Source organism: Cedecea davisae DSM 4568, from assembly GCF_000412335.2.
Lineage (GTDB): Bacteria > Pseudomonadota > Gammaproteobacteria > Enterobacterales > Enterobacteriaceae > Cedecea > Cedecea davisae.
Genome location: NZ_KE161030.1, coordinates 3,827,969 through 3,940,143 on the forward strand (window position 1 = coordinate 3,827,969; position 112,175 = coordinate 3,940,143).

The following is a 112,175-nucleotide window of genomic DNA, read 5'->3' on the forward strand; positions in this document are numbered from 1 at the left end:
TGGCTGCTGATGGCCGGGCTGGTCGGCTTTGCTTTCTCAATGTACAGCTTCGTGCCGATCACCCATGACTGGGGGGCCGATCAGTTGCTGCTGCCGCAGGCTTTTCGCGGCCTGGCCCAGCAGTTTGCCGTCGCGCCAACCGTAACCTTAACGCTCGGTAGTCTGCCTCCGGCCCGCCTGAAGCTGGCATCCGGCCTGTTTAATTTAATGCGTAACCTGGGCGGCGCTATCGGCATCGCCCTGTGCGGAACGGTACTTAACGACAGAACAAACCTGCATTACAGCCGCCTGGCGGATCATTTAAATAACGCCAACCTGGCGATGAGTGATTTTGTTCAGCGTGGTACGGCAAACCTGGTCACCCAGGGGATATCGCCGGATGCCGCCGCCACGGGGGCGCTGAAGAATCTCTCATCGCTGGCGCTACGCGAGGCACGAACCCAGGCATTCTCGGATGCTTTTTATCTGATAATGATAGGTTTTTTAATTGCCGCGCTGCTGGTTCCGTTGATGAAAAAACCGCAGGCACAGTGATATCCCGGAGAGGCGTTATACGTCGGGTGGAGTATCTTTAACTGGCGGTTTCAAACGCCTGCTGTAGCCATGCTTTGAACTCCTGCACATCCCGCCTGCCCGCTTTTTCAGGGCTGGTCACAAAGTAATAATTCGCACCGGGCAGCGCGCCCGGCAGGGCGATATGCAGCAACCCCTGCTCCAGCGCCCGGCGAATCAACAACTCGCTGGCAAGCAATACGCCCTGCCCGGCAATGGCGGCCTGGATGGCGTGCGTTTCATCATCAAAACGGATCCCCGACTGCACGGCTAAATCCGCCGGGCCGAAGACCTCCTTCCAGTGCTGCCAGCTTGGTTCGGGGCTGGGTACATGGCGATTCTCAATATGAAACAGCGTTAGCCCGGCCAAATCCTTCGGGCTGTGGAGCTTAAGCTGAGGGCTGGCTACCAGCACAAATTTATCCTGATGCAACAGCGTACTTTCAAGCACGCTGTCCGCCTGCATGCTGTAGCGGATCGCGCAGTCTGCCATCGTCCCGCGCAGGTCGGCCAGCTCAACACTGCTGTGGAAACGCAGCTCCAGCTCAGGGTGCTCGCGATGCAGAGAAGGCAGGCGCGGCACCAGCCAGTTGGTGAGAAAATTAGAGGTGGTGCTGAGCGTCAGCGCCCCCGGCAGAGCCGTGTGATCGATAGCCTCCACCGCCTCGCGCAGCGTAGTGAATATATGCCCGGAAGCGCGAAACAAGATCTCCCCGGCACCGGTTAAAGCCACGCCGCGCGCGGAACGGACAAACAACCGCTGATTAAGCGATTCTTCCAGCGCGCGAATTTGGTGGCTGATGGCGGTTGGCGTTACGCCAATTTCCCCGGCCGCGGCTTTAAAGCTGGCGTGGCGGGCAACGGCGTCAAAAGCCCGAATAGAGGAGAGCGGCGGCAATCGGCGTAATTTCATGAATGAATTTAACTCATCTTTTGCTGAAAAATATGATTTTGATTGCCCTACCAAACCGGGCGTAGCCTGTTGCTGACGGCAATAATCCAATGAGGATTATTCATCCTATACAGATTAACAGGAACCTCCGATGACTCAAATCAATGCGATGACAGCGCCCGCCTCCACGCGCTATATCGCTTTGCTGGCTCCCGGCATTGCTCAGGCGCTGATCGCGCTGGACTACGCGATTGTGTACGTGGCGCTGCCTACTCTCGCCCACGAATTGAATCTTTCGCTCAGCGAGATGCAGTGGGTCGTCTCCCTCTATGGTTTGACGTTTGCTGCACTGCTGTTATTGGGCGGAAGCCTGTGCGACAGGCTCGGGGCGCGCCGTATTTTCAGCATTGGCATGGCGCTTTTTTTGCTTTCATCCGTCCTGGGTGGCCTGGCACAAAGCGGCGGGATGCTGCTGATTGCCCGCTGCGGACAAGGGATCGCCGCCGCAATATTGCAACCGGCGGTCCTGGCGCTGATGGCGCAGCGTTTCCACGGCGAGGCTCATCGCCGCGCGCTGGCTATCTGGAGTTCGGTTGGCGCGCTGGGCCTGGTGGCAGGCGTGATGCTGGGCGGCATACTGGCCGCGCTGGACTGGAGAACTATCTTCTTTATTAACGTTCCGCCGGGCTTAATTGCGCTGTGGCTGGTGCGCCGGGACTATTTGCCGCAGAGCCAGAACGGAGAAACGCACCGCACCGGGATCGGCGCTCTGGTGGGCTGCGCGGCTGCGGGGGCGCTGGTTTGGGCGATGACGCGTTATGCCGAAACCGGCGCAGTTGACTACTCAGCCAATCGCCTTGCCGTTGCCATGCTGCTGCTTTTTGTTCTGCATGAGCGTTATGCTCCCCGGCCGCTGCTTGCCCGCTCGCTAAGGGCATTACCGGGCCTGCAAAGCGGCTGGCTCAGCAGCGCCTGTTATATGGCAAGCGTCGGCAGCCAGTTTTACGCCATGACGCTACTTTGGCAGCAAACGCTTCACCTGGATCCCGTCACCACCGGGTTGATGTTCACACCTCTGGCGCTGCTGATTGTCGCGGGCAACGCGCTGTATACCCGCCTTAGTGCCAGTTATTCCAACGCGCTTGTGCTGGGTATTGGCTTTGCCTGCTCTGCTCTGGGATTGTGGTTGCTGTCTATCTCGCTGGACGATCTGCTTTCCGTAATCTTTATTGTGGGGATTGCCCTGAGCGGCCTGGGCCACGGTTTAATTTTCCCGGCGATGTTTGCCGTAGGGCTGACGGCGGTTCCGCTCCAGCAGCAGGGACGCGCCAGCGCGCTGATGGCAACCAGCCAGTATATGGCGGGCGCGATGATGCTGGCCGCTATCTCCGTTATTCTTGGCACCGGCCCGACGATGACCGACTGGGCGGCGGTGTTCCGCGTTTTGTGCGGCGCTGCGCTGGTCGGCATGTTGATTGCCTTGTGCACAGGCGAGCGGCAGGCAGCGAAATAAGCTCTGAATGACGCCGGCTGGATGAATGCTACATTTATACTAAATGTTTAATTCTTATCCCTTATCATCCAGCTTTCCCCGCGTTAAGGAATCCGATAATGACTCAGCAAACTGAACAGGCTGGCGGCAAAAACTATCTGGCTCGCCTGGCTGCCGTGCTGCTGACGGGCGTGCTGGCCGGTATCGCGGGGATGTTACTGGCGCTGATCCTGCATGCTATTCAGCATCTGGCCTTCGGCTACAGCCTGGATCGGCTCATCAGCAACGAAACCTTCCTTGAGGGCGTCACAGGCTCGCAGCATCTGCGGCGGCTGGCGGCCGTTATTGGCGGCGGGATGGTTGCCGGTTTTGGCTGGTGGCTGCTGGCGCGTTACGGTAAAAAACGCGTTTCGATTACCGCCGCGGTCGCCTCCCCCTCCACGCCCATGCCCACAGGCACAACGACCCTTCACGCCTTGCTGCAAATTATTACCGTAGCGCTCGGATCCCCACTCGGCCGCGAGGTCGCTCCGCGAGAAATGGGTGCTCTGGCGGCAGGAATTGTGGTACGCAAATTTGGCCTCTATGAAAACGAAACCAGGACACTCATTGCCTGCGGAGCCGGGGCCGGGCTGGCGGCGGTTTATAACGTTCCGCTGGCAGGCGCGCTGTTTACGCTGGAAGTTTTGCTGCTCTCATTTAGCTGGGAGAAAGCGCTGGCGGCGGTTATTACCTCCGCGGTGGCGGCCTGGGTTGCCACACTCGGTTTAGGCGACGAATCTCAATATCATTTCACTTCGTTTGTGCTCCCCCACTCCTTTATGGGCTGGGCAATTGTCGCAGGTCCGCTGCTTGGTGCGGCGGCATGGCTGTTCCGCAAGGCGACCACTGGCGTGCGAACCCGGGTCAAAACCAACTGGCAGATGCCGGCGTTTTGCCTGCTGGCATTTTCCCTGCTGGCGGCGTTAAGCCTCTGGTTCCCTCAGCTACCGGGTAATGGCAAGGGGCCGATGCAGCTGGCTATCAGTAACGGCCTTGGCTTTTACGCCGCGGCAATTCTGCTGGCCCTGAAACTGGTGGTCATTCTTGCCGTACTCCGCGCGGGTGCAGAAGGCGGGCTGCTGACGCCAGGATTAACGGTTGGCGCCCTGCTGAGTTTGCTGCTGGCTATTTTCTGGCAGATGCTGTTCCCCGGCGGGGACATCGGCAGCTTTGCGCTGGTTGGCGGCGCGGCGTTCCTCGCGGCATCAATGCAGATGCCGATAACCGCCGTAGCGCTGGTCATGGAGTTCACCCATATGGACCACAGTTATTTTGCGCCAGCGCTGCTGTGCGCCGCCGGGGCATTTATTACCTGCCGAATTCTGGACAAGAAGTATCTGTACTGAGAGCACGCGAGCGCTGCTGCTTGTAAGCGATGCGGTTGTCTTCGTCAAAAAGAAGCGTGAACAGATAGAGGCGGATCTTGCTGCGTGGAAAAAGCCCGATACCCCACAAAGGCTACCGGGCGAGATGCTTAACAGCCGTTATTTCACTTCGTTCGCATCAGCATTTCTTAGCATATTTCTCACCGGGATAATCAACGCGGCCAGCACAACGGCGCAGATAACCAGGGCCATAGAAACATGGGAGAACAGATCCGGCATCGAGCTTAGCTGCTCTTTATTAATGTGCCCACCCATGATACCCGCAGCAAGGTTGCCCAACGCGCTGGCGCAGAACCACAAGCCCATCACCTGACCACGCATTTTCTGCGGTGCCAGCAGGGTCATGGTTGCCAGACCAATTGGGCTGAGGCAAAGCTCACCAAGCGTTAGCAGCAGGATGCTCCCCACCAGCCAGAACGGCGAAACGCCGCTTTGCGTAGCCAGCACCTGGTTTGCAGCCGCCATCATCACGGCAAATCCCGCAGCGGCAAACAAAATGCCGATGACAAACTTCGTCATGCTACTCGGGTTCATATTGCGCTTAGCCAGAGAAGGCCAGAACCAGCTGAACACAGGCGCTAACAGGATGATAAACAGGGCGTTGATAGACTGGAACCAGATAGTAGGGATTTCAAACGCCCCCATCTGGCGGTCGGTATAGTCGCGCGCAAAGATGTTAAAAGAGGTTGGCTTCTGCTCAAACGCCGACCAGAAGAATGCCGCCGCTATCAGCAGAATAAAGCAGGCCAGCAGGCGGGAACGCTCGCTGCTGGTCAAGCCCGCAAAGAAGAACATAAACAGGAAATAGATGCCCACGCAGGTTGAGATGATATAAGCGGAGCTTTTGGCGATAACCGTCGGGTTAAACGGAATAGTACCGTTAGAAATCAATACCACCAGCCCGGCAAGCAGCACCATCGCCAGCGTGACCCATTTACCCACGTTTTTGCGCTGAACGGTCGGGTGATTCCAGGTCGAATCCAGGCCAACTTCTTTGTCATAGCGGCGCATCTGTGGAATAGCGTAGAAACGGAAAATGAACAGAGCGACCAGCATGCCCAGGCCACCAAGGCCGAAGCCCATATGCCAGCCATATTTTTCGTGCAGCGGGCCGATAATTAACGGGGCGATAAACGACCCCATATTAATGCCCATATAAAACAGCGAGAAGCCACCGTCGCGGCGGGTATCTTCTTTTTTGTACAGCGTGCCGACCATCACCGTGATACAGGTTTTGAATAACCCGGTTCCCAGCACTATCAGCAGCAGGCCAATAAAGAAGAAGGTGTTGGTCAGGAATGCCGACATGGCGATAGACAAATGACCAAGAGCAATGATCAAAGAGCCATACCAGACCGCACGACGCTGACCCAGCCAGTTATCGGCTAACCATCCACCCGGCAAAGAAGTTATGTACACGCCCCCGGCGAAAATCCCGACAATGGCGGATGCCTGGTCGATTGGCAGCCCCATCCCCCCCTGTAAAAGTGCGGCGCTCATAAACAGGATCAGCAGCGGGCGAACGCCGTAGAAGGAGAATCGCTCCCACATTTCTGTGAGGAATAGCGAACTTAGCGGGTACGGATGCCCGAAAAAGGTTTTTGTTTTAGTCGCAGAATGGTTCATCTGTGAACTCCCATTGGTTATCTTTTGTGAGGCGGTGTTGATAAAAGCGCCGACATCAGCACTCAGGTATCGTTTTTATCAAAATGCTAACAATTAGCGGCGAGCGACACTTTAGCGTAGTTCATTAGGAAATCACTCAGTAACGAAGCGGATTCATTGCCAATTACCCACTTTTTAGATGAAAAGTCGATTTAAATCGCATTTTTCACGATAAATGATGACAAAAGAAGGGTTGTATATTGACAATCAAGTAGTTCATTATTTTTAAAAATAATCATTAAAAACAATGCATTAATAACAATTATCTTTACTTTACCCTCTGCCACAATAAAACCTATAAATAGTCCGCCTTTAACCTAATGGGCAGCAACAATGCAGCGTCTTCTCCTCGCACGCTTTTTCTCCCTGGCAACTATTGAAATACCCGTCTGGATTGTTCCGCTGACACCACCTGTCAAACCTCTGAAGTAGCATTAACCCTATGCGGCCTATCAAAATTGATAGTGTTTTAGATTTTAGTTTTCACCGTTTATGCCGTTAATGACTACTCAAAGAGTCACTTAAGACAAATCAGGCAGCAGGAATTTTCTCCCGCTGCGGTGGTTAGCTTTTCAATACCGCGTGCTCCTGGACAAAAATGAAAAACGACACCAGCAAGAAACACGACCTGCTTATTAACCGGTTATGCGAAACCTTCGGCGCGCTTTATCAAGGTAATGCCATCGACAAAAACTGGCTGTGTGCCCAATTTGGCGTAACGGAACGAACGGCCTACCGCGATCTGGCGCGGCTTGCACCCGTTTTGGATGAAATATCAAACGGGCGTTACAAACTGAGCGAACATCTGCTGCCCTCGCTGCACGCCGGGCATCTCGCCGAGTTCGCTAATTTTGCCGGGGTAGCGCACCTGTTCCCGCATAACGACGGGCAGTCTCTGCGTAAGCGTATGAAGAAGGTAGAGAACATAACAATTCAGGGAGCGAGCAGCAGGGAGAATCGCCCATTCAGCGACCTGATAGACAAGCTGGATAAAGCAATTTCTGGCCGCCTGGAGACGCATTATGCCTACCGCGGTAAAAATAGAGCCGTACAGCCCTACCGCCTGATTAATCAATATGGCTTGTGGTATTTAGCCGCCGTAGAAGATGGCCATCTCAAGGCCTTTGAACTCGCACGAATTGAAGGCTTTAGCCTGTCTGATAAGCAATTCGCGTTAGATGAGGAAGTGATTGAGGAGCTAAACGCCACCACCGGTATTCGTTTTGGGAAACGTATTGAGGCCACGCTTTGGGTTTCGGCTCATGCCGCCGCCTATGTCACACGACGGGCGCTTTTCCCCGCACAGCGCATCTTACAAACCCACGAAGACGGCAGCCTGACGCTAACAACCGCCATCAGCGACAAACACACGCTGTTCCGCTGGTTGCGCTACTGGCTGCCGGATATTCACATTCTGGCACCCGCGCCGCTGAAAGAAGATTTTAATAAGGACTTCAATACGCGAGTAGAAACCAGCGGTGCAATGAAATCTGGGGAACTGCCTGATTTGCTGAGAGTTTTGGAGGAGTGAAGAAAGAAGCTGGAGCGGGCGAAGGGGTTAGAACAACCCCGCCAATAACTTGAAAAATATAGAATTTTCAAGTTATATCTTAACTTATACCCCCAAAGATACCCCCAAAGCACAGAGGCTTTGAATTCAAGTAATTACCTTTGTCGATAAATCAGCAGGAAGCGAGATGATAGCAAATGGCAGGCATACTCGAAAGCAGCGACACCAGTAGCATCAGACTAATTACGATTTAATAAACCCAGATCGCGGCGGGCCCTCATGATATCAATATTCGTGAGATATGGCGTTTGTTCTTGCCAGCTAAACCCTCTGCGATCGATACGAACCAGTTCGTACTTTTCCACTAGAAAGTTAATGGCATTAGCGAGAGTGATACCGGCATCGAAATGTTCCTTTATAACGGTTTCATCACTGAACGGCGTATCGTTCAGGGTCAGACCATAGTGTTTTTCCAGTAGCCGTGTAAGAAGCAATTGCCAGACTGCAACGGGTGGCAGGCAGGGCTTCGCCGCCCGCGAAATTGTAGCCGGTAGAATTTTCATATTTGTTCTCGTGAAATTTGTTAGCGCTGAGTGGAATAAACAGCGACGTATACATAGCCACAACTGCCAAGGGTATCGGCTTCGCAGGTAAAACCGTTGTGGTACAGGGTGACGCAGTGGGCGTGGCGAGGATTCATTTCACCCGTGCTCAGCATGGATTCCATCCGGCTGATAAAATGCGGAAATGCCACATCCAGCTTAAGACATTCGGCATCACTGAACTTACCTGTGATACAGGCCCGGTCAGCCAGGTAGTGCAGCTGGTTGCCCTCCTGCACCAGACGTGTTCCCAGGCGCGGCGTGATATCGCGCTGCAGGCCCCAAATGATGTTGCTCATTACAGTTCTCCACAATTGTCAGTTCAGGGTGATGCTCATCAGGCAGGCATAAGGCCCGTTGCGGTCCTGGCGGCGTTCGGCGTACACAGCCAGGACTCCTGTGATATCCGGAACATCCCTGCCGGTGTAATGACAGACGCTACCGTGCCACTGATATTTTCCGGTGCAGTAGCGAAAGATTCGGGACTCAGGATGCTGGCGGTATATCGTCATTGCCCGGCGTTTACTGATAATTTTCATGTAATACCTCACAACAGACCGTGTTCTGCGAACGAATAGATTTGCCTGCCACCAACAATCAGATGGTCAGGAATACGGATATCCACCAGTTGAAGTACCTGAGTCAGTCGCTGCGTGAGGGCTTTGTCAGCCTGGCTGGGTGTCGTCTCGCCGGAAGGATGGTTATGCACCAGTATCACCGCCGCCGCATTGAAGTGCAGTGCACGTTTGACCACTTCCCGGGGATGGACCTCGGTGCGGTTAATCGTGCCACTAAAGAGCGTCTCATGGGCGATAAGCTGGTTCTGATTATCCAGATACAGCACCCGGAACTCTTCCCGCTCAAGTGCGGCCATATGCAGTCGCAACCACTCCCGAACGGCGTGAGTAGAGGTGAAGGCTACCCCTGGCTCATGCAGGTGCCGCTCCAGAGCCCTGAGCGCCCGCTGAATGAGACGCCGGTCCTGTGGCGTCATCTCGCCGGGTAAAAAGGAGAGCTGTTTCATCCTTTGTTCCTCCGTTCAGTCGATGATACGCAGAATGGCGTGAGCTTCAGGATGCTGCAGGGCATAGTCCCGCAAGCGATAATAGTGTGCGGTCATTGCGTCACACTCTGTGCGACAGGCGTGATGGCTGTATTCAATCATGCAGACCGCGATACCTGCGGCTTCCACGCTCATTTCCGCGCCATTGCCGTTCATGCTATTAAACAGATGCCATTTATCGCCACCGTCAGCATCAGGGGCCATAAACGCGCCGCCATTACTGAGCGTGTAAAAGGACCAGATACCACCGCTGTACTCATCACAAAAGCGCTCCATCCAGGCGAAAATACGCGGTTCCAGCGTTATCCACTGCGGGATAGTGCCAAAGTACAGCGGCCAGAAATCGAGACGCTGTTCGTCAGGTACTGGTGTTGCTGTAAGGGCAAATTGAGGTTCATTAGCGGGTACCAATTCGCATTGAGTTTGTGTCGTCATGGATTTTCTCCGTCAATAAAAACGCCAGCGACGATGGCTGGCGTATGGGAAATAAAGGACAGACAGGGATGATGAATGGGTGTGGTCAGGAGGAGGATGCTCTGAGCATGCCTGAGTTGCGGATATAACGGTTAAGCCCTTCACCGGCATCCGGTTCAAAGCACCACGCCCGCCAGATCATTCGACCTTCAGAGTCACGAACCACCAGGCGGAAGTGTGTGCCCTGGTCGTCTTCAATGCTGATGTTGCGATACCTGCGGGTAACCGCTTCGGCCTGCTGTCGGGTAAAAGGTCCCGGTGGCAGCATGTGAGATTCAGACATTCGATGTACCTTAAAAGCAAAAGCCCCTGACGCAGACGCGTCAGGGGCTTTGGGAATATGCGGGTGTGGGGAGATTGTCAGTAACCGGTTTGTACCTTATACAGCCGCAGGGTTTTGCTGCCCCGAACAATCTTCACATACAGGGCATTATCTTCCGCGCTGCGTACAAAACCGGCCTTCACATCGCCCTTACAGTCACCACCATCGTAAGGAACATTGATGCCGGTCTGGCGCACCAGGTCGATAATCCCGAAGCTTAAATCTTCACAGGCTGGGCCCGGCAGGTCCTGAATCAGGGCAAATTTATGGTCGTCGCTGACACCGGTCAGTGAGCACATGGACGTATTGATGTCGTTTCCCTGGCACCAGTACTCCTGGCCGGGATTGTCTTTATCCATCAGACTTGCCGGAAGCTGAGCGGCACCGGCACTGAAGGCGGCAAGTGACAGAATGAGGGCAGGTACAGCAGAGGTCATTATTTTCAGCATGGTCTTCTTCCTGAATTAATCCAGCCCGCTGTCGGGCAAAATGAGAGAGGTTGATATCGGGTGTTATCAGAAGCGCCGGTAGCGAAACAGCTCTTTGCCCTGGTAAAGTGCCACCAGGTCGTCATATTCCGGCTTCTTCTGGTTGGGTTTAAAGGTCACTACCGTGCCCGGACGGCACAGGTCTTTTACGGTGAGTCCGTATTTCTTGTCCGGAGTAATGGTGAATCCTTTCGACACATCGTTGCGCATGATAGTTATCCAGCCCCACAGGCCGCCTTCGCAGTCTTTAAAGGGTGCGGAACGCACCGTGACCATCCCGCCCAGGCGGTCAACAGACATGGCTTCGCATTTTCCGGTAACCTGACGATGCGCATCGCACCAGAAAATGTTCCCGTTGTTGTCATTAACTACAGCAGGGAGGGTCCGGTTATAAGGCTGAGCCTGAGCGCCCACACAGAGCAGAAGGCTGCCGGTAATACCCAGTACTTTAATCAGTGTTTTCATTACGTTGGTCCTAAACAGAGAAAGAATCAGGTAGCGGTCATTCAGGCCCAGACAGTCAGGGCCAGCATCAAAAGCCATACCCAGAAGTAAGCCGGTTTCTGACCGAGAGTTTTCGCCCGCCGCCACAGATAGAACGGCACCAGCCAGGCCAGTTTGCCGAACGTGGTGGTGTCCACTCCGGCCTTACGCAGGCGTCGTTCATCGAGATACCCCAGAGCAATATTGAGCAGCAGCGTGATAAACCAGTACTGCCCACCCGAGACGGCATCATATGCCTCGTCAAATGACATCCCGCTCAATCCTGCAGTCCACAACTCCAGCGCGTAGCCAATGAAGGGAGCAAATGCCAGCGTCCACACAACGCCACCCGGAATGCGGTTCCCCGGCAGCGCTGGTGGTGTGGTGCTCCGGAGCAGCGTCGAAGCCAGCGGAGTAGCGGAGACCGGCTGCCACTCTGCCATTCCCTGTCGCCACACCAGAGTGGATGCAGTCAGTTCACCGCGCATAATCAGGCTGGTGATGTCGTCTTCGGTCACATTGTCGTGGCGTATGCCATTTTTCTCGTAATGCCAGGTCATTGTTTTTCCTTCTTAACAGAGGTAATTAAATCAGTGTGTTGCCCGGCTCCTCCTCTGAGGGCCCAGGAGACAGGACTTCACGGATACAGCTGAAGTGCGGAAGGGCCCGGATAAAGCCCGCCTGTGTGGTTAACTGGCTGAGACGTTTTAGCGGGGTGAAAGTTGTATTGAGGACTGTCACCGCATGGATGGTCGCCAGTGGATGCACGGTGATATGCCCGTTAAGTTCACCGGTGAGGTACCAGCAGCCGTCGAGTGATATCAGGCGGTACGGGGCCAGTCCGTCACAGCGCTCTCCCTCAGCCAGCAGCAGTACCCGTTGGCAGGCGGTAATAGCACTGACGAGACGGTAGAACACCAGTGAGGTGGCCGGTGATATAGTCTGTGGCGGTTGCCACACCAGACAGGGCATCCCTCCTGCTGTGAGCAGCATGCCCGCCAGACGCCGGTCCAGCCCCGGAAAGATATCGGCCAGTCCGGACCGGTGAGCAAAGGTCAGCGCATCCAGCTCACCCTGTACGCCCCCACTGGTGCTGCGCAGGCGGCATTGCCCTCGTCGATACTCCAGGTCCAGATACATCAGCCGTTCGCGAAAATCCCGTCGCAGGGTACGGACTGACACACTAAACTCTGCAGCCAGCCGGGCCATGTTCAGCGTCTCACCGGCAACCAGGCGGCTGATTATCAGTGACAGCCTGACAGCCAGTCGGTCGTGACGGCGCTCTGCCTGTGTTATCTCAAATCTCCGTAATAATTAACTGACTGAATATGAAATGATTCTAAAGAGGGGGGCGGACAGGGTATGGACATGGAATGAACTATTTTTTATCTGCCACCGGAGGCAAGCCCAACGCGGCGCACCGTGAAATACGGTGATAAAACACTCAATCCAATGGAGGTAAAACGGACAGGGAGTGTCCTTTCCCAACATGCTGATAACAAGCTCAGGACTGAAACCCACTCAGCATCGCTTCCGCCATCACCCAGAGAGCCCGGTTGAGCTTCACATCGCCGTCGATACCACGCACGGCGCGGGTATGTGTTCGCCCACCTTTTGCACTCCGGCCACTGAGCCCGCCCTTAATCAGGTTCTCCTGAATACGCTGGTATGTGGTCCACAGGTCATTGCTCTCATCCTGCCAGCGGCGTGGGGAGAGTATCTGAGGTGCTGTCACCGGCTGGTGGTCCTCACCAAAACGGTACGTCAGTGCAGCCTGTGCCAGAGCCTGTTGTGCAGGTGGCGGCAGCATCAGCGACTGCATGGCATCCCGCTTCTCTTCCACACGGTCAAAAATACCCAGCACTTCATACGCCCCCTCAATCACCTGACTCACGACATCTCCTTTGTGCGGTACCCGCACCTCGCCGAACGATTCACCGCAGACAAGCCCGTTCTGGCATACCGCACGGAATAATCCCGGTAACATCTGATACGAGCTGGTGCCGTCATGAGAATTGAGCAGAATGATTTCTGGGACTTGCTTGCCAGTAATTTGTCCCTCCCGGCGCAGACGTAACATATGCTTTGTATGCTCGCGACGCCCTGGGTCACGCACCCGGGTCTGGCAGGCAAAGAAAGGCTGAAAGCCTTCACACTGCAGATTTTCAAGAACGGTAATGGTTGGTATCCAGGTATACCGTGCGCTACGAGACGCATGCTTCTCCTCGCTGAAGACACTGGGCACTACACGAAACAGCTCTTCCTGGGTTAACGGACGGTCACGACGAATAAGGTTTGCTGCGCCAAAGCGCGAAGCCAGACGGGTCATAAGCAGACTCCTCATGATGGAAAATTAAATACAAAAAGCCCCGCCGCAAAATCGCGGCAGGGCTCAGGAAACTACGGGTTAGAAGGGTTAATGTTCAGAAGAAGAAATTCCAGACTGCACGGGCGACTGATACCACGATGTCGCGCACAGACTGGATGACTGACCGAACCTGGGCCGGTATCAGGGGCATGGAACTTACTGTATCCAGTACCGAGCCGACCGTTTCACCAAAATCGTCACGGGCTTTTTTATTAACGGCATCGGTACGAAGTGGCGCACTGAGTTGTACTGCCACCTGACTACTGGCCTCCCGTGGCAAGCAACGAATCATCCGCTCAGCCATCATCCGCAGCCCCCACTGCAAACGTATCGACACCGCACAGACAGGGTTTACAGGTTGGAACAACTCATGCAGCAGACAGATTTTGAGGCTGATATTTCGTTTCTGCTCTGTAGACAGCTTTTCACCACCGCAGGTGGGTTCAACCTTGTCAGACTGGCTGATAACAAACAACACCTTATGCCGGTATGCTTCACCAATCACCTGCCGGTAAAAATGTTCATCTACGGCCAGCGCCCGATCATCACCCTTAATCAACCACAGAACCAGATCCAGCTGGGGGAGCTGTTTACGGTACAGCGTGGCATACTCTGTATCCCGGCGTTCAGACTCCCCGACGCCGGGTAAATCCACCAGCGTCATAAAGCGCTTCCCCACTTGCAGGCGAAAGCGTAAGGGTTCGCGTGTGCAGGCGGTCACATCGCTGACCGGTGAAATCTCACCGGTAAACAGGGCATTACATAAGCTGCTCTTGCCCGAGCCAGTTTTACCCATGATGCCAATCACCGGCTCATAGTCAGTAAGCTGATTTATCTGCTGCAGAATACGCTCTGATGCCCAGTGCGGCAGGTTAGAAAGCGAATGCTGCAGTGACTGTAAACCTTCAAATTGATTCATTACTGCTCCTCTGAAATGAAAACAAAAAAGGCAAGACCGTGAGGTTCTGCCTTTAATGAGGTATGTTCAGGGGAATGATATATATCTGAATATTTTTAGAATGCTGATAGGCCGTTCTGTGCCAGAAGCGGATGTTACTTCTTGCATATTTCAATTTTCTTCTCCCCACAGCGGTGTATCTCCTAACGCTTTAGCAATAAAATCAACAAAGCTGCGAACCTTGAAAGGAATACGGATCGCGCTGGGATAAACAGCCTGAATAGTAAGTTCAGTCGTCCGGTATGCTGGCAGCAGCTTTATCAGCTTGCCCTGCTTAATATGCTCGCCAAAAACAAAGTTGGGCCCGTAAGCAATGCCTGTTCCGGCCAGTACGGATTCAAGAAGCAACTGAATGTTATTGGCAGTCATACGGCATGGGCCTTCAATACTGTGCGGCCTGCCTTGTGCATCATAAATCGTCCAGTCTCCCGCTGAAACCGCCTGGCTGAACGCCAGTCGAGGCGCACGGGAAAGATCATCCGGCGTCTCTGGTGTGCCATGTTTTTTCAAATACTCCGGTGAAGCGCACAAAACCATCCTGCAAGGTGCCAGCCGCCGCGTAACCAGTGTCGGATCCTCAAAACGCCCAACTCGGATGGCAACATCGATTCGATTTTCGAGCAGATCGGCGTATTTATCCTCCAGTACAACGTCCAGACTGACCTCCGGAAATTGCTCCAGGTAGCGTGATACGATCCTACCAAGATGCATTGCACCGAAGGCGACCGGTGCTGCAACGCGAAGCAACCCCTTCGGTGTTTTCTGAACATCACTGGCTTCCCGGTTCGCATCCTCAAGAACCTCAAGAATAACTTTGCAACGTTCATAATACCGCTCACCGGCATCCGTCAGGCTAAGACGGCGTGTTGAACGCTGAAGAAGTCGTACATTTAGATCAGATTCTATAGCGCTGACATGCTTTCCTGCCATTGCAGCCGAAAGCTTAAAACGTCTCGCGGCGGCGGCGAAACTGCCTTCATCCACTGCCGCGATAAAAATCTGCATGCTGGTGAACCTGTCCATAACTTACCACCATTCGATAATCAGAGTATCGGCTGTCGACACAATTACGCTGATTATCATCACTCATGACAGCAATTACCATTACCTTAATGACATGAAGAGGCATGAGACGATGAAAATTAAGGTGAATGGAACGGGTATCCACATTGAGCAACAGGGCAGCGGTGAAATTGCACTGGTATTTTTGCATTATTATGGCGGTTCATCCCGTACATGGGAGAGCGTGATAAGTCAGTTACCTGACCACTACCGCACAGTTGCAATCGACCACCGGGGCTGGGGGGGCTCAGACGCACCTAAATCAGGATACCGAATTGGTGACCTTGCTCGGGATGCCGAAGGGGTTATTTCAGCGCTTGAGCTTAAACGCTACATTCTTATTGGCCATTCGATGGGGGGAAAAGTTGCCCAACTGATGGCGTCGCGTCGGCCTGCAGGTCTTGAAGGCCTGATGCTTATCGCTCCCTCTCCACCTTCACCTATGCGTCTCACGCCTGAGCAGCGCGATACGTTATCCAGCGCATATAACAGCCGCGAATCTGTCGGCTTTGTGATTGATAATGTCCTGACAGCGGGGGCACTAAGTTCTGCTCTGCGTGAACAGGTAATCGAGGACAGTTTGAGGGCCTCATCCGAGGCCAAAGAAGGCTGGCCTAATACGGCTATCGGCGAAGACATTACCCAGGAAGTGGCCTCAATTAATGTCCCTGTGACGGTCATTTCAGGGGAGTTGGATCGTGTAGACCTTCCGGCTACTCTGCAAAGAGAATTGCTGCCCCTTATTTCACATGCATCAATGTATATTATTCCAGACGTCGGACATCTCTTGCCTCTGGAGGCCCCTACAGAGGTCGCCAGCCACCTGTTAAAATTTACAGCCGCCATTGAAGGGGGGACAGCAGTCTACCATTCGCCTGTCGAAACGATAGCCGCGTTTGATGATGCTTTCAATGCAGGCAGGGTTGATGACCTGCTGGCTCTGTTCAGTAACCGTGCCACTATGAAAATGACTGATGGTGTGGTCATCGAAAGCGATCCTGAAAAGCTTCGGGACACTTTTTTGTCACTGACATCATCCCAGCCAGTTATCAGAAACCATATCCGCTCGATCCTCTCCGCCGGTGAAATTGCTCTGCTTATTATTGACTGGACTTTGACCATAACCACCAAGGATAGAACACTGCACGAAGAGTCCGGTACAGCAACGCAGGTGTTGTTGCGAAGCGTTGACGGAGGTTGGCGGCTGCTGATTTCAAATCCATCAGGAACGTAGTGAGTTCAGTAAGAATAGCTTGCGCTAGCAATATCGCGTGGCTGCAGAGAGGTAAGTGACATCCGCCACCACCCGCATGCCGTTTTAAGGCATGCGGTAATAACGATGAGCGCAAGATTGCTGTTATGTCTTGCTGCTTTCGGAGCGCCTGCTTTTCGCTCACAGCGGACCTTCAAACCAGCCATCTCGTCCTCTCTGTGCCGAAAGCTGAAGTAGCTAATAGCACTTATTGTTGATCAATGAAGAGCTGGTCAATTGAATAGGCTAATTTAATTGATAGCTAGCGTAACTATGAGGAGACACACTCATAGTGATGAGCGTGTTCCCATATAAATGATCAGATTATGATAACGCAGCTCGTTCATAAAGAGGCATAATCTCTTGATAAACCTGATTGTAAAGCTCTGATTTTAGCAGACTGTATTTTTCAGTCATAATAAGTGTTTTAAACTGATTCGTTTCTCTTTCAAATGAAACTGAGCCGATAATTAGCTGGCTATTAGTTGATAAACCATTAATACATAAATCGAATAACTTTTTTGTTGTGCGCGGATCTGGATCTTGTTGTTTAGGCGAGTCAATTACTACTGGAAGCATAGGACTTGTCGATTTATCTTCTATTGTTTTTAGAAGAGCATAGTGATAAGCCAATATTGACCTTGGAGCACGGCTGCCTGTTTCGCTCTTAGAAATCGGACCATATTGAAGAATAGTTCCAACTTTAGGATCTTTGATACCTAACTCAGTTTGCGCAAACTTCAGTGACTCTTTAAACTTATCATTGATTTCTTTTGCTCGCTTTTTATCTTCGAACTTTGCTATTTCTTTTGAAAGCTGAGTTCTAGCAACATCCAATTCGCCTATTTTTAGCAGTAATTCGTTAATTTGCTCATCGAAAGTTACCTCAACCTGCTTACTTGCTTGAGACTTAATAACGTCTTGAAGAGTCAGTTGCTCTTTGACTTCCAGAAGCATGTTTTTGAGTTCTGAGCTTAAGCTTATAGCCTGTTTCAAATCTTCTTTAATTTTAGAGAGTTGATCATCATATACAGATTTTTCCTCATACAACTTTGGTATGATTTGCAATAGCTTTTCTTTATTCTCAAGTACTACATATCTCGCTTCTAAGCCTGCCGATGGTAGCAAAGAATCTATATCATTTTCATCGAGCTGTCTTTTTGATTCCTCTATTTCTGTTACTAATTCATCTCGTAGAGATAATATTTTTATGAGCTTAATTCTGTATTCTGTTTCTTCTTGATGTAAGTCTTGGCACTTACGAAGGAAACGTTCCAGCAGCTCTTCATAATATTTTACATCCACATCGAAAAGTACTCTTCCAAATGACTCTTCGAATCGCTTTTTAGCTCTCTTTAGAGCTTTTAACGTCGTTCGGATTTCAACAAGATCGATATCAATTAAATTAATCTTTCCTTGTAAAGTATAGTACTCCTTTGGTTTTACACCAGTATGAAAATTCAAGATATTTTTTTGCCAGTCCTCATACATAGCCAAACTGCTAAATGAATCTAAAACCTTCCCCCAACCGTTATCTTGATCAATATAGTAAGGGAGATAAAGACTTGCTGGTTGTGCTTGTCCCTGAACCAAATTAGTTTTAGTCACAAGCTCCAAATTGAAATCAAAGACATCACGCACAGCTAATGCAATCTCTGCACGAGAGCTAGAGGTCACTAAGTGATGCTCTTGTCCTGCTGTTATATCGAAAATGGAAATACGTTTTTCGTGGCGAAGAAACGCATAGTCACGATTATTAACACAAATAACAACTTTTGAAACAAAGTTATCTTCTTTCCACTTTTTATCCAGTCGAACATCAGCACCTAATGTATGATATAAGCTCTTAATAAAGCTAGACTTACCTGTGTCGTTCTCACCTGTAATGATATTAATATCAGGTGAGAACTTGAAGGAGAATCCTTTCTTATCGCGAAGGGATAATATATGAGCACTTTTAAAGTATATGCTTTTCATTATTCACCTCCCTCTAAGAGCTTCTGGATTATTGAGTAAATAACTATGCATTCTTTCTTCCCTGACTTTAAAGTCAATGCATAATCTGGACAAAGTGCATCAATTTTGTACATGGTTTCAGTTAGATATAATTTCAAATCCGAGTGAGCACTCGCCTCATCGTAAAGGCTAATTGCATATTCTAGATATACAGTCGAAGGATTTTTTTTGTTTTGGTTAAGGTCGATGCAAACTTGTGAGAACATGGCTTGCAGGATAATGAGCTGAAGCGATGTTTTGCCAAGATCATTGAATAGGGGACTAGCTTTGTCCCAATCAGGCTTTAAACTATTACTTGCATTCAAGGAATCAAGCACACCATTCAATGCTTCTGATGAGAAACCCTTTCGTGAGATAAGTTCAGGAAAATTAATAATATCTGCGGATTTTACCTTGGATTTTTCTCGACACGCCTGTTCAAGCAAAGAAGCTAATGCATTAACACTCAGGCTAATGCTATCGCCAAACTTCTTGCTAAGGAAATCGCATAGTTTACCTTTTAGATGTGTAATGTGGTCATCTAGGCTTAATGAGGATTGAACGAAACGCATAACAGAAAGATCGATACTGGAGTCATCAAGCTTTACTTGATCTTTGATTGCTTTCTTAAAGCTCGTCTGATACTCCACTTTGACTTCATTTGCACCAAAACAAGACTTACCACCGTTTTCCTCACATAGATTGAAAGAAGCATTAGTAACAAAAAGGAGCTTGGGTGAATATTCGGCGAAATTCTTTTGATGAATAAATAACTTACCGATGATAGATATGGGGTTCTTCTTGGTGCTATTACTAAGAGTGGATGCAGTCCAGTGTTTCTCTCTTGTTTTTACTTGAGCAAATGTGAGTTGTGTTGGAGAAACTTCGTCATCAAGAATAAGAACATCATCATGATATTCGAAGATAAACACATAGTTCTTTTCATCTAGTTCATATTCCAGCATTTGAGATAAAGCCCAGCAAGTTTGATAGTCAAACCCACGTTGAGCAATCTCACCGCCTCTTTCAGACTGCGGAATACTAACTAATGTTTCAGCTAACCCCATATACTCCCTTATGTTTAGTTCAATGGACTCGCGTAACAACATCATTAATCCGATTGAATACAAATAGTAGCATTAGCACGAACTATTGGGTAACACATTCTGAAAGTTAAAAATATGTGAGTTGCAACATCGAAACAGGGAAGCTAAGTAAGCGACTTTGTCTCTAGCGAAGTCATAGCTCTATTCGTTCAGAGGAGGACCAAGAGTCTTTGAAGTACGTGCTGGCGGCGCTCGCCAAGCGTTTTGGAGGCGATGAACATGGTGAAGACTATGAGAAGGTGCGATCGGTTGCCTTCACACGTTTCTACGGCGAGGACGACGAAGATGGTCTTGTTAGTCTGCAGCGTTTCGCAGTTGGGTTAGTCCAGAGCTTGATGGCTGAGATTGTGACCTGCTCCTAGATGATTAATACGCCACTATGCTGGTAATGTCAGCAGATCGCTCATAAGGGACAACCATACTCAAATCTCCCACATTGCAGGAGATTTGAGTATGAACACGTCACCGTGGAACAAAGACCGTATCATAGGCCAAAAAAGGCCACTTCAGATATCTCATATCTGGGGTATCCGAATCCGACTTGAACTGGAAGGTAAAACGCGCGATTTAGCTCTGTTCAATATGGCACTGGACAGTAAGCTTCGAGGCTGTGATCTGGTCAAACTCAAAGTATCTGATGTTGCATATGGTAGCTCTGTTTCGAGCAGAGCAACGGTATTGCAACAGAAAACCGGTAGCCCTGTGCAATTTGAGATAACCAAAGGGACAAGAGAAGCTGTTGCTGCATTGATAAAGCTTGGCAATTTGCACAGTAAAGACTTCTTGTTTCGGTCTCGGATCGGAACTAACCAGCATATTTCAACCCGGCAATACAACCGAATCTTTCATGGGTGGGTAGCAAAGCTTGGTCTCGAAGAGACGCTTTACAGCACACATTCCATGAGAAGAACAAAACCTTACCTGATCTACAAGAAAACCAAGAATCTCCGGGTGATCCAACTTCTGTTGGGTCATAAGAAACTGGAAAGCACAGTCCGTTATCTGGGCATTGAAGTCGATGATGCGTTAGAGATTTCTGAATCGATTGAAGTCTAAGGTTATCAGGGCTGCAACAGCAGCCCTGTGCCAGAAGCGGACTTTTTAAAAATATTGCGTGCCCAACAATTGGGCGCAGGTCACATCAAGTACCCTCAGAATTATAGAGAATACCTGAAATTTTTGTAGAGCGAGGTTTGTTACCCTGCCCGACCAGCGACATGTGGTTAGTTTAGTGATCAGAAATGTCGAGCGTTTGGTCGTTCATTGACGCGGGATCTTCCAACGGTTCCACATGAGTGGTGATATGGATAAAAGGCAGTGCGGTGCGGATATCATTCTCTATACGCTCGGCCCAGTCGTGCCCATATTGAACAGTCCATCGCCCAGGAACTAGGATGTGCATTGTCATAAACGCCCGCCCGCCAGCCTGGCGTGTACGTAGTGCATGGAAATCAAGCCCCTGTTCACGATATCCTGCCAGCAGTGACTCGATTTTTTTGAGTTCTTCCGTGGGTAGCGATACGTCCATCAGACCTGCAGCTGAACGACTCATAAGCTGATAACCAGTCCAAACGATGTTGGCTGCGACCAGCAATGCAACGATCGGATCGACCCAAAACCAGCCGGTCAGATAAACCAGTCCGACACCAAAAATGACACCGACCGACGTCCAGACATCGGTCAGCAGGTGATGAGCATCTGCCTCAAGAGTGATAGAGTTGTGCTGCCTGCCAGCCCTTAACAAAATGCGAGCCGTCACAAAATTAAGGATTGATGCGACTGTTGAAACCAGTAATCCGAGACCAATCTCCTCAAGCGGCTGTGGAGTTAACATCCGCTCAACTGCGGTATAGGCGATACTGGCTGCCGCCAATAGGATCAGAAATCCTTCGAAAGCACTCGAGAAATATTCGGCTTTGCCGTGCCCATATGCATGGTTCTCATCGGCCGGAAGCGCAGCCAAGGTCAGCATCCAGAGCGCCATTAGGGCTCCTGCGAGGTTAACTACGGATTCGATGGCATCAGATAGCAGACCGACCGAACCGGTCATTTTCCACGCCACACCTTTGAGTCCGATAGTGGCAATAGCCGTGGCAATGGAAAGCCAAGCGTAGTGCGTCAGCGGACGAGGTAACCCTTTTGTTTTAGTCATTATTAACTTCCTAAAATAGGACGACTAACTCACATTTCTATCCATGATAGATAATTAAACAATCATTTCGCCATGAATATTTTTTCGTTTTTATTAAATTTAATTAAAAAGTCTCTGCAAGTGCTGTTTCATCTTCTAGTAAACTAAATTTTATTTTTAGGGTTTTCTTCAACTTGAAGTAATATTATCTCACAACAGATTAGTCACTTAGGTTAACTGAGCGGCTTTTATATTTTTCAATTAAAATATGCAAAACTCCCATTGCACCATGTGCATAAAAATAGACCTCAATGAAAGTAGTAAAGAACTTATGCCAGTGGATTACTGTTTCAGCCAGATTTGACTGCATGGTATTCAACAAGAACCATAGGCCACCTGAAAGTGCTACAATTAGCAATGCTAGAACTCCAAATCCTTGGATTGTACTGGCAATACCTCCCGAATGTGCATCGGGCAGTCGGAAACTAGTCAACGTTTTTATATCTTGCTTAATACCACTAAAGTCAAGCCCTACCCATGAAAAATAATAAGTAAAACCTCTTTGAGTAAGCATCCAACTTAACATAATAAAACCACAAATAATCAGTCCTAACCCTGAAATAATGTGCATCCAGGTTATAACTCCTTCAAGACTATGTTCACCAATTGCTTCGGTCTCTGTCAGATTAGAGTTAATAATTTGTGATAATATTAGAAATGCCACAATGATGTGAAGAATACGAAAAAAAGGAGCGTAATCATGGGGTAATAGATTCCAGAGTCGCAATTTCATTAATGAGTCCTTAGTAAATTTATCGATGATCTTAATCATACAAAAGAATTATTAGGATAACCTTAATTCTTAAAATTGCAGCAGGCATTAGTTCACCTCTGATATGGCCACTTGCGAAATGGGAATGGTAACTGTTATTACTATGTGTTTACTTGCTGTTCTTGTTACGCAGCCCCTTAAACACATTACTTTCAAATATGATTTCCTGCTGGGTTTAAATATGTGTCTTTCTATAGTGCGGCAACCTATTTTTACACCAACTCATGAATTAAATAAGAATCATAAATTAAATGAGAGGTTTAATTCTCTTGCTTAACGCGATGATATTAAATGGAAATTTTAATTTTTGTAATTTATTAAACAGTTAGAATGAGACATGGTAAATACGATCTTCCTTTAGATAATTCTGATAGCACTTTTTCTACTGGGCAGTCTGCAATGTCCGCTTCTCGCTCACAACGGACCTTCAGCTCAGTTAGTTCTAACCGCTTCGTGCTGTGAGTTCAACGGGTCTATGCAACCTGAATACGGGGCACTTGATGGTTATATCGCCCGGCAGGATGACGATATCGACTGGCCGCTGAAGCGCGATAATCCGACAGAAGATCATGGCTATGCAGCATTCATTTCGGAGAAAATTACTGGAGGTCGCTCTGATGGCTATTAACGGTAAGAGCTGGATTTTTCTGGGGCTCACTATTTCTCCTTTTGCTACGCCCGACCCTTTGGTGAAGTCAGTACTGAAAAATATTCACGAAACACTGGGTAATGCCGGATATTTCTTCATTGCTTTCCATGCGGCAGCGGCGTTGCTTCATCACTATGTCCAGAAGGACAACACACTATGTAGAATGCTTCCTGATCACAACAAGCCGATTTAATTTGTGTTTCTGCCGGGGGAGCGTCTTCCCGGCAGCAATATTGCTGCCCTCAACGCTTCGTTATATCCCCTGTAGCCCTGGTTCATGTCAGACAGAATGCCTGCAGCTCAGTACTGTATATTCTTTATCACATTGCTGACTTTCACCTGCACAAGGTAATTCAACCTAGATGAGTCTGAGGTTGCCACGGGATAGATGAAAACGCATGGCATGGCAGGAACAAGAATCAACGTTACTTTTTGTCCTGGTAAACCACTGTGATGTTGTCTGGTTTTCTTAACGTCGGGGCCGTAGCAGGGTCAATCAGGTACACAGGTACTATCACGGCATTTTTCCCACTAAACAGAATTGGCACCCAGCAATGAACACGTGGGTCTCCTGTCGTCTCCGGGATACCACTTGTACCGTATGACATAAGATCAACCACATTAATAAAAAGCGCCTTACCTATATCAAAGAAAAACTCGTTAAAAACCACATCTTTTGCCAGCAAAATTACAGCATCACCTGCTGCCAGTTTTATTGGGGATGAAGAGTGTCCAGAGGTTTCAACATCAGCAAAAATAATCCTTTCGGTATAGATAAAACAGGCATAGCGGGCATCCTGTTCTGATCTTTCCAGGAGCGACTGACAGAACTCTTTGATATGTCGATTTTCGACCCTGCCAACTGCATTATCCCGACGGAGGTGTCGCTTATGTTCGCGAACATGCACCTTGCCATTGACGCTGTCAAAGTCGTACCCTTTTCCAACCTGAAGCTTACTCTCCCAGATCTCCATACAATACTTTTCAGCAGCTACAACATTTCTTCGGCGAGGCAAATCCTGCTGGTAGACACCAGACAGTAGCCGGGCCTTAAGTTCGTCCGCAAGCTGATAATAGCGATTAATATCTTTCAGTACCGGAACGGTGGCATCCAGCAATGTGGAAATAACCTGCGATCGTGAGATCTTCTGTTTTTTGCTGTATTCATCCACAACACGCAGAGTCTCAGAATTGGTTACATTGAAAGTGATTCGTTCTGACATGCCAATCACCTATTAAGCATTTTAGAAAAAGTGCATAACAATTAACCTTAAACACCTTTATTATCAACAAGTTTATTCTATTGCTCTTTCTCTTTAGTTATCAATTCATAGTAACATGCTCTCACGTAAAAATACTGAATATGATGCTGTCAGGACAGCCTGGATACCAGGAGCGAACATTTGGGTTTTTAGTATAATTAAGGTCTTCATGTTTTAAGAACTTCCTCTTCATATCCCCTTCCCCAGTGATCCGCTTACCCCGTCTGTATATCTTCTGTCCCCACAGTACTGCTCAGTAAACAGAAATACTGTGACTTTCCTGCATAAAAATTACATATCACCACCTTCCTTTGTACACACACTACAGAGGATTAAATCATGGACTTTCCCTGGCCCTGGAATCGCAAATACACAATGAACTGGTTCCTGTTGTCGTTACTGAACCACCATCTTGATCAGCTACTGGAACGTTACTCCCGCCTTCAGCCCCTCAGACTCGATGTGTTCTATCAGAATGACACATGGCGTTATAACCATCACGGATGGTACGAGACAGAAAGGGAGGTACGCCAGTTAACAGAACATCTGATGTTAGAGAGCAACATCGTGGGCCACTTCTGGGTACTGGAGTGTACTTCCCGACACAAATGCCATGCCCATATCGTGATGTATCTTGATGGTCACCATAACCAGGCCACCTTTCCGGTGGCTGAACAGGCGGGGGCTGCCTGGCAGAAGATTACACAGGGTGAGGGGTACCACAATCGCTGTGATCCCAAGAAGTGCTACGAAGCCGATATCACCCGCCCCGTCAATTACGATGATGCTGCAGCCATCGACAACCTGCGCTACATCATCAGCTATCTCGCCAAGGAGAAATCAAAATACGGGCAGACTTACTACGGGGCCAACGAGGTACCACCCGCGAGTGGACTGGGCAGACCGCGAGGGCTTCGATAAAACGACGCACTTTTTTACGTCAGTTCCGGTTGTTATGCCGGAGAAGGGTACAGTGATTCATCACACGACTCCGGTACTTACTTAGCTACCGGAGAATCTCACCATGGCAATTAAACCTTCCCTGCTTGAAGATCAGTTCGTTGATATGACTTTCATCACCCGCCTGCTGGGGGTCAGTGATAAGTGGATTTACCGACTCATCAAAGATGGCATATTTCCAAAACCCATCAAACTGGGGCGAAGTTCACGATGGCTACAGAGTGAAGTGGAAGCCTGGCTACAGGCGAGAATCCACGAATCACGCAGCTAAATACCTCTCCTTACATATCACTTTCCTGACAGGCAAACTCTTTATCCTCTCATAGCGGAGGTTTGCGGCTGCCTGTCATTCAGTATCCAGGGATAATCCACCATGAAAGAGACAAAGACGCGATATAACAGTTTGCTGGTCAGCTATCAACGTTGGCTAAACGGGTTCACAAAACTGGCCATCATAAATGGCATGTGTCATCCCAATATTCAGGCCAGCCACCATCTGATGGTGGGCAGTCTGTACTTTCCCGGCGCAGGGCAGATGACTGCAGTGGTACCACAGTGCCTTTACCGACTGATTTACGGAAGTCAGCATCCAGAGCCAGTGTCGGTATTGACTGATATGCAAATCAGCCTTGAGACAAGGCAAAAAACTTTACTGCACCACCCAATGTTGGAAGGGATATTACTGAGTGAATGTATCCGCCTCAAACAACGCCCACTGGCAAATAGGCTGATTAGCCTGTTACACCAATTCAGTTCACCGGAGCATCGCCACAAACTGGTCTGGCTATGTTGGTACGATTTGATGATGGGTGCGACGCTGGAAGACTGGTTGGATAACCTGAAACGTAAGGCACCTGAAGATCTAGGCTTGTGGCTGGTTGGACGGCAGGAGGAAAACATATCCCTCACGCAAATGATGGATGAATATCTGCTATTTACCGGCCACTAATATCAGTTCCGATCTGTGCCTAACCGTTTTACTCCTGGGAAAAAGAGCAGAGCTACTCCCCACTTTTTCTCAATGATGCTCCCCCTTTATCCAAAATGTTCAGGGGCAAGGCCCATTCACTATTGGTATTTATTGGAAGATACGATATTATTCTATAATTCCGGAAATATAGAAATGAGATATAAATGGAGCTTTCGAAAGCAGCAGAAACCCTGAAAGAGCTGGGTCATCCTACGCGCCTAAGCGTATACAGAGAGCTGGTTAAAGCCGGGCATGAAGGGCTACCGGTTGGCGAACTGCAGAAGCGGCTCGAAATCCCAGCGTCTACGTTGAGCCATCATCTTTCCTCGTTGATATCAGTTTCTTTGGTACGCCAGGAACGTCAGGGCAGAACGCTTTTTTGCCACGCTCGATATGAAAACCTTGAGGCTCTGATTGCCTTCCTGACAGAAGAATGCTGCTCAGGGACTAACGACTGCCTCCCCCTGCCCCAGAAGACGGAGAAGTAAAATGACAGGTGATCTTAAGAATGTTGATTCGGGTTTGTTCGACACCTCAATCACAGAGGCAAGATTCGGTGTTCCTGCCGTTCCCCATCCTCCACGTATCCTCATGTTGTACGGCTCTGTGCGCGAACGTTCCTACAGCCGACTGGCAACGGAAGAAGCGGCAAGGTTACTGACCGCCATGGGCGCAGAAGTGCGGATCTTCAATCCTTCTGGCTTGCCTCTTCCTGATGATGCGCCTGACTCGCATCCTAAAGTCATGGAACTGCGCGAGCTGGTTCGTTGGTCCGAAGGGATGGTGTGGTGTTCCCCTGAACGCCATGGTGCGATGACCGGCATCATGAAAGCCCAGATTGATTGGATACCGTTATCAGAAGGCGCTGTTCGCCCTTCGCAGGGTAAGACTCTGGCCGTTATGCAGGTCTGCGGTGGCTCTCAGTCTTTCAATGCCGTAAACCAGATGCGCATTCTTGGCCGCTGGATGCGGATGATCACCATCCCGAATCAGTCCTCTGTGGCAAAAGCCTGGCAGGAATTTGATGAAGATGGACGAATGAAACCGTCGTCTTATTACGACCGGATCGTGGATGTGATGGAAGAACTGGTGAAATTTACTCTGCTGACCCGAGGTAACTCAGCCTATCTCGTTGATCGCTACAGCGAACGAAAAGAGTCTGCAGAAGAACTTTCACGGCGGGTTAATCAGAGCAAAATTTGAGGGCTGGTATGAGTGATGTAACGGCATTCAACAACTGCATGAGCGTGTTCTGGCGGCAACATGAAGCCGAACTCTCTCGCTTTCTGACATCTAAGACAGGTGATAGCGAAAAAGCAGCAGACCTTCTGCAAGAGCTATTCCTGCGTGCCCGCGCTCATTCAGACAGTTTCTGCGAAATGGAGAATCCGCGAGCCTGGCTGTATCGGGCGGCGAGGAATCTGCTGATTGATGAGTACCGCACCACCAGGGAATTCGTTGAGCTGGAAGATGATGCCCCATTCACTGATGCATCCCCTGATGCAATCTCAACGCTGGATATTTGCCTGCCTGAAACATTGCAGGCATTACCTGAAGATGAGCGGTGGTTGATTGAAGAATCCGACCTTAACCGGCGTCCCCAGCAGTCCCTGGCCGATGAACTGGGAATCACGCTTACGGCGTTTAAATCCCGACTACTTCGGGCCAGAAAACACCTGAAAGAGACGATGACAGAACTTTGTCAGATTGAGGCGGATGACACGTCTTCCGTCTGCTGCCACAAAAAAATGAATTAATCGCGCATCTTTTCCCCACCACCTTCGTTTACCTCAGTGTAAAGCCAAATGACTAAACACTGAGGTAAACAGTCCATGTCAAAAATTGAGATCTTTGAAGCAGCAGGCTGCTGTGCAACCAGCAGCGTTGTAGTCAGTGACGAAGCCGTCAAATGGAACGCCAGCGCCGAATGGGCGAAAAAGAATGACGTTGATATACAGCGCTACAGCCTTGCGAAGAACCCGCAGCAGTTCCTGAATTCGCCGGTCATTAAAGAGTTTCTGAACACATCAGGGATGGAGTCTCTCCCTGTCACCTTGCTCGACGGCAAACTCGTGATGGCAGGCAAACTCCCGACTCGTGAAGATATCGCCCGTTGGGCAGGTATTCCGCTTAGTCAGGACTGGAGTGAAGACAGCACGCAACCACGCTGCTGCAGCATTCCACGTATGCCTTAATTCCAGAGGAGCAATCACTGATGAATATGCCATTTTTAAAAGACATTCCCCCGTTCATCTTCTTCACTGGCAAAGGTGGCGTGGGTAAAACATCCCTGGCCTGTGCTACTGCGGTATGGCTGGCCGATCAGGGTAAGAGAACGCTTCTGGTGAGTACCGATCCGGCTTCCAATGTCGGCCAAGTCTTTAGCCAGACTATCGGCCACCGAATCACAGATATCAGTACCGTAGAAAATCTTGCCGCGATGGAAGTTGATCCGATGGCTGCAGCACAGGCATATCGTGACCGAGTACTCGACCCGGTTCGCGGGCTGATGCCAGCCGATGTGGTCAGCAGCATTGAAGAACAGCTCTCCGGTTCATGCACTACGGAAATCGCGGCATTTGATGAGTTTACTGGTCTTCTTACCAACCATGAGTTGCGGGAAAAGTATGACCATATCGTATTTGATACTGCGCCAACCGGTCATACCATCCGTATGCTTGAGTTGCCGGGGGCCTGGAGCGGTTATCTCGAAGCGAACCCTGATGCCGCCGCTAACCTCGGGCCGCTGGTGGGGCTGGAGAAACAACAGCACCAGTACTCAGACGCGGTTAAGGCGCTGTCTGATGCAGCTCTCACGCGCTTGGTTCTGGTTGCCCGAGCCCAAGCTTCAACACTGAAAGAAGTCTCTCATACGCACGATGAGCTTTCTGCTATCGGTTTGCAGCATCAACACCTTGCCATTAATGGCGTGCTGCCGCCGTTTGCGGGTGAAAATGATCCACTGGCGCAAAGTATTCTGGCTCGAGAAGAAAAAGCATTACAGGCAATGCCAGAGAACCTGGCGAACCTTCCCCGCTCGCAGCTGTATCTGAAGCCATTTAATCTGGTCGGTCTGGAAGCGCTGCGTCAGTTATTTACGGAGAACAAAGCCTCGCTGCCGCTCCCTGCTACCACGCTGAATACTTTGGATTTACCGAAACTTGCCTCACTGGTAGATGAACTCAGCCTGACAGGTAAAGGTCTGGTAATGGCAATGGGTAAAGGTGGCGTGGGCAAAACGACTGTTGCAGCTTCGATCGCGGTATCGCTGGCAAAACGCGGTCATAAAGTCCATCTGACGACGTCCGATCCGGCAGCACATCTGTCTTATACGCTGGATGGCTCGCTGCCAAACCTTCAGGTCAGCCGTATCGATCCGAAGGTGGAGACAGAGCGCTATCGCCGCTTTGTGCTGGAAAATCAGGGCAAAGGATTAGACGCTGAGGGACTAGCAGTGCTGGAGGAAGATCTCCGCTCGCCATGTACTGAAGAGATCGCCGTGTTTCAGGCATTCTCGCGGATCATCAAAGAGGCAGACGATCATTTTGTTATTATGGACACCGCGCCAACAGGTCACACACTTCTGCTACTGGATGCAACAGGAGCCTATCACCGGGAAATGGTGCGTCAGATGGGGCAAACACATGACCATGTGATGACGCCAATGATGCAATTGCAGGACCCGGAGAAGACAAAGGTTATTATCGTGACGCTTGCCGAAACGACACCGGTACTTGAAGCGGCGAACCTACAGCAGGATTTACGTCGCGCTGGCATCGAGCCATGGGCATGGGTTGTGAATAACAGCCTGGCGGCAGCTGAACCGTCTTCACCTTTCCTGAAGACCAGGGCGAACCGCGAGTTGCCTCTCATCTCTGATGTGGAAGAGCAGTATGCAAAGCGTATTGCATTAACTGCGTTACAGAGCGAAGAGCCGGTAGGTATTGACCTACTGAAAGAAATGGCTAAGTAACCATGAAGGGGGCAAATGCCCCCTTCATTTTTATTTCAGTCTTTTACCTGCATCATTAACGACTTTTTCACCATCTTCTTTGGTGAAAGCCCCTTTCTGAGATTCTGGCAGGATATCCAGAACGACTTCAGAAGGACGGCAAAGTTTAGTTCCCAGTGGCGTCACTACAATCGGACGGTTAATCAGGATCGGATGTTGCAACATAAAATCGATTAGCTGGTCGTCAGTAAATTTATCATCTGCAAGACCCAGTTCCTCATACGGTTCGACGTTCTTACGCAGCAAAGCCCGGACGGAAATGCCCATATCTGCAATGAGTTTGACCAGCTCATCGCGTGAAGGTGGGGTCTCAAGGTAAAGAATAACAGTCGGCTCATTACCGCTGTTGCGGATCATCTCCAGCGTGTTACGCGACGTGCCGCAGGCCGGGTTGTGATAAATAGTGATGTTGCTCATATCAGTATCTCATTACAAAGTGAAAGAGAGACGTAGCGCCAGCGCTGCCAGCGTTACAAACAGCACAGGCAGAGTCATGACGATCCCGGTGCGGAAATAGTATCCCCAGGTGATGGTCATATTCTTCTGTGAAAGGACATGCAGCCAGAGCAGCGTTGCCAGGCTACCAATAGGTGTAATTTTCGGGCCCAGATCGCAGCCAATCACGTTGGCGTAGATCATCGCTTCTTTGATAACGCCTGTTGCAGTGCTGCCATCAATAGAGAGAGCGCCAACCAGCACGGTAGGCATGTTGTTCATGATGGAAGACAGGAAAGCCGTCAGGAAGCCAGTACCAAGCGTCGCAACCCAGAGTCCTTTATCCGCCAGTACGTTCAGCACACCTGAAAGGTATTCGGTTAGCCCAGCGTTGCGCAGACCGTAGACCACCAGGTACATCCCCAATGAGAAGATGACAATCTGCCATGGCGCACCGCGAAGCACTTTGCCAGTGTTAATGGCATGGCCTCGTTTCGCCACCGCAAACAGAATGACAGCTCCTACAGCAGCAATCGCGCTGACCGGGATACCCACCGGCTCAAGGACAAAAAAGCCAACCAGAAGAAGGATCAACACTATCCATCCGGTTCTGAAGGTTGCCAGATCTTTAATAGCTTTTGCAGGTGCTTTCAGGAGAGCCAGGTCGTAAGTCGGCGGAATATCTTTGCGGAAGAACAGATGCAGCATCACCAGCGTGGCGATAATAGCGGCAATATCCACCGGCACCATTACCGACGCATACTCAGTGAAGCCCAGCCCAAAGAAGTCTGCAGAAACGATGTTAACCAGGTTGGACACGATAAGCGGCAGACTGGCCGTATCGGCAATAAACCCGGCGGCCATGACAAATGCCAGCGTAGTACCTTTACTGAAACCTAATGCAAGCAGCATGGCGATGACAATTGGAGTAAGAATCAATGCCGCACCATCGTTGGCAAACAATGCCGCCACCGCTGCACCTAGCAGGACGATATACGTAAAGAGCAAACGGCCACGACCGTTACCCCAGCGTGAAACATGCAATGCCGCCCATTCGAAAAAGCCGGATTCATCGAGCAGCAGGCTGATGATAATCACCGCAATAAAGGTCGCTGTCGCGTTCCAGACGATATTCCACACCACCGGAATATCGCTTACATGCACAACGCCAGATATCAAAGCCAGTCCTGCGCCTAGCATTGCACTCCAGCCGATCCCTAATCCCTTCGGTTGCCAGATAACCAAAACAATGGTCAGGACAAAAATAGCGCCTGCCAGTAACATACATCCTCCTGACAGGGCGGTTCTACCGCCCTGTAAAAACAAAAAATTAACTCGCCAACTCTCTGAGTTTTTCAATACCGGCTGGCTCAGAAGCCAGTACCGGAACGAGCGCTATACGGTTAGCGTGCTGATTCTTAACAGCCTCAATCTGAGGCTGTTCCTGCTGGGCGCGCTGGCAAAGCAACGGAGAACTCGTATCCGCAATGGAAAGGCTGTTATTGATAATCCAGCCCCACGGATGAATCCCCGCACGCTCAAGATCGGACTGCAGGTTTGCCGCTTCCAGTACCGGTGTGGTTTCAGGCAGAGTGACCAGCAGGACTTTGGTGCGTTCCGGGTCCTGAAGCTGCATCATTGGGGTAGTAAAATGACCTTTACTCCCCATTTTTTTGGCAATCTCTCGGTGGTAAGCCCCGGTCGCATCAAGCAGTAATAGCGTATGCCCGGTAGGTGCCGTATCCATGACCACAAACCGTTTGCCTGCTTCACGGATTACGCGTGAGAACGCCTGGAACACCGCAATCTCTTCCGTGCAAGGAGAACGTAAATCCTCTTCGAGCAGCCGTTTCCCTGCCTCATCCAGATCCCTGCCTTTCGTCTCAAGAACATGCTGACGATAGCGTTCAGTTTCATCGTGAGGGTTGATTCGGCTGACCTGCAGATTTTTGTGGCTGCCATTCAACGTTGTACTCAGGTGTGCAGCAGGATCTGAGGTAGTGAGATGCACATCAAAACCCTTATCTGCCAAACTGACGGCGATAGCCGCAGCCATTGTGGTTTTACCCACACCGCCTTTACCCATCAGCATAATCAGACCGTGTTCACTGCGAGCGATATCATCAACCAGGCCAGAGAGCGATAAGTTTTCAGGCGTGTACTGGATGTTCGTTACCGGGAGCGGTAATGCCTCAGAACCGGTATCCAGAAGTCCCTTCAATGCTGAAACACCAACCATATTGACTGGCTGTAGTAATAGGGTATCTGTCGGTAGCCCAGATAAACCGGCAGGAAGATTTGCCAGTGCCTCCTGCTCACGTTGCCATATCGCAGCGGCCAGGGCGTCATGTTCAGCTTCGGCTTTAGGCAGCACACCATTAATCACCAGGTATTGGTTTTTCAGGCCAATTGCGGCGAGTTCTTCATGGGTGCGGGCGACTTCCTGCAGCGTAGATTTTTGCAGTCGCGCAACCAGAACCAGGCGGGTACGTTCAGGATCGGATAACGCCTCTACCGCATGAGCATACTGCTCACGCTGCTTTTCCAGCCCGGCCATTGGGCCAAGACAGGAAGCACCATCCGGGTTACTTTCAATGAAGCTACTCCAGGCACCGGGAAGCTGGAGAAGGCGAATCGTGTGGCCCGTCGGCGCTGTATCAAAAATGATGTGATCGAAGCGGGTCAGCAGGGAAGCGTCTGTCAATAAGCCGGTGAACTCATCAAACGCCGCAATCTCAGTGGTACAGGCTCCTGAAAGCTGCTCGCTGATACTGTTAACAACGTCATCAGGCAAAAGACCTTTGATAGGATCAACGATTCTGGAGCGGTATTGTTTGGCGGCTTCCTGCGGGTCGATTTCCAGAGCGGAAAGTCCAGGAACTGCTGCCACAGGGCGAATGGTATTACCGATAGCCTGATCGAACACCTGACCGACATTGGAGGCTGGGTCAGTACTGACCAGCAAAACCCGCTTACCCTGTTCAGCAAGGCGGATAGCCGTCGCGCAGGAAATAGAAGTTTTTCCTACACCACCCTTGCCGGTAAAAAACAGGTAAGGCGGGATATTCTGTAAGAATTTCATATGTCCTCCTGACATATTCAGCAACAGGAAGTATTACCACCACAGCAGCTGGTGGGAGCTAACCCTACCTTCTCCAGCGGAATACCGAACCAGCGAGCCAGCTCAGCGCGTTTTGGGTATCGCCCTGCCATCACCGTTTCACCGTCCAATAGCAGTAACGGAAGACCTTCTGCTCCAGATGCTTCGAGGAATGCTTTCGCTTTCTCATTCTGAACAAAGCTCATGGGCTGCTGCGCCAGGTTGTAACGTTCAACCTGTACACCACGTCCTTTCAGCCACTGCACATCAGCAGAAAAATCAACCAGAACCTGATCGACATCTGAGCCACATACGCCGGTACTGCAGCACATTGCCGGGTCAAACACCGTTAACGTCTTCATTCTGAATACCTCACATTTGGAAAAACATATATGTTCAGGCAAATTTTTTAGATGCAAACAGCCTTACCGCTACCAGAGCAGTTTGCCGATGCCAGCTTACGGGCGATGGCCTGTACATCGTCCTGTTGGCTTAACCAGGCCTGCTCAATCACCTGAGCAGCCCAGAATGGAATATGCGGGGATAAGCGATAATGAACCCATTTCCCCTGCTTGCGATCCAGCAATAGACCGCTTTCCCGGAGCATTGCCAGATGGCGGGAGATCTTGGGCTGCGACTGATCCAGCGCTGTACAGAGATCGCACACGCACAGCTCTCCCATCTCTCTGAGCAGCAACACGATGCCCAAACGGGTTTCATCGGAGAGGTTTTTGAAGAGTTGTAATGCTGATAATTGTGGCATAAGCCCTCCTGCTATTATCTCGCAGTTTCTCTCTATAACAGTGCAATGTCAAAAAATATATTTGAATTTCCATATATGAAAGAAGCAAAGCTTCTCTCTACGTCTAGTATGGACAGCGAGATAATCTAGAGTAACCTCTTATACTAGGAAGCCCTGAAGACATCCACAGGGCACATTCTGTTAGAGTTAATATTAAGCTGGAGGTAGCGCCCAAAGTTCTTCAAGGTTCACATCGTCGCTGCTGGGTCGATGCTGTTTCAGCAGCGGGTCAATTTTCAATATCATTGGAAGATCAAAAGCGGTTCCAGTGACTACGCAGCAGCCCTTGGCTAGAGTCGGTATGAGAGCCTTAGAACTGGAATCTAACGTGCTAATTGTATTGTCTAATAGCATAAGGTCGCGATCGTTAACCAATCGGTGTATGAAGAAATTGTGAATCTGGGAAACAATAGTAGGTGAAATATCTGCAGGCCGCTGACTAGATAGTGTGAGGTATACGCCATACTTGCGTCCCTCCTTAATTATTTCTTCAAAGAGTTCAAGCCGGTAGTCTTTCCAGATTTCATGCTCACGGGTGGACTGCTCTGACAAAATATTGTGTGCCTCATCAATGATAAGGTGCAGAGTCCGGCTTGGAGGGCTTTTAAGATTCTCTGCATCTTTATGATTTGTGTAGAAATTTTTGGCTACAAGCAGTGGCAAGATCTTTTTTATCTCATTCTTGCATTTCTTTAAAGAGATGACATGTAAGAGATGCGGAGGTTGTGGCACATCAACGATTTCAAGAACATTACGCAGAGCCGATATAGATGATTTGGCCCTAGCTAGCACCGGTTGAATGTGTTCGTATTGGGCATAGCCAAATACAACATCTGAACAGAGTTGGAGGTAGCACCGCAATATTAGTTCGTCGAATTGATCAATTCCATCTAAATTAACACTCTCATCAATAATGGGTTTGATATTCGCGTCAAATCCATTGCCATTTGAATTATAGTACGTGCCGCTGGCATGCTTAAAATACTTATCTTTATTGTAATAAATAATTCCTTTTAAATGTTCTTGAAGCAATTCGCAGTCAATCATGCGTGCAATTTCACGGCTCAAATCCAAAGCATCTGATTTCGCTTCACCTGTACTAAAAACTTTTTCAAAAACCTTTTCTACATACCTTTTGAGTGGCGTAGTTTTAAATTTTTCCTTACCAGATAGAACGCGACGCAGAAATGGCTGTTGTGTGTTCGTAGTTGCCTGAAACAAGAGGCTTAGGGTTTCGACATCCCAAAAATGAGCGCCTTCAATCTTGAATTTGTGCTTTGCTTTTTTAGAGTCCAGCACTGTGATTTGCTTATTCTTAGCTGGTAGTAGCTGATCTTCCGTGTATTCACCATTAAAATCTATGATAACGAACTGGCTCTTGTGCTGTAATGCTTGGAGCCGCTCATTAAAAAGTGTAGTATAAAGTTTAGCTAGCGTATTAGATTTACCACTCCCGGTGTTACCAAATATGCCCAAATGGCTGTTGAATAATCGCATCCATGGGAGGTTGATGGGTACATTCTCCTTGAGCATAGAGCCAATAGAAAAACCTGTTTTACCGTCCGCCCCATAAATTTTCCCTACCATAAGTTCGCTGAGTAGAGATGCCTTGTCTCGGATCATCGGCATGTACTTCACACCTTCAAAAAACTTATCATCTACTATATAACCAATGGGGCGAACATCCACTTTTCGTACATATTGGACCTTCTCGGCATCAGTCTCTAGCCTTTTCTCATCCAAAAATTCACCTTCAACAAGACAGACAATATCTATAAAGCCTCGCTGAATAGATACGTGCTCCCGAAGTGAAATACCTCTGTACTTAACTCCTCCGTAGAAAATAGTCTCATGATTGGAGTCTTCAAAAATTCGAAGGGAGATACGCACTCCACTCACTGCAATAACCTCACCTACGATGATACTCATATCAGATCCTCCTCTTCAGCTTTTAATGGAGGTTCATAAGTGTCTGGCGTGAGTGAGAAAACATATTTATTGAAATTGGTGAAGTCCATATTCATATCTTCAGCGGGCCCAATTACTTGGACGTTTTTCCAAGATTTGAATTCTTCCCGCATGCTATTTGCACTATTGTTGCTATAACAACAAATAAAAGTATGAAGTTGTGGGTTGGAGAGGGAGCGTTGGATAAGTCTGAGAATGTGTTCATCAGCAAACGAAAAGCCAAATGTTATGAGTATAGAATTTGGTTTTTCAAGCTCATAGCTTAATAGCCTGAGCATCTGGTAGTAGTGTTCTTCGAAGACAGTTTCGTAAAACTTCCACTTAGTGGGGTTGACAATAGGTAGCTTATTGTACTCCCCCCAGAAAATATCTATCTGGTCTTGACTGAATGCCAAGGATGGAATGCCTTCAGTTCTGTTGCCATCGACACCAAGAAATTCGGAATATCCATTTAAATTTCCGAGTGTCTCTTCTGTCAAAAGGTTACTAAAATCATTGCGGTAATTGACTTCAATCTTATCACCGCTTTTTGACCAGTAAACCGAACCGTGAAGATGGATAATGTTTAGCTGCGGGATGCCATAGTTGCTTCGTTCAAATACTCCAGTTTGACATTGAAACGTACTGAAGTTTTTGGAATGAAGATGCTTTGTGTGAAATCCGGAGGTACCATCATTCACCACAAAATCATGTGATCCCTTCATGAGAAGGCTGTCAGCTGTATGGGACAGGCATCCATCATAGTTTGTGGTAAAAATATTGATTTTGCGGTTGAGGTCTTTCCTTCTATCCAACAACCCCAAAAGGGTTGTTAAAAAAATCTCATAATTCTTGAGATTTTCTTTTCCTTTATTCGTTGTAACGAAACTTGGATTGAATGTCTGCACTGGAAAAATACATGTGTTGTAGTAGTGCATGAATAACGCGGTTCGCTTCTCTGGCGAGTTTTCAAACTGTGTGGCGAGCGTTTCGATCGTTTCTCGCCGTCCCTCTGCATTCTTGATGGCTAGGGACAGCGTCGGGAACAAGTCTGCTGAAGCGCCTGAGCCAATCAGTATGTTGATGTTCTTATTGTATATATCCAATGGCTGGATCGCCTCAAACATACTTACCTCCCTTATTTAGTTTTGTCTAAAATAGCATCAGTGTATAGGCAGACCAAGTTTTGACTTAGGCAAAAAATTTGTAGCAATAGCCACTATTTCTCTGGTTTTCAACTATTGCAGTTAGCAGCATATATTGAATTACATCCATCCAGACGTCTAGGTACCCAGACGAATGCAATTGCTTTTCGAGACTGCCTTTCAACATTTCAGCTTGTAATAATCCCTTCCTTGCCTAAATTACTAGTAAAATCACCATACCACTGCATCATCGCCCTCCTCCCCTCCAGATATTGAGCATGGTTATACGTTCCACGAATTGAGTTCTTATCGACGTGAGCCAGCTGTAGCTCGATCCAGGCCGAGTTAAATCCCTGCTCATGCAAAATGGTACTCATCGTGTGGCGGAATCCATGCCCTGTAACGCGTCCTGCATAGCCGATGCGCCTTACCAACACAGTCAATGCCATATCACTCATCGGTTTCTTAGGATTATTACGTCCTGGGAACAGCAACTCTCCTGCTCCCGTCATGGGTTTAAGCTGATTAAGCAGGTCAATTGCCTGGCTTGATAACGGAACCAGATGAGGTCGGCGCATTTTCATTCGCTCTGCTGGTACGTTCCAAACCTTCCGCTCAAAATCAAACTCCTGCCACTCCGCTTGCCTCAATTCCCCAGGCCTTACTCCAGTCAAAATAAGTAATTGCATCGCAATCTTAACAATCACACTACCGGCATAGGTGTTCAGAGTCCGAAGAAACTCAGGCAGTTCATCCTGGGTCAAAAAAGCATAGTGCTCTTTCTCATGGGGAGCTACGGCGCTGGCTAGATCGGGAGCTGGATTGTACTCAGCCCTGCCAGTCACAACCGCATACTTCCAGACCTCTCCACAACGCTGGCGAACCTTACGGACCTTCTCAGTTGCTCCTCGAGTTTCTATCTTTGAAAGAACAGCAAGCAACTCCATCGGTTTGATATCTTTGATTGGTCGGTGGCCGATATAAGGAAATACATCCTTCTCAAAGGTTCTCATCATCTCTTCACGATAGGAGACAGACCAGCGATCATAGCGACGCTGATACCACTCCCGAGTGATAGCCTCAAACGAGTTTTCAGCGTCCTGCTTGCGACTGAGCTTCTCCATTTTTCTTTCGAGAGAAGGATCGTTACCAGCTGCTAATGTTCTTTTAGCATCCTCACGCTTGCTTCGTGCTTCAGCTAAAGAAACAGCAGGATAAACACCAAGCGCAAGTACATTTTCCCCTCCAGGCGTACGATACTTCAGACGCCAGTATTTCTTACCGTTGGGGTTAACCAATAAGTAAAGACTCCCACCATCAGCCAATTTGTAGGGCTTCTCTTTCGGCTTTGCAGTTTCAACCTGACGAGCAGTTAACTTCATTGGGGGTACCTCTCAGCATGGGGTACAATTATACCCCCATCCATACCCCCACATTGAGCTTGACCCTGGGGGAGTATTATTGAGTTCAATAGACTAATAGAATGCTATAACTGCTGATTTATCAAGGAAAAATTGAGTTGGGTAGACTTCAGAAGACTTGAGTTTGGAGCGGGCGAAGGGAATCGAACCCTCGTATAGAGCTTGGGAAGCTCTCGTTCTACCATTGAACTACGCCCGCTTTAAGGTGCGTTAGGCATTATAGACTTTCAGTCCGCGCTGGCAAGAGCCTTTGCATCCAGGTGATGGTTTTTCAAGCACTTTTTCATTAACAAGAAGGTCTGAGGTAGCGCTGAGGGTCGATTGCGGTAGCGCGATAGCGAATCTGGAAATGCAGGCGAACCGAGTCTGCGCCGCTATTTCCCATAGTGGCAATCTTCTGCCCGGCCTTAACTTTCTCTCCGGTATTTACCAGCATCGTGTCGTTATGGGCGTAGGCGGTAATGTACTCTTCGCTGTGCTTAATCATCACCAGGTTACCGTAACCGCGCAGCTGGTTGCCCACGTAGACCACCGTCCCGGCCGCTGAAGCGTAAATTGGCTGCCCGCGTGAACCCGAGATATCGATGCCTTTATTGCCGCCGTCGCTGTTTGAGAAAGGCTCAACAATGTTGCCTTTTGTCGGCCATAACCAGCAGCGGGAACCCCCCGGAGGCGGAGCAACTTTCGCTATAGTGCCGCTGCCCGAGCTACGAGACGTAGAGGTATTTTTTGCGGTAGCGGTATTTTTAGGCCGCGCAGCCGATGCAGAACCTTTGACTCGCACCCGCTGCCCCACCTGTAAAGTGTAAGGCGCAGAAATATTATTAAGCCGTGCCAGTTCACCCACGCTGCTGCCGGTCATCCGCGAGATTCTGGATAACGTGTCGCCGCGTTTTACGGTGTAGACGGAACCGCTGAAGGTGCCTTCGTTGCGGGAGGTTTTGGCTGATTTCTGCGAGGAGCACGCCGTCAGCAGGAAGCTCATCAGTAAAATGAGGGCCGTAGCCTGCCAGCGTTTGAAGAAGCTTTCCTTGCTCAAATCAATCCTCGGGAACGTCGGGTTAATCAAAGAAGAGATCCCTCCCCGATGGGGAGGGACAGAGGCGTTACTTAACCGGGCGCAGAGCCGGGAACAGGATAACGTCGCGGATGGTGTGGCTGTTGGTGAACAGCATAACCATACGGTCGATACCAATGCCCAGGCCCGCAGTCGGCGGCAGGCCGTGCTCCAGAGCGGTAACGTAGTCTTCGTCGAAGAACATCGCTTCGTCATCGCCCGCGTCTTTCGCCGCAACCTGGTCAGCAAAGCGCTGAGCCTGGTCTTCCGCATCATTCAGCTCGGAGAAGCCGTTGCCGATTTCACGGCCGCCGATGAAGAATTCAAAGCGGTCGGTGATTTCAGGATTCTGGTCGTTACGACGTGCCAGCGGAGAGACTTCTGCCGGGTATTCGGTAATGAAGGTCGGCTGAATCAGATGGCTTTCAGCCACTTCTTCGAAGATCTCGGTCACTACGCGGCCCAGGCCCCAGCTCTTCTCGATTTTAATACCGATAGACTGGGCAATGGCCACCGCTTTATCCATATCGTCGAGGTCGGCGATGTTGGTTTCAGGACGGTGTTTTTTGATAGCTTCGCGCATGGTGAGTTTTTCGAACGGCTTGCCGAAGTCGAAGATCTCTTCACCGTATTTCACTTCGGTGGTGCCCAGAACGTCCTGCGCCAGGGTGCGGAACAGGGACTCGGTCAGCTCAATCAGATCTTTATAATCCGCATACGCCATGTAGAGTTCCATCATGGTGAACTCTGGGTTATGGCGCGGAGAGATCCCTTCGTTACGGAAGTTACGGTTGATCTCGAATACGCGATCGAAACCGCCAACCACCAGACGCTTCAGATACAGTTCCGGCGCAATACGCAGGTACATATCGATATCCAGCGCATTGTGGTGGGTGATGAACGGGCGAGCGGACGCGCCGCCAGGGATCACCTGCATCATCGGGGTTTCAACTTCCATAAAGTCACGGCCAACCATGAACTTACGGATACCGGCCATGATCTGAGAACGGATTTTAAAGGTGTTACGGGATTCATCGTTAGAGATGAGATCCAGATAACGCTGACGGTAGCGGGTTTCCTGATCCGCCAGACCGTGGAATTTATCCGGCAGCGGGCGCAGAGCTTTAGTCAGCAGGCGCAGTTCGGTACAGTGGATGGACAGCTCGCCGGTTTTGGTTTTGAACAGCTTACCGCGCGCGCCCAGGATATCCCCGAGATCCCACTTCTTAAACTGCTCGTTATAGATACCTTCCGGCAGGTCATCGCGGGAGACGTACAGCTGAATGCGGCCGCCAACGTCCTGCAGGGTCACGAAGGAAGCTTTCCCCATGATACGGCGGGTCATCATACGGCCAGCAACGGTGACCTCAATGCCCAACGCTTCCAGCTCTTCGTTCTCTTTCGCGTCGAAGTCTGCGTGCAGTTGGTCTGAGGTGCTGTCACGACGGAAATCGTTCGGGAAGGCAATGCCCTGCTCGCGCAGAGCAGCCAGCTTCTCGCGGCGCGCTTTCAGTTCATTATTAAGATCGGCTGCCGCGTCTACGCCCTGTGCTTGTTGTTCAGACATGTTGGTTCCTCATAACCCTGCTTTCAAACTTGCTTCGATAAATTTGTCCAGATCGCCGTCCAGTACCGCCTGCGTGTTGCGGGTTTCAACCCCGGTACGCAAATCTTTGATACGAGAGTCGTCGAGGACGTAAGAACGAATCTGGCTGCCCCAGCCGATATCCGATTTGTTGTCTTCCAGCGCCTGCTTCTCAGCATTCTTTTTCTGCATTTCCAGCTCGTACAGCTTCGCCTTCATCTGCTTCATGGCCTGATCTTTGTTCTTATGCTGCGAACGGTCGTTCTGGCACTGGGTCACGGTTCCGGTTGGAATGTGGGTAATACGCACCGCAGATTCCGTACGGTTAACGTGCTGACCACCCGCGCCGGACGCGCGATATACGTCGATGCGTAAGTCCGCCGGGTTGATTTCGATATCAATATCATCGTCCACTTCCGGGTAAACAAACGCGGAGCTGAACGAGGTATGGCGGCGGCCACCGGAGTCAAACGGACTCTTACGCACCAGGCGGTGAACGCCAGTTTCGGTACGCAGCCAGCCAAAGGCATAATCGCCCTGAATACGGATAGTTACGGATTTAATCCCCGCAACGTCGCCTTCGGACTCTTCGATAATTTCGGTTTTAAAACCACGAGCTTCTGCCCAGCGCAGGTACATACGCTCCAGCATGCTAGCCCAGTCTTGCGCTTCCGTACCGCCGGAACCCGCCTGAATGTCGATGTAGCAGTCGGCGCTGTCGTACTGGCCAGAGAACATGCGGCGGAACTCAAGCTGAGCCAATTTGGCGTCCAGCTGATCCAGCTCGGCAACGGCCTCGTTAAAGGTCTCTTCGTCGTCGGCTTCTATAGCCAGTTCCAGCAAACCGGAAACATCTTCCAGTCCCTGAGCCATCTGGTCCAGCGTGTCGACAATCGCTTCCAGCGCGGAACGTTCTTTACCCAGCGCCTGTGCGCGTTCAGGTTCGTTCCAGACATCGGGCTGTTCCAGCTCGGCGTTTACTTCTTCGAGGCGCTCTTTCTTGGCATCATAGTCAAAGATACCCCCTAAGAACGTCGCTGCGCTCTGTGAGGTCCTGGATGCGGCTTTTTACCGGGTTAATTTCAAACATGCTTAATTTCTTATGTTGATTTCAGAAGATGAAATGCGGTCGTAAACCGGAAAGTTTACCGGATTTACGCCACATTTTGTAGCCTTGTCCCGGGCATATAGCCAAGTAATTAAAGTTGCATCGGCGTTCACAACGCAGGCTATATCGGCCAGAGATTTTCGATAAGCAGCTGCACGCTTCGGTTACCGCGAAACTCATTAACATCCAGCTTGTAAGCCAGCTCAACTTCGCGCACGCCGGGGTCCGGCCAGCGGCTGGTATCAATGTTAAAAGCAATGCCGTCCAGCAATGGACCGCCGCCAAGCGGCTCAACCATGACCTTCAGGTGGCGCTCGCCCACCAGCCGCTGCTGGAGGATGCGGAATTTGCCGTCAAACAGCGGCTCCGGGAACATTTGCCCCCACGGACCGGCATCTCTCAGCATCTCGGCAACCTCCAGCGTCATCTCCTGAGCGGAAAGCGGGCCATCAGACCAGATTTCGCCTTGTAACAGCGCCGGGTCCAGCCATTCACCGACCAGAGCGCCAAAGCGCTGGCGGAACTCGTCAAAACGCGCCTCTTCCAGCGACAACCCTGCCGCCATTGCGTGACCGCCGAACTTCAGCATCATGCCCGGGTAGAGCGTGTCCAGGCGTTCCAGAGCGTCTCGCATATGCAGGCCCTGCACCGAACGCCCCGAACCTTTCAGGGTGCCATCTCCGGCGGGAGCAAACGCAATTACCGGGCGATGAAAACGCTCTTTGATGCGGGAGGCCAGAATGCCGACCACGCCCTGATGCCACTCGGGATGGTACATCGCCAGACCGTAAGGCAGCTCTTCGCTGCTGCGCTCCAGCTGTTCGCACAGGGTCAGGGCTTCGACCTGCATACCCTGCTCAATCTCTTTACGGGTCTGGTTCAGAGCATCGAGTTCGTTAGCCAGCATGCGCGCTTCACCGAGATTATCGCTCAGCAGCAGCGCCACGCCGACGGACATATCGTCCAGCCGCCCGGCGGCATTAAGACGCGGGCCAAGCGCAAATCCGAGGTCGCTGGCAGCGATTTTATGCGGTTCACGGTTAGCCACTTCAAGCAGCGCCCGAATACCGGGACGGCATTTACCGGCGCGAATGCGGCTCAGCCCCTGCCAGGTAAGAATACGGTTATTGGCATCCAACGGGACGACGTCCGCTACGGTGCCGAGCGCAACCAAATCCAGCAGTTCCGCCAGGTTTGGAATGGCAAGCCCACGCTGTTCAAACCAGCCGTTGTCCCGCAGGTGGGTGCGCAGCGCAAGCATCAGATAAAACGCTACGCCAACGCCAGCCAGAGACTTAGACGGGAACTCACAGTCGTCCAGGTTCGGGTTGATAATGGCTTCAGCCGCAGGCAGGGTTTCTCCCGGCAGGTGGTGATCGGTCACCAGCACGGGAATACCCAACTGGTGCGCCCGCTCTACGCCAGAGTGGGAAGAGATGCCGTTATCTACGGTCAGAATCATCTGCGCGCCGCGAGCGTGGGCCTGATCGACAACCTCCGGGCTAAGCCCGTAGCCGTCTTCAAAACGGTTCGGCACAAGGTAGGCAATGTTCTCGCCCCCCATGCTGCGCAGCGCCAGCACGCTAAGCGCTGTGCTGGTCGCCCCATCGGCATCGAAATCACCAACAACCATGATACGCAGGCCTTCACGCAGTGCGCCGTAGAGTAAGGCAACCGCCTGCTCCATCCCGCTAAGCTGCTGCCACGGCAGCATGCCTTTTACGCCGCGCTCCAGATCCTGTTCAGCGCGGATGCCGCGGCTGGCATACAGCCGCTGTAACAAAGGCGGCAGAGAAGCCGGAAGCGCCACCGAGCTATCCACGGCCCGGCGGCGAAGTTGCGTTTGCTGTTTCACCCGCGATTAACCACCCGTCTTCATCAGCTGTTTGTGGGCATCCAGCATCTGCTTCATCTCTTTCGGTCCCTGGTAACCAGGGATCATGGTGCCGTTGCTCAGCACAATGGCTGGCGTACCCTGAACGCCGAACTGCACGCCGAGGTTGTAGTGGTTAGCAAGGTTGATGTCGCAGCTTGCCGGAGCGACGTTGCCGCCTTTCATGGCCGCATCAAATGCTTTATTACGGTCTTTAGCGCACCAGATAGACTTCATATCGCTTTCAGCCTGGCTTTGCAGCCCTTGGCGCGGGAAGGCCAGATAGCGCACGGTTATCCCCAGCGCGTTGTAGTCGCTAATCTCTTCATGCAGCTTGTGGCAATAGCCGCAGGTGATGTCGGTAAACACCGTAATGACGTGCTGCTCCTTCGGCGCCTTATAGATAATCATCTCTTTTTCCAGCGCGTTCAGTTTGCCCGTTAGCAGCTGGTTAGTAACGTTGATCGGCTGTGCGCCGCTGACATCATAAAGCGGCCCCTGGATGACATGTTTGCCGTCTTCGGTGACGTAAAGCACGCCGCTGTCAGTCAGTACGGTCTTCATTCCTGCAACCGGAGCAGACTGAATGTCAGCCCCCTGAACGCCCAGCTTCGCCAGCGATTGTTTAATTGCGGCGTCATCCGCGTGGGCAAAACCGGAAATGGAAGCGGCCAGCAGCGGAAGCAGCCAAAAACCTTTTTTCATGATGATTCCTTTATCTATCTTGTGGCACTCACGCCCGAGGGTGGTGCTGTTGATGCAGCTGGCGTAAACGCGCCGTCGCTACATGAGTATAAATCTGTGTGGTGGACAAATCGCTATGGCCCAACAGCATCTGTACGACACGGAGATCCGCGCCATGGTTCAGCAGATGCGTGGCAAAAGCATGACGCAACACGTGCGGCGAAAGCTTTTCGCTGTCGATACCGGCCAGTACCGCATAGTGTTTGATGCGGTGCCAGAAAGTCTGGCGCGTCATCTGCTGTGCCCGATTACTGGGAAATAGCACGTCCAGCGACTGCCCGTTTAGCAACTCCGGGCGGCCATACTTCAGATATTGCTCAATCCAGTAAACCGCCTCTTCGCCCAGAGGAACCAGCCGCTCTTTATTGCCTTTGCCGATAACCCGCACCACGCCCTGACGCAGGCTGATATCGCTCATCGTCAGCCCAACAAGTTCAGACACGCGCAACCCGGTTGCGTACAGCACTTCAAGCATCGCTTTATCGCGCATTTCAATCGGCTGGTCGGTACAAGGGGCCTGTAAGAGGCGTTCGACCTGCGCTTCGCTTAAATCCTTTGGCAAACGCTGCGGCAACTTGGGCGATGAGAGCAACGCGCTGGGGTCATCGTCACGCATCTTTTCGCGGTACAGATATTGGAACATCCGCCGCATCGCGCTCAGCAGCCGCGCGGAGCTGGTGGCTTTATAACCGCCCTCGAGGCGCTCGGCAAGCAGCGCCTGCAGGTCCGCAGCCTGAGCGGTTAAAAAACTCAGTTGCTGATGTTGAAGCCATTCGGCCACCATGGTGAGGTCGCGGCGATAAGAACTGAGCGTATTTTCAGCCAGATTTCTCTCCAGCCATAACGCGTCCAGAAATTGTTCAATACGGGCCAGGTCCTGCTCCACTCTCGGCTCCCACTTTGGCGAATTGTGTCCATTATGCATGATGGCGAACGGGATCTGGTACACTTGGCCATCTGCACGTTATTAAAATGAGTTGTTATTGCTATGAACATTGGTCTTTTTTACGGCTCCAGCACCTGCTACACCGAGATGGCTGCCGAAAAAATTCGCGACATCATTGGCCCGGAGCTGGTCACGCTGCATAACCTGAAAGACGATGCCCCCGCAAAAATGGAACAGTACGACGTGCTGATCCTTGGCATCCCGACCTGGGATTTCGGCGAACTGCAGGAAGACTGGGAAGCCGTTTGGCCGCAGCTGGATGACCTGAATCTAGAAGGCAAACTCGTCGCGCTGTACGGTATGGGCGACCAGCTTGGCTACGGTGAATGGTTCCTGGATGCGCTCGGCATGCTGCACGATAAGCTAGCTCCGCGCGGCGCTCAGTTTATTGGCTACTGGCCGACCGAAGGCTACGAGTTCACCAGCCCTAAGCCGGTCATCGCCGACGGCCAGCTGTTTGTAGGCCTGGCGCTGGATGAAACCAATCAGTACGACTTGAGCGACGAACGCATTCAAAACTGGTGCGAGCAGATCCTCGGTGAAATGGCGGAACGCTTTGCCTGAATCGGCCAGGCCTCAGGCCTGACCGTTCCCGCTCGCCTGTTGTTGCAACAGCAGGCGGCGTAAATCGCGCCATTCCCCAACATCCATACTGTCTGACGCCAGCCACAAGTGCTGGCAGCGATGCTTCGCCGGGCGACGCAGCCTCAGCATAATACCGCTCGCGGTAACCCACGGGTTGCCGACAATTTCCCAATCATGCCCCTGCCAGCGTAGACGGAAATCCGTCAGCAGTTTGACCTCTCCCTGCCGGGCGTGAATGCGGCGCTGGCTGCGTACGCTGTCAAAAACCACCAGCGACAGCAGCAGCATCCAGACAAGCGTGTAGCTCATCGGCCACGGCATCAGCAGCACAAACAGCGCCACCAGGCCGTGAGCCAGTAATGAGAGCCACTGCGCTCGCCAGGAGACACGGAGATCAGATTGCCACAGGACCACGTTCTTTATTCCGAGTCTGGATCAGGGCTACCATACGCTGAAGTTCCGCATCATCCGGCTTACCATGGTTCATCAACCAGTTAAACAAGTCCGGATCGTCACTTTCCAGCAGACGCACAAACAGCTGCTTGTCGCTGTCGCTCAACGTTTCATATTCGTGTTCAAAGAACGGCATAATCGAAATATCCAGCTCGCGCATTCCGCGGCGGCATGCCCAGTGAATTCGGGCTTTATTATTGATATCCATGTGCACTTTCCTGCTTAGCCATCAAGTTGGGTACCGGATTAGTGTAACGTGTTTTCGTCAGCGGGATTACCGGAATGTTTTGTTGTGCGCACTTTCCCGGCACAAATTGATGCAATAAGCCGGTTTGCACGGCAGCCTTCGGGGAAGCTCGCAAACGCACAAATGGCGTCATTAAACTGCTTGCATTGCCCTGTGTCTCTTTTACCATTGAGAGATTAAACCGTTGGATAACCCGGGATCTCTGTTATGGCTTTTAATCCGTTTCCTCCGCGCCAGCCCAGCGCCGCAGCTCGCCTTCCGCTGACGCTGATGACGCTTGATGACTGGGCTGTCGCCACCGCCGTTGGCGCAGACGCTGAAAAATACCTTCAGGGCCAGGTCACCGCCGATGTCGCAAAACTGGACGCCAGCCAGCATGTGCTGTGCGCCCATTGTGATGCAAAAGGGAAAATGTGGAGCAACCTGCGCCTGTTCCATCGCGGCGAGGGCTTTGCTTTTATTGAACGCCGCAGCCTGCGTGATGCCCAACTGGCCGAGCTAAAAAAATATGCCGTGTTTTCAAAGGTCACCATCAGCGCTGACGATGCCAGCGTGCTGCTTGGCCTGGCCGGTTTCCAGGCGCGCGCGGCGCTGGCAACCGTGTTCGACACGCTGCCTGATGAAGAAACCCCGGTTGTGCAACAGGGAGCAAGCACTTTGCTGTGGCTAAACCTGCCAGCGGAGCGCTTCCTGATTGTGACTGATGAAGAAGGTGCCGCGAACCTGACCGGGAAACTACGCGGCCAGGCGGAGCTAAACGACAGCCAGCAGTGGCTGGCGCTGGATATTGAAGGCGGCCTGCCGGTTATTGATAGCGCCAACAGCGCTCAGTTCATTCCCCAGGCCACCAATATCCAGGCGCTGGGCGGCATCAGCTTTAAAAAAGGCTGTTACACCGGGCAGGAAATGGTCGCCCGTGCAAAATTCCGCGGGGCAAACAAACGTGCGCTCTGGTATCTGGCTGGTCACGCAGGCCGCGTGCCGGAAGCCGGAGAAGACCTTGAACTGCAAATGGGCGAAAACTGGCGTCGCACCGGCAGCGTGCTGGCAGCCAGCCCGCTGGACGACGGCCGTATTCTGGTGCAGGCGGTGATGAATAACGATCTGGAACCGGATAGCGTGCTGCGCGTGCGCGACGATGCAAGCGGCAAGCTCGCACTCGAGCCGCTGCCCTATTCTCTGGAAGAGAGTTAATTCAAAACGAAGCGCCCCCTTTAGCGGGGCGCCGTTATTTAGCGAATGTAGAGATAGATTGCGAGGAAGTGGCAGACGCTGCCGCCGAGCACAAAGCCGTGCCAGATAGCATGGTTGTACGGAATACGTTTGCAGACGTAGAAAATCACCCCGAGAGAATAGACTATCCCGCCAATTGCCAGCAGGGTCACGCTACCCGGTGCCAGCTTGATAACCATCTGGTAGATAACTACCAGCGACAGCCAGCCCATCAATAAATAGGTCACCAGCGACAGCACTTTAAAACGATGCGCTATGGTGAGCTTAAACAGAATACCGGCCAGCGCCAGGCTCCAGATAACAATCATCAGCCCTTTTGATAGCGGCGAATTCAGCCCTACCAGCAAAAATGGCGTATAGGTTCCTGCTATCAACAGATAGATAGCGCAGTGGTCGAATTTTTTAAGCCAGCGCTTGGCCCGCTCGTGCGGGATGGCGTGGTACAGCGTGGAGGCCAGAAACAGCAGGATCATGCTGCCGCCGTAGAGGCTGTAGCTGGTGATTGCCGTTGCGCTGGCGTTGGCGTCCACCGCCTGAACCAGCAGCAGTACCAGACCAACAATGCCGAACACCAGCCCGATACCGTGACTGATGCTGTTGGCTACTTCCTCAGCCAGAGAATATCCATGTGCGATAAGTGGTTTGTGAGCCATCTGGCTCCTCCCGGATATTAAGAATAATAACGCAGCATCACTAGCCTAACTGAGAATGATTCCAGTGAACACCTGTAAGCTAAAATAAATATGTGAGCACCGGCTACCGCCGTGATTCGTCAGCCGGAATGATTTCTTTTACACTTCAGCGACGGTTAAAAACACAGGGAAAAAACATGATGCAGCAGGCATTTGGCGAAATGAGCGCGGTTATCCACTTCCTGATGGAGATAGACAAACTCAAGCTGGTCCAGCGCCGTACGCGGATTATTGGTCATGAACGGCACGAAAACTCCGCCGAGCACAGCTGGCACTTTGCGGTTGCCGCCATGAGCCTGGCACCTTACGCAGCGGCAGAAGTTAATATCCAGCGCGTGATTCAGATGGCGCTGCTGCACGACATCGTCGAGATAGACGTGGGCGACGTGCTGGTCTATGACCTGGCCGCCCGCGAAGCCATAGCGGAGAAAGAAGCCGCAGCCGCACGCCGCCTGTTTGGTTTATTGCCCGCCCCTCAGGGGCCACAATTTCTTGCGCTTTGGGAAGAGTACGAAGCGGGCACAAGCCCGGATGCACGCTTTGCCAGCGCGCTGGATCGTATTTTGCCTATCCTGCTGAATCTGCATAACGAAGGCCAAAGCTGGCGCGAGAACAATATTTCGCTGCAACAGGTATTAACCCGAAACGCACAGGTGGGAGAAAGCTGGCAGGAATTATGGCAACATATCGAGCGCCATTTATATCAGGCGCAGGAAAAAGGCTGGCTGCTTTAGCCCGGGCCGTTGGCAAGAAACACATTTGCAGGAAGAGAGAGTATGTTTACCCACGCGGCAATTGCCAGGCTGAACGGCCTGGAAATGTTAGTGTATAACTTTGTCATTAAAAACAAAGACAAAGTGATGTACATGACTATCCGTGAGCTGGCGGACGCCGCGGGCGTTTCCACCACCACCGTGCTGCGTTTTTGCCGCAAGCTTAATTGTGAAGGATATTCTGAATTCCGCGTCCGTTTTAAATTATTCCTGGAGCAAAGCGAATCGCAACCTGCTAATTTCGGCAGCAGCGAAATTATTAGCTTTTTCAAAAGCACCAACAATGAAGAATTTGATAATCTTATCGACCATGCGGTAGATATAATTTGTGCTTCAGAGCGTATTATATTTGTCGGCGCCGGTACTTCTGGCGCATTAGCTAAATATGGCGCACGCTTTTTCTCTAACGTCGGTAAATTCAGTAACCACATCGACGATCCTTATTTCCCGGTAACCAATGATATGGCACGCAACGCGCTGGCGATTGTACTCTCGGTTTCCGGCGAAACCGAAGAGATCCTCCGCTTCGCCAGCCAGTTCAGCCTGCATCACTGCAAAGTGATGTCGATAACCAGCCACGAAAACTCCTCGCTGGCGAAACTTGCCGACTTTAATATCTCCTGGCATATTCCGCCGGTGCGCATCGCAGGCGTGTACGATATCACCACACAAATCCCCGTGATTTATATTCTCGAAACAATTGGCCGCCGACTGGCGAAAAGAATGTTGTAAAAAACATCCTGTTTTTTATTTGTGACAAATCACATTTGCTGTTATTTGTTATATCGTGACAATCATTTTTCATTTGTTAGACTCGACGTCAGAGATTATTAACTCGGCGTCGAAATGTGCGCTGTCGCACATTATTTTCAGCGCTAACGGTGAGATGAAATATTATGAAACAACTGAAGTTACCGAAGGACTTTTTATGGGGTGGCGCTGTTGCCGCGCACCAGGTTGAAGGCGGCTGGAACCAGGGCGGTAAAGGCCCGAGCATCTGTGATGTACTGACCGGCGGCGCGCACGGCGTGGCCCGAGAAATTACCCAGCAGGTTGAGCCGGGTAAATATTACCCTAACCATGAAGCCATTGATTTCTATGGTCGCTACAAAGAAGACATCAAGCTGTTCGCCGAGATGGGCTTCAAGTGTTTCCGTACCTCCATCGCCTGGACACGCATTTTCCCAAACGGTGACGAGCAGCAGCCTAATGAAGAAGGCCTGAAGTTCTACGACGAGATGTTTGATGAACTGCTGAAGTACAACATCGAGCCGGTTATTACCCTTTCCCATTTTGAAATGCCGCACCATCTGGTTACCGAATACGGCGGCTGGACAAACCGTAAAGTCGTTGATTTCTTTGTTCGCTTCGCCGAAATCGTGTTCGAGCGCTATAAGAGCAAAGTGAAATACTGGATGACCTTCAACGAGATCAACAACCAGCGCAACTGGCGCGCACCGCTGTTTGGTTACTGCTGCTCCGGCGTGGTTTATACCGAACACGACAACCCGGAAGAAGTCATGTACCAGGTGTTGCATCACCAGTTTGTGGCCAGCGCCATGGCGGTAAAAATTGGCCACCGCATTAACCCGGAGATGCAAATCGGCTGCATGCTGGCAATGGTTCCGCTTTACGCATTCTCCTGCAAGCCGGAAGACCAGATGTACGCTCAGGAATCTATGCGCGAGCGCTACGTGTTTACCGACGTTCAGCTGCGCGGCTACTACCCGTCCTATGTGTTGAACGAATGGGAACGCCGCGAGTTCAATATCAAAATGGAAGCCGGTGATGAAGAAATCCTGCGCGAAGGCGTCTGCGATTATCTGGGCTTCAGCTACTACATGACTAACGCCGTACAGGCCGAAGGCGGCAGCGGCGATGCGCTTTCAGGCTTCCAGGGCAGCGTGCCGAACCCGCATGTTAAAGCCTCCGACTGGGGCTGGCAGATTGATCCGGTTGGCCTGCGTTACGCGCTGTGCGAGCTTTATGAGCGCTACCAGAAACCGCTGTTTATCGTGGAAAACGGCTTTGGTGCCTACGATAAAGTGGAAACCGACGGCTCAATCAATGATGACTACCGCATCGACTACCTGCGCGCTCACGTTGAAGAACTGAAAAAAGCGGTCACCTACGACGGCGTGGATCTGATGGGCTACACCCCGTGGGGCTGCATAGACTGCGTGTCCTTCACCACCGGCCAGTACAGCAAGCGCTACGGCTTTATCTACGTGAATAAACACGACGACGGCACCGGCGATATGTCCCGCTCCCGTAAGAAGAGCTTTAACTGGTACAAAGAAGTGATTGCCAGCAACGGCGAGAATTTGTAACTCACAAAGCCCGCCCAACTCTCTGATAAAAAAGCACCGACTCAGCAGTTCGGTGCTTTTAAGAAATTTCCCTTACCATCCAAAATATGGAGGAAAAATCCCAATAGCATGGGGTCTATGATCGAAATCAAATGCAATAATATTAATTTTAATAATCACTCAAAGCCTGCATGTATGCTTCGCATATATTTATGTTGCGATTGGCGAGAGTAGTGAAAGAAAGTAACAATTTTGATTTAATAAGAATAATTTTAGCCGTTGGTATATTACTTGTCCACTCTGCAGGGATAACCGACACGGATGAGTTAAGATATATACTCAATTACTTAAATGGGGATGTAATCGTTAAATGTTTCTTTGTCATTAGCGGCTATCTGGTGATGCACAGCTATAACAAAAAACCGGGCAAACCATTTTTCATAAAAAGAATACTGAGAGTTTTCCCGGCATACTATGCAGCAATTTTTTTCACGTTGCTGCTGGGCACTTTTTTAACAAGGCTATCCTTTTTAGATTTTATTACAAGCCAGGAAACGCTGCGTTATGTTGTGTATAACATGTGCTTCCTCAACTTTATGCAATCATCCCTTCCTGCTGTTTTTGATTCAAACCCACTGAATGCAATGGACGGCTCTCTCTGGACAATAAAATCAGAGTTAATTCTTTACGTTGGCATTCCTTTATTTATTTTTATTTCAAGGAAAAGCAAGTCACTTGCATATGGGTTAACATTTATTATATCTGTTGCATGGGTTTATTATTTTATGTATGTACACGTTACCCCAGCATCAAGAACCATGTCCCTTCAGTTTGTTGGCATGGCATCCTATTTCTTCGGAGGTGCCTATTTTTCTGCCTGTACTGCAAGGAACAAATCGATAATCATCACGTTAATTTCCTCTGCGATATTATACCTCATCACAAAAAACACAAAGACAGGATTCATTTTAGAGATACCACTTATTATATCAGCGACACTATGCATTGCCCTCCTGGCTCCACGTATAGTAGACATGAGAAAATGTGGTGATTATTCATATGGATTATATCTTTATCATTTCCCAGTGATGCAAACCGTTATTAGTTATGGTCTGTATAAAAGCAACCCATATTTGAGTATTGCAATAACCTTTACTGTCAGCCTGATTTTTTCCGTATTGTCATGGCACTGTCTTGAAAGAAAATGTTTAAACCACAAGGAAAATAAAAACTCTTTACATGAAACTGGGCATTGATCTTGCCTAAGAAATAAGGCTCAGGGCACTCCGTAGCAAGGGCACGCTACGGAGTATTTAATGTCAAACAGGTAAACCAAACCGGAAGCAAGCGCCGCGCTGCGGCGTATCTACCAGCGCAATATCGCTGCCGTGCAGCTGTAGCATCTGGCGCACTATCATCAGCCCCAGTCCGCCAACCCTGAGGCGGGATTGATTCACAATCGACGGCCGGACAAACAGCCCTTCTTTTAGCTCCTGCGGAATACCCGGTCCGCTGTCGCTGACCTGGACCATCACTTTATCCAGCTCCTTCCATAACCGCACGGCAATCACGCCTTTATCCGGCGTGTGGCGAATGGCGTTATCCAGCAGATTAGTCAGAACACGTTCAATCATGCTGACATCCGCCTCAATTAGCGGCAATCCTGGCTGGATATCGGCCAATAGTTCCAGCCGACGAGTCTGGGCCGTAAGTTCAAACTTCTGGAAAACATCCTGTAGCAGCTCGCTAAGGGAGAAGCTCTCTTTATGTGGCTTCACCACGCCATATTCCAGCCGCGCCAGCTCAAACAGCGACTGCGCCAGCGCACCGACCTTCTGGCTCTGGGCAAGGGCGATATCCAGATAGCGTTTTTTATCCGCTTCGCTCAGGGTAGCCGACATCACGGACAGGCTTTCGAGATAGCCGTGCAGGGAAGTAAGCGGGGTACGCAGGTCGTGAGAGATATTGGCGATAAACTCGCGCCGCAGCTGATCCTGCTGGGTCAGGCTATGCCACTGCTCCGATATACGCCCCGCCATGGCAATAACCCCGTGGCGCAGCTGAGCCAGTTCGTCAGCATCTCCGGCGGTACTTTGCGGCAGCGCGGCCATAGCCTGCATCTCTGCCATGCCGCCCGCCTCCAGCGCTTTAACGTGCCGAGAAAGCTCACGCAAAGGGCGGGTTATCCAGCGGAAGGCCAGCCCGCCGACCACCAGCCCCAGCACGCAGACCAGACCAATCAACAGCAGGCTCAGCTTCAGGACGGCATCAAACTGGGCGCTGTTTGCCAGTTGGTTATAGGTTTCCCCGAGCAGGACCACATACAGGTAGCCCTCAAGCTTGCCGTCGCGCAGCATCGGCGCAACGCTGAAGACCTTTTGCCCTTCAAGGCTACGAGGATCGTCGCCGTAAAGCGGGAACTTGCCTCCGTTCAGCGCGGCCTGGAGCGGGGCAAGGTCAACCTGATGCCGCTTAATATGCCCGTCGGGCGCGGCATCACCGATGATATTGCCCTGCTTATCCAGCAGGTAAACTTCCACGCTGGGGTTCACGGCCATCAGGTGGTCGAACAGCGTGCGCACCGAGTCTTTATTCAGCCCGTCCTGCCCGAGCAGCGGGTAGCTCTGGTTAATGTGCTGAGCAAGGTCGCCGGAAAGTTGCTGGATAACCGCCTGGCTGTACTGCGTGCTGGTTCGCACCTGCAGCCAGCCGAGGAAGGTGCAAGCGGTTAATAACAGCACGGCAAAAACCAGCGTCAGGCGCCGGGAGAGCGTAAGAATTCGCATAGGTTACTCACGTAGCTGGGCGGTAAATTTGTAGCCTTTTCCCCATACGGTGCGAATAAAATTCGGCTCCGCTGGGTTATCTTCAATCTTAATGCGCAGGCGGTTTATATGGGTGTTGACGGTATGTTCATAGCCTTCGTGCTGGTAGCCCCAGACCTGGTTTAACAGGTTCAGGCGCGAGAAGACTTTGTCCGGGTTGCGGGCAAAGAAATAGAGCAGGTCGAACTCGCGCGGCGTCAGCTCCACGGGCTGCTGGTTGAGGCGGACATCCCTCGCCAGCGGGTCAATAGAAAGCGGGCCAAAAGTCAGCGTACCCGCATCAAGCCGCAGGTTCTGGCTCATCGCTTCCTGGCGGCGAAACAGCGCTTTCACGCGAGCAACCAGCTCCAGCATGGAAAACGGTTTGGCGAGGTAATCGTCGGCTCCCAGCTCAAGGCCCAGCACGCGGTGCGTTTCGCTGGAACGAGCGCTTATCATGATAATCGGCGTGTAGCGCGTCATGCTGCGGGCAAAACGGCAAATCTCTAGCCCGTCCACGCCGGGCAACATTAAATCCAGGATCAGCGCATCCCAGCCGCCCTGCCGGAGCTTTTCCAGCCCGAGGTTTCCGTCTGCGGCGTGCACAATTTCAAAACCTTCTTCCCGCAGGTGAAGCTGTAAAAGCTCGGCGATATTCTCGTCGTCTTCCACGATTAGTATTTTTTTTGCCTGATTCACATCTTCTACTCCTGCACGCCTGGCTTAGCCAAAGTTTACACAACTCGCGGCGGTTAAGTTGTCACATTTAATTTAACTTTGCGTGAGGCAACCGGGAACAAATTCGGCCAATACTCGCTTCATCGAATCATGAGGAAGCCGGACGATGGAAAGCTCAACGCTGCAAACCGCCCCAACGGTCGTTCACCCTTTATGGCTAAGGCTCTGCCACTGGCTGAATGCGCTGGCGATGCTGATTATGGTGACCAGCGGCTGGCGAATTTATAACGCTTCCCCGCTGTTTGATTTTCAGTTTGCCAACGCGCTAACGCTTGGCGGCTGGCTGGGCGGCGCGTTGCAGTGGCATTTTGCCGGGATGTGGTTATTTGCCGTCAACGGTCTGGTTTATTTGCTGTGCAATATCGCTACCGGGCGCTTCAGGCAAAAATACTGGCCCTTATCGCCCGGTGAATTATTGCGGGATATCCTGGCGGCGCTGCGCGGGAAATTAGCCCACGCCGACCTCAGCCATTACAACATGGTGCAAAAGGCCGCCTATTTATTTGTTATCGCAGATAGCCTGCTGCTGGTTATTTCCGGTCTGGTTATCTGGAAGTCGGTGCAATTTTCACTGCTGCGGGAGTTGCTCGGGGGTTACGACAATGCGCGTTTCATCCATTTTTACGCCATGTCGGCAATGGTTGGCTTTGTGGTTATTCATCTGGTGATGGTGGCGCTGGTGCCGCGCACGTTATTAGCCATGCTTCGTGGCCGCTGAGGAAAAAAAAATGAGCGATAAAAATGAATTTCTGAAAGAAGCGACGCAGCTCATTAATAAAAAACTGACTCAGGAAGGCCGCCGCCGTTTTTTAAAGCAGGGGCTGACCCTCGGCGGTATCGCCATGCTCACCGGCTGCGATATTAGCGACAACGCAGAAGTAGAAAGCTCTCTGAACAAAATTTCACGTTTTAACGACCGTATTCAGGCCTGGTTATTTAACGGCAGCCAGCTGGCTCCGGTTTATCCGGAAAGCATGATTGACCCACATTTTCCATTCAATGCCTTCTACGGCGAGGATGAAGCCCCCGATATCAACGGCGATGATTACCGTCTTGAGCTGGCCGGGCTAATCAGCGATAAGCGCCCCTGGACGCTGGCGCAGCTTCACCAGATGGCACAGGTCAGCCAGGTTACCCGCCATATTTGCGTCGAGGGCTGGAGCGCCATCGGCAAATGGGGCGGCGTTCCCTTCGCTCTCTTTCTGAAAGGCATTGGCGCGGACCTTAGGGCCAAATATGTCAGCTTCAAATGCGCGGATGACTATTACACCAGCATTGATATGGCGACCGCCCTGCACCCGCAAACGCTTATTGCCCTGACGTGGGACGGCAAGATATTGCCGCGCAAATACGGCTACCCGATGAAGCTGCGTATTCCAACCAAACTCGGCTACAAGAACCCGAAACATATTCAGGTTATTGAAGTCACTAATCGCTACCCCGGCGGCTACTGGGAAGACCAGGGCTATAACTGGTTCGGCGGTAGCTAATAAGCAATGACCCCATCATCATTACAAGGAAATACATCATGAAAAAGATCTACGCTGCACTGCTGTGCTCATCCATGCTGTTTGGTATTGCCGGTGCAAATGCCGCCGATTCAATGAGCAAAGATAATATGGCGAAGGACTCAATGGGCAAAATGACCCATACCTGTAAAGGCGATATGAATAAAGACGGCATGAAAAAAGACTGCATGTCCAAAGGAAGCATGAAGAAAGACGGCATGAGCAAAGACGCTATGGGTAAAGACAGCATGGCCAAAGACGGTATGGCTAAAGACAGTATGAGCAAGAAATAAAGCACGCGCTACGCCAGTCTCACCCTCTTCTGGCGTAGCGAGTTATCTTCCGCCTGCGGCATCAATGAACGTCCCGGTCACGTAAGAAGCCTTACGGCTAAGCAACCATGCAATAGCCTCGGCGACTTCTTCAGGCTGCCCGCCGCGCTGCATTGGAAGCGCTGTTTTCACCCGCTCCACCCTGCCAGCTTCTCCGCCGGAGGCATGCATTTCAGTATAAATAAACCCCGGCCGCACACAGTTAACGCGGATGCCCTGCGCGGCAACTTCGACCGCCAGCCCGGTCGTCAGCGTATCTACAGCGCCTTTTGATGCCGCATAATCAACATATTCTCCAGCCGAACCTAAACGCGCCGCCGCAGAAGAAACATTAACAATCGAGCCGCCTTCTCCGCCGTGCCGGTAAGCCATGCGCTTCACCGCTTCGCGACAGCAAAGAAAATAGCCCGTCACGTTGGTTGCCATAACGCGGTTAATACGCTCGGCGGTCAAATTCTCAATGGTAGATTGCTGAAACAGGATCCCGGCATTATTCACCAGCGCGGTTAACGGCCCGAAGGCGTTGTCTATTTCCGCAAACATAGCCATCACCTGTAGCTCGTCGGCAATGTCCGCACGCAGCGCCAGCGCTTCACCCCCATTGGCGATAATCGCATTGACCACATCGTCCGCAGCCTGCTTATTACGAAGATAGTTAACCACGACTTTATAGCCGTGCTCCGCCAGTAAAAGCGAGGTGGCTTTGCCGATACCGCGACTGCCGCCGGTCACTAAAGCTACGCCCATTTGCCCCCCTGTAGAAAAAAGAAAGGGCACCGGAGTGCCCTTGATTCATCTGTAAAAACTATTCGTATTCGCTCATCGGCACGCAGGAGCAGAACAGATTACGGTCGCCGTAAACGTCATCCAGGCGCTTAACGGTCGGCCAGTATTTGTTGCCGTGGCCTGCCGGGAATACCGCCAGCTCGCGGGTATACGGGTGCGCCCACTCGGCAACAATTTCGTCCTGAGTGTGCGGGGCGTTCACCAGCGGGTTATCTTCCAGCGTCCACTCGCCTGCCACCACGCGATCGATTTCGCTGCGGATAGACAACATCGCGGCGATAAAGCGGTCCAGCTCGACTTTGCTTTCTGACTCGGTCGGCTCAACCATCAGCGTACCCGCAACCGGGAACGACATGGTTGGCGCGTGGAAGCCGAAGTCGATCAGGCGTTTGGCGATATCCAGCTCGCTAATACCGGTCTCTTCTTTCAGCGGGCGAATATCCAGAATGCATTCGTGAGCCACGCGGCCGTTGGCACCGGTATACAGCACCGGATAAGCCGACTTCAGGCGGGTCGCAATGTAGTTAGCGTTCAGGATAGCCACCTGGCTTGCTTTCTTCAGGCCATCCGCGCCCATCATGCGGATGTACATCCAGCTGATTGGCAGAATCGATGCGCTGCCGAACGGGGCCGCAGAAACCGCGCCCTGCTGGGTCAGCATCTCTTCAATTTGCACCACGCTGTGGCCCGGAACAAACGGAGCCAGATGCGCCTTCACGCCGATAGGACCCATGCCTGGGCCGCCGCCGCCGTGCGGAATACAGAAGGTTTTGTGCAGGTTGAGGTGCGAAACGTCCGCGCCGATGTAGCCCGGAGAGGTGATCCCGACCTGAGCGTTCATGTTCGCGCCGTCGAGGTAAACCTGGCCGCCGAACTGGTGAACAATCTGGCACACTTCGCGGATGGTTTCTTCGTACACGCCGTGGGTGGACGGGTAAGTCACCATGATGCAGGAAAGCGCTTCGCCCGCCTGCTCGGCTTTAGCACGCAGATCCTGCAGGTCGATATTGCCCTGCTTGTCGCAGGCCACAACGATCACTTCCATGCCTGCCATCTGGGCGGACGCCGGGTTGGTGCCGTGTGCGGAGCTTGGGATCAGGCAGATATTACGGCTGCCTTCGTTGCGGCTTTCGTGGTAGCGGCGGATAGCCAGCAGACCAGCGTATTCGCCCTGCGCGCCGGAGTTCGGCTGCATGCACAGCGCGTCGTAGCCGGTCAGTTTAACCAGCCAGTCGGAAAGCTGGGCGATCATCTGATGGTAGCCTTCAGCCTGGTTTGCCGGGCAGAACGGATGCAGCTCGGCGAATTCCGGCCAGGTAATTGGGATCATTTCCGCGGCGGCGTTCAGCTTCATGGTGCAGGAGCCGAGCGGGATCATCGCCTGGTTGAGCGCCAGATCTTTACGCTCCAGAGAGTGCATATAGCGCATCATCTCCGTTTCGCTGTGGTAGCGGTTGAATACCGGGTGAGTCAGGATCTCGTCATCACGCAGCATTGGAGCCGGAATCGAGTTGCTGTCGTTGGCAACGTCGCGATCCAGCTTGTCGATATCCAGGCCGTGAGCATCGCCCAGCAGCACGTCGAACAGCGCCGCCACGTCTTCACGGGTGGTTGATTCGTCCAGCGTGATGCCAACGGCGTTATGAATGTCGCTGCGCAGGTTGATTTCACGCGCTTCAGCGCGAGCCAGCACGGCGGCTTTGTCGGCGACTTCTACGCACAGCGTGTCGAACCAGTGTTTATGGCGCAGGACCAGGCCTTTCTGTTGCAGGCCGGCTGCCAGAATATCGGTCAGGCGGTGAATACGACCGGCGATGCGTTTCAGGCCAGCCGGGCCGTGGAATACGGCATACAGGCTGGCAATGTTCGCCAGCAGCACCTGAGAGGTACAAATGTTGGAGTTCGCTTTCTCGCGGCGAATGTGCTGCTCGCGAGTTTGCATTGCCATACGCAGAGCGGTACGGCCAGCGGCATCGCGTGATACGCCGATAATACGGCCCGGCATGGAGCGTTTAAACTCGTCGCGCGCGCCGAAGAATGCCGCGTGCGGGCCGCCGTAGCCCATAGGCACGCCGAAGCGCTGGGCAGAGCCGAACACGATGTCCGCGCCCTGTTTGCCCGGAGCGGTCAGCATCACCAGAGTCATAAAGTCTGCCGCCACGCTAACCACAACTTTACGCTGCTTCAGCTCGGCAATCAGAGCGCTGTAGTCGTGGACTTCGCCGGTGGTGCCAACTTGCTGCAACAGCACGCCGAACACGTCCTGGTGATCCAGCACTTTAGCCGCATCATCAACGATGACGTCAAAGCCGAAGGTTTCAGCGCGGGTACGCACCACGTCCAGCGTTTGCGGATGCACGTCGGCAGCCACAAAGAAGCGGTTCGCGTTTTTCAGCTTGCTGACGCGCTTAGCCATCGCCATCGCTTCGGCGGCGGCGGTAGCTTCGTCCAGCAGCGAGGCCGAGGCGATATCCATCCCGGTTAAGTCCAGCGTCACCTGCTGGAAGTTCAGCAATGCTTCAAGACGGCCCTGGGAAACTTCCGGCTGATAAGGCGTGTAGGCGGTGTACCAGCCCGGGTTTTCCAGCATATTACGCAGAATCACCGGCGGCGTCTGAACCGCGGTATAACCCATGCCAATGTAAGTTTTGAAACGTTTATTGCGGCCTGCGATGGCTTTTAATTCAGCCAGCGCGGCGAATTCGGTAGCAGCGCTGCCAATCTGAGGCGGTTCGGCAAGCTGGATATCCTGCGGAACGATGCTGGCGATGAGCTCGTTGAGCGTCTGCGCGCCTACGGTGTCCAGCATCTCTTGCTGCTGCTGTGCGTTCGGGCCAATGTGGCGGTCGATAAACGCTTCGTGATTCTCTAGCTGACGTAAAGACTGGGTCATGAGCGGTGATTCCTGAAGTGTTTTCCCCTCTCCCCGAAGGAAGAGGGGTTAAAAATTACTCGTCTTCTAACAGCGCTTCGTAAGCAGAAGCGTCCAGCAGCGCGGCAACCTGCGCTTCGTCACTGGCTTTGATTTTGAAAATCCAGCCCGCGCCGTAAGGCTCGCTGTTCACCTGCTCCGGGTTGTCGCTCAGTGCGTCGTTAACCGCAACGATTTCGCCGCTGATTGGAGCATAAATGTCGGAGGCGGCTTTAACAGACTCGGCAACCGCGCAGTCGTCTCCTGCGGAAACGGTAGCGCCCACTTCAGGCAGGTCGATGAAGACCATGTCACCCAGCAGGCCCTGCGCATGTTCGGTGATGCCCACGGTGTAGCTACCGTCGGCTTCTTTACGCAGCCATTCGTGCTCTTTGCTGTATTTCAGTTCGTTCGGCACATTGCTCATTGTTCTCTCCTGATACCTGATTTTAAAATTTAAAGCGCAACCGGCTTACCGGCGCGAACAAAAATAGGTTTAGTGACTTTGACCGGCATTTCGCGGTTACGGATTTGAACCACCGCCGTTTCGCCAATACCTGCCGGGACGCGGGCAAGCGCAATGCTGTAGCCAAGCGTCGGCGAGAAGGTTCCGCTGGTGATAAAGCCTTCACGGGCGTTGCCCTGAGCGTCGGTAAAGCGTACCGGCAGCTCGTTACGCAATACGCCTTTTTCGGTCATGATTAAACCGACCAGCTGCTCGGTGCCGTTTGCCTTCTGGGCTTCCAGCGCCTCGCGCCCGATAAAATCACGATCTTCCGGCTGCCAGGCAATCGTCCAGCCCATGTTGGCGGCCAGCGGAGAAACGCCTTCATCCATTTCCTGGCCGTAAAGATTCATGCCCGCCTCAAGACGCAGCGTGTCGCGCGCGCCCAGGCCGCAAGGCTTAACACCCGCTTCTACCAGGTGCGCCCAGAACTCGGCTGCTTTTTCATTTGGCAGCGCGATTTCGTAACCCGCTTCGCCGGTGTAGCCGGTGGTGGCAATAAACAAGTCGCCGGACTGCACGCCAAAGAACGGCTTCATGCTTTCCACGGCTTTACGCTGCTCTTCGCTCAACAGCGTAGCGGCTTTTGCCTTAGCATTTGGCCCCTGCACGGCAATCAGCGAGAGGTCGTCGCGCACGGTAACGGACACGCCAAACGGTTCCGCGTGCTGGTTAATCCAGGCGAGATCTTTTTCGCGGGTTGCGGAGTTCACCACCAGGCGGAAATAGTCTTCGGTCAGGAAGTAGATAATCAGGTCATCAATAACGCCGCCGGAAGCATTAAGCATTGCGGTATAGAGTGCTTTGCCCGGCTGGGTCAGCTTGGCTACGTCGTTGGCGACTAAATAACGCAAGAATTCACGGGTGCGGCTGCCGCGAAGATCGACAATGGTCATGTGGGAAACGTCGAACATACCGGCGTCGGTGCGCACGGCGTGGTGTTCATCAATTTGCGAGCCGTAGTGCAGCGGCATCATCCAACCGTGGAAATCAACCATGCGCGCGCCGCACAGCGTATGCTGTTCAAATAAGGGGGTCTGTTGAGTCATCTTTTCCTCTTTAACCATCTGGTTGCAAAGCGGATTTGGCTTTGCCAACCGTCAGACGAAACCCGGCACCGCCACCGTTCCCCGATAGCGACGCAAACGTTACCTTTGCCCTGAACTTACCACCGAACGGAGGCGTAAACCATAAGCGAAAAGCGGTCATTGCATTAGCTTATGACCAAAATGGAAGAGGAAGTGTGCAGAGTTATTCACTGTAAAAATGCGATAAGCTCCACATTAACAGCAGGTATTTGAGGCGGAATTTAGCACTGGCTAACATTTACGACCATTTCAGAAACAAAATCACTACATCTCTAAAATCGTAAGATTAGAAAATGTAATCCGAGATCTGCCCTGAGATTAGAATATTTCAAACGAGGGGAAATGCTCCCTCCCCGGTCATCGGGAAGGGAAATGTGACGAGGTTATCACTTAGAGATTCAACGTAGCCAGGAAGGCAAATCTTGCAGACCCATCGCTTGACGGATCAGCTGCGGTTTTACACCCGGCAGCGTATCGGCGAGCTTGAGGCCAATATCACGCAGCAGCTTTTTCGCCGGGTTGTTTCCGGCAAACAGATCCCGGAACCCCTGCATGCTGGCGAGCATTACAGCCGCGCTGTGCTTGCGGCTGCGCTCATAGCGGCGCAGATACAGGTGCTGCCCAAAGTCTTTCCCTTCTCGGTGCAGGCGGCGAATTTCGGCAATCAGCTCTGCTGCATCCATAAAGCCGAGGTTTACCCCCTGCCCGGCCAGCGGATGAATGGTATGCGCCGCGTCGCCAACCAGCGCGAGGCGATGCCCGGCAAAGCTGCGAGCGTAGCGGCCCGTCAGCGGGAAGACCTGACGCTCGCTTTCGACGCTGCACAGGCCGAGGCGCATATTGAAGGCGACGGAGAGCGCCTGATTAAACTCGTCATCCGTTGCCTGCTGCATGCGTTGGGCTTCCTGCGGCGACAGCGACCAGACAATTGAGCACAGGTGCGGGTCGGACAACGGCAAAAATGCCAGGATGCCGTCGCCGTGGAACACCTGCCGCGCCACGGCCTGATGCGGCTCATGGGTGCGAATAGTGGCGACCAGCGCATGGTGGCGATAGTCCCAGAAAGTCAGCGGAATATCGGCCTTATTGCGCAGCCAGGAGTTAGCACCGTCAGCGCCGACGACCAGCCTCGCGGTAAGCATTGCGCCGTCTTTCAGGGTCAGAAACGCTTCGTTTTCGCCCCATGCGACCTGCTGAATGTCTGCCGGAGACATCAGCGTAACGTCTGAACACTGCTCCGCGCGCTGCCAAAGCGCATGGTGAATAACCGCATTCTCGATGATGTGGCCAAGATGGCTGAAGCCAAAGCTTTTATCGTCGAAGGCAATTTGCCCGAAGCTGTCCCGGTCCCAGACTTCCATCCCGTGATAGCAGCTGGCCCGCTCGAGGATCTTCGGCCAGGCGCCCAGATGAGCAAGAAGTTTTTCACTGGCCGCATTAATCGCCGACACCCGCAGCGCAGGAGCGGCATCGGGCGCAGGCGGCTGCGGAAGGTGGCTTTCGATTACCGCGACGCGCAGGCCGCTGCCCTGAAGCCCGCAGGCTACGGCCAGCCCCACCATACCGCCGCCAACAATGGCCACATCAACGCTTTGCAAATTGACTCTCCTTTAACGCGCAACCCAGCCAAGGGTGCGCTGAGCCAGCACGTCTCGTGCCGGAGTAAAATGTTCCATCGCCATCAGGCCGAGATTTCGGCCAACAACCAGCGGCGCCCAGCGGTTCGCAAAAAGCTGAACCAGCCCGTCGGTCACGCCGATAGTTGCCGCTTTATCCGCAGCCCTGCGCTGCTGCCAGCCGGTAAGCACCTCAAAACTACCAACGTCCTGAGCGGCTACGTGTGCCGCCGTCAGTTCCTCCGCCAGCGACATCACGTCGCGCAGGCCGAGGTTGAACCCCTGTCCGGCAATCGGGTGCAGCGTTTGTGCGGCGTTGCCGACCAGCGCAAGACGATGAGAGACCGACTGAGAAGCCGTAGTCAGCGCCAGCGGATAGTGATGGCGCGCGCCAGCATGGGTTATACGGCCCAGCCGCCAGCCGAAGGCCCGCTGTAGCTGTTGGCAAAATTCGGCCTCGCTCCAGCTTTCTACTTCGGCTCGCGCTTCAAGCGCATGGCACCAGACCAGCGAGCAACGCCCGTCGGACATCGGCAGCATCGCCAGCGGCCCGTGTTCGGTAAAACGCTCAAAAGCACGGCCATTGTGCGGTTCAGAAGTGGTGATATTGGCAATCACCGCAACCTGCTGATAACTCTGCGGCTGCCAGACGATGCCGCACTGAGCTGCCAGCGCCGAGCGCGTGCCGTCGGCGGCAACCAGCAGTTGCCCGTGCAGCTCACGACCGTTGTCGAGCACCACGTTGACGCCATCCGCCTCTCGGGTAAACGACGTAACGCGCTGCGGGCAATGCAGCGTTACGCCAGCGGCCTTACGCAGCAAAGCAAATAAACGCAGCCCAACATCGTGCAGCTCTACCACCTGCCCGAGAGCGTCAATCTGATAATCTTCCGCTTCCAGCGTGACAAAGCCCGCATGTCCTTTATCGCTAACGTGCACGGTTTTAATTGCCGTGGCACGGTCTGCGATAGCGGGCCAAATACCGATGCGGTTTAGCTGCTGGCAGGTGCCCTGCGCCAGAGCGATGGCACGGGCGTCAAAACCAGGATGCGCGGCCGAGTCCGGCGCAACCGCTTCAATCAGGTGCACAGGAAGCTTGCCGTTAGTCAGCCGGGAGATAGCCAGGGCGAGCGTCGCGCCCGCCATTCCACCACCCACGATAATTACGCTCATTGTTGGCGTGCCGCCGCCATCAGCGCTTCGATATCATCGGCGGACTTCACCACGCTGGCGGTCAGGTTTTCATTGCCGTCAGCGGTGATGACGATATCGTCTTCAATACGGATGCCGATACCGCGATATTGAGCAGGCACGTCCGCATCCGGCGCGATATACAAGCCAGGCTCAACGGTGATAACCATGCCCGGCTCCAGCACGCGCGAGCGGTCCGGACCGTAGAAGCCGACGTCGTGAACGTCCAGCCCCAGCCAGTGACTCAGGCCATGCATAAAGAAGGCGCGATGAGCGTTATCGGCGATAAGCTTTTCAACATCCCCTTTCAGGATGCCCAGCTTCACCAGCCCTTTCACCATAATGCGCACCACTTCCGCGGTGACAGCCTGCATGGTCGTTCCGGGACGATATAGCTTCAGCGAGGTTTCAAGAGATTCGAGAACGATGTCATAAACCGCACGCTGCGCGGGGCTGAATTTACCGTTAACCGGGAAGGTACGGGTGATGTCTCCGGCGTAGCTTTGGTATTCACAGCCGGCATCAATCAGCACCAGGTCGCCGTCGCGCATTTGGCTTTCGTTTTCGGTGTAATGCAGGATACAACCGTTCTCGCCGCTGCCGACGATGGTGGTGTAAGACGGGTAACGAGCGCCGTGGCGGTTGAATTCGTGATGGATTTCGCCTTCAAGCTGGTATTCAAACATCCCCGGGCGGCAGGTCTGCATGGCACGGGTATGCCCAAGCGCAGAAATTTCTCCGGCGCGGCGCATAACGGCAATCTCCTCTTCTGATTTGAAAAGGCGAAGCTCATGAACCGTTGGCCGCCAGTCGGTCAGGCTGGCAGGAGCTGACAGATTCTGGCGCGAACCGCGACGTAGCTTATCCAGCGCGGCAAAAACGAGATTATCTGCGTAGTCGTACTCGCCCTGAGCGTGGTAAACCACATCCAGCCCGTTTAACAGCAGGTGCAGCTGTTCACCAATCTCGGCAAACGCCAGCGCGCGGTCGACACCCAGCTTCTGCGGTGCATTCTCCTGGCCAAGCCGACGGCCAGACCAGATCTCAGCATTTTTATCCCGCACGCGGTTAAACAGCACGCTATGGTTATGCGAGGCGTCGCTTTTAATCAGCACCAGCGCGGCTTCAGGCTCGTTAAAGCCGGTGAAGTACCAAAAATCACTGTTCTGCCGATACGGATATTCGCTATCGGCATTACGTGTAACCTCGGGAGCCGCGAAAATAATCGCAGCGCTGGCCGGAGCCATTTTAGCCAGTAACGCCTGACGGCGACGGAGAAACTCCTGCTGATTCATCACATCTCCTGACACGGTTAAGATTAGTGGAGCGTTGGCTTGCGAACCTCGGGCGCGGTTGGCACCGGGCGAGTAAAGGTATCGTGGCAGAGCAGCGCGGCAACGCGCACATACTCAATGATTTCTTCCAGCGACATCTCAAGCTCTTCCTGGTCTTCATCTTCGTCATAGCCCAGTTGAGCGATGTTACGCAGATCGTCGATAGCTTCCCCGGTTTCGCCGGTGACTTTATCAAGCTTGGTCTGCGTGACGCCAAGACCCAGCAGGAAATGGTTCACCCAGCCGGACAGCGCATCCGCGCGGTCAAACACCGTGGCATCATCACCCTCAGGGAGATAGAGCTGGAACAGGAAGCCTTCATCTTCCAGCGCGTCGCCAATTGCGCCATGCATCTGGCGCAGAGCGTCGGCGAGGTTCTGGCTAAAGGCCAGACCTTCATTGGTCAGGTCATGCAGCAGCGCTTGCCAGCTGCTGTCTTTATTGCCGCCGCACAGCATGCCGCTGATTAAGCCGTGCATTTCCGCAGGCGTCAGGCCCACACCTTGTTCGTTCAAAAGTTGGCTTACTGCGTCGTAGCCCGGCATCGTGTTCTGTATAGACATGCGCATTCGTCGTCGTTGGCAGGATTAGTGTGTGTTATGCTACCACCAGGACCCCCGCAGATACCAGAAAAGGGCTTGTATCTTAATATCGGGATAGCTATAGTGGCGCCCCTTCCGTTACCGCGACCGGTAGCGTTAAGGCAGGCGAGTAAACAGCAGGAAGGTAGCATGTCTGCACAACCAGTCGATATTCAAATTTTCGGTCGTTCATTGCGCGTGAATTGTCCGCCTGAACAACAGGATGCGCTGAATCAGGCTGCGGAAGAGCTGAATCAGCGGTTGCAAGATTTAAAAGTTCGCACTAGAGTCACAAATACCGAGCAGCTGGTGTTCATTGCGGCGTTAAACATCTGCTATGAGCTGGCTCAGGAAAAGTCGAAAACCCGTGACTACGCCGCCAACATGGAAGAGCGTATTCGGATGCTACAGCAGACCATTGAACAAGCGCTGCTTGAACAGGGTCGCATCGCAGACCGACAGGGTCCAAAGTTTGAATAACACTTCGCAGTTGACTATGGTAGAGTAACTTCGAAGACAAAATTTCTCTGAGATGTTTGCAAGCGGGCCAGTCCCCTGAGCCGATATTTCATACCACAAGAGTGTGGCGCTCCGCGGTCGGTGAGCATGCTCGGTCCGTCCGAGAAGCCTGAAGACCATGACGACACACTCACCTTGAACCAAGGGTTCAAGGGTTACAGCCTGCGGCGGCATCTCGGAGATTCCCACTTTACTACCCGGCCATCATGACGCATATCCCGTTATTCTCAACGCAACGTCAGGACATTCGCCAAACCATCCGGCAACAACGCCGGGCGCTCACTCCCGCTGAACAAAAAACCTTTGCCTTACAGGCTGCTGAACGCATGCTGGCGTTTGAGCCGGTTGTCCGTGCGCATACCGTGGCGCTGTTTCTTTCCTTTGATGGCGAGCTGGATACCGGGCCGCTGGTTCAGGCTTTATGGCAGGCCGAAAAAGAGGTTTACCTCCCGGTTCTTCACCCTTTCAGCCCGGGAAATCTGCTATTTCTGCGCTATACGCCGCACGGCGAACTGGTGCAGAACCGTCTGAAAATTCTTGAGCCAAAGCTGGATGTTCGCGACGTTCTGCCGCTCAATAAGCTGGACGTACTGATCGCGCCTTTAGTCGCCTTTGATACCAAAGGCCAGCGGCTGGGCATGGGAGGAGGATTCTACGATCGCACGTTGCAAAACTGGCGGCAGCACGGTCTGTATCCGGTTGGCCTGGCGCACGATTGCCAGCAGGTTGCCGAATTACCGGCCGAAGAGTGGGATATTCCTTTGCCTGCCGTGGTGACGCCTTCGCGCCTGTGGCAGTGGTGACAGCCTCTCCCCCACGGGAGGAAGAGGCTTAGCGATAAATCAGTACAGCAGGCGAGCGCGGATGGTGCCCGGAATCGCTTTCATTGACTTCAACGCCCCTTCAGCCACTTCTTCCGATGCATCGATATCAATAACGACATAGCCCATCTGCGACGTGGTTTGCAGGAACTGAGCGGCGATGTTAATACCCTGCTCGGCGAAAATCTGGTTAATTGCGGTCAAAATCCCCGGGCGGTTTTCATGAATGTGCAGCAGACGGCTGGTTGTGCCCCCGTGCAGCGGGAGGGAAACTTCCGGGAAGTTAACCGCAGACAGCGTTGAACCGTTATCGGAATATTTCGCCAGCTTGCCCGCCACTTCGAGACCGATGTTTTCCTGCGCTTCCTGAGTAGAACCGCCGATGTGTGGAGTCAGAATAACGTTGTCGAACTCGCACAGCGGAGAGTTAAACGGATCGCTGTTGGTTGCCGGTTCGGTCGGGAATACGTCGATTGCCGCGCCGGAAAGATGTTTGCTGGCGAGCGCGCCGCATAAAGCAGGAATATCCACCACCGTGCCGCGTGAAGCGTTAATCAGCAGCGCGCCCGGTTTCATCAGCGCCAGTTCGTTTGCGCCAATCATATTTTTAGTAGAAGCATTTTCCGGTACGTGCAGGCTGACAACATCGCTCATATTCAGCAGATCTGAGAGATGCTGAACCTGAGTCGCGTTGCCCAGCGGCAGCTTGTTTTCAATATCGTAGAAGAAGACATGCATGCCCAGAGATTCAGCCAAAATCCCCAACTGAATACCGATGTGACCATACCCGATAATCCCCAGCTTTTTGCCACGAGCTTCAAAAGAACCCACGGCCAGCTTGTTCCACACGCCGCGGTGCGCTTTGGCGTTAGCCTCTGGAATACCGCGCAGCAGCAGCAGCAGTTCGCCAATGACTAATTCAGCAACGGAACGGGTGTTAGAGAACGGGGCGTTGAACACCGGCACACCGCGCTTAGCGGCAGCCTCAAGGTCAACCTGGTTAGTCCCGATGCAGAAGCAGCCGACGGCCACCAGCTTTTCAGCCGCTGCAAAGATTTCTTCGGTCAAATGAGTGCGGGAACGCAGGCCAATGAAATGTGCATCACGGATCGACTCTTTCAGCGCTTCGGTATCCAGCGCGCCTTTGTGGAACTCAATATTGGTGTATCCGGCTGCACGCAGGCTATCCACCGCTTTCTGGTGTACGCCTTCAACCAGCAGGAATTTAATTCTGTCTTTTTCCAGTGATACTTTTGCCATTTCCCGACCCTATTTTTAGTGCTGTTGTGTTAATGCTTAGGCGGTGATGCGCCACCGCCTATAAGTTACCCTTCTGTCAAAATATCAAAATCTACGTGCGGGGCAATATGAACGATTGCGTCGCCATGCTGGCGAGAAGGAATAACGGGGCGGGAGTCAGAATAAAATGCTGGCAGCGAGAGAGAACCAGGAACGAATCACAGCACTGTTACCAGAATGTGATATATGTCACCAAATTTGCCGTTAAAATAATTTGTCATTTTTTATACGGTTTTTTGGGGCGCAGGACGCGCCCCGGTCAGATCATTTTACGATGGTTTTCACGCCATCGGCGGTGCCTATCAGGGCAACATCCGCCCCGCGGTTGGCAAACAGCCCCACGGTCACCACGCCCGGAATACCGTTGATGGTATTTTCCAGCTTAATCGGCTCCATGATGCTCAGGCCGTGTACATCAAGGATAATGTTGCCGTTATCGGTCACTACGCCCTGGCGATATTCAGGGCGGCCGCCCAGTTTAACCAGCTCGCGAGCAACGGCGCTGCGCGCCATGGGAATCACTTCAACCGGCAGCGGGAAGTTGCCGAGAATATCCACCTGCTTGGATGAGTCCGCGATGCAGATAAACTGATCCGCAACCGAGGCAATGATTTTTTCACGCGTCAGGGCTGCGCCACCGCCTTTGATCATCTGCATCTGGGCGTTGATTTCATCCGCGCCGTCAACATAGACCCCAAGAGAATCAACCTCGTTGAGGTCAAAAACGGTGATGCCGAGACTTTTCAGTTTCGCGGTGGAAGCGTCGGAGCTGGAAACGGCGCCATCAATCTGGTGCTTGATAGTGCCCAAAGCATCAATGAAGTGCGCGGCGGTTGAGCCGGTGCCTACGCCAACAATGGTGCCCGGCTGCACGTACTGGAGTGCTGCCCATCCGACTGCTTTTTTCAGTTCATCCTGCGTCATAATTTTATGCCTGTGATGTGGAAACTGACGCGCATTATAGAGCATGCACCGGGAAAATGTCCCCGGGATTGCGGCAATGCTGACGTCATCACGTTCAGGCAGCACCTGCGTTTGCTGATTTGGTCTGAATCAACGGCAAATTTATGTCATAGTGCTCGCACGACGAAATCAGGAGTAAGTGAACAACAATGAAACGCCCGGACTACAGAACGCTGCAGGCGCTGGATGCGGTAATTCGTGAACGAGGATTTGAGCGCGCGGCGCAGAAGCTGTGCATTACTCAGTCGGCAGTATCACAACGTATTAAGCAACTGGAAACGATGTTCGGCCAGCCATTGTTGGTGCGCACCGTGCCGCCCCGCCCGACGGAGCAAGGGCAAAAACTTCTGGCCCTGCTGCGCCAGGTTGAGCTGCTGGAAGAAGAGTGGCTGGGCGACGAGCAAACCGGCTCCACGCCGCTGCTGCTCTCCCTGGCGGTTAACGCCGACAGCCTGGCAACCTGGCTGCTTCCGGCTCTGGCGCCGGTGCTTGCCGACTCACCTATCCGCCTGAATCTTCAGGTTGAAGATGAAACCCGAACCCAGGAGCGGCTGCGCCGCGGCGAAGTGGTTGGCGCGGTTTCTATTCAGCCTCAGCCGCTGCCGAGCTGTCTGGTCGATCGCCTCGGCGCGCTGGATTATCTGTTTGTCGGCTCAAAAGATTTTGCCGAGCGCTACTTCCCCAACGGCGTGACGCGCTCCGCGCTGCTGAAGGCTCCGGCGGTGGCGTTTGACCACCTCGACGATATGCATCAGGCCTTTTTACAGCAGAACTTTGACCTGTCTCCGGGCAGCGTACCGTGCCACATCGTTAACTCTTCGGAAGCGTTCGTGCAGCTGGCACGCCAGGGCACAACCTGCTGCATGATCCCACATTTGCAGATTGAGAGAGAGCTGAATAGCGGAGAATTGATCGACTTAACGCCTGGGCTGTTGCAGCGCCGCATGCTTTACTGGCACCGTTTTGCGCCGGAAAGCCGCATGATGCGTAACGTGACGGATGCCCTGCTGGAGTATGGGCACAAAGTGCTGCGCCAGGATATGGAATAAAAACAACCCTCTCCGTTAAGGAGAGGGTAACGTCTTACTGGGCAGCAGGAGCCTGCGCGCCCTGGAGCTCAAACACTACGTCTACCTGGTCATCAAACTGAATAGTCTGCTGGTCATAGGTATCCTGAGCGGAAACCGGCGCTGCCGCGTCCGCCTTCATCATGCGTACCATCGGCGCTGGCTGGTAGTTAGAAACGTGATAACGCACGCTGTACACCGAACCCAGCTTGCTGTTGAAGCCTTCGGCCAGCAGCTTAGCCTGACGGGTTGCGTCGTTGATGGCTTCTTTACGCGCTTTATCCTTGTACTCTTCAGGATGAGAGACGCCCAGAGACACGGAGCGGATTTCGTTCAAACCAGCCTTTAACGCGCCGTCCAGCAGCTCGTTCATTTTATCCAGCTGACGCAAAGTCACTTCAACCTGGCGTACCGCACGGTAGCCTTTCAGCTGGGTTTTACCGTCTTTCAGGTAATCATATTCTGGCTGAGTGCGCAGGTTAGCCGCGTTGATGTCTTTCTTCTCAACGCCGTTTTTCTGCAGGAAGCCAAGATACTGCGCAACGCGGTCGTCGGCCTGTTTCTTGGCGGAAGCGGCATCTTTAGCGGACACATTCACTTCGATAGCAAGCGTGGCGATATCAGGCACTGCATCAACGCTGGCTGTCCCGGAGGTGACTACGTGAGGGCCGTTAGGCAGCTCGCCCGCCTGAACCGATACAGAACCTAATCCCATCATTGCGGCTAATGCTAAAATTTTAAACTTCACTGTAACTCCTCCGTGCTACGTTCCACTGTGATTACGCCGGAAAATAAACTCCCGGCGTCTGCCAGCAAGCTTAGCCTGAAATAGTAACTTGTCTATCGGATAAAGGCGAATTAGCCCATCAGCGCCGAGATATGCTGCACGCCGTCCCACGCCAGCTGAGAGGCGATAAACCACATCACCAGCCCGACCACACCGTTGATAATCCGCTGCGCTTTCGCGGTGCGAAGGCGTGGAGCCAGCCAGGCGGCGAGAATAGCCAGACCATAGAACCAGATAATCGAGGCGCTAACCGTGCCCAGCGCAAACCAGCGCTTTGGCTCTTCCGAAAGCTGGCCGCCAAGGCTGCCCAGCACCACAAAAGTGTCGAGGTAGACATGCGGATTAAGCCACGTCACCGCCAGCATGGTGACCACAATTTTCCAGCGTCCCTGCTTCATGACCTGAGCCGAAGCAAGCTCAAGGTTGTTGCTCATAGCCGTGCGAAGCGCGCCCCAGCCGTACCACAGCAGAAACGCCACGCCACCCCAGGTCACCAGCGCCAGTAGCCACGGAGACTGCATCAGAATGGCGCTACCGCCAAAGATCCCGCCGCAAATCAGGATGATATCGCTCAGCGCACACAACGAGGCAATCATCAGGTGATACTGGCGGCGAATGCCCTGATTCATCACAAAAGCATTCTGCGGCCCCAGCGGCAGTATTAGCGCCGCCCCAAGTGCAACCCCCTGAAAATAATAAGATAACACGCTAACTACCCTCAAATTATCAATCACTGACCGGGAGTGTAATGCGCAATTATTATTAGAGGAAATTGTTAATTTTAATCACCAATAAGGGAAGCTAATATTGAAAGGTAAAAGAAAGGCCGACAAATGTCGGCCCTGAGGATTACGCGTTTTCAGTTTCGTTGGTTTTACGAACGTGAACGTCCATTTGCGGGTAAGGAATGCCGATGCCGTTGGCATCCAGCCCCTTCTTAATTTGCTCCAGCACGTCCCAGTAGACGTTTTGCAGGTCGCCGCTCTTGCTCCAGGCGCGCACCACAAAGTTCACCGAAGAAGGCCCCAGTTCGTTAACGCGCACCGTGATATCTCTATCTTTCAGCACGCGCTCGTCACGGCTAACGATGTCGGTAAGGATCTTCTTAACCTGATCGATGTCAGCATCGTAGGAAACGCCAATAATAAATTCATTACGACGTACCGGTTCGCGGGAGAAGTTGATGATGTTGCCGGCAATAATTTTACCGTTCGGCACCACCACGATTTTGCCGTCAACGGTACGCATGGTAGTAGAAAAAATCTGTACGTTAAGTACGGTTCCGGCGATCCCGCCGAGGTCAACATACTCACCGGTTCGGAACGGACGGAAGGTCACCAGCAGTACGCCAGCCGCAAGGTTGGACAGCGACCCCTGCAACGCCAGGCCAACGGCCAAACCCGCAGCACCCAGCACCGCGATAACCGATGCGGTCTGCACCCCGACCCGGCTCAGGGCCGCGATCAGCGTGAAGGCGATAATGCCATAGCGCACCAGTGCGGAAAGGAAGTCGGCTACGGTGCTGTCGATGCCCCGGGCCAGCATCAGGCGGTTTACCGTGCTGGATATCAGGCGGGCAATAATCATCCCGATAATGAGAATGGCGATGGCGGCGACGATGTTAACCACGTAGCTCAGCAGGAGCTCCTGATTTCGCGCCAGCCATCCTCCGGCATTATGAATACTGTCTACTACGTTGAGATCTTCCATTTACTGTTCCTTGTCTGAAAAGTTTCTACGCCAGGAGACGCAGCACAGACCGTAAAGGGTAAACAAAAACGCATGAATGTGCCAAACAGGTCACAAAATTGATTGCAAATTGAGTGTTAATGCAGCAAAAGAAGGGAAAACCCGGGCCTGAGCCCGGGCTTATGGGTAACTTACAGCGCCCGGGTAAAGGTTCGGGAAATAACATCCTGCTGCTGTTCGCGCGTTAAGGCGTTAAACCGCACCGCGTAGCCGGAAACACGAATGGTTAGCGTCGGGTAATTTTCCGGGTGTTCGATGGCATCCATTAACATCTCACGATTCATCACGTTAACGTTCAGGTGCTGGCCGCCTTCCGTTTTGACATCGTGATGGAAATAGCCGTCAAGCAGCCCCACGAGGTTCAGGCGACGAATCGAGTCATCTTTGCCAAGCGCGGCAGGCACGATGGAAAACGTGTACGAAATCCCGTCTTTCGCGTAGCTAAACGGCAGCTTCGCCACGGAGGTCAAAGAAGCGACCGCGCCCTTAGTATCACGCCCGTGCATCGGGTTAGCGCCGGGAGCAAACGGCGTTCCGCCTCTGCGGCCATCCGGCGTGTTGCCGGTTTTTTGCCCGTAAACCACATTCGAAGTGATGGTCAGGATAGACTGGGTCGGCACCGCGCCGCGGTAGGTTGGCAACGCCTGAATTTTCTTCATAAAGCGCTCAACCAGATCGCAGGCGATGGCGTCTACCCGGTCGTCATTATTGCCGTACTGCGGATAGTCGCCCTCAATGACAAAATCTACCGCCAGCCCGGTATGGTCGCGCACCGGCTTCACTACCGCGTGTTTGATAGCCGACAGCGAGTCCACCGCCACCGAAAGCCCGGCGATGCCGCAGGCCATGGTGCGGTAAACGTCTCTGTCATGCAGCGCCATCAGCGAAGCTTCATAGCTGTATTTATCGTGCATATAGTGGATAAGATTAAGCGCCGTAACGTACTGCACCGCCAGCCAGTCCATAAAGCTATCGAGGCTGGTCATCACCTTGTCGTAGTCCAGCACATCATCGAGCAGCATCGGGGTTTTAGGCCCAACCTGGATCTTCAGCTTTTCATCCATCCCGCCGTTGATGCAGTACAGCAGGGTTTTCGCGAGGTTGGCACGAGCGCCAAAGAACTGCATTTGCTTGCCAATAATCATCGGGCTTACGCAGCAGGCAATCGCGTAGTCATCGCTGGCAAAGTCGCTGCGCATCAGGTCATCGTTTTCATACTGCAATGACGAGGTTTCGATGGACACCCTGGCGGCGTACACCTTAAACGCCTTCGGCAGCGCTTCGGACCAGAGGATAGTCAGGTTTGGCTCAGGTGCCGGTCCCATGGTGTAAAGCGTATTCAGGTAGCGGAAGGCGCTTTTGGTCACCAACGTGCGCCCGTCGAGCCCCATTCCGCCCAGCACTTCCGTCGCCCAAATAGGGTCGCCGGAGAACAGGGAATCAAACTCCGGCGTACGCAGGAAACGCACCATGCGGATTTTCATAATGAAGTGGTCGATTAATTCCTGCGCCTGCTGTTCGTTGAGCAGGCCAGCATTAATATCGCGTTCAATATAAATATCGATAAAGCTCGCCGTGCGCCCAAGCGACATTGCCCCGCCGTTCTGAGACTTCACCGCTGCCAGATAGGCAAAGTAGAGCCACTGAATAGCCTCCTGCGCATTGCCTGCCGGGCGTGAAATATCGAAGCCATAACCGGCGGCCATCTCCTGAATTTGCAGCAGCGCGTGGCGGTGTTCCGCCAGCTCTTCACGCAGGCGGATAGTCGCCTCCAGATCCTCACCGCGCTCAAGTTTTTGCTGCAGGTCGGCAAACTGTAGCTCGCGCTCGCGAACCAGATAGCCGATGCCGTATAGCGCAACGCGACGATAATCGCCGATGATGCGCCCGCGCCCGTAGCCGTCCGGTAATCCCGTCAGCACGCCGGACTTGCGGCAGCGCAGAATATCCGGCGAATAGACGTCGAATACGCCCTGGTTATGGGTTTTACGCAGCTCGGTAAACTGATACTCGAAGTGCTGGTCCATTTTGCGGCCGTAGGCTTCAAACGAGCTTTTGATCATATTGATGCCGCCAAAAGGATGTAGCGCGCGCTTTAGCGGCTTATCCGTTTGCAGGCCAACGATCCTCTCACGGTCCTGAATAATATAGCCGGGAGCGTGAGCGGTAATTGAAGTGGCGACATTGCTGTCAAAGTCCACTGGCGCATGGGTGGCGTTTTCAACACGAATGCCTTCCATGACCTTTTCCCACAGTGCCGTAGTGGCCGCCGTAGCGCCCGACAAAAATGCGTCATCACCTTCATACGGCGTATAGTTTTGTTGGATAAAATCCCGAACGTTAATTTCATGCTGCCAGCTCTCTCCGCGGAATTGCTGCCAGGCATGAGCATAATTATCATGGGAAATATCAATATCCACTTTCATTAATTCTATCCTCTGTACCACAAATGAGATTAAGCGAATTCCGCTAAGCGAGATGCTTTGCCCAATTGCCGGGCATCAAGAGCAATCATTTTTTCTTCATTGGTAGGAATTACCGCGCACAGCACCGCAGAGCCTTCGGCTGAAATAACCCGTTCGCCGTCGGAATTAGGCCGCGCGTTTTTTTCTTCGTCCAGTTCAATACCGAATACGCGTAAATGTTTAATCACCAGGCTGCGAATAAGCGCGGAGTTTTCACCGATGCCACCGGTGAAAATTAAGCCATCAAAATGCGGCAATGAAGTGGCATGCCCGCCAATCGTTCTGGCGATGCGGTGAACAAAAGTATCGATCGCCAGCTGTGCTCTGCCGTCGCCACTTCGCCAGGCCTTCTCCAGCGCCCGGAGATCGGAAGAGATACCCGAAAGTCCCAGCAGCCCTGACTCGGTGTTTGCCACTTGCTCAAGGTCATCCAGCGATTGCCCGGTTTGCCTTGCCAGCCACACCATCGCGCCAAAGTCCACGTCGCCGCAGCGGGTGCCCATGATAAGCCCCTCCAGCGGCGTCATGCCCATCGAGGTATCAACGCTTTCCCCTTCCACAACTGCGCAAACCGATGCGCCGTTCCCAAGATGAGCGATAACCAGACCCGGTGCGGCTCCTTTCAGCTCAGGCAACTCAGCGGCCTGGATGGAAACGTAGCGGTGGGAGGTTCCGTGGAACCCATAACGCCTGACGCCGTACTCCTCGAAATAGCGGTACGGCAGGCCGTAGAGATAGGCCTCCGGGCTAATCGTCTGGTGGAAGCTGGTATCAAACACCGCGACCTGCGGCACGCCGGGAAAGCGCTGCCAGGCCGAGGCCACGCCGCTGAGGTTGGCATAATTGTGCAGCGGCGCGAGAGGCGAGACTTCACGAATTTTTTCAACAACGTCATCCGTGAGCAGTACCGACTCGCCGAAAATCGCCCCGCCGTGCGCAATGCGGTGGCCGATATAGGCCACGCTTTTAATCAGGTCACGCTTTTCAAGTTCCAGGGCAATGGCCGCCAGCGCATCTTCATAATCGGAATGCGCCAGCCTCACTGGCTCTCCGTTATTAACAGTCAGCGAGGCAGACTCGGTATTAACCCCTTCGCAAATTCCCGTTAATAGTGGCTCCATGGATATTTCATCCAGCACGGAAAATTTAACCGAAGATGAGCCACAGTTTATGGTTAATATTACCGGATATTCATTCATCTTAACGTTCACTCATCCTGAGCCAATGACGGTTAATTACAATATTTTGTATACGATGTTCAGAATCGTCAGCATGCCGATAACGGTGACAAATATGTTTTCGGTTCTGCCTTTATATTTACTCAGCGCCGGGACTTTGCGAATGGCGTACATCGGCAGCAGGCAGAGCAGAGCGGCAATAATCGGCGCACCCATGGCTTCAATCAGGTCAAGAATGTTCGGGTTGGCGTAGGCCACAACCCAGGTCGAGCCCATGATAAACACCATACTGACCAGGTTGAGCTTGCCCTGGGAAACCTTAGTTTTGTCACCCTTATAACCAAACTTCAGGATAAGGCCGTTAAGCCCTTCCAGCGTGCCGAGGTAATGGCCGAAGAAGGATTTGAAAATCGCTACCAGGGCAATGATTGATGCCCCGTATTCCAGCACGGTCGCGAAGGTGGACTTAGAGCCGGACATAGAAGAGAAGTGGTTCGCAAGGTAGGAAAGCACCGGGATATTCTGCGCTTTCGCTTCGGCCATATTCTCCGGCGACAGCGTGAACAGGCAGCTGAAAGCAAAGAACATCACCACCCCAACCATCAGCATGCTGGCGCGTGAGATGATTTTGGAACATTTATCCTCGGTATATTGCTTACCAAAATCCGCCTCATACTCTTCGCGCTTAGACACCACAAACGAAGAGACGATAGGCGAGAAGTTGAAGGAGAACACCATGATGGAGATACCGAGCCACACCGTTACCAGTATTCCGTCATTGCCGGTTAAAGCGATCTCGCTGAGGTTAACCTGATCGATAACCGCAGAGTTCCAGTAAGGGATAAGCGACAGGGAAATAATCACCAGGCTCGCGATGAACGGAAACACGAGATAGCTCATCACCTTCACCATCAGGTCTTTACCGAAGAAGATGACAAACGCCATCAGCATCAGCAACACCAGCGCAACCAGCCCGCGGTTAAGCGGTGCCAGCTGAAGCTGGTTATCCCAGAATGTCATAAAGGTGTTGGTAATGGTGACGCCATAAATCCACAGCAGCGGGCAAATTGCGAAGAAGTACAGGAAGGTGATAACCACCCCGCCGGTTTTACCAAAATGCTCTTCAACCGTTTCGGTGATGTTCCCCGAAGGGTTACTGCCGGAAAGGCACAGGCGAGCCAGCGCGCGGTGGCAGAAGAAGGCTATCGGGTAGGCCAGAACCAGCATGATAAGGATAGGTATCAGGCCGCCATAACCCGCACGGATAGGGAAAAACAGTACCCCGGCACCAATGGCGGTGCCGAACAGACCCAGCGTCCAGGTGGTGTCGGATTTACGCCACAGGGAGGTGTCTTTTTGGCCAACAAGGGTTGTTTCTGCATTACTCATAATGAAGATCCTTAGTTAGTTCAGGCAGGCTTCCGCGGTGCCGGTAATTTCAGAGACGCGAGACAAATCGATGTTCCCGCCGGAAATAAGGCTGACCGTTTTCCGACCTTTAATATAATGATCAAGCTTGCCGCTTAATAATGCGGCAGAGGCCAGAGCTCCCGCCCCTTCGGTTACAATTTTATTGCGCTGAATGAGCGCCACCATGCTGTTTCTGATTTCTTCTTCACTGACTAAAATAATATCAGTTACTAATTTTTTAACGATTTCGAAAGTTAAATTACCCGGGCGAGCGACGTCGCAGCCATCAGCCAAAGTGCTGGCGCTTCGATTGGCGGTTATTTCTCCACAGCGGAATGATGAAGCCATGCCGTGAACATTTTCTGCCTGCACGCCGATGATATTAATTGTTGGGTTAATGGATTTAATCGCCACCGCAATACCGGCAATCAGGCCGCCGCCGCCGATAGGCACAATCACGTTATCGACGTCATAAAGATCTTCAAGTATTTCCAGGCCAATAGTACCCTGCCCGGCAATGACTTTTACATCGTCATACGGCGGAATGAAAATGCGCCCTTCCATCTCAACAATTTCGCTGACCTTAGCGATAGTTTCGTTAAAGTTATTGCCGTGAATAATGACCTGTGCTGAATAGTCGGTAGTGGCCGCTACTTTCGACTTAGGTGCGCCTTTTGGCATCACCACCTTGCCATTAATCCCGAGCAGCGCGCACGACAGGGAAACACCCTGGGCATGATTGCCGGCCGAGCAAGCTACGACACCGCGGCTTCTTTCTTCCTCACTGAGCGAGCTAAGCTTATTAAATGCGCCCCGCATTTTAAACGAGCCGGTGCGCTGCATATTTTCAAATTTTAAATAGATGTCACCTTTACAGCATTCGCTAAGATAATTAGAACGCGGCATCCCTGTTTTATACACGTAGCCAGAAATTCTTTTTTTAGCTTCCAGAACATCGTTAATGGTGACAGGAAGTTCGTTATCGATATGCATGTTGACCTCTGTATAACAAAACAATAAAAAATATTAGAGATGGCAAATAAAGTTAATTTGCCGCCCTGGGTTAATTAATCAATTAAAACGATTCGGGTAGTTTTTTTACTAAGCCACCACCGTTAATTTATTAAATTGAGCCTGACTGCGCACGGAATGCGCTCTGGCTAATTCAACCAAAGTTGAAGCTGATTTTTTTATACGATAATTTTTAGACCAGACTGCTGCATAGCGTGCTGTAGGTAATTCGTCGGTTAGCGGAACCTGTATAAATTGCTGAGAACCAAAAGGCGCTATCATGTCGCGTGGAATAATGGTCAGGAACCCGGCTTTAAGCACCATGTTATAGATAGTAACAACGGAGTCGGTTTTAATTATTTTATCTCGGGTAATATTATTTTTTTGCAGGATGGTCAGGAGTTCGCTGTAGTAGCCCATTTCGGTTTGAGGCAACACCCACTGCTCATGGCTCAATGAGCGTAGCGTCATCGCGCCGCCGCGCGTTCGCGTTCGGCTGGCCACCAAAATAAACTCGGACTCAAACAGCGGCTCAATATGCAGGTCCTGTAGCAGCATCTCGTCGCTGAGGGTACCGATAGCGAAGTCCAGCCGCCCGTCGCGTATCGCCGGTAAGAAGGAAGAGAGCTGCGCTTCAAACATCGATACTTCTGCATGAGGGTAAAGCTCTTTGAAGGCTTCGACCATGCCCGGCAGGAAGGTAAAGCCGATAAGCGAAGGGTAGCCGAATGAAACATCCACTGAGCCATTACCCACCAGGCAGTTCATTTCATCACACATATTACGCATTTCACGCGTAATCGACTCCGAATACCCGAGCAGTATCTTTCCCGCCTCGGTGAGCTTCACGCCGGTATTCTTGCGGATAATGAGTTCCATCCCGAACAACGCTTCCATGTCGCTGATAATTTTGCTTACCGCAGGCTGAGTCAAACTCAGCTGCTTAGCCGCGGAACCAAATGAACCACTTCTGACCACCTCCTGAAATACAACCAGGTGCTGTGTTTTAGGTAATGTCATATTGTCCATAAAGCGCCATGCCTAATAAGTTATCAATGGCGGCGATCTTACGAATTCCCTCCTGGATGTTATGTGCTGCGACTCGCAAATGCTCAACCGGTTATTGTATAAGAAGCACACGAATGACAACTAACCAATTAAAAACAATGAGTTATGATTTTTAAATTTGCAATTTATATGATTAAGGTCAACCTAAATATCGCAGATAAAATAAATTTATGGAGATAATAAATTCATATAAATGTAAGTAACTTGTTATTGATAATGAGGTTTTATATTTATTGCGGTAAATTTGCACAAGTTAAATGAAATAATGAAAATAAAATTAAAAATAACTGCAATTATTATGATTTTATTTGAACATAAAAAAACCCGCCGTAGCGGGTTTTTACCGAAGCATTTATTGGCTCAAATTACAGAACGTCTACCGCGTTCAGCTCTTTGAATGCCTGCTCCAGGCGAACGATCATAGAAGCCTGGGCTGAACGCAGCCACACGCGTGGATCGTAGTATTTTTTGTTCGGCTGGTCGGCGCCTTTCGGGTTGCCCAGCTGACCCTGCAGGTAAGCTTCGTTTTCTTTGTAGTAGTTCAGAATACCTTCCCAGGTTGCCCATTGGGTGTCGGTATCGATGTTCATTTTGATAACGCCGTAGCTTACGGAGTCTTTGATTTCCTGAGCGGAAGAACCGGAACCACCGTGGAATACGAAGTTCAGGCTGTTGTGCGGCAGGTTATGTTTCTTAGAAACATAGTCCTGAGAGTCGCGCAGGATGGTTGGAGTCAGAACCACGTTACCCGGTTTGTACACGCCGTGTACGTTACCGAAGGAAGCAGCGATGGTGAAACGCGGGCTGATTTTGCTCAGCTCGGTGTAGGCATAGTCAACGTCTTCTGGCTGGGTGTACAGAGCAGAAGCGTCCATGTGGCTGTTGTCCACGCCGTCTTCTTCACCGCCGGTGCAGCCCAGTTCGATTTCCAGGGTCATGCCCAGTTTGGACATGCGTTCCAGGTATTTAGAGCTGATTGCGATGTTTTCTTCCAGAGACTCTTCGGACAGGTCAATCATGTGGGAAGAGAACAGTGGTTTACCGGTAGCAGCGAAGTGTTTTTCGCCGGCGTCCAGCAGGCCGTCGATCCACGGCAGCAGTTTCTTAGCGCAGTGGTCGGTGTGCAGAATGACCGGCACGCCGTAATGTTCAGCCATCTGGTGAACGTGGTGTGCGCCAGAGATAGCACCCAGGATAGCAGCACCCTGTGGAACATCAGTTTTCACGCCTTTACCAGCGATGAAAGCAGCACCGCCGTTAGAGAACTGAACGATAACCGGAGATTTAACTTTCGCAGCGGTTTCCAGTACGGCGTTAATAGAGTCGGTACCGACGCAGTTAACAGCTGGCAGAGCAAAGTTGTTCTCTTTTGCTACCTGGAAGATTTTCTGTACGTCGTCACCGGTTACAACACCTGGTTTTACGAAATCAAAAATTTTAGACATGTGGATGTGTCCTGTAGGCCTTGGAAAAATTGAATCGCCGTCCTGATGCTTGCCGGGCGGCAATAAATCAACGGGCAGGAAACCCTGCCCGTAACAATTACTTCTTAGCGCGCTCTTCGAGCATCGCTACTGCTGGCAGAACTTTGCCTTCCACGAACTCGAGGAATGCGCCGCCGCCGGTAGAGATGTAGGAAATTTTGTCTGCGATACCGAACAGGTCGATAGCCGCCAGAGTGTCGCCGCCGCCTGCGATAGAGAAGGCTTCGCTGTCGGCGATAGCGCGAGCAACGATTTCGGTACCTTTACGGAAGTTCGGGAATTCAAACACGCCAACCGGGCCATTCCACAGAATGGTTTTTGCGTTTTTCAGGATCTCAGCCAGTTTCTCAGCGGAAACATCGCCCATATCCAGGATCTGCTCTTCATCTTTGATGTCAGCAACAGATTTCAGGGTCGCGGTTGCGGTTTCGGAGAACTCGGTCGCTACGCGCACGTCGGTTGGAACCGGAATATCGCAACGGGTCAGCAGTTCTTTGGCAGTATCAACCAGGTCTGCTTCATACAGGGATTTACCCACGTTGTGGCCCTGGGCTGCAACGAAGGTGTTAGCGATACCGCCGCCAACGATCAGCTGGTCAGCAATTTTGGACAGGGAGTCCAGCACGGTCAGTTTGGTAGAAACTTTAGAACCACCAACGATAGCAACCATTGGGCGAGCCGGCTCTTTCAGAGCTTTGCCCAGCGCTTCCAGTTCGTCTGCCAGCAGCGGGCCTGCACAGGCAACGTCAGCAAATTTAGCGATACCGTGGGTAGAAGCCTGCGCGCGGTGTGCGGTGCCAAAGGCATCCATTACGAATACGTCACACAGAGCGGCATATTTTTTGGACAGTGCTTCGTCGTCTTTCTTTTCGCCTTTGTTAAAGCGAACGTTTTCCAGAACAACCAGCTCACCCTCGGCAACTTCAACGCCATCCAGATAGTCTTTGACCAGGCGAACCGGGTTAGACAGTTTGTCTTTCAGGTAGTTAACAACCGGCAGCAGAGAGAATTCTTCGTTGTACTCGCCTTCGGTCGGACGACCCAGGTGAGAAGTTACCATGACTTTTGCGCCCTGCTTCAGAGCCAGTTCAATGGTCGGCAGAGAAGCACGAATACGCGCGTCGCTGGTGACTTTCCCGTCTTTAACCGGCACGTTCAGATCGGCACGGATGAAAACGCGTTTACCAGCCAGATCCAAATCGGTCATCTTAATTACAGACATGGTGAATCCTCTCGTTGATTCTTAAAGTTTTGCAGACGCAACCTGCGCCTTACCTGAAATCCATTGAGCCATAACCAACGTGGTGTCGAGCATCCTGTTGGCGAAGCCCCATTCGTTATCACACCAGACTAGTGTTTTAATCAGATGTTGCCCACTGACCCGCGTTTGCGTGCCGTCTACGATGGCACTGTGCGGATCGTGGTTAAAATCAGTCGAGACCAACGGTAATTCCGTATAGTCAACTATACCATGAAATGCTTCTCGCGCCGCTTTTTGCAGCAACTGGTTGACTTCACAGGCATTTACTGAATTTTTCACCGTGACGCTTAAATCAATCGCCGTGACGTTTATCGTCGGTACGCGTACCGCAATGGCCTCAAAACGGTCATTAAACTGTGGGAAAATACGCGTAATACCGGCCGCAAGACGCGTATCCACCGGAATGATCGACTGGCTTGCCGCACGGGTACGCCGTAAGTCGGGATGATAAGCGTCAATAACCTGCTGGTCGTGCATCGCCGAGTGGATGGTAGTTACCGTCCCGGACTCGATGCCAAAGGAATCATCCAGCAGTTTAATAATCGGAATAATGCAGTTTGTGGTGCAGGAGGCATTGGAGACGATGCGATGGTTATCTTCCACCAGCTCATGGTTAACCCCGAAGACCACGGTGGCGTCGAGGTCGTTACCGCCGGGATGCGAGAACAGCACCTTTTTCGCACCTGCGGCCAGGTGAGCTTCGCCGTCGGCACGCGAGCCGAACACGCCGGTGCAATCCAGCACGATATCAACGCCCAGTTCACGCCACGGCAGCGCCTCAATGGTGGGCTCATGCAGCAGGCGAATACTGTCATCGCCGACAAACAGGACGTCACGCTCTTCGCGCACGTCCCACGCAAAGCGGCCATGGCTGGTGTCGTACTTCAACAGATGCGCGATACCCGCAGCATCCGCCAGTTCGTTGATTGCTACCACGGTGATTTCCGCACGGCGACCAGATTCGTACAAAGCACGTACCACGTTGCGCCCAATGCGACCGAAGCCATTAATAGCGATGCGTACGGTCATATCTCTCCTGCCAGAATCCCTGGGATTAAGTGGCTGACAGAGTAATCCAGCAACCGCCCGAGGGGAATCCTCGCACTCATGAAACTGCACTTGTTTGCTTAATTGTCGAACATTTATTCGACTGAAACGCTTCAGCTATGTTAAGCCAAAGCGGGAATAAAAGGAACGATACCCCATTACGGTCGCACCAACTTCTGACGCACGTCACAGTTTTAGTGGAATAACTGCAACGGATAAAGGCAGCGGTGGAATAACGAACAGCACAATCATGGAATAATTGGCATAAAAAAGGGCCGCCGAAGCGACCCCTTTATCTGACGAGACTGATTACAGAATCGCTTTAGCCTGTTTCACCACGTTCTCAACGGTGAAGCCAAACTCTTCGAACAGCAGTTCTGCTGGAGCAGACTCACCGAAGGTCGTCATCCCAACGATAGCGCCGTTCAGGCCAACGTATTTGAACCAGTAGTCGGCAATGCCGGCTTCGATGGCTACGCGAGCAGAAACGGCTTTTGGCAGCACGGACTCACGGTAAGCGGCATCCTGCTTGTCGAACGCGTCGGTGGACGGCATGGAAACCACGCGGGCCTTGACGCCTTCGGCAGTCAGTTGATCCCATGCGGCAACGGCCAGCTCAACTTCGGAACCGGTCGCGATGAAGATAAGCTCTGGCTGACCAGCGCAATCTTTCAGCACGTAACCGCCGCGGGCGATGTCTTTCAACTGCTGCTCGGTACGATCCTGCTGAGCCAGGTTCTGACGGGAGAGGATAAGCGCAGTCGGGCCATCGTGACGCTCAACGCCGTATTTCCACGCTACCGCAGACTCAACCTGGTCACACGGACGCCAGGTGCTCATGTTAGGCGTTACGCGCAGGGAAGCAACCTGCTCAACCGGCTGGTGAGTCGGGCCATCTTCGCCCAGACCGATGGAGTCGTGGGTGTAAACCATCACCTGGCGCTGCTTCATCAGCGCGGCCATACGCACCGCGTTACGGGCATATTCCACAAACATCAGGAAGGTAGAGGTGTACGGCAGGAAGCCACCGTGCAGGGAGATACCGTTGGCGATAGCGGTCATACCGAATTCACGCACGCCGTAATGGATATAGTTCCCGGCGGTATCTTCGTTGATAGCTTTAGAACCAGACCACAGGGTCAGGTTAGACGGAGCCAGGTCAGCAGAACCGCCCAGGAATTCTGGCAGCAGCGGGCCGAAGGCTTCGATAGCATTCTGGGACGCTTTACGGCTGGCAATCTTGGACGGATTAGCCTGCAGCTTAGCGATGAATTCGTTCGCTTTCGCGTCGAAGTCCGCCGGCATTTCACCCTTCATACGGCGAGTGAATTCAGCGGCTTCCTGCGGGAAGGCTTTAGCATAAGCGGCGAACTTCTCGTTCCAGGCCGCTTCTTTGGCCTGGCCCGCTTCTTTCGCATCCCACTGAGCATAGATGTCAGAAGGAATTTCGAATGGAGCGTGCTTCCAGCCCAGCGCTTCACGGGTCAGCGCAATCTCTGCGTCGCCCAGAGGCGCGCCGTGGGAGTCGTGAGTACCCGCTTTGTTCGGGGAGCCGAAACCGATGATGGTTTTGCACATCAGCAGGGATGGCTTGTCGGTTACCGCGCGAGCTTCTTCTACCGCACGTTTGATAGCGTCGGCATCGTGGCCGTCTACGCCGCGCACAACGTGCCAGCCGTAGGCTTCAAAGCGTTTAGCGGTATCGTCGGTGAACCAGCCTTCAACGTGGCCGTCGATGGAGATGCCGTTGTCATCGTAGAACGCGACCAGTTTACCCAGCTTAAGGGTACCGGCCAGGGAGCAAACCTCGTGAGAGATGCCTTCCATCATGCAGCCATCACCCAGGAATGTGTAGGTGAAGTGATCCACGATGTCGTGACCCGGGCGGTTGAACTGCGCTGCCAGCGTTTTTTCAGCGATAGCCATACCGACCGCGTTCGCAACGCCCTGACCCAGCGGGCCAGTAGTGGTTTCTACACCGGCGGTATAGCCCACTTCCGGGTGACCCGGGGTTTTGGAGTGCAGCTGACGGAAGTTTTTCAGTTCTTCAATCGGCAGGGCATAACCGGTGAGATGCAGCAGGCTGTAAATCAGCATAGAACCGTGGCCGTTGGACAGCACGAAGCGGTCGCGATCGGCCCATGACGGGTTCTGCGGGTTATGGTTCAGGAAATCACGCCACAGGACTTCGGCAATGTCGGCCATACCCATAGGGGCACCCGGGTGGCCGGATTTGGCTTTTTGTACTGCGTCCATGCTGAGCGCACGAATAGCATTGGCAAGCTCTTTACGAGAGGACATTTTGACTCCAGATCGGATGGTTGAAGATCGCGCCTTGACTACGATGCGTTATGGGCTACGCCCGAAAATGTGACAACAATGTACACCAGGGGAATGGTCATGTACATGCGGCGCGCCGTTGACAGGGTAAGAAATCTCTGGATAACGCTCGCAAGTTGCGCAACCTGATGCGCAGGCCATTTATTCTTCTTTATACTAAGTCTGGAGCCGCTCCGCCTGCGGTAAATCCGACTCTGTTTTTACCTATTATAAAGAAAGGAAAATGGCCATGAAGATGCGCCCAATATTACTGAGCCTGAGCGTCGCTGCCCTGCTGAGCGGCTGCCAGGGAATGGATTCCAACGGGCTACTGACCTCGGGGGCCGAAGCATTCCAGGCCTACACTCTAAGCGACGCCCAGGTGAAGGCCCTGAGCGACGAAGCCTGCCAGCAGCAGGACAGCAAAGCCACTCTCGCTCCGGCAAACAGCCCTTATACCCAGCGTCTGAACAAGATTGCCTCCGCGCTTGGGGACAACATCAACGGACTGCCGGTGAACTACAAGGTATACGTCACCAAAGACGTGAATGCCTTCGCCATGGCTAACGGCTGCATCCGGGTTTACAGCGGCCTGATGGATATGATGGACGACAACGAAGTCGAAGCGGTAATTGGCCACGAAATGGGGCACGTTGCGCTTGGCCACGTGAAGAAGGGTATGCAGGTCGCACTCGGCACTAACGCGGCTCGCGTGGCGGCGGCTTCGGCAGGCGGCGTAATCGGCAACCTGTCACAATCTCAGTTGGGGGATTTAGGCGAAAAACTGGTGAACGCTCAGTTCTCTCAGCGCCAGGAATCAGAAGCGGACGACTACTCTTACGATCTGTTGCGCAAGCGCGGTATTAATCCGCTTGGTCTCGCCACCAGTTTTGAGAAGCTGGCTAAGCTGGACGAAGGTCGCCAAAGCTCGATGCTGGACGATCATCCGGCCTCGGCGGCGCGCGCTCAGCACATTCGCGACCGCATGGCGGCGGACGGGATTAAGTAATTAAGCAGGAGGCATATTTGCCTCCTTTATGATATTGCAACGAGTTCACCCTGCCCCTGAATATCTGCCTGCTTTCTCCCCGAGCGTACGGGGAGAAAGTCAGGTTGGCAGCACGGCGCAGTGCTCAGTAAAGCGTCTTCTGCGGCGGCCCGGCAAACTTCAGCGCGCCAATCTGCCCCATTCGCACTTCCACCACCGAAGGCCCCGGCATCGCCAGAGCCTCCGTCATCACCGCATCAAAATCCTCGGCCCGCTCCACACTCCAGGCTTGTAATCCTATCGCCTGCGCCAGCAGGGTAAAGTCCGGTGTATGCAGTTCGTTATAATACTGCCGCCCGCCGAAATACTTATCCTGAATGCCACGCATCACGCCGTAACCGCCGTCGTTCATCACCAGCAGCGTGACGTTGGCTTTCTCCTGCGCCAGCGTCGCCAGTTCCCCCAGGTTCAGGCTCAGCCCGCCATCACCGACCAGCCCCACCACTTTACGTTGTGGATTAGCAATTGCGGTACCAATAGCCATCGGCAGACCCATACCGATAGCCCCCGCCAGGGAATGGATGTTCATCAATGGCCCATGAGCACGGAACAGGCGGCTACCCCACAGACTGCCGGAAACGGTGATATCGCGAACCAGCAGGCCATCCACCGGTAATGCTTTCTCAATAGCATCGTTGAGCTTCGCATAAGCACCGCACTGTTCCCGCAGCCCCTGCTCCGCTTTTGCAACCGCCTCCTGCACCTGAGCATCCCACCGGGCGCTGCCCCATTCACGCCCCTGTGCTTTATCCGCCAGAGCGCCTAGCAGCGCAGAACAATCAGCCACAAGCGTATTATCCATAAGATAGTTACGGCTCGCCGCCGCTGGATCGATATCAACCTGCACTCGTGGATGCGGCAGCTCAAGCGTCCAGGAGCGGGTTTCATTGCTGCGCAGGCGTGAACCGGCCACCAGCGTAAAGTCGCACTGCGCGATGAGTGCCTCAACCGACGGCGAGTTATGGAACGCACGCAGGCTGGCACGATGGCTGTCCGCCAGCACGCCGCGCGCGTGGGTACTGGAGATAACGGTGATCCCTGCATCCGCCAATTTTTTCACAGCGCCAGCACTTCCCAGCGCCCCGCCGCCCAGCCAGAGTAGCGGCTGTCTGGCCTGTTTAAGCTGAGCCCAGAGCGTATCGACAACTTCTGCATCAAAGGTAGAAACCTGAATTGGTTTCACCGGGGCCGTCACCAGGGACAGCGGGATTTTCGCGCTCTGAATATCAATCGGGATTTCGACAGAAACCGGCCCGCACGGCGGCGTCTGCGCCTCCTGAATGGCTTTGTGCAATATTGCCATCGCCTGGTTGGCATTGCTGATGCGATACGCGCGCTTTGAACTGGCCTTCAGGAAGGTCAGCTGGTCGCGGGTTTCATGGATAAAGCCAGTATCGGCATCAAGCCAGGCCTTCTCCACCTGGCCGGTCAGGTGCAGCAGCGGCGTGCAGGCATTCATCGCCTCAACCAGCGCGCCAACCGCGTTACCTGCGCCAGCACCGGTACTCGTCAGCGCCACGCCCAGGCCGGAAAAACGCCCGTGGGCATCGGCCATAGTCACAGAGCCAGCTTCACCACGCGCCGGAACAAAGCGAATATTACCCCGCTGCCCCACCGCATCCGCGATCGGCAAATTATGAATAGAGATGACGCCATAAATGGCATCAACCTGATACTGCTCCAGCGTTCTGGCGATGGCGTCGCCGACGGTTATCATTTCACTCATTGCTCACCCTTTTCTCAGTCGCACCAGTGGTTGACGCCGTTGCCCGTCGCCAGATAAATGCTCTTTTGCTGCATCCAGGCTTTCAGCCCCTGAACGCCCTTTTCGCGGCCCAGACCGCTCTCTTTAAAGCCCCCAAACGGGGTCGAAATTGCAAAGACTTTGTAGGTGTTAATCCACACCGTGCCTGCTTCCAGCTGCTCGCTCAGGCGCAGAGCCCGGCCGGTATCCCGCGTCCAGATACCTGCCGCAAGGCCGTAAACCGAGTCATTAGCCTCGCGAATCAACGCTGCTTCATCGCTAAAAGGCATGGCGACCAGCACCGGGCCGAAGATCTCTTCCTGGCAGGCGCGGGCGCTATTCCTCAGCCCTTCAACGATCGTAGGCTGGAAGAAACTGCCGGTTGCCAATTGCGGATCGGCCGGGATCTCCCCGCCGCATAGCACGCGGCCCCCCTCACGCTTCGCCAGTTCTACGTACTCCTGTACGCTCTGACGATGCTTGTCGTTAATCAACGGCCCCATATGCACGCCGTCAGTGAAGGGATGGCCGATGCGCAGCCCGCGAGTGATTTCCAACAGGCGCGCCATCAGTTGCGGATAAACGCTTTCATGAATAAACAGGCGTGAACCGGCGATGCATGCCTGTCCTGCCGAGCTGAAAATGCCGTAGCAGATCCCGCGTGCGGCCTGCTCAATATCAGCATCTTCCAAAACGATGGTCGGGGATTTACCGCCCAGTTCGAGCGAGGCAGGAATAAGCTTTTCTGCCGCTACGTGCGCCAGATGGCGGCCTGTGGTGGTGCCACCGGTAAAAGAGATCTTCCGTACCTTAGGGTGACGTGCCAGCGCATCGCCGATCGTCGAACCCTTGCCCGGCAATACGCTCAGCAGCCCGGCAGGCAGCCCGGCCTGTTCAAAAATACGCGCCAGCTCCAGCGCCATCAGCGGCGTGGCTTCGGCGGGTTTGAGGATCACCGCATTACCGGCTGCAATGGCCGGGGCGACTTTTTGCATTTCGCTGGCAATCGGCGAATTCCACGGCGTAATCGCTGCCACCACGCCAAGCGGCTCATAGCGGCTTAGCGTCAGTAAGTCAGCCTGCCGTGGCGTGGGCAATTCACCCTCCAGCAGCTCGCAGGCAGCAGCAAAATAGCGCGCAGTTCCCGCCGCGCTCATCACCAGCCCGCGCGCTTCCGCCAGAGGTTTACCGTTATCGCGGCTCTGCATGCGCGCCAGGTCATCGAGGCGAGACTCAATCAGATCCGCCACCCTGTGCAGGATCTTCGCGCGGTTGTGAGGCAGACTATTTCGCCATGCAGGATCGCGCCATGCGCGCTCTCCGGCCGCAATAGCATCCTGCAGATCCTCCAGACTTGCTGCGTTCAGCGTGGCGTTAAGCGAACCATCAGCAGGAAAATAACTTTGCAGCAAGTTACCGCCGCCGCGCCGCCACTGCCCGCCAATAAAAATATTCAACTCTTCCATCGTAGCTCCTCAGCGCTTTGCCAGTTCGCGGCAGGCGCGTACCGCGCTGAGTGCCGCCAGAGTGGAGGTTTTCGGATTGCTGGCAAGCGGCAGGCCGCTCAGCTCGAGATGAAACTCACCAAACCCCCCTTCGACGTGCAGCGTGTGGGTATTGCGTTTCGTGGCCGGGTCAACCATCAGCTGTACGCGGGTGTCATCCATCCCAATGCCGCCGAGCGCCACGGTCGCAGCAACGTTGGCGTTAGCCGGAAACAGACGCGCCGCTTCACGGGCGCTGCCTTCAAAGAAAACCTGCGCTTCAGATACTGCATTAAGATCGATAAGTTGCTCAGCGTAGCTGCCGCGCCAGCTTGCCGGGCTTTTGCGCGACCGATAGGTCACTCGTTCAAGCCCGCCCTCTTTTGCCGCAGCCAGCCCATCTATACCTGCCACGGCGCCGGAGAGCAGCGTCAGATTGCCGCCCGCATTAAGCAGGCGTTGTTCCAGCGCGCTATCTGCCAGCGCGCCGGTAGAGATCACCGCCAGATCCCAGCCTCGACGCAAAATCTCTTCGCCGTACTGCGCCACCGCCTGCTGGCTGGCACACTCCAGCACCAGGTCGGGCGTATCAGCGCACTCCATCGGCGAGATCAGCGCCTCCACCGCACCACCAAACTGCGATCGGATCGCGGCATGGTGAGATTCACGAGCCACAATCCAGCCGATGGAAACCTGAGCAGGCAGGCGCTCAATCACCGCCTGCGCCATTGCCCCATAGCCAATTAACATGATCTTTTTCATGATGCTTCCTTACAGATGGCGACAAAAACCGCCGGAAACGTCCAGCGCGGCACCCGTGGTAAACGAGGCCAGCGGCGAGGCCAGGAACAGCAGAGCCTGGGCAGGCTCCTGCGGCTTGCCGAGGCGGGCCATAGGAATACCGCGTTTACGGGCAATATCTGCCGTCCACTCCGCCCAGCTCTGGCTTTTATCCGCACGATTTTCAAAGCGACGCTGCCACTGCCCGGACTCCACCATGCCAAGAAGAATTGAGTTCACCCGAATGCCTTTGCTCACCAGCTCTTTTGAAAGCGTAAGTGTCATGTTCAACAACGCCGCACGGGCCGCAGAGGTGGCGATCATGTGCTCCTCCGGCTGGAGTGCCAGCAGTGAGTTCACGCAGGTAATCGAGGCGATATCCGATTGCTCCAGCTGCGGCTGAAACGCCTGAACGGGGTTGATGACGCCGAACAGCTTAAGCCCGGCTTCGTGCAGCCATGCCTCACGCGGAGTCTCATTGAAGTGCGCAACATAGCCCTGCCCGGCGTTGTTGATCAGCATATCCACCGCGCCAAAGCGAGATTTCACCGCATCTGCAAACGCCAGTACCTCATCAGAATTCAGCACATCGCAGCGATAAGAGAAAATCTCCCCGCTGGGGTATTCGTTTTGCAGCGCAGCGTGCGCGCTGGCGAGCCGGTCCTGGTCGCGGCCACAGAGGGCGACTTTTGCCCCTTCACCCAGCAGCAGGCGCAGCGTTTCAAAGCCAATGCCGGAAGAACCGCCGGTGACTACCGCTACGCGCCCGTCAATTTGTGCATTCATCGCGCACCTCTTCGTTAATGCGTAAAAGCTGTTGGTTAAAAAACGCGTCGTTATCGAGATAGCTGGCATGCCCGGCCTGCGGGATGCTAATAAAAGGCATGCCATAGCGAAGAGCCAGCCCTTGCACCAGCTCCGGCTGGGTAATGGCATCTTGCTCCCCGCACCAGACTTCAAACGCGCCGGAATAACGCTTTAGCCAGCCGTGAATATCGTCGTGTACCAGCATCCAGGCCGCGGCCAGATAGCCATCGGGGTTAAGCTTGCGCATCCCCGCCGCTATCGTGGCGATATCTTCCGCACTCGCGCCGGGGCGCAGCAGCTTCGCAGCCCGGGTTTGCGCCAGAATTTCACCGCCGAGCGCCATCTGTTGCTCACGGTTGCGCCACACCTGCTCGCGCTGTTCCGCCGCGGCCTGGCCGTATCCTTGAGCGGCATCCGCCAGCACCAGATGCAGTACGCGCTCCGGGTACTTCGCGGCAAACGCGCTGGCGACCAGCGCGCCCAGAGAATGGCCAACCAGCACCGCCCGCCAGATGCCAGCGCGGTCGAGCATCGCCGCCAGCGCGTCGGCATAATCCCCCGCATTCGCACGCTCGGCCGCCAGTATTGGGTTTTCGCCATAACCGGGCATGTCCCACGCCAGCACGCGAAAACCGTTTAGCGACATCTGCTTATGCCAGGAAGCTGCGCCGGAACTAATGCCATGCAGCAGCATCAGCGGGATACCGCTTCCCTGTTCACGAAAGCCCGTCATAGCGCCCCCTTAGCCCCGCTTCACTTTTGAGAGCGGGTGGTCTTCCGGGTAGGTCGGGATTTCCGGCTTGTTGGTCCCCAGCATGACGCACATCAGCGCCTCTTCTTCGCCGTGGTTAAACAGCCCGCGATAGATTCCCGGCGGCACGGAGATCAAATCGCGCTCGCGCAGCACGGTTTCGGTGTAGTTATCACCGTCCTGGATCATCAGGGTGATTTGTCCTTTGAGCATGAAAAACACCTCCTCCACATCATCGTGCAGGTGCAGGGGTCCTTCGCACTTCGATGGCAGCACCATGGTAGAGAAGGTAAAGTGCTCCGCCTGAACGGTGTTGGTATCACTCGCCACCCCCGTCGCCCCCGTACCGATGTAACGCATCTGCGCACGGCGGTATTTCGGATCGAAATCGGCCTGAAACTTCAGCGCGTTCCAGTCATATTTACGGCCTTCGAAGCGCGCAACGCGCGACTCGACCCACTCTTCCATCGTCAGGTGTTCAGGTTTAATGCCTGGTTTTGCAGTTATGGTTGAATCAGTCATGACACTCTCCTCAGTAACGTCGCAGCAGCGGCAGTAACAGGACGCAGCCCACCGCCGCCATCACCGCCAGAAAAATCAGCCCGGAATCCATGCTGTGGGTGAAAGCAATTAATGCGCCCATCACCGCTGGCGACAGCGCGCCCGCAAAGTTTCCCAGCCCGTTGAAGATGCCGCCCGCCGTGGCGCTTACCCGTGGGTGAGTAGCCTTCGCCAGCAAGGCGAAAATGTTGGGGGCTCCGGTGCCCCACATAAAAGTGCTAAAGCTCATCGCCGCAATCACGGCCAGCGGAGTATCAAGGTGCATGACCACCACCAGCCCAATAGCCGCCCCTGCCATTGAAATAAAACAGGCGGCGGCACGTTTATCGACCCGGTCCGAGAGCCATGCGCCAATAATCTCGCCTGCCAGCATGGCGATAAATGGCATCGACGACAGCCAGCCCGCATGCTCAAGATGAATTCCTTTACCTTTAATCAGGTAGCCGGGCAGCCAGCCGTTTATGCCCCACAGGTAGGTGAGAAACGCGATATTAAAAATGCAGATGATCCAGAAGTGCGGGCTGACAAACAGCTCACGCCGGGCTGCTCGCCGCTCATCCTGCGAAGTCTGTGATGTTGTGGGTTTAGCCTCCAGGCGGATCCCGCGCAGGCCGATACGCACAAAGACAAGCACCGGCACGGTAAGCAGCGCCATCACGAAGAAGGTGCTCTGCCAGCCAAAGGTGTTAAGCAGCCAGAGGGAAAGCGGAAAACCAATCGCCGCGCCCACGGGCGTACCCAACAGCCACAGCATGGTGGCGCGAGCCTGCAGGTGCTGCGGGAAGCTATGACGCACAATGGCGAACGCCAGCGGGAACAGTGGCCCTTCCGCCACGCCGAGCAGGATGCGCAGCACGATCATTAGCGTGTAGTTATGGGTAAAGCCCATCGCCACCATCAGCACACACCACACCGCCATCATGCCGGTGAGCAGTCGCAGTGGCGCAATTTTGTCTCCCAGACCGCTTAAAAATACCGACGAAAAGCCGTAGCTCAGCAGGAAGGCGCTCATCAGAATGCCGAGCCGCGTGGTATCAAAATCAATGCCCATCGCCTGCTGGAAATGGCTATCGGAAAAAAGCGCCGCAATGCTGATTTTGTCGAAAAATGCCAGCAGTACACAGGCAAGCAGCGACAACGGAATAGCCCAGCGCACCGCCTTTTCAGGCGTGCGGGTCCCCTCACCGCCTGCCTCAACGGGCGCGGTGTTGGTCTCAAAAGTGGTCATGTCTCCCCCTACGGGTGCGGATTAGCTATCGCAGTGACATCAGTGAAAACGTCGGGTCGGTAAGCGGCACGGCCGATAAATCCCGCCCCGCCGCCATCCAGCGTTTCGCCAGCTTGACGGTGCGCGCATCGTTAAACGCCACCAGTTGGGTCAGCCGTCCGTGCTCATCCAGCGAGAAGAACAGCGAATCTTCACGCACTGTGGTTGTGCTGCCAGGCTGCGGAATACCGAGGATCTGGATATTGTGCTGGTATTGATCCGACCACAGCCACGGCGCGTCGTCGTAGCCCGGCGCATCAGGGTTAAGCATCGCTTTGGCCGTTGCCACCGCCTGGTTCTGGGCAAATGCCCACGACTGAATGCACAGTCCGAAGTGATGGTGCTGCGCCACATCGCCCGCGGCAAAGACGGACGGATCCGACGTGCGCCCCTGTGAATCCACCACGATCCCACGCTCGATGTTAAGCCCGGCGTCACGGGCCAGCTCCAGGTTGAGATCGACGCCGATCCCGACAACAACGGCGTCGAAGCTTTCACGTTTACCCTCGCAATGAATAACCGGCCGACCGTTATCATCCTCAAGCTCCAGCGCGCCAACGCCGGTACGGATATCCACGCCCTGCTCACGATGAATAGTGGTTAATCTCTGAGAAACCTCGCCGCTGACAGAACGCATGCACAGCGCAGGCTGCTGCTCGAACAGTGTGACCGCCACGCCGCTTTTACGCGCGGAGGCGGCAATTTCAAGGCCTATCCAGCCGCCGCCGACAATCGCCAGCGTTTTGCTTCCCGCCAGGCGCGCTTTCAGACGCTGCGCATCCTGCCAGTGACGCAGGGTGTAGACCTGAGGATGGTTGGCCCATGCCTCACCGGGCAGGCGCGCACGCCCCCCGGTAGCGATTAAAAGGGTGCTGTAGCTCAGGTGCTCGCCATTGCTTAAACGTACCGTTTTTGTATCGCAATCAAAGGACTCAGCGCGCAGCGGGCGATACCAGGTCAGGTTCAGCGCCTGCTGCACTTCCTCGGGAAACAGGCGCGGCAGCACGGCATCCGGATCCAGCAGAGAAGCTTTGGAGAGCGGCGGGCGCTCGTAGAAATCCCACTCTTCTTCCGCCACGACGCAAATCTCGCCGTCAAAGCCCTCATCACGCAGCGTTTTTGCCGCCCAGCCACCGGCCTGACCGCCGCCAATTATGACAATGCGCGACGTCATACCGACTCCAACTTTTTTTGCTGGCGACGGGTGTCATGGTCGATGCCGCCTTCCACCGCCCATTCGGTAAAGGAGACCAGAGAGTGTTCAAGCTCGCGCGGCTGCCAGTTTTCGGTCAGGTAATCATCGTTGGTGTAATACTCAAACGCGCCGCCCGTAGGGCTGTTGACGTACCAGAAATAGGCTGACGAAACCGGATGGCGGCCAGGCCCGATAAAGGTGCTCCAGTTATTTTTGTTCATCGCGATCCCACCGCCGATCACCTCGTGGATATCACGCACGGTAAAGGCCACATGGTTAAGCCCGCGCTTGCGGTTAGGGAGCTGCAACAGGAAGAGGTTGTGATGGCCCCCGCGCACGCCGCAGCGCAGGAATACGGCGCGGTTGATGTAACGGTCTGAAACCTGGAAACCGAGCACCTCACGATAGAACTTCTCCACCTCCGCCAGCGCTTCGACAAAAAATACTACGTGACCAACGTTGATTGGCTGGGCGCGATCGTAAACCGGGCTTGGCGTATCAACGCGGCGCACGTCGCCCCACTGGTTAATGGGTTCAACAATCAGATCAACCGGCTTCTGCTGGCTCACCTGCACGCGCAGGGTCATGCCATTTGGGTCGAGGCATTCCAGCGCACCGTCAACTTCGCAAAAACCGGGCTGGGATTGCAGCTTCGGACGCAAGGCATCCAGGTCTGCCTTCGTGGCGACCGCCCAGGTCATGCGTCGCAGGGTGTTGCCTGCTTCAAACGCAGGCGGCAGGTCCGGGCTATCAATTGCATTTAGCTCCACGCGCGCGCCGCTTAAGGTGGTAAAAAACCGGCCGTCAGCATCGCCCGCCAGGCCAAAATCATGCATAAATTTGGCGCAGTGCGTCAGGTTATCAACGCCAAATTCCAGCTTTTCAATTCCGGTTATACTCATCGTTCGTTGCCTCATCTGGCCCAAATTGGGCGTAAAACATGCCCGACGCAGTTAAGCGCCTGACGTTAACTCACTGATTTAGCTGGCCTGTGACAAATAACCTAAGAAGCCAGAAATTTTATCGGCCGCCAGACGAACGTCGTTTTGCAGACGTTCACGGTCCGTTTGCGGGATCTCTTCCGACGGCACGAGAATGCTGACTACCGCTGCTACACGCCCGCTGCGGTCATACACCGGATAAACAATGGAGGAGATGCCGTGGCGGAAGAAAGATTCGCCGATTACATAGCCACGGGCTTTGTCCTGTTGCACCATCTGCCACAGGGCTTCGCGGTCGTGAAGCTGCCCGGGCGTGTTGCCAGGCAGGCGCTCGTGCGGGAACAACTGTTCAAAGTCAGCGCGAGAAATATCGGTTAACAACATGCGCCCCAGCGACGTGCAGTGCACGGGTAAACGGGTGCCAATACTGACCTGATTGATGCGCGAACCGGCGGCGCTGACGCGAGCGATGTAGATAATGTCCCGTCCGTCCCGAATAGCCAAATGACTGCTGCACTGGCTGATGTCCCGCAGCTGTTCAATCACCGGCTGGCCCACCTGCGCCACATCCAGCGAGGCGATGTACTCAAAGCCCAGCCGCAGCACATTCATGCCCAGCGAGAAGGTATTAGTGCGCGTATTACGCTCCAGAAAACCCATGTACTCCAGCGTCTGCACCACGCGGTAGGCGGTTGCTTTCGGCATATCCACCAGCCGGTGCAGCTCGGCAAAGGTCAGTTCGCGATGCTGCTCGCCGAAGGCCAGCAACAGCTGTAGCCCGCGCTCAAGCCCCGGCACCAGATACTTCACTTCCTGATCGTTTGCCATAATCGCTTCACCCGTTAGTTAAAGACAAAACCACCGTTGACCGGAATCAGCTGCCCGGTAATAAACCGCGACAGATCGCTTAACAGCCAGACCACGCTGCCGGTGACGTCCTCCGGCAATTGCGCGCCCGTTAACGCCCGCCCGTTTTCGTACAGTTGATGGCGCTCGGCGGGCACATATTCCGTCGCCTCGACGCGGGTTAACCCGGGCGCAATAGCGTTGATACGAATACGTTTCTCACCCAGCTCACGCGCCATCGAGCGCGTCATGGCAATCACCGCACCTTTGCTGGCAACATAGGCCATCAGGCGCGGCGCGCCCCACAGTGCGGTGTCAGAAGCAACATTTACAATCCCGCTCCCTTCGCGCATAAGCGGCACCGCAGCGCGCGTCACCAGCCAGGTGCCTTTGACGTTCACGTTCATCACGCGATCCCAGAGATCGGGATCGTAATCGAGCATGTTTACGCCGCCGACGCCCGTTGCCATCGCCGCGTTATTCACCAGGCCGTCAATCTGCCCTTCAGCACCAATCGCGTTGAATACCTGCTCAATAGAGCGCGGATCGGCCAGATCGATAACGTGGGAGGCAACCGAATACCCCTGTGCACTGAGCCCGTGCGCACTCTCAGCCAGTTCGCCCTCCAGGATGTCGCACATCACCACCGCTGCGCCGTGCTCCGCGCAGGCTTTAGCAAAGTGATAGCCCAGCCCGCGAGCGGCACCGGTCACGACGATACGTTTTCCCCTCAACAGCCCGTTCATCAAGCCGCTCCCTGCGATTCTTCACGGAGAGCCAGCTGCTCTCTGGCCGCTTTTTGCATCATACGGCGCAGGCGGGAGAGACCGACGTCGTGCTGGTAGAGGTATTCATGTTCGCGGGCATTCGGCGCCATGCTTTCCAGCACCACGCGGTCCTGCTCCAGGACTTCCCAGTGCAGTTTTTCCAGACGGTTGCGGTACATAAAGCGCCACATATCGCGCTGCCAGCCCTGCACGCGGCGAATACGCCAGAAGAAGACGCGGCAGTTGTCGTTATCTTCCGGCACCACCATACCGACGATAAAGAAGTGCCCACCCGGCCCAAAGCGCTTCTTGTAAGGAATCGACAGGCGCATCCATAAAGCGCCGCTGTTGCCCAATTCAACCCAATCGAAGTTAACGCCTGTCTGGCCTTTTTTCTCGAAGATAAAGCCGGTTTTGGTGGGCTGGAGCACCATGTCTGCCTTGCGATCGCCTTCCGCCATTGAGTGTGAAGATGAGTGCAGATAGGTGCCGTGCATCGGGTCCATAACGTTTTCAAGCGCGTACTGGTAATTGCATTGCCATGCGGCAGTACACAGGAAGTTGCTGTAGGTTTCGCCGTCCGCCAGCTCATCCGGGAAGGTCAGCTCATCCGGCTGCTGTTCCGCCGTTACGCCAAACCACAGGAAAATGGCGCCGTGCGCTTCCTGCACGTTGTAACTGCGCACGCACTGCTGGCCAACCAGCGGGCATTTGTCCACGGCAGGCACATCTTTCACCTCGCCGTTTCCCGCTACTTCCAGGCCGTGATACCAGCAGGCAATACGGTCGCCGAGGTTCCAGCCCATCGACAAACGTGCGCCACGGTGTGGACAACGGTCTTCCAGGGCCTGAACCTGGCCATCTTTATTCCGCCAGACCACAATCTGCTCGCCCAGGCGGGTAATGCCCACCGGCGCAGACTGCACTTCCCAACTTGCCAGTACCGGATACCAGAGGCCACGCAGACCTTTATCAAGATAGTGTTGTACGGTAGTCGTCATCGCGTTGCCCTCAATAGCCGTTAACCTGTAAGAATGCCTGGAAGCTGGCTTCGTTCCACGGCTCGCCTTGTAGATCGTGCATCCGCACCGCGTTCAGCCCCTTGACCAATTCCGGTAAGGTTTCCACTCCCTGCTCAAAGAGATCTTCCAGCGTGGCGATAAGGTTCACTTCCCAGTTTTCCGGGACGCGGCTGCGGGTCTGCCAGATAAGGTTCTGGTAATCACCCGGCTTATGGATGGCACCGTTACCGCCTTCTGCCGGAGGGGTAAACTGACGGCTTTCCGGCAGCGCCGGGTTGAAGTTCAGGGTATCGCTCATGCCACGGTCTCCTCGACAAAGGTAATCTGGATCTGGTTTTCAACTATGCGAACCGGGAAGCGGTTCAGATTGCGTCCGCCGGGGCCATGCAGGCACTGGCCGGTTTTTACGTCGAAAACCGCCTCATGCAGCGGGCACTCCACCTTACCGTCCTCAACGAAGCCCTGGCTCAGCAGCGCATAAGCATGGGGGCATACGTCTTCCAGGGCGTAATATTCACCGTCAATCAAATAAACGCCGATCTCTTTACCTTCGACATTGCCGCTAAAAGGGAAATCTTCCTGTACTTGCTCTGCGTCACATACGCCTATCCAGCTCATCACGATCCTCCAGGCTTTTGTTTCATATATGAAACTCTGTTTCTTATTTAATACGGTCAATATAAAAGCGATGACGTTTTCGTCAAGCTGATTTGTGAATCATTTGTTAATGGAAGGGGTTTTAATTATCTATCTGTGCAAGCGATCACGAAAAAATGCAGAAATATGAAAATTTCATTCTTCAGGCGTGACTGATGAGCCTTATTAGCGCTCTGTACTTTGAATAAAAAAAATATTGACTTATTTTCCAATTCCTTCTTAAAAATAAATTAACGGAAATGGAGGATGTTTCACCCATGAAACAAATTTTAATTTTATTGTTTATAAACAATGAGTTTCACAGGTTAACCATTTTAGCATTGTGATAATCACACTCATAAAAATATAAATAAATCAGAATATAAGGCGGACATGATGACGGCAAGATGGCAAGGCACAATAGCACTATTGCTGCTTATTATTATTTCCTACATCGACCGGGTAAATATTTCGGTAATGATTTTAAATCCGGAATTTGCCGAACATTTTCAGCTAAATGAAAACAGAATGTTACAGGGAATGCTAATAACCTTCTTTCTCCTGGGTTATGGTTTTTCAGCTTTGTTATTAACTCCGGTTATCGAAAGCAAATTACAATATCGCCAGGGATTATTAAGCAGTATTGCGATTTGGGCTGTGGTTTGCGCAATTTCTCCGCTTCTGGGCTCGCTAATGGGAATGCTCATCGCACGCGGGGTTCTGGGCATTGCTGAAGGGCCACTTTTTTCGCTAAAAACGCGCTTTATCAGCGATAACTTCAAGGCTGAAGAGATCGGAAAACCCAATGCTGTTACCGCCCTGGGCGTCTCTCTCGGGCTGGCCGTGGGCTTTCCGCTGGTCACCTGGTTGATGACACATCTGGGGTGGGCCGGTTCGTTTTATGCCCTGGCGGTAATGAATCTGGTACTGGGTGGCGGGTTAATCTGGCGGTTCCTGCCTGCCCCACGCAGTACGGCGAGGATGAAAAAACCGGGGATCGTGCAGACATTTACGCTTGCCTGGCAAACGCCGCTGCTGGGGTGGACGCTGCTGGTTGAAATTGCCACGTTAAGTTATCTCTGGGGCAGCAGCGCCTGGCTGCCCGCGTGGCTTCGTGATGAGCACCACTTCTCGCTGCATGCGACGGGAATGTTAGCGGCCATTCCTTTTCTGCTGAGTCTGGGCTCTAAATTCCTTGGCGGGGTACTGCTCGACAAGATACGCCCGGAACAAGCGCCAGTGCTATTTGTGGTGGGCGGCTTGCTGACCGCACTCTCCGTTATCGCGCTGATGCTGAGCCACCAGCCATCATGGCTTGCGCTGTTTATGCTCTCAGCGAATATCTTCTGGGGGCTACAGGGTGCCGCCATTCCAGCGGTAATCCAGCATCATGCCGCACGGGAAGCGGTCGGTAGTGCATATGGAGTAATCAATGGGATCGGCAACATCTGCGCGGCATTTATTCCGCTGCTGATGGGGATAGTGATGAAATCGGTAGGGTCGGTCAGTTCAGGTTTTTCGGTGCTGGTTGTATCGCAGGTTATTACCCTGCTGGCGGGAGGAATGTTGCTGCTGCGCATGCATCGCGCAGCAGCAATTAGCGCGTAAGGTTTACTCGCCTTTTTTAGCGGCCTGGATGTACAGCATTTCCAGCGCCAGGGTAGCGGCGGCCAGGGCAGTGATTTCAGACTGGTCGTAGGCCGGGGCCACTTCCACAACGTCCATACCGACGATATTCAAATCTTTCAGGCCGCGTACCAGCTTCAGAGCGCGGTCGGTCGTCAGGCCACCGATAACCGGCGTGCCGGTGCCAGGAGCGAATGCCGGGTCCAGACAGTCGATATCGAAGGTCAGGTAAACCGGCATATCACCAACGATTTTCTTAACCTGTGCCAGAATATCGTCCACGCCGCGATCGTTAACCTGGCCCGCGTCCAGCACGGTAAAACCGTTGTCTTTATCAAACTCGGTACGGATCCCGATTTGCACGGAGTGGTTCGGATCGATCAGGCCTTCGTTTGGCGCGGTATAGAACATGGTGCCGTGGTCGAACTCGCAGCCGTTAGCGTAGGTATCGGTGTGGGCATCAAAATGCACCAGCGCCATTTTACCGAAGTGCTTAGCATGGGCGCGCAGCAGCGGCAGAGTCACAAAGTGGTCGCCACCGAAGGAGAGCATACGCTTGCCGGAAGCCAGCAGACGCTCGGCATGAGCCTGGAGATTTTCACTCATCTCGCGGGCATCGCCGAAGGCATATACCAGGTCGCCGCAGTCCACAACGTTCAGGCGCTCGCGCATGTCGAAGTTCCACGGGAAGCGGTTGCCTTCCCATGCCAGGTTAGTGGATACCTGACGAATCGCTGCCGGGCCGTGACGACCACCCGCGCGACCGGAGGTTGCCGCATCAAACGGAACGCCGGTGATAACCCAGTCCGCATCGCTATCGTACGGCTGGAAGTTCAGCGGGAAACGTAAAAAACCAAAGGCATTAGATACCAGGGAGTTATCGTATTTGTGGCCTAAGGTGCTCATTGTCTGACCTCTCGGTTGGGGTTAGTCGATATCAAAAAAAATCCCCTCCGCGTCGTTAAACCCGACGAGGAAGGGATTGGATTCGGTACTGCTTATATTGTGCGGATTATCGCCGCAATCGGGTCAGGGTTCAATAGATGAAGAGAGTATGATTCGAAACACGGTGCAGCACAAAAAAAGGTAATATTTTACCCTCAAGCACCAAAAGCAATCATTAAAGGGTAATCTACTACCCCTCAAACAATAAATAAGCACACTTAAAAAAAGAGTAGTAAACTACCTAAAATAGGCATAAAACGCCATTGAAAGGTAGAATTTGACCCATGAAAGAATTTTCGAAAACGCTGACTGATAGTGCTCTGGCCGGAATGCTGTTCACCCGAATAGAAGCTCGCCGCAAAACAATGAAAATAACCCAGCTCATGCTGGCAGAGCGGATAGGAATAACACCAAAGACCTACCGCTCACTAAAAACGGGCTCATGCAACTTACTCATATTTATTGCCGTTCTTCGCGAACTACAGTTGCTGGATAATTTTAATCACCTGATCCCCTCCCCCACTATACGCCCGGCAGAAGTATGGTCTCAGGTTTCCCCGACAGGTAAAAAAGCAGCGTCAACATCAGCGCAAATGATCAAAATCCGCAGCATGATGGAGCGGCGAAAAAAACTCAAAACAGGGGAATAACGATGATTACCCAGGCTTGCAAGGTTCAGTTCTCCGGGGTTGACGTAGGAACCCTGGCCATTACGGAAGATTCACCGTGGGTATCTTTTGAGTATGATGCCGCGTGGGTAGCAGAAGGCTTTTCATTATCACCTTTACACATGCCCTTGACGAAAGCACCACAAAATTTTCCCTCACTGTCTTTTGAAACCTATCGGGGCCTCCCCTCGGTGTTTGCCGACTCATTGCCCGATGACTTCGGTAACGCCTTGATAAACAGCTGGCTGGCGCGGCAAGGGCTGGACAAATCACAATTTGGCGCACTGGACAGGTTGCTTTATACCGGCACACGAGGAATGGGCGCGCTGGAGTATCAGAATGCCATCCAACTTCCGAAAAATAACGGTGACGCACTCCAACTGCCTGCGCTCGTCGAACTGGCGCAAAAAGTTCTGAACGATCGTAACCATGTTGATATTACCGCAAACGAACAAAACGCGATGTCCCACCTATTGCAGGTAGGAACATCAGCAGGTGGAGCCAGGCCGAAAGCCGTCATTGCGGTGAACAAAGACAGAACCCAGATTTTATCCGGACAGGTGGATACTCCTGCCGGATTTGAGCATTATTTATTAAAATTTGATGGTGTTACGGAACACAATACCAATACGGAAACATTTGGCGATCCTAAAGGTTTTGGCCTGATGGAATACAGCTACTCGTTAATGGCGACGGGTTGTGGTATCAACATGTCCCCCTGCGAAATTCTGGCCGAAAATGGTCGTAGTCATTTTATGACCCGCCGTTTCGATCGAGAAGAAAACCAGAAATACCATGTCTTAACACTATGCGGTATGGATCACGCTGACTTCAAAAAACCCGGTTATTACAGCTACGAAGAGCTTCTGGCCGTGGCCCGAAAATTAGCGCTGTCAAACAAAGAGCAGGAACAAATATTCAGGCGTATGGTGTTCAATGTTATTGCCCGCAACCATGACGATCACACTAAAAACACGGCATTTTTAGTAGATGATGACTTTCGCTGGGTCCTGGCTCCGGCTTATGACATTGCCTACAGTTATAAACCGGGATCGCCCTGGGTAGACAAACATCAGATGACCATTGCCGGTAAACGCGACAATTTTACTCGTGAGGATTTGTTGAGCGTAGGCCAATTGATAGGCAGCCTAACCCCGCGTAAATCCAACAAGATAATTGATGGCATTATTAATGAAGTGCGACGCTGGCCGGAAATAGCCGAAGAAAACCACGTTTTCCCGACTCTTCGGGATGAGATTACCCAAAATCTGGTGCTGGATATTTAAAAAACGAGCCCCCGGTAGCGGGAGCTCGTCCGGGCTAACTTACTCGTCTTCCAGATACGTATAACCGTAAAGACCCGCCTCAAACTCTTCGAGGAACTGCTGTTGCAGCGCATCGTCAAGATCGGTGTTCTTCACCTGATCGCGGAACTGGGTCAGCAGCTTGTTCGGATCCAGCTGCACGTATTGCAGCATATCCGCCACGGTATCGCCTTCATCAGACAGCTCAACTTCTACCGAGCCGTCAGGGAACACGAACACGTCCACCGCTTCGGTATCACCGAACAGGTTGTGCATGTTGCCCAGAATTTCCTGGTATGCGCCGACCATAAAGAAGCCCAGCATCGGCGGGTTCTCAGGGTCGTATTCCGGCATTGGCATCGTAGTCGCTATCCCGTCGCCGTCCACATAGTGGTCGATTGCGCCGTCGGAATCGCAGGTGATATCCAGCAGCACAGCACGGCGTTCCGGCGCATGGTTCAGCCCTTCCAGCGGCATCACCGGGAACAGCTGGTCAATACCCCACGCATCCGGCATCGACTGGAACAGCGAGAAGTTGACGTACATTTTGTCCGCCATGCGCTCCTGCAGTTCGTCGATAATCGGACGATGTGCGCGGTTGCTCGGGTCGAGCTGCTTCTGCACGTCGTGGCACATGTTCAGATAGAGCTGCTCGGCCCAGGCGCGCTCCTGCAGGCTGTAGGCGCCGGAGGAGTAACCAACGTGGATATCGTGCAGGTCCATCTGGCTGTCGTGCAGCCATTCACGCAGCGAACGGCGCGTGCCAGGCTGGTGCATTTCCAGCCAGGTTTCCCACATGCTTTGCAGCGCGCGCGGTGCGTCATCAGCCGGCGGCGTAGCTTCGGTATATTCGTTACGCTCAACGCCGATGATATTGGAAACCAGCACGGTGTGGTGTGCGGTTACGGCACGACCAGACTCGGTAATCACCGTCGGGTGCGGCAGGCCATTCTCTTCGCAGGCATCGCCAATCGCCCATATGATGTTGTTGGCGTACTCATTCAGGCCGTAGTTCACCGAACAGTCGGACTGGGAACGCGTCCCTTCGTAGTCCACGCCCAGGCCGCCGCCCACATCGAAGCACTGAATGTTAACGCCCAGCTTGTGTAGTTCAACGTAGAAACGTGCGGATTCACGAACGCCGGTCGCGATGTCGCGGATGTTAGCCATCTGCGAGCCGAGGTGGAAGTGCAGCAGTTGAATGCTGTCCAGGCGGCCGCGTTCACGCAGGATTTCCACCAGTTGCAGAACCTGATTGGCCGCCAGGCCAAATTTAGATTTTTCGCCACCTGAAGACTGCCATTTGCCGGAGCCCTGAGAAGCCAGGCGCGCACGCACGCCAAGGCGCGGGATCACGTTCAGGCGTTCTGCTTCTTCCAGCACGATGCCAATCTCGGACATCTTCTCGATAACCAGATAGACCTTGTGGCCCATCTTCTCACCGATCAGCGCCAGGCGAATGTATTCGCGGTCTTTATAACCGTTACACACGATAACGGAGCGCGTCATCCCTGCATGCGCCAGAACAGCCATCAGCTCTGCTTTAGAACCCGCTTCCAGGCCCAGCGGCTCGCCGGAATGAATCAGTGACTCAATCACACGGCGGTGCTGATTTACCTTGATCGGGTAAACAAGAAAATAGTCGCCCTGATAGCCGTAAGACTCACGAGCGCGTTTGAAAGCCGCGTTAATTGAACGCAGACGATGCTGAAGGATCTGCGGGAAGCAGAACAGCGCAGGCAGGCGCTGGCCCTGAGCTTCGCGAGCTTTTACCAGCTCGGCAAGATCGACACGAGCGTCCGGAACGTCCGGATCCGGGCATACGCTGATATGGCCCAGCTCGTTGACGTCATAATAGTTATTACCCCACCAGGCAATATTATAAGTACGCAACATCTTACTGGCTTCCTCGGAGCTCATGGCAACCTCCTGAATGGAACGGTGTACATCTTGCTCGCCCACTGACGAACCCGAAACAGAAGTGATTTTGTCAGTCATGGCGAACCTCAAATTTTGTCGAATGTGCAAAACAGTTGACTACTATCGCAGGGGTATCCTGCAATAACAACCCATTAACAGCGCGCATTGCCAGCATAAGACGCTGACAGCATAGCTGTGCGACCGGTTTCATTTTCATATCATTGTAAAACACGTAACCGAACACTGTATGACAGGTCGGCGAAACCACGAGAAAACTCTTGTTAAACAAGAGCGCCCTTGTTCAGCAACCACGGAATGTCAAACACCGGCCCGGGGATCCTGAGAAGCGCCGAGATGGGTACAACATCGGCAAGGTTGAAAACATGAGATGCAGGCTGCGAGGAGCATACGCACGCCAGGACGGCATGCCAGGTTGTTCGAAAGACGGCGGTTCATTAATCCAGTCACCTCCACGCATACGTTGTTGGGTATGCGACAAGCTAAAGCTGTGAGCACTGTAGCGGACAGGCTCTAAATAATTGCTCAACCCGGCTGGAAGTGGGCAACACAAATTTTGTGTGCTTTTGATTAAGCCGCGCGCGCCGCTTTATACCGATATCAGGGGTAAAAAGCAAAGCAAAAATGCGTAAATTGCCAGCAATGTCAGCAATCCTTTCCACTAAAGATTTATCACATATTGCCGTTGTTCTAAAAAAATCTGGCTATCTGCCGATTGAATAATCTAAAATGGCCGTCCAGATGTTAATCCATCTATACTGATTAACTGTTAGACTGCCTGTTTTTCAATCTGCGGCAATAAGTTCCCGGGTTGGTTCATCTCGCCGCCTTAGCGGCGCAGAGCAGCAGCCTGAACTAAATAATTACTCTTAGGGTGAAGAAAATATGGCTAAGCACCTTTTTACGTCCGAGTCTGTATCTGAAGGGCATCCTGATAAAATCGCTGACCAAATCTCCGACGCGGTACTTGACGCTATCCTCGAGCAGGATCCTAAAGCGCGCGTTGCCTGTGAGACTTATGTAAAAACCGGCATGGTTCTGGTTGGCGGCGAAATCACCACCAGCGCGTGGGTAGACATCGAAGAGATCACCCGCAAAACCGTGCGTGAAATCGGCTATGTGCATTCTGATATGGGCTTTGATGCCAACTCTTGCGCGGTACTGAGCGCGATTGGCAAGCAGTCTCCGGATATTAACCAGGGCGTTGACCGTACCGATCCGCTGGAGCAAGGTGCCGGTGACCAGGGCCTGATGTTTGGCTATGCCACCAACGAAACCGACGTGCTGATGCCTGCGCCAATTACCTATGCTCACCGTCTGGTGCAGCGCCAGGCTGAAGTGCGTAAAAACGGTACCCTGCCGTGGCTGCGTCCTGATGCAAAAAGCCAGATAACCTTCCAGTACGACGACGGTAAAATCGTCGGTATTGACGCGGTTGTTCTGTCTACTCAGCACTCAGAAGACGTTGCGCTGAAAGACCTGCAGGAAGCGGTGATGGAAGAAATCATCAAACCTGTGCTGCCGGGCGAGTGGCTGAATGCTTCTACTAAATATCACATCAACCCAACCGGCCGTTTTGTTATCGGCGGACCGATGGGCGACTGCGGCCTGACCGGGCGTAAAATCATCGTTGATACCTACGGCGGCATGGCTCGTCACGGCGGCGGTGCATTCTCCGGTAAAGATCCGTCTAAAGTAGACCGCTCTGCGGCATATGCTGCTCGCTATGTAGCAAAAAACATCGTGGCTGCTGGCCTTGCGGACCGCTGTGAAATTCAGGTTTCCTACGCTATCGGCGTAGCAGAACCGACCTCCATCATGGTGGAAACCTTCGGTACTGAGAAAATCTCTACCGAGCAGCTGACCCTGCTGGTGCGTGAATTCTTCGACCTGCGCCCATACGGCCTTATCCAGATGCTGGATCTGCTGCACCCGATCTACAAAGAAACCGCCGCTTACGGTCACTTTGGTCGCGAACATTTCCCTTGGGAAAAAACCGACAAAGCCGCCCTGCTGCGTGAAGCTGCTGGCCTGAAATAATCCGCCTGCGCTCCGCACTTTAAAGGCCAGCTAATGCTGGCCTTTTACTTTTCTGCCCTCGCTTAAACCCTCTGTATTTTTCCTGAATCCTCCCTCATTTGACGAAAAGTGAAACCGATTACATTTGCATATAAAGACTTTTATCGTTCAATTCGTCATGCGCTCAGGGAAGGCACATCATTTGTTACATAACACTTCAGATTAAGCTTATTTTTAACCATAACGTTGGCTTTAGTCGCCATTAACTCTATGTTTTGTCGATTAGCACCCGGTTTTTAATCAACAGCATCAGTGTAACCGATTACATAGCTGTGATTATCATCACACACTTTTGCCCGCCGCTGGCCTACCCTTATTAGCGTCAAATCTGAATAATCCACCTGGAGGGCGTTATGCCTGACTATCAAAAACAAAAGCGTTCCAATAAGAGCATGACCTTTTTTGTCTGCTTCCTGGCGGCGCTCGCCGGGCTGCTGTTTGGCCTTGATATCGGCGTGATTGCCGGTGCCCTGCCGTTTATCGCTAAAGATTTCCAGATTACTTCCCACACTCAGGAATGGGTCGTTAGCTCAATGATGTTCGGCGCAGCCGTCGGCGCGGTCGGCAGCGGCTGGCTCTCCTTCAAACTGGGCCGCAAATACAGCCTGATGATTGGCGCGGTGCTGTTTGTCGTAGGCTCTCTTTGCTCAGCCTTTGCGCCCAATACCGAAGTATTAATCGTCTCACGCGTATTGCTTGGCCTGGCGGTAGGCGTTGCGTCCTACACCGCACCGCTGTACTTGTCAGAAATAGCGCCGGAAAAAATACGCGGTAGCATGATTTCGATGTACCAGTTGATGATTACCATCGGTATTCTCGGCGCTTATCTTTCAGATACGGCGTTCAGCTACACCGAGTCCTGGCGCTGGATGCTGGGCGTGATAACCCTTCCTGCCCTGCTGTTGCTGGTTGGCGTATTTTTCCTGCCGGACAGCCCGCGCT

Annotated in this window: 113 protein-coding genes, 1 tRNA gene, 1 other RNA gene and 1 pseudogene (2 of these 116 running past the window's edge); 36 read left to right on the top strand and 80 right to left on the bottom strand. The window is 52.8% G+C overall.

Annotation, left to right across the window (positions count from 1 at the left end; all coding sequences use genetic code 11):
- On the top strand, positions 1-534 hold the 3' end of the coding sequence (locus HMPREF0201_RS17350; protein ID WP_016538077.1) for a DHA2 family efflux MFS transporter permease subunit. 1,029 nt of this gene lie to the left of the window's left edge; 534 of the gene's 1,563 nt are visible here — the last part of the coding sequence; its start codon lies beyond the left edge, outside the window; the stop codon is at positions 532-534.
- Positions 535-571: 37 nt separating this feature from the next.
- On the opposite strand, the gene HMPREF0201_RS17355 is transcribed toward HMPREF0201_RS17350, so the two are convergent.
- Positions 572-1,465: a LysR substrate-binding domain-containing protein gene (locus HMPREF0201_RS17355; protein ID WP_016538078.1), complete on the bottom strand. Its 894-nt coding sequence runs from the start codon at positions 1,463-1,465 to the stop codon at positions 572-574.
- Positions 1,466-1,595: 130 nt separating this feature from the next.
- On the opposite strand from HMPREF0201_RS17355, the gene HMPREF0201_RS17360 reads away from it, so the two are divergent.
- Positions 1,596-2,957, top strand: coding sequence for an MFS transporter (locus HMPREF0201_RS17360; RefSeq protein WP_016538079.1), 1,362 nt, complete (start codon positions 1,596-1,598; stop codon positions 2,955-2,957).
- 98 nt (positions 2,958-3,055) lie between these two features.
- The gene (locus HMPREF0201_RS17365) at positions 3,056-4,324 is read left to right on the top strand and encodes a chloride channel protein (RefSeq protein ID WP_016538080.1); all 1,269 of its coding nucleotides are present in this window, start codon (positions 3,056-3,058) and stop codon (positions 4,322-4,324) included.
- Between the two features lie 138 nt (positions 4,325-4,462).
- Here the strand turns inward: HMPREF0201_RS17365 and HMPREF0201_RS17370 are convergent, their stop codons facing one another.
- Positions 4,463-5,989, bottom strand: a complete 1,527-nt coding sequence (locus HMPREF0201_RS17370; protein WP_016538081.1) for a peptide MFS transporter — start codon at positions 5,987-5,989, stop codon at positions 4,463-4,465.
- Positions 5,990-6,626: 637 nt separating this feature from the next.
- Here HMPREF0201_RS17370 and HMPREF0201_RS17375 point away from each other — a divergent pair.
- Positions 6,627-7,559, top strand: coding sequence for a WYL domain-containing protein (locus HMPREF0201_RS17375; protein ID WP_016538083.1), 933 nt, complete (start codon positions 6,627-6,629; stop codon positions 7,557-7,559).
- 218 nt (positions 7,560-7,777) lie between these two features.
- On the opposite strand, the gene HMPREF0201_RS17380 is transcribed toward HMPREF0201_RS17375, so the two are convergent.
- The 13 genes from HMPREF0201_RS17380 to HMPREF0201_RS17440 form a co-directional block, all read right to left on the bottom strand.
- Complete coding sequence (locus tag HMPREF0201_RS17380; RefSeq protein WP_000698542.1) at positions 7,778-8,101, bottom strand: TA system toxin CbtA family protein; 324 nt, start codon at positions 8,099-8,101, stop codon at positions 7,778-7,780.
- 20 nt (positions 8,102-8,121) lie between these two features.
- Positions 8,122-8,439, bottom strand: a complete 318-nt coding sequence (locus tag HMPREF0201_RS17385; RefSeq protein WP_000065326.1) for a type IV toxin-antitoxin system YeeU family antitoxin — start codon at positions 8,437-8,439, stop codon at positions 8,122-8,124.
- 18 nt (positions 8,440-8,457) lie between these two features.
- Complete coding sequence (locus HMPREF0201_RS17390) at positions 8,458-8,679, bottom strand: DUF987 domain-containing protein (RefSeq protein WP_000691995.1); 222 nt, start codon at positions 8,677-8,679, stop codon at positions 8,458-8,460.
- A gap of 8 nt (positions 8,680-8,687) precedes the next feature.
- Positions 8,688-9,164: a JAB domain-containing protein gene (locus HMPREF0201_RS17395; RefSeq protein ID WP_000811694.1), complete on the bottom strand. Its 477-nt coding sequence runs from the start codon at positions 9,162-9,164 to the stop codon at positions 8,688-8,690.
- 15 nt (positions 9,165-9,179) lie between these two features.
- The gene (locus HMPREF0201_RS17400) at positions 9,180-9,638 is read right to left on the bottom strand and encodes an antirestriction protein (RefSeq protein WP_016538084.1); all 459 of its coding nucleotides are present in this window, start codon (positions 9,636-9,638) and stop codon (positions 9,180-9,182) included.
- Positions 9,639-9,723: 85 nt separating this feature from the next.
- Entirely contained in the window at positions 9,724-9,960 is a 237-nt protein-coding gene (locus HMPREF0201_RS17405; protein ID WP_000004273.1) for a DUF905 domain-containing protein, read from the bottom strand.
- A 77-nt stretch (positions 9,961-10,037) separates the two neighbouring features.
- A complete protein-coding gene (locus HMPREF0201_RS17410; protein ID WP_000912997.1) occupies positions 10,038-10,448 on the bottom strand; it encodes a hypothetical protein in 411 nt (136 codons plus the stop codon).
- A gap of 66 nt (positions 10,449-10,514) precedes the next feature.
- The gene (locus HMPREF0201_RS17415) at positions 10,515-10,952 is read right to left on the bottom strand and encodes a hypothetical protein (RefSeq protein ID WP_024198335.1); all 438 of its coding nucleotides are present in this window, start codon (positions 10,950-10,952) and stop codon (positions 10,515-10,517) included.
- Between the two features lie 41 nt (positions 10,953-10,993).
- Positions 10,994-11,530: a DUF4339 domain-containing protein gene (locus tag HMPREF0201_RS17420; protein ID WP_000219797.1), complete on the bottom strand. Its 537-nt coding sequence runs from the start codon at positions 11,528-11,530 to the stop codon at positions 10,994-10,996.
- 25 nt (positions 11,531-11,555) lie between these two features.
- On the bottom strand, positions 11,556-12,266 hold the full coding sequence (locus HMPREF0201_RS17425) for a hypothetical protein (RefSeq protein WP_024198336.1): 711 nt from the start codon (positions 12,264-12,266) through the stop codon (positions 11,556-11,558).
- Between the two features lie 208 nt (positions 12,267-12,474).
- A complete protein-coding gene (locus tag HMPREF0201_RS17430) occupies positions 12,475-13,299 on the bottom strand; it encodes a DUF932 domain-containing protein (protein ID WP_000197385.1) in 825 nt (274 codons plus the stop codon).
- Positions 13,300-13,393: 94 nt separating this feature from the next.
- A complete protein-coding gene (locus tag HMPREF0201_RS17435) occupies positions 13,394-14,257 on the bottom strand; it encodes a GTPase family protein (protein ID WP_001071225.1) in 864 nt (287 codons plus the stop codon).
- 150 nt (positions 14,258-14,407) lie between these two features.
- Positions 14,408-15,301: a LysR family transcriptional regulator gene (locus tag HMPREF0201_RS17440; RefSeq protein WP_004958616.1), complete on the bottom strand. Its 894-nt coding sequence runs from the start codon at positions 15,299-15,301 to the stop codon at positions 14,408-14,410.
- Between HMPREF0201_RS17440 and HMPREF0201_RS17445 the strand changes: the two genes are divergently transcribed.
- Positions 15,300-16,592 carry an alpha/beta fold hydrolase gene (locus HMPREF0201_RS17445; protein ID WP_004958618.1) on the top strand — a complete coding sequence of 431 codons (1,293 nt, stop codon included), beginning with the start codon at positions 15,300-15,302 and terminating at the stop codon, positions 16,590-16,592. The genes HMPREF0201_RS17440 and HMPREF0201_RS17445 overlap by 2 nt on opposite strands.
- A gap of 342 nt (positions 16,593-16,934) precedes the next feature.
- Here HMPREF0201_RS17445 and HMPREF0201_RS17450 read toward each other — a convergent pair whose 3' ends face one another.
- Positions 16,935-18,587 (bottom strand): coiled-coil domain-containing protein, encoded by a 1,653-nt coding sequence (locus HMPREF0201_RS17450; RefSeq protein ID WP_001575467.1) that lies wholly within the window; start codon positions 18,585-18,587, stop codon positions 16,935-16,937.
- Positions 18,587-19,672, bottom strand: a complete 1,086-nt coding sequence (locus tag HMPREF0201_RS17455) for a DUF4297 domain-containing protein (protein ID WP_000521770.1) — start codon at positions 19,670-19,672, stop codon at positions 18,587-18,589. The genes HMPREF0201_RS17450 and HMPREF0201_RS17455 overlap by 1 nt, the downstream gene beginning before the upstream one ends.
- 218 nt (positions 19,673-19,890) lie before the next feature.
- On the opposite strand from HMPREF0201_RS17455, the gene HMPREF0201_RS17460 reads away from it, so the two are divergent.
- Both HMPREF0201_RS17460 and HMPREF0201_RS17465 read left to right on the top strand, forming a co-directional pair.
- Positions 19,891-20,073: a hypothetical protein gene (locus tag HMPREF0201_RS17460; protein ID WP_000878752.1), complete on the top strand. Its 183-nt coding sequence runs from the start codon at positions 19,891-19,893 to the stop codon at positions 20,071-20,073.
- Between the two features lie 91 nt (positions 20,074-20,164).
- Positions 20,165-20,767, top strand: a complete 603-nt coding sequence (locus HMPREF0201_RS17465; RefSeq protein WP_016538085.1) for a site-specific integrase — start codon at positions 20,165-20,167, stop codon at positions 20,765-20,767.
- 172 nt (positions 20,768-20,939) lie between these two features.
- Here the strand turns inward: HMPREF0201_RS17465 and HMPREF0201_RS17470 are convergent, their stop codons facing one another.
- Together HMPREF0201_RS17470 and HMPREF0201_RS17475 are read right to left on the bottom strand one after the other, a co-directional pair.
- Complete coding sequence (locus HMPREF0201_RS17470) at positions 20,940-21,863, bottom strand: cation diffusion facilitator family transporter (RefSeq protein WP_000167917.1); 924 nt, start codon at positions 21,861-21,863, stop codon at positions 20,940-20,942.
- A gap of 199 nt (positions 21,864-22,062) precedes the next feature.
- Positions 22,063-22,635 (bottom strand): cytochrome b/b6 domain-containing protein, encoded by a 573-nt coding sequence (locus HMPREF0201_RS17475; protein ID WP_001515348.1) that lies wholly within the window; start codon positions 22,633-22,635, stop codon positions 22,063-22,065.
- 514 nt (positions 22,636-23,149) lie between these two features.
- Here HMPREF0201_RS17475 and HMPREF0201_RS23125 point away from each other — a divergent pair.
- Positions 23,150-23,302, top strand: a complete 153-nt coding sequence (locus HMPREF0201_RS23125) for a hypothetical protein (protein ID WP_156123960.1) — start codon at positions 23,150-23,152, stop codon at positions 23,300-23,302.
- Positions 23,274-23,516, top strand: a pseudogene (locus HMPREF0201_RS17480) (cytochrome b/b6 domain-containing protein); the annotation flags it as partial. The gene HMPREF0201_RS23125 and the pseudogene HMPREF0201_RS17480, both read left to right, overlap by 29 nt.
- A gap of 232 nt (positions 23,517-23,748) precedes the next feature.
- Here HMPREF0201_RS17480 and HMPREF0201_RS17485 read toward each other — a convergent pair.
- A complete protein-coding gene (locus HMPREF0201_RS17485) occupies positions 23,749-24,546 on the bottom strand; it encodes a hypothetical protein (RefSeq protein WP_000003883.1) in 798 nt (265 codons plus the stop codon).
- Positions 24,547-24,924: 378 nt separating this feature from the next.
- Here HMPREF0201_RS17485 and HMPREF0201_RS17490 point away from each other — a divergent pair, with 378 nt between their 5' ends.
- The 8 genes from HMPREF0201_RS17490 (at position 24,925) to arsA (HMPREF0201_RS17525) (ending at position 30,488) form a co-directional block, all read left to right on the top strand.
- On the top strand, positions 24,925-25,506 hold the full coding sequence (locus HMPREF0201_RS17490) for a YagK/YfjJ domain-containing protein (RefSeq protein ID WP_000347296.1): 582 nt from the start codon (positions 24,925-24,927) through the stop codon (positions 25,504-25,506).
- A gap of 103 nt (positions 25,507-25,609) precedes the next feature.
- Positions 25,610-25,816 carry a helix-turn-helix transcriptional regulator gene (locus HMPREF0201_RS17495; protein ID WP_000985661.1) on the top strand — a complete coding sequence of 69 codons (207 nt, stop codon included), beginning with the start codon at positions 25,610-25,612 and terminating at the stop codon, positions 25,814-25,816.
- Between the two features lie 102 nt (positions 25,817-25,918).
- A complete protein-coding gene (locus HMPREF0201_RS17500) occupies positions 25,919-26,494 on the top strand; it encodes a hypothetical protein (protein ID WP_000665320.1) in 576 nt (191 codons plus the stop codon).
- Between the two features lie 185 nt (positions 26,495-26,679).
- Positions 26,680-27,003 (top strand): ArsR/SmtB family transcription factor, encoded by a 324-nt coding sequence (locus HMPREF0201_RS17505; RefSeq protein WP_000423544.1) that lies wholly within the window; start codon positions 26,680-26,682, stop codon positions 27,001-27,003.
- A gap of 1 nt (position 27,004) precedes the next feature.
- The gene (gene arsH, locus HMPREF0201_RS17510; RefSeq protein WP_000145398.1) at positions 27,005-27,718 is read left to right on the top strand and encodes an arsenical resistance protein ArsH; all 714 of its coding nucleotides are present in this window, start codon (positions 27,005-27,007) and stop codon (positions 27,716-27,718) included.
- Between the two features lie 8 nt (positions 27,719-27,726).
- Positions 27,727-28,272 carry a sigma-70 family RNA polymerase sigma factor gene (locus tag HMPREF0201_RS17515; protein ID WP_001286343.1) on the top strand — a complete coding sequence of 182 codons (546 nt, stop codon included), beginning with the start codon at positions 27,727-27,729 and terminating at the stop codon, positions 28,270-28,272.
- A 75-nt stretch (positions 28,273-28,347) separates the two neighbouring features.
- Positions 28,348-28,710 (top strand): arsenic metallochaperone ArsD family protein, encoded by a 363-nt coding sequence (locus HMPREF0201_RS17520; RefSeq protein WP_000034287.1) that lies wholly within the window; start codon positions 28,348-28,350, stop codon positions 28,708-28,710.
- A gap of 20 nt (positions 28,711-28,730) precedes the next feature.
- The gene (gene arsA / locus HMPREF0201_RS17525) at positions 28,731-30,488 is read left to right on the top strand and encodes an arsenical pump-driving ATPase (protein ID WP_001057013.1); all 1,758 of its coding nucleotides are present in this window, start codon (positions 28,731-28,733) and stop codon (positions 30,486-30,488) included.
- Positions 30,489-30,518: 30 nt separating this feature from the next.
- Here arsA (HMPREF0201_RS17525) and arsC read toward each other — a convergent pair whose 3' ends face one another.
- The 15 genes from arsC to xerD all read right to left on the bottom strand — a co-directional run bounded on the left by arsC (position 30,519) and on the right by xerD (position 46,630).
- A complete protein-coding gene (gene arsC / locus HMPREF0201_RS17530) occupies positions 30,519-30,944 on the bottom strand; it encodes a glutaredoxin-dependent arsenate reductase (RefSeq protein ID WP_000065761.1) in 426 nt (141 codons plus the stop codon).
- 12 nt (positions 30,945-30,956) lie between these two features.
- Positions 30,957-32,246 (bottom strand): arsenite efflux transporter membrane subunit ArsB, encoded by a 1,290-nt coding sequence (gene arsB, locus HMPREF0201_RS17535; RefSeq protein ID WP_016538086.1) that lies wholly within the window; start codon positions 32,244-32,246, stop codon positions 30,957-30,959.
- Positions 32,247-32,292: 46 nt separating this feature from the next.
- A complete protein-coding gene (gene arsA, locus HMPREF0201_RS17540) occupies positions 32,293-34,044 on the bottom strand; it encodes an arsenite efflux transporter ATPase subunit ArsA (protein WP_016538087.1) in 1,752 nt (583 codons plus the stop codon).
- 17 nt (positions 34,045-34,061) lie between these two features.
- Positions 34,062-34,424: an arsenite efflux transporter metallochaperone ArsD gene (gene arsD, locus HMPREF0201_RS17545; RefSeq protein ID WP_000855179.1), complete on the bottom strand. Its 363-nt coding sequence runs from the start codon at positions 34,422-34,424 to the stop codon at positions 34,062-34,064.
- Between the two features lie 47 nt (positions 34,425-34,471).
- Entirely contained in the window at positions 34,472-34,825 is a 354-nt protein-coding gene (gene arsR, locus HMPREF0201_RS17550) for an As(III)-sensing metalloregulatory transcriptional repressor ArsR (RefSeq protein WP_001135895.1), read from the bottom strand.
- Between the two features lie 192 nt (positions 34,826-35,017).
- On the bottom strand, positions 35,018-36,793 hold the full coding sequence (locus tag HMPREF0201_RS17555) for an ATP-binding protein (RefSeq protein WP_000022894.1): 1,776 nt from the start codon (positions 36,791-36,793) through the stop codon (positions 35,018-35,020).
- On the bottom strand, positions 36,790-37,938 hold the full coding sequence (locus HMPREF0201_RS17560) for an SIR2 family protein (protein ID WP_000460992.1): 1,149 nt from the start codon (positions 37,936-37,938) through the stop codon (positions 36,790-36,792). Before HMPREF0201_RS17560 ends, HMPREF0201_RS17555 begins: the two co-directional genes overlap by 4 nt.
- A 206-nt stretch (positions 37,939-38,144) precedes the next feature.
- Positions 38,145-39,338, bottom strand: a complete 1,194-nt coding sequence (locus tag HMPREF0201_RS17565) for a tyrosine-type recombinase/integrase (RefSeq protein ID WP_000778549.1) — start codon at positions 39,336-39,338, stop codon at positions 38,145-38,147.
- A gap of 164 nt (positions 39,339-39,502) precedes the next feature.
- Positions 39,503-39,576: transfer RNA gene (locus tag HMPREF0201_RS17570), tRNA-Gly, on the bottom strand.
- An 87-nt stretch (positions 39,577-39,663) separates the two neighbouring features.
- Entirely contained in the window at positions 39,664-40,362 is a 699-nt protein-coding gene (gene actS, locus HMPREF0201_RS17575; protein WP_055696404.1) for an amidase activator ActS, read from the bottom strand.
- A gap of 121 nt (positions 40,363-40,483) precedes the next feature.
- Positions 40,484-42,001: a lysine--tRNA ligase gene (lysS, locus tag HMPREF0201_RS17580; protein ID WP_016538089.1), complete on the bottom strand. Its 1,518-nt coding sequence runs from the start codon at positions 41,999-42,001 to the stop codon at positions 40,484-40,486.
- A gap of 9 nt (positions 42,002-42,010) precedes the next feature.
- Positions 42,011-43,109, bottom strand: a protein-coding gene (prfB, locus tag HMPREF0201_RS17585; RefSeq protein ID WP_115586332.1) for a peptide chain release factor 2 whose coding sequence is annotated in 2 segments (ribosomal slippage) — positions 42,011-43,033 and positions 43,035-43,109 — 1,098 coding nt in all. Because the reading frame shifts where the segments join, the coding sequence is not laid out codon by codon here.
- 139 nt (positions 43,110-43,248) lie between these two features.
- Complete coding sequence (recJ, locus tag HMPREF0201_RS17590) at positions 43,249-44,982, bottom strand: single-stranded-DNA-specific exonuclease RecJ (RefSeq protein ID WP_016538092.1); 1,734 nt, start codon at positions 44,980-44,982, stop codon at positions 43,249-43,251.
- A 6-nt stretch (positions 44,983-44,988) separates the two neighbouring features.
- The gene (gene dsbC / locus HMPREF0201_RS17595) at positions 44,989-45,705 is read right to left on the bottom strand and encodes a bifunctional protein-disulfide isomerase/oxidoreductase DsbC (protein WP_016538093.1); all 717 of its coding nucleotides are present in this window, start codon (positions 45,703-45,705) and stop codon (positions 44,989-44,991) included.
- Positions 45,706-45,733: 28 nt separating this feature from the next.
- Entirely contained in the window at positions 45,734-46,630 is an 897-nt protein-coding gene (xerD, locus tag HMPREF0201_RS17600) for a site-specific tyrosine recombinase XerD (RefSeq protein WP_039898799.1), read from the bottom strand.
- 102 nt (positions 46,631-46,732) lie between these two features.
- On the opposite strand from xerD, the gene fldB reads away from it, so the two are divergent.
- Positions 46,733-47,254 (top strand): flavodoxin FldB, encoded by a 522-nt coding sequence (gene fldB, locus HMPREF0201_RS17605; protein WP_016538095.1) that lies wholly within the window; start codon positions 46,733-46,735, stop codon positions 47,252-47,254.
- Positions 47,255-47,266: 12 nt separating this feature from the next.
- Here fldB and HMPREF0201_RS17610 read toward each other — a convergent pair whose 3' ends face one another.
- Positions 47,267-47,689, bottom strand: coding sequence for a protein YgfX (locus HMPREF0201_RS17610; protein ID WP_016538096.1), 423 nt, complete (start codon positions 47,687-47,689; stop codon positions 47,267-47,269).
- Entirely contained in the window at positions 47,670-47,936 is a 267-nt protein-coding gene (sdhE, locus tag HMPREF0201_RS17615) for an FAD assembly factor SdhE (protein WP_016538097.1), read from the bottom strand. Before sdhE ends, HMPREF0201_RS17610 begins: the two co-directional genes overlap by 20 nt.
- 246 nt (positions 47,937-48,182) lie before the next feature.
- On the opposite strand from sdhE, the gene ygfZ reads away from it, so the two are divergent.
- Complete coding sequence (gene ygfZ / locus HMPREF0201_RS17620; protein WP_016538098.1) at positions 48,183-49,169, top strand: tRNA-modifying protein YgfZ; 987 nt, start codon at positions 48,183-48,185, stop codon at positions 49,167-49,169.
- A gap of 38 nt (positions 49,170-49,207) precedes the next feature.
- On the opposite strand, the gene trhA is transcribed toward ygfZ, so the two are convergent.
- Entirely contained in the window at positions 49,208-49,861 is a 654-nt protein-coding gene (trhA, locus tag HMPREF0201_RS17625) for a PAQR family membrane homeostasis protein TrhA (RefSeq protein WP_016538099.1), read from the bottom strand.
- Between the two features lie 179 nt (positions 49,862-50,040).
- Between trhA and HMPREF0201_RS17630 the strand changes: the two genes are divergently transcribed.
- From HMPREF0201_RS17630 to HMPREF0201_RS22695, 4 genes are all read left to right on the top strand, one after another.
- On the top strand, positions 50,041-50,634 hold the full coding sequence (locus tag HMPREF0201_RS17630; RefSeq protein ID WP_039899429.1) for an HD domain-containing protein: 594 nt from the start codon (positions 50,041-50,043) through the stop codon (positions 50,632-50,634).
- Positions 50,635-50,676: 42 nt separating this feature from the next.
- On the top strand, positions 50,677-51,405 hold the full coding sequence (locus HMPREF0201_RS17635; RefSeq protein ID WP_016538101.1) for a MurR/RpiR family transcriptional regulator: 729 nt from the start codon (positions 50,677-50,679) through the stop codon (positions 51,403-51,405).
- Positions 51,406-51,569: 164 nt separating this feature from the next.
- Positions 51,570-53,003: a 6-phospho-beta-glucosidase gene (locus tag HMPREF0201_RS17640; protein WP_016538102.1), complete on the top strand. Its 1,434-nt coding sequence runs from the start codon at positions 51,570-51,572 to the stop codon at positions 53,001-53,003.
- A 212-nt stretch (positions 53,004-53,215) separates the two neighbouring features.
- Positions 53,216-54,238 carry an acyltransferase family protein gene (locus HMPREF0201_RS22695; RefSeq protein ID WP_160160640.1) on the top strand — a complete coding sequence of 341 codons (1,023 nt, stop codon included), beginning with the start codon at positions 53,216-53,218 and terminating at the stop codon, positions 54,236-54,238.
- A 63-nt stretch (positions 54,239-54,301) separates the two neighbouring features.
- Here HMPREF0201_RS22695 and HMPREF0201_RS17645 read toward each other — a convergent pair whose 3' ends face one another.
- Both HMPREF0201_RS17645 and HMPREF0201_RS17650 read right to left on the bottom strand, forming a co-directional pair.
- Positions 54,302-55,768: a sensor histidine kinase gene (locus HMPREF0201_RS17645; RefSeq protein WP_016538104.1), complete on the bottom strand. Its 1,467-nt coding sequence runs from the start codon at positions 55,766-55,768 to the stop codon at positions 54,302-54,304.
- Between the two features lie 3 nt (positions 55,769-55,771).
- Entirely contained in the window at positions 55,772-56,485 is a 714-nt protein-coding gene (locus HMPREF0201_RS17650) for a response regulator transcription factor (RefSeq protein ID WP_016538105.1), read from the bottom strand.
- Positions 56,486-56,630: 145 nt separating this feature from the next.
- Between HMPREF0201_RS17650 and HMPREF0201_RS17655 the strand changes: the two genes are divergently transcribed.
- Genes HMPREF0201_RS17655 through HMPREF0201_RS17665 form a run of 3 tightly spaced genes read left to right on the top strand, consistent with a single transcriptional unit; the run spans position 56,631 to position 58,325 of the window.
- Positions 56,631-57,242, top strand: coding sequence for a cytochrome b/b6 domain-containing protein (locus HMPREF0201_RS17655; protein ID WP_016538106.1), 612 nt, complete (start codon positions 56,631-56,633; stop codon positions 57,240-57,242).
- Positions 57,243-57,252: 10 nt separating this feature from the next.
- Entirely contained in the window at positions 57,253-58,014 is a 762-nt protein-coding gene (locus HMPREF0201_RS17660; RefSeq protein WP_039898800.1) for a molybdopterin-dependent oxidoreductase, read from the top strand.
- Between the two features lie 38 nt (positions 58,015-58,052).
- Positions 58,053-58,325 (top strand): pentapeptide MXKDX repeat protein, encoded by a 273-nt coding sequence (locus tag HMPREF0201_RS17665; protein WP_016538108.1) that lies wholly within the window; start codon positions 58,053-58,055, stop codon positions 58,323-58,325.
- A gap of 42 nt (positions 58,326-58,367) precedes the next feature.
- Here HMPREF0201_RS17665 and HMPREF0201_RS17670 read toward each other — a convergent pair whose 3' ends face one another.
- The 8 genes from HMPREF0201_RS17670 to HMPREF0201_RS17705 form a co-directional block, all read right to left on the bottom strand.
- Positions 58,368-59,111: an SDR family oxidoreductase gene (locus tag HMPREF0201_RS17670; protein WP_016538109.1), complete on the bottom strand. Its 744-nt coding sequence runs from the start codon at positions 59,109-59,111 to the stop codon at positions 58,368-58,370.
- A gap of 58 nt (positions 59,112-59,169) precedes the next feature.
- Complete coding sequence (gcvP, locus tag HMPREF0201_RS17675; protein ID WP_016538110.1) at positions 59,170-62,043, bottom strand: aminomethyl-transferring glycine dehydrogenase; 2,874 nt, start codon at positions 62,041-62,043, stop codon at positions 59,170-59,172.
- Positions 62,044-62,098: 55 nt separating this feature from the next.
- The gene (gcvH, locus tag HMPREF0201_RS17680; RefSeq protein ID WP_016538111.1) at positions 62,099-62,488 is read right to left on the bottom strand and encodes a glycine cleavage system protein GcvH; all 390 of its coding nucleotides are present in this window, start codon (positions 62,486-62,488) and stop codon (positions 62,099-62,101) included.
- 29 nt (positions 62,489-62,517) lie between these two features.
- Positions 62,518-63,615, bottom strand: coding sequence for a glycine cleavage system aminomethyltransferase GcvT (gcvT, locus tag HMPREF0201_RS17685; RefSeq protein WP_039898801.1), 1,098 nt, complete (start codon positions 63,613-63,615; stop codon positions 62,518-62,520).
- 437 nt (positions 63,616-64,052) lie between these two features.
- A complete protein-coding gene (gene ubiI / locus HMPREF0201_RS17690; protein WP_039898803.1) occupies positions 64,053-65,252 on the bottom strand; it encodes an FAD-dependent 2-octaprenylphenol hydroxylase in 1,200 nt (399 codons plus the stop codon).
- A 12-nt stretch (positions 65,253-65,264) separates the two neighbouring features.
- Complete coding sequence (ubiH, locus tag HMPREF0201_RS17695; protein ID WP_016538114.1) at positions 65,265-66,443, bottom strand: 2-octaprenyl-6-methoxyphenyl hydroxylase; 1,179 nt, start codon at positions 66,441-66,443, stop codon at positions 65,265-65,267.
- The gene (gene pepP / locus HMPREF0201_RS17700; RefSeq protein WP_016538115.1) at positions 66,440-67,756 is read right to left on the bottom strand and encodes a Xaa-Pro aminopeptidase; all 1,317 of its coding nucleotides are present in this window, start codon (positions 67,754-67,756) and stop codon (positions 66,440-66,442) included. Before pepP ends, ubiH begins: the two co-directional genes overlap by 4 nt.
- Positions 67,757-67,779: 23 nt before the next feature.
- On the bottom strand, positions 67,780-68,358 hold the full coding sequence (locus HMPREF0201_RS17705) for a YecA/YgfB family protein (protein WP_147293944.1): 579 nt from the start codon (positions 68,356-68,358) through the stop codon (positions 67,780-67,782).
- A 168-nt stretch (positions 68,359-68,526) separates the two neighbouring features.
- On the opposite strand from HMPREF0201_RS17705, the gene zapA reads away from it, so the two are divergent.
- From zapA to HMPREF0201_RS17715, 3 genes are all read left to right on the top strand, one after another.
- Positions 68,527-68,856 (top strand): cell division protein ZapA, encoded by a 330-nt coding sequence (zapA, locus tag HMPREF0201_RS17710; RefSeq protein ID WP_008461599.1) that lies wholly within the window; start codon positions 68,527-68,529, stop codon positions 68,854-68,856.
- 41 nt (positions 68,857-68,897) lie between these two features.
- Positions 68,898-69,081, top strand: a non-coding RNA gene (gene ssrS / locus HMPREF0201_RS22700) — 6S RNA.
- 20 nt (positions 69,082-69,101) lie between these two features.
- The gene (locus tag HMPREF0201_RS17715) at positions 69,102-69,698 is read left to right on the top strand and encodes a 5-formyltetrahydrofolate cyclo-ligase (RefSeq protein ID WP_016538118.1); all 597 of its coding nucleotides are present in this window, start codon (positions 69,102-69,104) and stop codon (positions 69,696-69,698) included.
- Positions 69,699-69,737: 39 nt separating this feature from the next.
- Here HMPREF0201_RS17715 and serA read toward each other — a convergent pair whose 3' ends face one another.
- Positions 69,738-70,976, bottom strand: a complete 1,239-nt coding sequence (gene serA, locus HMPREF0201_RS17720; RefSeq protein WP_016538119.1) for a phosphoglycerate dehydrogenase — start codon at positions 70,974-70,976, stop codon at positions 69,738-69,740.
- A 303-nt stretch (positions 70,977-71,279) separates the two neighbouring features.
- On the bottom strand, positions 71,280-71,939 hold the full coding sequence (rpiA, locus tag HMPREF0201_RS17725) for a ribose-5-phosphate isomerase RpiA (protein WP_039898805.1): 660 nt from the start codon (positions 71,937-71,939) through the stop codon (positions 71,280-71,282).
- Between the two features lie 188 nt (positions 71,940-72,127).
- Here rpiA and argP point away from each other — a divergent pair, with 188 nt between their 5' ends.
- On the top strand, positions 72,128-73,027 hold the full coding sequence (gene argP, locus HMPREF0201_RS17730; RefSeq protein ID WP_016538121.1) for a DNA-binding transcriptional regulator ArgP: 900 nt from the start codon (positions 72,128-72,130) through the stop codon (positions 73,025-73,027).
- Positions 73,028-73,061: 34 nt separating this feature from the next.
- On the opposite strand, the gene HMPREF0201_RS17735 is transcribed toward argP, so the two are convergent.
- The 12 genes from HMPREF0201_RS17735 to tkt form a co-directional block, all read right to left on the bottom strand.
- Positions 73,062-73,793, bottom strand: a complete 732-nt coding sequence (locus tag HMPREF0201_RS17735) for an oxidative stress defense protein (RefSeq protein WP_039898806.1) — start codon at positions 73,791-73,793, stop codon at positions 73,062-73,064.
- Between the two features lie 110 nt (positions 73,794-73,903).
- Positions 73,904-74,539 (bottom strand): arginine exporter ArgO, encoded by a 636-nt coding sequence (gene argO, locus HMPREF0201_RS17740; protein ID WP_039898807.1) that lies wholly within the window; start codon positions 74,537-74,539, stop codon positions 73,904-73,906.
- A gap of 142 nt (positions 74,540-74,681) precedes the next feature.
- Positions 74,682-75,542, bottom strand: coding sequence for a small-conductance mechanosensitive channel MscS (gene mscS, locus HMPREF0201_RS17745; protein ID WP_016538124.1), 861 nt, complete (start codon positions 75,540-75,542; stop codon positions 74,682-74,684).
- A 170-nt stretch (positions 75,543-75,712) separates the two neighbouring features.
- Positions 75,713-78,007 (bottom strand): formate C-acetyltransferase, encoded by a 2,295-nt coding sequence (gene pflB, locus HMPREF0201_RS17750; RefSeq protein ID WP_016538125.1) that lies wholly within the window; start codon positions 78,005-78,007, stop codon positions 75,713-75,715.
- A gap of 29 nt (positions 78,008-78,036) precedes the next feature.
- The gene (gene tdcD / locus HMPREF0201_RS17755) at positions 78,037-79,245 is read right to left on the bottom strand and encodes a propionate kinase (RefSeq protein ID WP_039898809.1); all 1,209 of its coding nucleotides are present in this window, start codon (positions 79,243-79,245) and stop codon (positions 78,037-78,039) included.
- A gap of 36 nt (positions 79,246-79,281) precedes the next feature.
- Positions 79,282-80,613 carry a threonine/serine transporter TdcC gene (gene tdcC / locus HMPREF0201_RS17760; protein ID WP_016538127.1) on the bottom strand — a complete coding sequence of 444 codons (1,332 nt, stop codon included), beginning with the start codon at positions 80,611-80,613 and terminating at the stop codon, positions 79,282-79,284.
- Between the two features lie 15 nt (positions 80,614-80,628).
- Positions 80,629-81,627 (bottom strand): bifunctional threonine ammonia-lyase/L-serine ammonia-lyase TdcB, encoded by a 999-nt coding sequence (gene tdcB / locus HMPREF0201_RS17765; RefSeq protein WP_016538128.1) that lies wholly within the window; start codon positions 81,625-81,627, stop codon positions 80,629-80,631.
- A gap of 108 nt (positions 81,628-81,735) precedes the next feature.
- Positions 81,736-82,674: a transcriptional regulator TdcA gene (gene tdcA / locus HMPREF0201_RS17770; protein WP_016538129.1), complete on the bottom strand. Its 939-nt coding sequence runs from the start codon at positions 82,672-82,674 to the stop codon at positions 81,736-81,738.
- Positions 82,675-83,078: 404 nt separating this feature from the next.
- Positions 83,079-84,158: a class II fructose-bisphosphate aldolase gene (gene fbaA / locus HMPREF0201_RS17775; RefSeq protein WP_016538130.1), complete on the bottom strand. Its 1,080-nt coding sequence runs from the start codon at positions 84,156-84,158 to the stop codon at positions 83,079-83,081.
- Positions 84,159-84,255: 97 nt separating this feature from the next.
- On the bottom strand, positions 84,256-85,419 hold the full coding sequence (gene pgk / locus HMPREF0201_RS17780; protein WP_016538131.1) for a phosphoglycerate kinase: 1,164 nt from the start codon (positions 85,417-85,419) through the stop codon (positions 84,256-84,258).
- Positions 85,420-85,440: 21 nt separating this feature from the next.
- Entirely contained in the window at positions 85,441-86,487 is a 1,047-nt protein-coding gene (epd, locus tag HMPREF0201_RS17785) for an erythrose-4-phosphate dehydrogenase (protein WP_016538132.1), read from the bottom strand.
- Between the two features lie 327 nt (positions 86,488-86,814).
- Positions 86,815-88,806 carry a transketolase gene (tkt, locus tag HMPREF0201_RS17790; RefSeq protein ID WP_016538133.1) on the bottom strand — a complete coding sequence of 664 codons (1,992 nt, stop codon included), beginning with the start codon at positions 88,804-88,806 and terminating at the stop codon, positions 86,815-86,817.
- Positions 88,807-89,074: 268 nt separating this feature from the next.
- On the opposite strand from tkt, the gene loiP reads away from it, so the two are divergent.
- The gene (gene loiP, locus HMPREF0201_RS17795; RefSeq protein ID WP_039898810.1) at positions 89,075-89,833 is read left to right on the top strand and encodes a metalloprotease LoiP; all 759 of its coding nucleotides are present in this window, start codon (positions 89,075-89,077) and stop codon (positions 89,831-89,833) included.
- Between the two features lie 124 nt (positions 89,834-89,957).
- Here the strand turns inward: loiP and HMPREF0201_RS17800 are convergent, their stop codons facing one another.
- From HMPREF0201_RS17800 to HMPREF0201_RS17865, 14 genes are all read right to left on the bottom strand, one after another.
- Positions 89,958-91,598: a thiamine pyrophosphate-binding protein gene (locus HMPREF0201_RS17800; protein ID WP_016538135.1), complete on the bottom strand. Its 1,641-nt coding sequence runs from the start codon at positions 91,596-91,598 to the stop codon at positions 89,958-89,960.
- A 14-nt stretch (positions 91,599-91,612) separates the two neighbouring features.
- The gene (locus HMPREF0201_RS17805; RefSeq protein ID WP_016538136.1) at positions 91,613-93,082 is read right to left on the bottom strand and encodes an aldehyde dehydrogenase; all 1,470 of its coding nucleotides are present in this window, start codon (positions 93,080-93,082) and stop codon (positions 91,613-91,615) included.
- A gap of 9 nt (positions 93,083-93,091) precedes the next feature.
- On the bottom strand, positions 93,092-93,862 hold the full coding sequence (locus HMPREF0201_RS17810) for an aspartate dehydrogenase (RefSeq protein ID WP_016538137.1): 771 nt from the start codon (positions 93,860-93,862) through the stop codon (positions 93,092-93,094).
- 9 nt (positions 93,863-93,871) lie between these two features.
- The gene (locus HMPREF0201_RS17815) at positions 93,872-94,666 is read right to left on the bottom strand and encodes an SDR family oxidoreductase (RefSeq protein ID WP_016538138.1); all 795 of its coding nucleotides are present in this window, start codon (positions 94,664-94,666) and stop codon (positions 93,872-93,874) included.
- Complete coding sequence (locus HMPREF0201_RS17820; RefSeq protein ID WP_016538139.1) at positions 94,650-95,420, bottom strand: alpha/beta fold hydrolase; 771 nt, start codon at positions 95,418-95,420, stop codon at positions 94,650-94,652. Before HMPREF0201_RS17820 ends, HMPREF0201_RS17815 begins: the two co-directional genes overlap by 17 nt.
- Before the next feature lie 9 nt (positions 95,421-95,429).
- Positions 95,430-95,960, bottom strand: a complete 531-nt coding sequence (locus tag HMPREF0201_RS17825; protein ID WP_016538140.1) for a cupin domain-containing protein — start codon at positions 95,958-95,960, stop codon at positions 95,430-95,432.
- Between the two features lie 10 nt (positions 95,961-95,970).
- Positions 95,971-97,227, bottom strand: a complete 1,257-nt coding sequence (locus tag HMPREF0201_RS17830) for an MFS transporter (RefSeq protein WP_016538141.1) — start codon at positions 97,225-97,227, stop codon at positions 95,971-95,973.
- A 25-nt stretch (positions 97,228-97,252) separates the two neighbouring features.
- Positions 97,253-98,440, bottom strand: a complete 1,188-nt coding sequence (locus HMPREF0201_RS17835; protein WP_016538142.1) for an NAD(P)/FAD-dependent oxidoreductase — start codon at positions 98,438-98,440, stop codon at positions 97,253-97,255.
- Complete coding sequence (locus HMPREF0201_RS17840) at positions 98,437-99,363, bottom strand: VOC family protein (RefSeq protein WP_016538143.1); 927 nt, start codon at positions 99,361-99,363, stop codon at positions 98,437-98,439. Before HMPREF0201_RS17840 ends, HMPREF0201_RS17835 begins: the two co-directional genes overlap by 4 nt.
- Positions 99,364-99,441: 78 nt before the next feature.
- Positions 99,442-100,230 (bottom strand): IclR family transcriptional regulator, encoded by a 789-nt coding sequence (locus HMPREF0201_RS17845; RefSeq protein WP_016538144.1) that lies wholly within the window; start codon positions 100,228-100,230, stop codon positions 99,442-99,444.
- Positions 100,231-100,244: 14 nt separating this feature from the next.
- Entirely contained in the window at positions 100,245-100,994 is a 750-nt protein-coding gene (locus HMPREF0201_RS17850) for an SDR family oxidoreductase (protein WP_016538145.1), read from the bottom strand.
- A complete protein-coding gene (locus tag HMPREF0201_RS17855) occupies positions 100,994-102,016 on the bottom strand; it encodes an aromatic ring-hydroxylating oxygenase subunit alpha (protein ID WP_016538146.1) in 1,023 nt (340 codons plus the stop codon). Before HMPREF0201_RS17855 ends, HMPREF0201_RS17850 begins: the two co-directional genes overlap by 1 nt.
- 10 nt (positions 102,017-102,026) lie before the next feature.
- Positions 102,027-102,335: a recombinase-like helix-turn-helix domain-containing protein gene (locus HMPREF0201_RS17860; RefSeq protein WP_016538147.1), complete on the bottom strand. Its 309-nt coding sequence runs from the start codon at positions 102,333-102,335 to the stop codon at positions 102,027-102,029.
- On the bottom strand, positions 102,332-102,655 hold the full coding sequence (locus HMPREF0201_RS17865; protein WP_039898812.1) for a Rieske (2Fe-2S) protein: 324 nt from the start codon (positions 102,653-102,655) through the stop codon (positions 102,332-102,334). The genes HMPREF0201_RS17860 and HMPREF0201_RS17865 overlap by 4 nt, the downstream gene beginning before the upstream one ends.
- Before the next feature lie 414 nt (positions 102,656-103,069).
- Here HMPREF0201_RS17865 and HMPREF0201_RS17870 point away from each other — a divergent pair, with 414 nt between their 5' ends.
- Positions 103,070-104,281 (top strand): MFS transporter, encoded by a 1,212-nt coding sequence (locus HMPREF0201_RS17870; RefSeq protein ID WP_039898813.1) that lies wholly within the window; start codon positions 103,070-103,072, stop codon positions 104,279-104,281.
- A gap of 3 nt (positions 104,282-104,284) precedes the next feature.
- On the opposite strand, the gene speB is transcribed toward HMPREF0201_RS17870, so the two are convergent.
- Positions 104,285-105,205 (bottom strand): agmatinase, encoded by a 921-nt coding sequence (gene speB / locus HMPREF0201_RS17875; RefSeq protein WP_016538151.1) that lies wholly within the window; start codon positions 105,203-105,205, stop codon positions 104,285-104,287.
- Positions 105,206-105,528: 323 nt separating this feature from the next.
- Between speB and HMPREF0201_RS17880 the strand changes: the two genes are divergently transcribed.
- Positions 105,529-105,894 (top strand): helix-turn-helix domain-containing protein, encoded by a 366-nt coding sequence (locus tag HMPREF0201_RS17880; RefSeq protein WP_016538152.1) that lies wholly within the window; start codon positions 105,529-105,531, stop codon positions 105,892-105,894.
- A gap of 2 nt (positions 105,895-105,896) precedes the next feature.
- Positions 105,897-107,198 (top strand): type II toxin-antitoxin system HipA family toxin, encoded by a 1,302-nt coding sequence (locus HMPREF0201_RS17885; RefSeq protein ID WP_016538153.1) that lies wholly within the window; start codon positions 105,897-105,899, stop codon positions 107,196-107,198.
- A gap of 39 nt (positions 107,199-107,237) precedes the next feature.
- Here HMPREF0201_RS17885 and speA read toward each other — a convergent pair whose 3' ends face one another.
- The 3 genes from speA to HMPREF0201_RS23555 all read right to left on the bottom strand — a co-directional run bounded on the left by speA (position 107,238) and on the right by HMPREF0201_RS23555 (position 109,592).
- On the bottom strand, positions 107,238-109,214 hold the full coding sequence (gene speA / locus HMPREF0201_RS17890) for a biosynthetic arginine decarboxylase (protein WP_016538154.1): 1,977 nt from the start codon (positions 109,212-109,214) through the stop codon (positions 107,238-107,240).
- On the bottom strand, positions 109,207-109,353 hold the full coding sequence (gene yqgB / locus HMPREF0201_RS22705) for an acid stress response protein YqgB (protein ID WP_147293950.1): 147 nt from the start codon (positions 109,351-109,353) through the stop codon (positions 109,207-109,209). Before yqgB ends, speA begins: the two co-directional genes overlap by 8 nt.
- 101 nt (positions 109,354-109,454) lie before the next feature.
- On the bottom strand, positions 109,455-109,592 hold the full coding sequence (locus tag HMPREF0201_RS23555; RefSeq protein ID WP_016538155.1) for a hypothetical protein: 138 nt from the start codon (positions 109,590-109,592) through the stop codon (positions 109,455-109,457).
- A 447-nt stretch (positions 109,593-110,039) separates the two neighbouring features.
- Here HMPREF0201_RS23555 and metK point away from each other — a divergent pair, with 447 nt between their 5' ends.
- Positions 110,040-111,194, top strand: coding sequence for a methionine adenosyltransferase (gene metK, locus HMPREF0201_RS17895; protein ID WP_016538156.1), 1,155 nt, complete (start codon positions 110,040-110,042; stop codon positions 111,192-111,194).
- A gap of 392 nt (positions 111,195-111,586) precedes the next feature.
- Positions 111,587-112,175: the 5' portion of a sugar porter family MFS transporter gene (locus HMPREF0201_RS17900; protein ID WP_016538157.1), read on the top strand. 806 nt of this gene lie beyond the right edge of the window; the window shows 589 of its 1,395 coding nt (coding positions 1-589); its start codon is at positions 111,587-111,589; its stop codon lies beyond the right edge, outside the window.

Excerpts from the sequence above, each read along its gene's own strand:
- HMPREF0201_RS17475 (WP_001515348.1), bottom strand. The coding sequence starts at position 22,635 with ATGAAATTGCGACTCTGGAATCTATTACCCCATGATTACGCTCCTTTT.
- lysS (WP_016538089.1), bottom strand. The coding sequence starts at position 42,001 with ATGTCTGAACAACAAGCACAGGGCGTAGACGCGGCAGCCGATCTTAAT.
- fbaA (WP_016538130.1), bottom strand. The coding sequence starts at position 84,158 with ATGTCTAAAATTTTTGATTTCGTAAAACCAGGTGTTGTAACCGGTGAC.
- mscS (WP_016538124.1), bottom strand. The coding sequence starts at position 75,542 with ATGGAAGATCTCAACGTAGTAGACAGTATTCATAATGCCGGAGGATGG.
- HMPREF0201_RS17415 (WP_024198335.1), bottom strand. The coding sequence starts at position 10,952 with ATGAAAACACTGATTAAAGTACTGGGTATTACCGGCAGCCTTCTGCTC.
- HMPREF0201_RS17820 (WP_016538139.1), bottom strand. The coding sequence starts at position 95,420 with ATGACGGGCTTTCGTGAACAGGGAAGCGGTATCCCGCTGATGCTGCTG.
- HMPREF0201_RS17360 (WP_016538079.1), top strand. The coding sequence starts at position 1,596 with ATGACTCAAATCAATGCGATGACAGCGCCCGCCTCCACGCGCTATATC.
- HMPREF0201_RS17375 (WP_016538083.1), top strand. The coding sequence starts at position 6,627 with ATGAAAAACGACACCAGCAAGAAACACGACCTGCTTATTAACCGGTTA.
- HMPREF0201_RS17565 (WP_000778549.1), bottom strand. The coding sequence starts at position 39,338 with ATGAAGTTAACTGCTCGTCAGGTTGAAACTGCAAAGCCGAAAGAGAAG.
- HMPREF0201_RS17815 (WP_016538138.1), bottom strand. The coding sequence starts at position 94,666 with ATGAATGCACAAATTGACGGGCGCGTAGCGGTAGTCACCGGCGGTTCT.
- HMPREF0201_RS17390 (WP_000691995.1), bottom strand. The coding sequence starts at position 8,679 with ATGAAAATTATCAGTAAACGCCGGGCAATGACGATATACCGCCAGCAT.
- arsA (WP_001057013.1), top strand. The coding sequence starts at position 28,731 with ATGAATATGCCATTTTTAAAAGACATTCCCCCGTTCATCTTCTTCACT.
- HMPREF0201_RS17380 (WP_000698542.1), bottom strand. The coding sequence starts at position 8,101 with ATGAAAATTCTACCGGCTACAATTTCGCGGGCGGCGAAGCCCTGCCTG.
- HMPREF0201_RS17440 (WP_004958616.1), bottom strand. The coding sequence starts at position 15,301 with ATGCAGATTTTTATCGCGGCAGTGGATGAAGGCAGTTTCGCCGCCGCC.
- HMPREF0201_RS17800 (WP_016538135.1), bottom strand. The coding sequence starts at position 91,598 with ATGAGTGAAATGATAACCGTCGGCGACGCCATCGCCAGAACGCTGGAG.
- HMPREF0201_RS17705 (WP_147293944.1), bottom strand. The coding sequence starts at position 68,358 with ATGTCTATACAGAACACGATGCCGGGCTACGACGCAGTAAGCCAACTT.
- HMPREF0201_RS17880 (WP_016538152.1), top strand. The coding sequence starts at position 105,529 with ATGAAAGAATTTTCGAAAACGCTGACTGATAGTGCTCTGGCCGGAATG.
- HMPREF0201_RS17505 (WP_000423544.1), top strand. The coding sequence starts at position 26,680 with ATGGAGCTTTCGAAAGCAGCAGAAACCCTGAAAGAGCTGGGTCATCCT.
- HMPREF0201_RS17835 (WP_016538142.1), bottom strand. The coding sequence starts at position 98,440 with ATGACGTCGCGCATTGTCATAATTGGCGGCGGTCAGGCCGGTGGCTGG.
- HMPREF0201_RS17830 (WP_016538141.1), bottom strand. The coding sequence starts at position 97,227 with ATGACCACTTTTGAGACCAACACCGCGCCCGTTGAGGCAGGCGGTGAG.
- pflB (WP_016538125.1), bottom strand. The coding sequence starts at position 78,007 with ATGAAAGTGGATATTGATATTTCCCATGATAATTATGCTCATGCCTGG.
- HMPREF0201_RS17715 (WP_016538118.1), top strand. The coding sequence starts at position 69,102 with ATGACGCATATCCCGTTATTCTCAACGCAACGTCAGGACATTCGCCAA.
- HMPREF0201_RS17515 (WP_001286343.1), top strand. The coding sequence starts at position 27,727 with ATGAGTGATGTAACGGCATTCAACAACTGCATGAGCGTGTTCTGGCGG.
- HMPREF0201_RS17825 (WP_016538140.1), bottom strand. The coding sequence starts at position 95,960 with ATGACTGATTCAACCATAACTGCAAAACCAGGCATTAAACCTGAACAC.
- ygfZ (WP_016538098.1), top strand. The coding sequence starts at position 48,183 with ATGGCTTTTAATCCGTTTCCTCCGCGCCAGCCCAGCGCCGCAGCTCGC.
- HMPREF0201_RS17805 (WP_016538136.1), bottom strand. The coding sequence starts at position 93,082 with ATGGAAGAGTTGAATATTTTTATTGGCGGGCAGTGGCGGCGCGGCGGC.
- HMPREF0201_RS17870 (WP_039898813.1), top strand. The coding sequence starts at position 103,070 with ATGACGGCAAGATGGCAAGGCACAATAGCACTATTGCTGCTTATTATT.
- HMPREF0201_RS17450 (WP_001575467.1), bottom strand. The coding sequence starts at position 18,587 with ATGAAAAGCATATACTTTAAAAGTGCTCATATATTATCCCTTCGCGAT.
- gcvP (WP_016538110.1), bottom strand. The coding sequence starts at position 62,043 with ATGACCCAGTCTTTACGTCAGCTAGAGAATCACGAAGCGTTTATCGAC.
- HMPREF0201_RS17400 (WP_016538084.1), bottom strand. The coding sequence starts at position 9,638 with ATGACGACACAAACTCAATGCGAATTGGTACCCGCTAATGAACCTCAA.
- HMPREF0201_RS17560 (WP_000460992.1), bottom strand. The coding sequence starts at position 37,938 with ATGTTTGAGGCGATCCAGCCATTGGATATATACAATAAGAACATCAAC.
- actS (WP_055696404.1), bottom strand. The coding sequence starts at position 40,362 with ATGAGCTTCCTGCTGACGGCGTGCTCCTCGCAGAAATCAGCCAAAACC.
- arsB (WP_016538086.1), bottom strand. The coding sequence starts at position 32,246 with ATGTTACTGGCAGGCGCTATTTTTGTCCTGACCATTGTTTTGGTTATC.
- arsH (WP_000145398.1), top strand. The coding sequence starts at position 27,005 with ATGACAGGTGATCTTAAGAATGTTGATTCGGGTTTGTTCGACACCTCA.
- HMPREF0201_RS17840 (WP_016538143.1), bottom strand. The coding sequence starts at position 99,363 with ATGAGTATAACCGGAATTGAAAAGCTGGAATTTGGCGTTGATAACCTG.
- serA (WP_016538119.1), bottom strand. The coding sequence starts at position 70,976 with ATGGCAAAAGTATCACTGGAAAAAGACAGAATTAAATTCCTGCTGGTT.
- HMPREF0201_RS17860 (WP_016538147.1), bottom strand. The coding sequence starts at position 102,335 with ATGAGCGATACCCTGAACTTCAACCCGGCGCTGCCGGAAAGCCGTCAG.
- HMPREF0201_RS17435 (WP_001071225.1), bottom strand. The coding sequence starts at position 14,257 with ATGAATCAATTTGAAGGTTTACAGTCACTGCAGCATTCGCTTTCTAAC.
- pepP (WP_016538115.1), bottom strand. The coding sequence starts at position 67,756 with ATGAATCAGCAGGAGTTTCTCCGTCGCCGTCAGGCGTTACTGGCTAAA.
- HMPREF0201_RS17470 (WP_000167917.1), bottom strand. The coding sequence starts at position 21,863 with ATGACTAAAACAAAAGGGTTACCTCGTCCGCTGACGCACTACGCTTGG.
- tdcC (WP_016538127.1), bottom strand. The coding sequence starts at position 80,613 with ATGAGTAATGCAGAAACAACCCTTGTTGGCCAAAAAGACACCTCCCTG.
- HMPREF0201_RS23555 (WP_016538155.1), bottom strand. The coding sequence starts at position 109,592 with ATGAACCGCCGTCTTTCGAACAACCTGGCATGCCGTCCTGGCGTGCGT.
- arsC (WP_000065761.1), bottom strand. The coding sequence starts at position 30,944 with ATGAGCAACATCACTATTTATCACAACCCGGCCTGCGGCACGTCGCGT.
- tdcB (WP_016538128.1), bottom strand. The coding sequence starts at position 81,627 with ATGCATATCGATAACGAACTTCCTGTCACCATTAACGATGTTCTGGAA.
- HMPREF0201_RS17645 (WP_016538104.1), bottom strand. The coding sequence starts at position 55,768 with ATGCGAATTCTTACGCTCTCCCGGCGCCTGACGCTGGTTTTTGCCGTG.
- gcvT (WP_039898801.1), bottom strand. The coding sequence starts at position 63,615 with ATGACTCAACAGACCCCCTTATTTGAACAGCATACGCTGTGCGGCGCG.
- ubiH (WP_016538114.1), bottom strand. The coding sequence starts at position 66,443 with ATGAGCGTAATTATCGTGGGTGGTGGAATGGCGGGCGCGACGCTCGCC.
- HMPREF0201_RS17865 (WP_039898812.1), bottom strand. The coding sequence starts at position 102,655 with ATGAGCTGGATAGGCGTATGTGACGCAGAGCAAGTACAGGAAGATTTC.
- HMPREF0201_RS17420 (WP_000219797.1), bottom strand. The coding sequence starts at position 11,530 with ATGACCTGGCATTACGAGAAAAATGGCATACGCCACGACAATGTGACC.
- HMPREF0201_RS17555 (WP_000022894.1), bottom strand. The coding sequence starts at position 36,793 with ATGAGTATCATCGTAGGTGAGGTTATTGCAGTGAGTGGAGTGCGTATC.
- pgk (WP_016538131.1), bottom strand. The coding sequence starts at position 85,419 with ATGTCTGTAATTAAGATGACCGATTTGGATCTGGCTGGTAAACGCGTT.
- tkt (WP_016538133.1), bottom strand. The coding sequence starts at position 88,806 with ATGTCCTCTCGTAAAGAGCTTGCCAATGCTATTCGTGCGCTCAGCATG.
- argP (WP_016538121.1), top strand. The coding sequence starts at position 72,128 with ATGAAACGCCCGGACTACAGAACGCTGCAGGCGCTGGATGCGGTAATT.
- HMPREF0201_RS17410 (WP_000912997.1), bottom strand. The coding sequence starts at position 10,448 with ATGCTGAAAATAATGACCTCTGCTGTACCTGCCCTCATTCTGTCACTT.
- dsbC (WP_016538093.1), bottom strand. The coding sequence starts at position 45,705 with ATGAAAAAAGGTTTTTGGCTGCTTCCGCTGCTGGCCGCTTCCATTTCC.
- HMPREF0201_RS17365 (WP_016538080.1), top strand. The coding sequence starts at position 3,056 with ATGACTCAGCAAACTGAACAGGCTGGCGGCAAAAACTATCTGGCTCGC.
- HMPREF0201_RS17485 (WP_000003883.1), bottom strand. The coding sequence starts at position 24,546 with ATGTCAGAACGAATCACTTTCAATGTAACCAATTCTGAGACTCTGCGT.
- HMPREF0201_RS17490 (WP_000347296.1), top strand. The coding sequence starts at position 24,925 with ATGGACTTTCCCTGGCCCTGGAATCGCAAATACACAATGAACTGGTTC.
- HMPREF0201_RS17660 (WP_039898800.1), top strand. The coding sequence starts at position 57,253 with ATGAGCGATAAAAATGAATTTCTGAAAGAAGCGACGCAGCTCATTAAT.
- HMPREF0201_RS17465 (WP_016538085.1), top strand. The coding sequence starts at position 20,165 with ATGAACACGTCACCGTGGAACAAAGACCGTATCATAGGCCAAAAAAGG.
- HMPREF0201_RS17630 (WP_039899429.1), top strand. The coding sequence starts at position 50,041 with ATGCAGCAGGCATTTGGCGAAATGAGCGCGGTTATCCACTTCCTGATG.
- HMPREF0201_RS17845 (WP_016538144.1), bottom strand. The coding sequence starts at position 100,230 with ATGGCAAACGATCAGGAAGTGAAGTATCTGGTGCCGGGGCTTGAGCGC.
- sdhE (WP_016538097.1), bottom strand. The coding sequence starts at position 47,936 with ATGGATATCAATAATAAAGCCCGAATTCACTGGGCATGCCGCCGCGGA.
- loiP (WP_039898810.1), top strand. The coding sequence starts at position 89,075 with ATGAAGATGCGCCCAATATTACTGAGCCTGAGCGTCGCTGCCCTGCTG.
- HMPREF0201_RS17655 (WP_016538106.1), top strand. The coding sequence starts at position 56,631 with ATGGAAAGCTCAACGCTGCAAACCGCCCCAACGGTCGTTCACCCTTTA.
- zapA (WP_008461599.1), top strand. The coding sequence starts at position 68,527 with ATGTCTGCACAACCAGTCGATATTCAAATTTTCGGTCGTTCATTGCGC.
- yqgB (WP_147293950.1), bottom strand. The coding sequence starts at position 109,353 with ATGAAAATGAAACCGGTCGCACAGCTATGCTGTCAGCGTCTTATGCTG.
- metK (WP_016538156.1), top strand. The coding sequence starts at position 110,040 with ATGGCTAAGCACCTTTTTACGTCCGAGTCTGTATCTGAAGGGCATCCT.
- HMPREF0201_RS17405 (WP_000004273.1), bottom strand. The coding sequence starts at position 9,960 with ATGTCTGAATCTCACATGCTGCCACCGGGACCTTTTACCCGACAGCAG.
- HMPREF0201_RS17500 (WP_000665320.1), top strand. The coding sequence starts at position 25,919 with ATGAAAGAGACAAAGACGCGATATAACAGTTTGCTGGTCAGCTATCAA.
- HMPREF0201_RS17455 (WP_000521770.1), bottom strand. The coding sequence starts at position 19,672 with ATGGGGTTAGCTGAAACATTAGTTAGTATTCCGCAGTCTGAAAGAGGC.
- HMPREF0201_RS17665 (WP_016538108.1), top strand. The coding sequence starts at position 58,053 with ATGAAAAAGATCTACGCTGCACTGCTGTGCTCATCCATGCTGTTTGGT.
- arsD (WP_000855179.1), bottom strand. The coding sequence starts at position 34,424 with ATGAAGACGTTAACGGTGTTTGACCCGGCAATGTGCTGCAGTACCGGC.
- tdcD (WP_039898809.1), bottom strand. The coding sequence starts at position 79,245 with ATGAATGAATATCCGGTAATATTAACCATAAACTGTGGCTCATCTTCG.
- arsA (WP_016538087.1), bottom strand. The coding sequence starts at position 34,044 with ATGAAATTCTTACAGAATATCCCGCCTTACCTGTTTTTTACCGGCAAG.
- HMPREF0201_RS17355 (WP_016538078.1), bottom strand. The coding sequence starts at position 1,465 with ATGAAATTACGCCGATTGCCGCCGCTCTCCTCTATTCGGGCTTTTGAC.
- arsR (WP_001135895.1), bottom strand. The coding sequence starts at position 34,825 with ATGCCACAATTATCAGCATTACAACTCTTCAAAAACCTCTCCGATGAA.
- fldB (WP_016538095.1), top strand. The coding sequence starts at position 46,733 with ATGAACATTGGTCTTTTTTACGGCTCCAGCACCTGCTACACCGAGATG.
- HMPREF0201_RS17520 (WP_000034287.1), top strand. The coding sequence starts at position 28,348 with ATGTCAAAAATTGAGATCTTTGAAGCAGCAGGCTGCTGTGCAACCAGC.
- HMPREF0201_RS17640 (WP_016538102.1), top strand. The coding sequence starts at position 51,570 with ATGAAACAACTGAAGTTACCGAAGGACTTTTTATGGGGTGGCGCTGTT.
- trhA (WP_016538099.1), bottom strand. The coding sequence starts at position 49,861 with ATGGCTCACAAACCACTTATCGCACATGGATATTCTCTGGCTGAGGAA.
- speA (WP_016538154.1), bottom strand. The coding sequence starts at position 109,214 with ATGACTGACAAAATCACTTCTGTTTCGGGTTCGTCAGTGGGCGAGCAA.
- HMPREF0201_RS17445 (WP_004958618.1), top strand. The coding sequence starts at position 15,300 with ATGCTGGTGAACCTGTCCATAACTTACCACCATTCGATAATCAGAGTA.
- HMPREF0201_RS17370 (WP_016538081.1), bottom strand. The coding sequence starts at position 5,989 with ATGAACCATTCTGCGACTAAAACAAAAACCTTTTTCGGGCATCCGTAC.
- epd (WP_016538132.1), bottom strand. The coding sequence starts at position 86,487 with ATGACCGTACGCATCGCTATTAATGGCTTCGGTCGCATTGGGCGCAAC.
- HMPREF0201_RS17395 (WP_000811694.1), bottom strand. The coding sequence starts at position 9,164 with ATGAAACAGCTCTCCTTTTTACCCGGCGAGATGACGCCACAGGACCGG.
- tdcA (WP_016538129.1), bottom strand. The coding sequence starts at position 82,674 with ATGGACAATATGACATTACCTAAAACACAGCACCTGGTTGTATTTCAG.
- HMPREF0201_RS17385 (WP_000065326.1), bottom strand. The coding sequence starts at position 8,439 with ATGAGCAACATCATTTGGGGCCTGCAGCGCGATATCACGCCGCGCCTG.
- speB (WP_016538151.1), bottom strand. The coding sequence starts at position 105,205 with ATGAGCACCTTAGGCCACAAATACGATAACTCCCTGGTATCTAATGCC.
- rpiA (WP_039898805.1), bottom strand. The coding sequence starts at position 71,939 with ATGACGCAGGATGAACTGAAAAAAGCAGTCGGATGGGCAGCACTCCAG.
- HMPREF0201_RS17635 (WP_016538101.1), top strand. The coding sequence starts at position 50,677 with ATGTTTACCCACGCGGCAATTGCCAGGCTGAACGGCCTGGAAATGTTA.
- HMPREF0201_RS23125 (WP_156123960.1), top strand. The coding sequence starts at position 23,150 with ATGCAACCTGAATACGGGGCACTTGATGGTTATATCGCCCGGCAGGAT.
- HMPREF0201_RS17885 (WP_016538153.1), top strand. The coding sequence starts at position 105,897 with ATGATTACCCAGGCTTGCAAGGTTCAGTTCTCCGGGGTTGACGTAGGA.
- HMPREF0201_RS17855 (WP_016538146.1), bottom strand. The coding sequence starts at position 102,016 with ATGACGACTACCGTACAACACTATCTTGATAAAGGTCTGCGTGGCCTC.
- gcvH (WP_016538111.1), bottom strand. The coding sequence starts at position 62,488 with ATGAGCAATGTGCCGAACGAACTGAAATACAGCAAAGAGCACGAATGG.
- HMPREF0201_RS17430 (WP_000197385.1), bottom strand. The coding sequence starts at position 13,299 with ATGACCCGTCTGGCTTCGCGCTTTGGCGCAGCAAACCTTATTCGTCGT.
- HMPREF0201_RS17850 (WP_016538145.1), bottom strand. The coding sequence starts at position 100,994 with ATGAACGGGCTGTTGAGGGGAAAACGTATCGTCGTGACCGGTGCCGCT.
- HMPREF0201_RS17810 (WP_016538137.1), bottom strand. The coding sequence starts at position 93,862 with ATGAAAAAGATCATGTTAATTGGCTATGGGGCAATGGCGCAGGCGGTG.
- HMPREF0201_RS17495 (WP_000985661.1), top strand. The coding sequence starts at position 25,610 with ATGGCAATTAAACCTTCCCTGCTTGAAGATCAGTTCGTTGATATGACT.
- HMPREF0201_RS17670 (WP_016538109.1), bottom strand. The coding sequence starts at position 59,111 with ATGGGCGTAGCTTTAGTGACCGGCGGCAGTCGCGGTATCGGCAAAGCC.